Origin of the sequence: Streptomyces sp. CWNU-52B (genome assembly GCF_047444975.1) — a bacterium.
Classification (GTDB): Bacteria; Actinomycetota; Actinomycetes; order Streptomycetales; family Streptomycetaceae; genus Streptomyces.
The window spans coordinates 168,662-282,784 of the sequence record NZ_JBLFJV010000016.1; the positions used below are offsets into that span (position 1 = coordinate 168,662).

Here is a 114,123-nt window from a genome sequence, read left to right on the forward strand (position 1 = left end):
GTCGCCGGAGAGTCCGGTGACGAGCCTGACCCAGTCCAGCACCTGCGGCCTGTCGGTGGTGAACGTGGCCATCAGGGTGCCGTCACCGGTGATCCCGAAGGCCCGCAGGCTGGGAGTGGCGGCGGGGGCGGCGGAGCTGGTGCCGGGCGCGCTCACCGTGAGCGCGGTCGCCGCGGACACGACTGCTGCCGCCGCCGCGATTCTCTTCCTGAATCCTGATCTCAATGTCTTCCTCCCGTTCGAAAGAATTCCGGTTGTCGGTGAGCACAGCGGAACAGGGCGTCGAGGACGCCCGTCGCGCGACGATGAGATGGCCGGCCCGACGCTTCGGGTCTCTTCGTGGGGCGGGTCCGAAGCGGTTTCCGGGAACGAGCGACAGCCTGTCCACTCCAGGAGGGCGGCTGCGCGGTCTCCATTAAGCCGAGAGCGCCGGGGCCCCACAAGCCGATGGAGGCACAAGAAGGCCCGGATCACGGAAGTTTGCGCACGGTGACAAATACGCCGTCGACATGTCCTTCACCGATTCACCCGGAGTGATAGGTCCCCGTCCGGTTTTCGTCTGTCGGAGCCTTCGGCCGGGCTGACATGCTCGCGCCCATGGGGAGCCTCTTCGCCGAGCTGGCCCGGCGGGCGTCGGCCAACGCACGCCGCGAGGTCGAGACATACGTACGGCAGATCCCGGAACTCGGATCGCTGGACGTGAACTCCCGGGCCAGGGCCGAAACGCTGGAGTACGCGGTGTGGTTCAGGCACCGCACCGTCGAACTGGCGCCGGACAACGGCAGGTTGACCGACGACGACCTCGCGTACATCGCCTCCATGGGCGAGGCGCGGGCCGGCGCGGGAATGTCACTGGATTCGCGGCAGCGCGTGCTGCGCGTCCACACCGGGCTCATGCTGCGCGAGATCGACGAGGCGACCGAGGCCCAGCGCGGCGGCGACGTCGAGGAAATCATGCGGATCATGGGCTGGTTCGCCCCCCAGGGCGAGCGCGGCATCGGCGCCTACCGCCAGGGCTTCGTCGCGGCGATGGGCCGCCGTCTCCCGTACGTCGACCAAGTCGGCCTGCTGGCCCGCTCGTTGCTGGCCGAGGACCCGATAGCGGCGGAGCTCGCACCGGTCACGGGCCTGGAACTGGCCGAGTACTACGCGGTGACGGTGGTCCGGGTGCCCGACTGCCCTGCCGGTGACCACGTCCTGGAGAGCGGCATCGAGTCACTGGTGAGGACCCATCAGGTGCCGGTCACCTGGTGGCCGGAGCGCGGTGGCAGGGGCGGTGAGCTGATCGTCCTGGTTCCCGGTGGCGCCGGGGGTGCGGAACCGTCCGCCGTCCCCGATCTCTTGCCCGACCTCACCAGGGCTCTGGGCCGCCTCTGCGCCGTGGGCACCACCGGTGCCGCCGCGCTGTCCGAACTCGCCGGCGCCCTCGACCGGGCCCGGCGGATCGCGGCGGCGGCACCCCTGCGGCGTACCTCCGGACGGCTGCGGCCGCACACCTTGGCGGACGTGTTCGTCGAACTCACCGTCGCGGACGTGCCGTTCGTCGACGACTGGCTCCGGACGGTGGCCCTGTGCCTGGCCCCGGGACCGGATCTGCTCCGTACGCTCGACGCGTACTACCGCCACGACCTGAACCGCGGCTCCACGGCGCTGGCCCTCAACGTCCATCCGCGCACCCTGGACTACCGGCTGCGCCGGGTGCGGGAGCTGGCGGGCATCGACCCGGGTTCCGCACGCGGTGTACGCATCCTCAGCGCGGTCGTCACCCGGAGCCTGTCGGGAGCGTGGCGCTGAGAGACGGGACACGCCGGTCAGCGGGTGACCTCGAAGTCGGCGGCGCGGGGCACGAACACCGTGTCGCCGTCCTTGGCCGTGGCCAGTGCCGAGACCCGCCAGGTGCCCTGCTCCAGCTCGGCGGCCTCCTTCTTCGTGACCCGCAGCGTGTAGGTGCAGCGGGCCGCCTCGTCCGAGGTGCTCCGGCACTCGGCGTCGTCCACGGACCGCAGCTCCTTCTCGGTGGGGTCGAGCTTCGAGCTCGCGGGCCAGGCGACGACCTTGAGTCCCCGGACGCCCGAGTCGTCGCTCACGTCCGCGGTGAAGGTCAGCGAACCCGCGTCCTCACCGGACGGAGCCGCATAACGGGCCGAGGTGTTCTCGACGGTCAGCTCGGCGGGCGTGGAGGCCATGGCGAACCCGCCCGCGGCGACTCCACCGACGACGGCGACACCGATGAGCGACGAGACGACAATGCGCTTGGACATGGGACATCCCCTTGAATTCGACTGGAAAGTGAGTGGCCGGAAAGCGAGTGTGTGGTCGCTTTCTCGATGTGTTCGAAGCTAGGGCCCGGGGCATGGCGCGGTCGTCGAGCTGCCGGATGAGTGCCGTCTTGAACCAGAGGTAGAGAGAGCGAGATCTGCAACCAAGGTAAGAGACGGGAATCCCTCTCCAGCCGGAGTCGGGCCGCTCACCAGCGGACATAGCCTGGATCCGCGATGAGAATCCCCATGAACCGAACCGACGACCGGCTGCTTCCGGTCCTGCTGATCTGTGCCCAGGCCGTGGTCTGGCCCGGCACGGCACTGCTGCGCGGGACCACCCCGGCCGCGTCCGCCCTGCTCGTGGCGGCCCTGGTCGCCGGATCGGTGACGGCCGCGCTCGCGCTGCGCCGTACCCGCCCGGTGGCCGCTCTCGTGCTGGTCGCCGTCGCCTGCGCGCTGGGTGCCGGGCCGCTGCCCACCGGGGCCATGGCGGTACTGGGGACCGCGGGCGTCGGGCTGGCCCTGTTCACCGTGGCGGCCGAACGCGACACCTTCACCGCCGTGCTGTGCACCGTGGCGCTCGCCGCCTGGCAGCTGCTGCAGAGCATCAGCCTGCACGGGCTCAGCGACCGCGACGGACTCGACCTCGTCCTGACCGCCCTGCTGTACGTCGCCACGTGCGGCGCCGGCCGCCTCGTACGGCGGAACCGGCACGCCCGGCGAGCGGCCGAGCAGCGGCTGAAGCGCGCCGAGTCCGAGCGCCACCGGCTGCCCGCGGTCGAACGGCGCCGGATGGAAAGGGAGCTGCACGACGTCAGCGCTCACCATCTGACGGCCGTGGTGGTAACGGCGGGGGCGGCCCTCGGACTGCGTGAGCGCCGGCCCGAACTGGCGCAGGAGGCACTGCGGTTCGCGGCCGACACCGGCCGCGAGGTGACCCGGGCGCTCGGCGCGGTGCGGGCACCGGCGCCCTCGCGCGAGGAGCAGCCGCCGCCGGAGGAACGGCTGCGCAGCCTGGTCGACGGGTTCCGCCACCTCGACCAGCCGGTGGACGCCGAGATCGGCCCCCTGCCGGAGGGGGCGGTCGCGGACGCGGCCTTCGGCATCGTTCGCGAGGCCCTGACCAATGTGGCCCGGCACGCCCCCGGCGCGCGTACGACGGTGCGGTGCCGGTACGGCGACACGCGTACGGACGTCGTGATCACCAGCGCGGCGCCGCCCGCCGGTGCGGCGACGCACGGTGCGGGCCTGGGCGGGGGACGCGGCCAGGGCTTCCTGCGGTCCCGGGCGCGGGAGGCGGGCGGCACCCTGAGCAGTGGTCCGACGGCGGAGGGCTGGGAGGTGCGCGCGGTCCTGCCGGGCCGGACCGCAGGCCCGGCGGATCGGTCCGCTCCACGGAGTTACCGGGTGGCGCAGGTGACGGCCGCCGCCGGGCTCGTCCTGCAACCCCTGCTTCCGATCCTGGTCGTCCGGTCCGAGACCGCGTCGAGCGGGGGCCAGGTGTCCGCGGGCCTGCTCTTCGCGCTGCTGGCCGGGGCCCAGGCGGTCGCGCTGCTGTGGCTGCGCCGGGCGCCCCGCACCGCGCTGGGCGCGCTGCTCGGGCTGGCCCTGCTCTGGCCGGTGGCGATGACCGCGGGGGAGTACACCGGGCCGGTGCTGCTGCCTCCGGCGCTGAGCATGGTGGCGACGGGGGTGGCGTTGGTGGCTGGGCGCACCCGCGCCCCTGAGGGGCGCGTCGTGGCCGGGCTCGCCTGGCCGGTGGTGCCGGCCGTGGTGGTGCATGCCGTTGCCGGTACCGTCGCCGTGCTTGAGCGGGGGACCGGGCAGGCCGGCTGGGTGGTCGGTCTGGGGGTGACCGCCGGGGTCGGGGCGGTGGTCGGTACGGCCCGGTGGGTCGGGGTGCTGCGTGGACGGCGGGCCGAGGACGCCCGGGGCGCGCAGGACGAACGTCTCGCCGCCTGGACCGGAGAGGCCGTCCGGGACGCGTGGGCCGAGCGGCGCAGGATCGCCGCCGGGCTGGAGACCACCGTGCTGGCGCGCACCGCCGACATGGTCACCGAGGCGGAGGCCGGCCGGCTCGACGCGACCGCCGAACGCGCCCGCGAGGCCCTGGCCACCATGCGCGCCCTCCTCGACACGGTCCGGGACGGCGAGAGCGGGACCGGGCCCGAACTGCGCCCGCAGCCCACCCTCCAGGCCCTCGACCTGCTCGCCCACCAGTGCCGGGCCACCGGCCGCGACGTCGAGATCAGGCTCACCGACCGCGTGCCCGAGCGGCTGCCCACCGCGGTGGACCTGGCCGCCTACCACGCCGCCGAGACGGTGCTCGCGGCCGGCGGCGAGGAGCCCGCGCTGCTTGAGCTCGACGCGTCCGACGGTACGTTGACGCTCACGGCCACCGGGGTTCCGCGCGCCGCCCGCCCCGCCGTACGGGAGCTGCTGGCGGCGCGCGCCGCCGTACTCGGCGGCACCCTGGACACCGGCCGGCCGGGCACGGTCGGCCTCCGACTGCCCCTCGCGCCGACGCCGCGGCAGGACGACAAGCACGACAAGACAGACGACAAGACGCACGGCAAGACGGACGACAAGAAGAAGGAGCGGGAGCTATGAGCCTCAAGGTGCTGGTCGTCGACGACCAGGGCATCGTGCGGGCGGGGTTCGCCGCCGTGATCGACGCGGAGGAGGACATGACCGTGGTCGGTGAGGCCGCCGACGGCGCCGCCGCGGTACGTCTCGCCGCGGAACTGGTCCCCGACGTGGTCGTCATGGACGTGCGGATGCCCGTGCTCGACGGCATCGCCGCCACCCGGATCATCACCGGACGCCAGGAGACGGTCCGGGTCCTGGTGCTGACCACCTTCGACCTCGACGCGTACATCTTCGACGCGCTGCGCGCCGGAGCCTCCGGCTTCCTGCTCAAGGACGTGCACGCCGCCGAACTGCTCCAGGGCATCCGGGTGGTCGCCACCGGTGAGAGCGTGCTCGCCCCGTCCGCGACGCGCCGGCTCATCGGCCACTACGCGTCGGGAGCGGGCGCCGGGATGCGGGCCGGGAACGGTCCGAACGAGCTGGACGGCCTGACCGGCAGCCAGCGGAACGTCCTGGCGCTGGTCGCGTCCGGACTCAACAACGCGGAGATCGCCGGCCAGCTCGGCATCACTGTCGGCACCGTCAAGTCCCATGTGAACGCGCTGCTGCGCAAACTCGGCCTGCGCGACCGCGTACAGGCCACGATCCTCGCGTACGACCTCGGCCTCGCCCGGCCGAACCCGCCCGGCACCCCCGTCTCCGACATCAACCTCTGAGGAGCACATCCCATGACCGATACGACCGACATGACCGGCACGACCTCCGACCCCGACCCCGGTTCGGGTTCGGGTTCCGGTTCCAGCAGGTCCTCCCCGCGTCGGCTGGGCCGGCGGCTGGGGCACCTGCTCGGTGACGTCTTCGCCCTCTCCTACCTGGCGGTCTGCGCCGCCCTGCTCGTGTGGGCGATCGTGGTGACCGCCGGTGACAGCTCGGACGAGTCCATGGCGGGCGTGATCCCGGTGTTCGCCACCGCCCCGGCCAGCCTCGTACCGTTCCTGATGCTGCCGGGCGGCGTCGTGCTGTTCGTCGCCTCCGTGGTGTTCGGGGCGCTGCTCAACGCCCTGGTCATCGGCTGGTGCTCGCGCGCGCTGCGCCGCGGCCTCGGGCGGGGCCCGGCGTCCTGAATCTCCCCCGAAGGTCTGCTCGAAGGTCTGGACCGATACCGCTCCGTCCCCCATCATGATGACGCTGTCATGACAACGTCGTCAGTGGTCCCTGCTTCTCAGTTCTCGGGTTGGTGGATGGTGACTGTGCGCGGTTCCTTCGGCAGGGTGACCCTGACGGCCGTACTCCTCCTGGTGCCCCTGGCTCCCGTCCCGGCGGTCGCCGCCTCGGCCCGTGCGCAGGCCACGGCCCAGGTGAGCGACCTCCCGTCGGCGGCCGCCGAGACCGCGGCGGACTGGACGCCGCCGCTGAGCACCCGGGGCCGCTGGATCGTCGACGCGGACGGCGACCGTTTCAAGCTGCGGTCCGGCAACTGGCACGGCGCGAGCGGCACCTGGAACGGCTCCGGCAGTACGGACGACGACGCCAACCACCACGCGGGGGAGAACTCGGGCCGGATACCGCTGGGTCTCGACCGGGCTCCCGTGGCCGAGATCATCGCCGGTTTCCAGGAGATCGGGATCAACAGCATCCGGTTGCCCTTCTCCAACGAGATGGTCCACGACGACCGCCCCGTCACCGACGACGCCGTCGCCGCCAACCCCGCCCTGCGCGGCAGGACCCCGCTCCAGGTGTACGACGCGGTGGTCGGCGAACTCACCGCGGCGGGCCTCGCGGTCATCCTCAACAACCACACCAACACGACCCGTTGGTGCTGCGGGGTCGACGGCAACGAGCGCTGGAACGCGAGCCAGTCAGTCCAGACCTGGGAGGACGACTGGCTCCTGATGGCCCGCCGCTACAAGGACAACAAGCGGGTCGTCGGCGCCGACCTCTACAACGAGGTACGCCGCAACATCTGGGACGACCCCAACTGGGGCCTCGGGGACGACCACGACTGGTTCGCCGCCTCCCAGCGGGTGGGCGACCGCATCCTGACCGAGGCCAACGCCGATCTCCTGATCGTCGTCGAGGGCATCAACTGGACCGGCATCCCCGTCGACGGCTTCGCCCACGGGCGCCCCACCCTGGAGCCCGTACGCAACCTCTCGCACACCCTCGTCGACTCGGGCAAGCTCGTGTACTCCGCCCACTTCTACGACTACACGGGCCCCAACCACAGCGGCGCCACGGGCACGGGCGAGACCACCGACCCCCGCTACCGCGACTTCAGCCCCGCCGAACTGATCGACGTGCTGAACCGCCAGGCCTTCTTCGTCACCGCCGAGCAGGACCAGCACTTCACCGCGCCGGTCTGGATCAGCGAGTTCGGCGTCGGCGGCCGGCAGGAGACGAACGCCAAGGCGCGCGCCTGGTTCGAGAACTTCGTCGACCATCTGATCAGGACCGACGCCGACTTCGCGTACTGGCCGCTCGTCGGCTGGCACGAGAACCGCGGGGGCAACGGCTGGGCCCTGCTGCACTGGGACTCGGCGGGCGGCCGCATGGGTGTGTACGACGGTGACGACTGGCGGGCCGCGGCGTGGTCCCGGCTGGTGGGGGCCGCTGGCCGCACCGGTCATGTCGACCCCGTGACCGAGTGGTCGATGCTCAGCCCCGACCACGGTGACTTCGTCCAGTCCCGGCGGATGCGGGCGCTGCCCGACTGGGACTCCGGGGCGCGCAAGGCGGCCTGCCCCGACGGGGAGCGGCTGCTGGGCCTGAGCCACACGGGCAACCGGGGCCTGTGCTCCGACGCGGTCGCGGGGCCGTTGCGGGACCCGGCCGGCGGGCACGAGGTTGTCAAGGACGAGCGGTACGTGAAGGCGGGCGGCGACTGGGCCTCCGGGTACACCAAACTCCAGTGCCCCGACGGGCGGTTCCTCTCCGGCTACAGCGTCCGGGGCGCCGCGGTCTCGGGTGCCCTGTGCGCGGCGGCCCCGTCCGGCGCGCTCACCGGCACGAGTGGCCGTACGGTCTGGTTCGACCGGGGTGACAACAGGGGTTCGGCGCCCAAGGGCGGCGACTTCGCGAACGGCCACTACAAGGGGCAGTGCGCGGACGACGAGTACGCGGCGGGCATCGCGTACACCGGCCGCATCGGATCGTCCCGCACCCCGGACGCGCTGTACTGCCGAAAACTCACCTGACCCGCCCCCCATCGCGGACGCCCCGCGCAGTCCCCCGCGCCCCTAAAGATTGCGCAGTTCCCCGCGCCCCTAAGGGGGGCGCGGGGAACTGCGCGATCAGCCCCCGCCGGGCCGCACCCGGGGTCAGACCTTGGTGCCCACCCCCACCCCCGCCCCGCTCCCCTTCGCCGCCGCCGCCTCGGCGAGCCGCGCCGACCGCGTCCTCGTCCCGAACGCGGCCAGCGTCACCGCCCCCAGCAGCCACGTACCGGCGATGAAGTAGAAGACGCTCCGGTACCCGTGCCCGGTGTACAGCGCCGCCACGATCAACGGCCCCGCCGCGTTGGACAACCGCCCCAGCCCGTAGGACACACTCGTGCCCAACGACCGGCTCCGCGTGTCGAACAGCTCCGGCGAATACGCGTACGCCAACGCCGTGTACCCACGCTCGAAGAGGTTCACCAGGAAGCCGAACACGATGATGAGCACCGGGTTGAAGGTGAGCCCGTACAGCAGCCCGCACACCGCGATCACCGTACCGAAGGCCACCAGACACCACTTGCGCTCGAACCGGTCGGTGACCAGCGAAGCCAGATAGCAGCCGAGCGGCGCGCCGACCGTCGTCAGCGCCACGTAGAAGACGGACTTCTCGACGCTGAAGCCCTCCTTCGCGAGCAGGGTCGGCGCCCAGCTGGAGTAGCCGAAGAACCCGATGGTCTGCGTCATCCACAGCACGGACAGGAGCAGCGTCGGCAGCAGGTACTTCTTCTGCAGCAGCAGCCGCAGCGGAGCCTTCGCCGACGGCGTCTCGGCGATCGGCGGCGCGGGCTCGGGCAGCGGCCCCTTCTCCGCCGCGACACTCGCCTCGATCTCCGTCAGGATCGCGTCCGCCGCGGCATGCTCCCCGCGGCTCTCCAGCCAGCGCGGCGACTCCTTGAGCCGGCCGGCGAAGAAGACGAGCAGGATGCCCAGCGAGCCCCAGAGGTAGACCAGCCGCCACGACCAGTCGTTGAGCGGGACGACCACACTGGCGATGAGGTTGGTGACGGGCGTGCCGCAGATGCCGATGGCGATGGCGTACGCCTGGTACTTGCCGCGGGTCGCCGACGGGTACATCTCGTTGACGTAGACGACGCCCACGACGGTCATCGCGGACAGACCCGCCGAGGTCAGGACCCGGAACACACCGAGCGAGACCAGGTCCCAGGAGAACACCGCGGCGAACGAGGAGACGCCGAAGAAGAGCGTCGTCCACAGCAGCGCCCGTTTGCGGCCCCACCGGTCGGCTATGGACCCGGCGACGATCGCCCCGATGAACATGCCGACGAACGAGAGCGAGGTGACGTAGGCGACCTGGTCGACCGTCAGGCCCCACAGCTTGATCAGTTTCGGCGCGGTGGTCGCGAAGCTGTTGATGTCCGCGAACTCGAAGAAGTACGCGAAGGCGACGGCGAGCAGGGTGACTTTGTGGAACCGGGAGATCGGCAGCCGGTCCAGCCGGTTCAGCGCGTTGGCTTGTTGTCGTTGTTGCTGCATGGGAGCGGCCCTTGTCGAAGTCGGGGAGAACTGAGGGGAGTTGGGGACGAGACCCGCGGACGTCAGGCGTGTTCCTCGCCCGGCCAGTACAGGCGCATCGGGTTGGCGACCAGGAGCTTGTGCCGCTGCTCGGCGGTGACCGCCACGTGCGGCACGTGGTCGACGAGGAGGCCGTCGTCCGGCATGTGGTCGGTGAGGTTGGGGTGCGGCCAGTCGCTGCCCCACAGCACCCGGTCGGGGAACTCCGCCACGACGCGCCGGCCGAAGGGGACGACGTCGGTGTAGGCGTGCCGTTCGCCGTCCAGCGCGGCGGGCCCCGTCACGGTGAGCCGCTCCGGGCAACTCACCTTCACCCAGACGTCGTTGGCGTCGACGAACCGCAGGAACCGGGAGAACTGCGGCCCGTCCACCGGCTGGGTCACGTCCGGGCGGCCCATGTGGTCCACCACCAGCGGCACGGGCAACGACCCGAAGAACCCCTCCAGTTCGGGCAGGTCGACGCTCTCGAAGTAGAGGACGACGTGCCAGCCCAGCGGGGCGACCTTCTCGGCGATGGTGAGCAGATCGTCCGCGGGCGAGGTGTCGACCAGCCGCCGTACGAAGTTGAAGCGCACCCCGCGCACCCCGGCCGCGTCGAGGGCGAGCAGCTCGCTCTCGCCGATGTCCGGGCGGACGGTCGCGACACCGCGCGCCCGGCCGTCGGCGGCCCGGACGGCGTCGACCATGGCGCTGTTGTCCGCGCCGTGGCAGGTGGCCTGCACGATGACGTTACGGGCGACACCGAGCCGGTCGCGCAGCGCGAACAGGTCCTCCTTGCCGCCGTCGCAGGGCGTGTACTTGCGCTCGGGCGCGAAGGGGAACTCGGCCTGCGGACCGAAGACATGGCAGTGCGTGTCGACGGTCCCCGGCGGCAGCCGGAACTCAGGGCGCGACGGGCCCCGGTACCAGTCGAGCCAGCCGGGGGTCTTGGGGGCGAGGGGAGCCGGGGTCTCCGAGGCGGGGACGGTCACGCGGCTCACCGGCCCTGGCGCTTCAGCAGCGCGTCCAGCCGGGGATACACCGCGCGGGCGTTGTGCTCCTGCACCGCCGCCAGGTCGTCCGGGGAGAGGCCGGCGGCATCGGCGTACCGGCGGGTGTCGTCGAAGTGGTGGCCGGTGCACGGGTCGATGTCACGGACCGCGCCGATCATCTCCGAGGCGAAGAGGATGTTGCGGGCCGGGACGACGTCGTACAGGAGGTCCGAGCCGGGCTGGTGGTACACGCAGGTGTCGAAGTAGACGTTGCCCAGGACGTGTTCCTCCAGCGGAGGCTTGCCGAGCGCCATGGCCAGGCCCCGGAAGCGGCCCCAGTGGTAGGGGACCGCGCCGCCGCCGTGCGGGATGACGAAGCGCAGGGTGGGGAAGTCGGCGAACAGGTCGCCCTGCACCAGCTGCATGAACGCCGTGGTGTCGGCGTTGAGATAGTGCGCGCCGGTGGTGTGGAAGGCCGGGTTGACACTCGTACTGACGTGGATCATCGCCGGGATGTCGTACTCGGCCATCTTCTCGTAGACGGGGTACCAGGAGCGGTCCGTGAGCGGCGGGGACGTCCAGTGGCCGCCGGAGGGGTCGGGGTTCAGATTCACCGCGACGGCGCCGTACTCCTCCACGCAGCGGGTGAGTTCGGGCACGCAGGTGGCCGGGTCGACGCCGGGCGACTGCGGCAGCATCGCGGCGGGCGCGAAGCGCTCCGGGTACAGCCGGGCCACGCGGAAGCAGAGTTCGTTGCAGATCGCGGCCCAGGCGGCGGAGGTGTCGAAGTCCCCGACGTGGTGGGCCATGAACGACGCGCGCGGTGAGAAGACGGTGAGGTCGATGCCGCGCTCGTCCATCAGCCGCAACTGGTTCGGCTCGATGGTCTCGCGCAGCTCGTCGTCGCTGATCCGCAGGTCCGCGCGGACGGGCGCGGCCGGGGCGGCCGGCGCGTCCGGGGAAGGAGCGGCGAGGGAGGCGATCTGCCGGTTGCGCCAGGCCTCCAGGGCGGGTGGGGCGGTCGTGTAGTGACCGTGACAGTCGATGATCATTACGGCGTCCTTCGCAAGCCGAGCTGCTCTGCTGGGTGCCGTGCAGCCTCACCCCGCCCCGCGCCACCGCACGAGAGGACCGAACACAGAACTAACGTCCCCTTAACACTGCGGCGGGTGCGAGGCCGGTGTGGTCTACATTCGCTACGAAGAGTGGCCGACGTGACCCGGTACGGCCGGAGTGGCCGGAGGAGGTGGACAGGGTGCAGGTACTGCTGGCCGAGGACGACGACGGCGTGGCCGCGGCGCTCGTGGAGGCCCTGTACGACCACGGCCACGTCACCCGTCGGGTCCGGTACGGCAGGGACGTACTCACCTACCACCGCAGCTCCGACCTGCTCCTTCTCGACCTGGGCCTGCCCGACACCGACGGTCTGGACGTGCTGCGCGCGCTGCGGGCGGTGAGCGACCTGCCGGTGGTGGTCCTCACCGCGCGCGGCGACGAGCGCTCGGTGGTGCGCGGGCTGCGGCTCGGCGCCGACGACTACCTCGTCAAGCCGGTGCGCCTCGCCGAGCTGCTCGCCCGCATCGACGCCGTCACCCGCCGTAACGCCGCGAGGAGCGCGCCCGCCGCGCCCGCGGTACGCACGGTGCGGGCCGCGGACGTCGAGGTGGAGCTCGACGCGCGCCGGGTCACGGTCGCCGGGGCGGAGGTCGAGCTGACCACCAAGGAGTTCGACATCCTCGCCGTACTGGCCGCCCGCGTGGGTACGGCGGTCAGCCGCGAGCAGCTCCTGGACGAGGTGTGGGGCGACGCCCACCACGCGGTGTCCCGCTCCCTGGACGTCCATCTCACCCAGCTGCGCGCCAAGCTGCGCCGCCCGGACCGACCCGATCTGCTCACCACGATCCGCGGCTTCGGCTACCGCTTCGGAGACCTCCGACGGCCCGAGGCCTGAGCACCAAGCACCAAGAACCAAGAGCTGAAGGAGGGCCGGCGCGTGCGTACCCGGGTCCAGGCCGCCCTCCTGCTCTTCGTGGTGATCGCGGTGGCCGCGTTCGCCGTACCGCTGCTGCTGTTCACCGCCTCCGACCGCACCCAGCAGCTGGTCCTCGCCCGCAACGCCGACCTCGACCGCTTCGCGTCCCTGATGGACCAGGCCGTGGCGACCGGCGACACCTCGGCCGTCGCCGCCGAGGCACGGCGTTACACCCAGCTGTACGGCGAACCGCTCGTCGTCACCGACACCCGGCGCAGGCCCGTCGTCCAGACCGGTGGCATGCGGGCCGTGGACCCCGCCGTCGCCGAACTGCTCGACGCGGCGCTGCGCAACCAGACCGCGCACCCCGCGGGCGCGCTGCGGCCCTGGTCGCGCGGGCACCGGATGTTCGCCGAGCCCGCGGGCACCGGGACCCGGGTGTCCGGCGCCGTCGTGCTGCGGGCCTCGGTGGGCACCGCGGCGGAGGACATCACCTGGCGCTGGGCCGCAGTCCTGGCGGGGGCCGCGCTGGTCGCCGTCGCCGGCACGGTCCTGGCGCGGGCCGCGACGGGGTGGGTGGTCAGTCCGCTGCGCAGGCTGGACCGGGCGGTGGGCCAGCTCGCCGCGGGGCTCCCGCCCGAACAGACCAGGGCCGGGGGCCCGCCCGAACTGCGTCAGCTCGCGATCGGCTTCAACCGGATGGCGCGTACGGTCACGGCGGCCCTGGAGCAGCAGCGCAGGCTGGTCGCCGACACGTCCCACCAGATGCGCAACCCGATGGCGGCGCTCAGGCTCCGCGTCGACGCGCTGCACACCCATCTGCGCCCGTCGGGTGAGCGCACGTACACCGGGGTCACCACCGAGCTGGACCGGCTGGAGAACCTCCTGGACGATCTGCTGGCACTCGCCACGGCGGAACACCGGGCCGGGGAGCTGACGGTGACCGACGGCTCGGGTGTCCACTGCGACGCCGCGACGGTGGCGGCCGACCGGCACCGCCTGTGGGAGCCGGTCGCCCGCCGTGCCGGGGCCCGCCTGAGCTTGCGGTCCGTCCCGCCGCCGGTCCCGGCCGCCTGCACGGAACGCGAGCTCGCCCAGATCACCGACATCCTCCTGGACAACGCCATCAAGTACGCGGGCGAGGGCGCCGGGATCTCCCTGCGCTGCACCACCGAGGGCGGCCTCGCGATCCTCACGGTGACGGACGACGGCCCCGGCCTCGACACCGACGAACTGGCCCTGGCCACCACCAGGTTCTGGCGCTCGGGCCACCGACGCCACCGCGGCACGACGGGTACGGGCCTGGGCCTGGCCATCGCCGAACAACTCCTGGCGGGCCGGTCGGGACACCTGACCCTGGAGGCTGCACACCCGCGGGGCCTGCGGGCGAGGGCGGCGGTGCCACGGGCCGACAGGCCGCGCGCGGACACGGCGCACGGCGCCGGCACCGGTGGTGACGCGCCATGACCCGACCCGGCCCGGTCGGCCGCCGGACCCTCCTGCACGCCGGACTCGGCGCGGCGGCCGTCGCCGTCCTCGGCGGTGCGCTCACGGCCGACGCCTCGCGGCAGCGGCCGGGCCCGAGCGGAGTGCTGCGCATCGCGACGGGTGAGCCGACGGCGTTCTACGAGGCGTTCGGCCGCCTCCTCACCGCCGAACTGGAGGCGGCGTATCCCCGCCTGGACTGCCGCGTCCGCACCACCGCGGGCAGCCTCACCAACATCGAGCTGCTCCGCGACCGCCGCGCGGAACTCGCCCTCGTCCTCACCGACACGGCGCTGGCCGCCCAGGGCACCGACCTCTTCCCGCGACCGGTGCCGCTGCGGGCGATCGGCCGGGTGTACGAGACCTACCTGCAGTTCGTCGTCCGCGCGGACTCGCCCGTACGGGAGGTGTCCGACCTGGCCGGGCACACCGTCTCGCTCGGCGCGACCGGTTCGGGCGCGGCCGTGCTCGGCGAGCGGATCCTGCACGCGGCGGGCCTGACCCCCGGCACCGACGTCCCCGTGGTCCACCTCCCGCTGGCCGACGCGGTCGACGCGATGACGGCGGGCTCGACGGACGCGCTGATCGTCGCGGGCGGCGTACCCCTGCCCGTCCTGTCCGGCCTCGACGAGGGTCCCGGGCTGCGGTTCCTGCCGCTGGCCGGGCTGCTGCCCCGCCTCGGCGGCCGCGACGGGCTGGCGGGCTCCGGCCTGGAGGAGGTGTCCCTGCCGCAGGGGGCGTACCGGTCGGCGGGCGGAGTCGCCACCATCGGGGTGTCCAACCTGCTGGTGTGCCGCCCCGACCTCCCGCACCCGGTCGCCGAGGCGCTGACCCGCCTCCTGGTCCTGCGCGCGACGGCCCTCGTACCGCACAACGCGGTCGGCACCCAGTTCCTCGACGTCGGCAGCCTGATCGGCACGGGCGGCATCGCCCTGCACCCGGGCGCGGCGGAGGCGTACCGCGCCCTGCACGGCTGAGCCCGAGAGCCCGAGAGCCGGAGGGCCCGAGTCCCGGAGCGCCTCGACCTCCCGGTACGGAACGGCCGTCGGGCAAGATGTCCTCATGACAAAACTGTCCGTACGGCCGGTCCGTCGTGGCTCCTCCGGTTCTGGTTCGGTGCTGTCGTTGTGGTCTCAGGACTCCGTGCTGTCGATCGGCTCGGTCGGCTCGGTGCTGTCCGTGGGGTCCGTCGGGTCGGCCCTGTCGGTCGGCTCGATCGGGAGCGCCCTGTCGGTCGGTTCGATCGGCTCCTCCTTGTCGCTGATCTCGACCGGCTCGTGGCTGAGTACGGGATCGCTGTTCTCCGCGCACTCACGCTGGTCGGTGATGTCCTGGCGCTCCTCGCACGGATTCCTGACGGCGGGGGCGGTGGGGGCGGCGGCCGGGGGCGCCTTGCTGCTGGCCGGGATGCTGTACCGGGCCGACGGCCGCCGCGGGAGCGTCGTCGTCAGTCCGTGACCACCTTGTTCTTCGCGAGGCTCTCGGTCCGTGAAGTGAGCGTGTTCTTCAGGGACTTCGCCGTGGTGGACACTCCGGACGCGTCGGCCCCCGCCTGCTTCGCCCGGGTGGTGAGGGAGGCGAGGGTGTCGACGGCGTACCCCGAGGCGTAGAACTCCTGGTACAGCTGCTTGTAGGCCGCGTGGTACGCGTCGTCGAAGGCCGCCGTCTCCAGGAAGCGCTCCTTGAGGAGGTTGCCGCCCATGCCTCCGCCTCCGCCGCCACCAGGGCCGCCGGCCTCTGCCGTGTTCCCGCCCGGCCGGGCGCCTTGCGGTACTCCCGGTGGGGCGCCCTGCTGACCGTCGGCCGGGGCCGCGGGGCCTCCGCCGCCTCCTGCTCTTGCTCCTGCTCCTGCTCCTCCTCCGCCCATGCTCGTGCTGTCGTCGGGGCCGGTGGTCGCGGTGCCGCTGAAGGTCAGGTTGAAGTCCCAGCCGAGGACGGAGAACTTCTTGGTGCCGAGGTCGTACCAGAGCACGTAGTTCTTGCCGGGTCCTGCCATGTCGTCGAAGTTGAGGATCAGGTTCTGCGTCGCCACGTACTCCGAGAAGGAGTCCACGTCGACGTACTGGTCGAGGTTCTCGGCGAAATCCTTGTCCGACGCCTTGTTGACCCACTTCAGGAGCCTCATCACCGGCGAGAGGTCCTGGCTGCCCTTGAGGTTGAGCTGCTTGAAGGACTCCTCGTAGTCGGTGGGGTCGTCCCCCGCGTAGTCGAAGCTGCTGCCCGCCCTGGCCTTGTACGCCACACCCGTGGTGCCGAGTTCCGAGTCGACGTAGTCCTTGCTCGGGTTCTCGACCATGAGCCGGGTCGCGGCCGGACGGTTGTTGACCTCGACCGAGGTGAAGGCGTACTTCTCCGCCGTCTGGCCGGACTTCTTCATCAGGGACAGCGACAGGGCCTCGTTCAGCGGCAGGGCCTCGTCGGTGCCGGGGCGCAGCGAGAGCTCGCGGTGGCCTTCGTAGGCGCGGCCCTCGACGTACTCGTCGATGCTGATGAGCAGGGGCAGTTCCTCGGGCTTGTCGGCGGAGAGGTCGAACTGCGCCATACCGCCCCCGCCGCCACCGCCCTGTTCGCCACCTCTGGGGCCTCCGCCGCGCGGCTGGCCTCCCCTGCCACCACCGCCGCCGCGCAGGCTCATCAGCGTGGAGTTGCCCTTGAGGCGGATACCGACGTCGTTCAGGTACACGCCGTCGACGGTGAGGTCGGCCTTGATGTACTCCTTCTCGCCGTCGTCCTGGAACTTCGACATCATGTCGTCGAAGTCGGTCTGGCTGTACTCGAGTTGGATCGCGTGCGTCCGTGAGTCGTCGAAGAGGTCGACCGCTCCCGTGACGTCCTCCGTGATCTCGTCGCCGTCCGCCGTGGAGGCACTGGTGACGAAGGGAGTGACCCGTACGTCCCCGAAGAAGACCAGCAGAACCGAGAGCCCCGCGGCGAGTACCCCGGCCGGCTTCCAGTGGTGGCGGAGCCGCAACGGGACGCGGTGCACCAGCCGGGTGCGAGGGGCGGTCATCAGAGGTCCGTCTGGTCGTAACCGGTCAGCACGGTGACGCGCTGCCCCATGGCGCGCTCCTGGAGAGCCGCGACCAGTTCACCGGGCTCGTGGCCCTTCTTGATGCGCACCGTGTAGAACACCTCGGTCAGCGTGCCGCCGCGGATCGACTCCGTGCTCACCAGCTCGAACTCGTCGGTGTGGCGCAGCAGGACGTCCTGGACGGCGTGGGTGTGGTCCTCGCCCGCGGGCATCTGGACCTTGACGACCTGGCGCTGGACGTTGAGCGCGAACCAGTTGAACTTGCTCATCGCCAGGATGATCAGGGCGATCACGATGCCGCCGACCGCGGCCAGCGTGTAGAAGCGGGCACCGCACGCCATGCCGACGGCCATGGCCAGGAAGATGAAGCCGACGTCCCGGGTCTCCTTGACCGCGTTGCGGAAGCGGACCACCGACAAGGCGCCGACCAGCGAGAAGGCGCGGGCCAGGTTGGAGCCGACGACCAGCATGATCAGGGCGACGATCATGCCGACGACGACCAGCGTCTGGACGTACGACTGGCTGTACGAGACGTTCTTGTGCGTGGCCCGGTAGACGTAACCGATCATCGTGGAGAGCACGAAGGACAGCGTCATGGCGAGCACGATGTCGGTGACGCTGAACGTACCGCTCAGGTCCTGAAGGTCGAGGTTCACGAGTGGGATGCCTCCGTGGGGCGTTGTGCTGTGGGGGTTGGTGTCGTGCGGTCCGCTGTCGTGGGGGACGCGGGGGCGGGAGCGGGGATCGGCGCGGTGGGGGCGGGCGCCGGTGGGAGGTCTTCCTCCCGTACGTGGAAGACGGACCGGGGCGCGAGCCCGAACGCCTCGACGCTCTGGACGTACTTGGAGACCCGGACGAGGCTCAGGTCGCGCTTGGCCGCGAGGTCGGTGATCCAGTACGGGGTGCGCTCGTTGACCTTGACCTCCATCACCGACATGTGCGGCGGCACGATGAACCGGTTCTCGGCGTCCGGCGTACCGAGGTGGAAGTCCCGGTCGCGGCCGCGGACCCGGCGGTCGAAGGTGATGCGCAGTCCCGTGTCCTGGTCACGGCCGACCAGTGCCTCACGCTGATAGCCGGTGATGGCGGTGGGCTGGAGGTTGAGCCTGACCACCAGCTCCAGCACCTCGTCGACGAAGGCGTTCTCCTTCGCGGAGTGCTCGATCATCTGCCGTCCGTCGCACAGCTTCCGGGCCGTGGCGTAGGGCAGGGTGATGCGGCGCTTCTGGGTGACCCGGTTGACCCGCTGCTTGATCTCCACGCAGACCGCGGAGTCGTCGGTGACGCCGTCGAGGTCTCCGTAGTGGCGGATTCGCAGCTTGCGGCGGAACTTCAGACCCTCGATCTTCTCCCAGTAGAAGCGGAGTTGAGGAGTGTCGTAGTACAGGCTCCACACGCCGTAGCCGCCCACGGGACTGTGCGGGTCGCGGTCCATGCGCTCGGCCAGCTCGTCGCGGATCCGCGCCGCCTGCTCCACCGGCACGAGGTATTTGAGCTCGTACCGGTTGAAGGCGTGCAGTCTGCTGGCCACCCGAAGGGCTTCCTCGTCCGCGACCTGCGGCGACGCCCTTCCGGTGGCCCGTACGGGTGCTTCTTCCCTGTCACCGTTCCCGTTCCCGCTTCCGTTCCCGCTCCGGTCCTCGTCGGGTCTGCCGTCACCTCGGCGACGGCGCTTCAACTGATCGGCGATCAACCTCATCCATGTAAGAAACAAGTAAGAGATGAAAGCCCAATGAGGGATGCCTCTGAACTCCGTTAGTACGGAGGCTGAACTTGAGATGAACGAGAATCTGACGGAGCGGAGCGGAGCGGAGGGGTGGGGAGGGGTGGGGAGCGGAGAGGAGCGGCTCAGGTCGTCAGTGTGGCGTCCGCCAGTGCCGCGAGGTCGGCGGTGTCCTCGGCCGGCGGGGTCCTGACGGTCACTCGCTGATTGACTTCGAGGATGGTGACGGTCAGGTCGAGGGGGTCACCGATGCCGCCGGTCCGTCCGTCATAGCTGTCGCCCCGCATACGGAACCGCTTCGCGCGGCCGTCGCCGTCGATCCACAGGTCCATGGTGAGCGTTTTGTCGAGGCCCAGGGCCACGAACTGGTCGTAGCTCCCGATCCGGCGCTCCCGAGTCGCCTTGTCGGCGGCGACGTCACGGGCGGCGCGACAGCCCTCCCCGATGACCGTTCCTCTGTAATGAGTGGTCCTGGTGCCGTCGACCGTCTCCGTCCCGATCTTCCGTGGCTCCTTGGAGCAGGTCAGGAGCGTGGACTGGACGGCCGGGTTCCCCTCGAACTGGCGGGGGAGCACACCGTAGGAGTTGTTGTCCACGGACAGCTGACCCCATACGGCCGGGGCGGCACTGAACCAGCTCTTGCCGTCCAACTTCCCGGAGACGACCGCGCTGCCGCCGACGTACATCGTGCCGTCGACGAACCGGATCTCCGTCCGACCGCTCCCGGGCCGGTCCGCGGCGGTCATTTCCATGCTCAGGGCCGACGGCGCCGTGCGCATGGAGGCCTCGGCTCTCAACCGGCCCTTCCCCGGTACGGTCCCGGTGATCCGGTAGCTGAGGGACGTGACGCCCGCCGCGTTCTTCGCGGCCTTCGCCACGGCCGCGGCGGGCGTCAGGCTCGCAGGCTCCTCCTTCGCGGAACCGGCGGAGTCACTCCCGGTGTTCTTCCCGCAGGCCAATGCTCCCCCGCTGAGCAGCATCGTGGCGAGCACCGCGCTCGTCACTCCGCGCGGTACGGAGCTGTTCGCCGAAATCCTCATGGTTTCCCCCCACAGGAACCAGCAGATGACTGGATGTCAGGCGGGGAGAGTACCGGTCGCGGTGAGCCGTGGTGGCGGCACGAGGCGAAGGGCCAGATCACCGACCTGGCCCTTCGCCTCGTGCCGCCGTCCGGGACGGAGCGACTCGGTGACGGTGAGGTGACTACCAGCGGGCCGTGGCCTGTGCGGTGACGCGCTGGATGGCCTTCACCGCGAGGTCGGGGCGGTCGACGTAGATGTAGTGGCCGCTTCCGGCGGCGGTGCTGAGGCTGCTGCGGCAGGAGAGCGCGAGCCACTCGTGCTGGCCCTTGCTCCACATCTGCTCCAGGGCGGGCCCGTAGACGGGGACCTCCGCGTACTGCGACTCGTGCTTGATGATCTGCACCGGGATGCGTCCGGCCGAGCGGACCTTCTCGTCGGCGATGATGAACTTCTCCGCGTTCTGGCCCTCGTTGGCGGCGATGGCCCCGTCGCGGATCGCGACCGCGTCGCCGGTGGCAGACTCGGGTATCGCCTTCGAGATACCGGCCGTCAGAGAGGGGATCGTGGCGTCCAGGAGGACCAGGCCCTTGACCTTGTCCAGGTGGTCGGGGGCATAGCGGGCGGCGATCAGGCCGCCCATGGAGTGGCCGGCCAGCACGACCGGGCGGTCACCGGTGATCCGGTCGAGCACGCCCGTCAGGATCCTGGCGCTGTCGTTCATGGTCTGGGTGCCGTTCGGCTGGTCGCTCTCGCCCTCGCCGAGCCGGTCGTACGAGCAGACCCGGGACTTCTTGCTCAAGGTCTTCTGCAGGTCGGCCACCTGGTCCAGGCCGTCGCCCCCGCCGGCCATCAGGACGACGACCGGCTTGCGGGCCGAAGAGTGCCCGGAGCAGGAGACGTTGACCGAGTAGCCGTCGACGCGGATCTTCTTGGTCCCCGAGAACGAGTCGCCGTGACCGTGCCGCGCGGTCGTGGTGGACATCGTTTGTGTCTGCGCCTGTCCCATCACCTGCGTTTCCGCTCGGGCGGTGACCTCCCCGTAGCCGACGAGGCCCGCGCCGGCCACGGCGCAGAACGTGGTGGCCACAGCGGTTGCCTTGAGCGAGCGGTTCATGAGGGCCTCCAAGAAGCCAAGAGGAAGACAAGGATGAGGACGAGGAAGGAAAGAGGAAGAGGTCAACGGAACGAGCAGAGGTGCGGGACACCTTCCGTTCGAGGGACTTTCCTGCGGTTCTTCAAGTCCTCGGCCGGAGTGCGTCGGCGACAAGGAAGACGCTACGGATTCGGCGCCCGGGGATCGTCACCCCGCAGATGTCTTTCGCGCGTAGCTCGCCCGGGGGACAGGGGTGAGCGGAGAGCGGTAGGCGGAGGGCCGTAGGTGGAGAGCGATAGGTGGAGAGCGGTAGGTGGAGGACGGCGACGAAGAAGCCGCCGCCCTCCACGAGGGGGACGTGGAGAGCGACGGCGGACGGGGGACGGGCGTACGACCGCCCGTCATAGATCTGCTCAGAGCACCTTGAGCTGCCTGAGCATGTCGAGGGAGTCGGAGTTGAGCCAGTACTCGGCGAACCTGCCGTCCCGGGCGAAGAGCGTGTCGGTGCCGGTGAAAGTGACCACGGTCCCGGGCTCGGCCTTGGCGCCGGGGAAGCCGCCGCCGTACGTCCCGGTGGCCGACCAGCGTACGGACAGGTAGGCGCCGTCGATCACCGGCGGGACCTCGATGGTGAACTCCAGGTCGGGAAAGACCGAGCGGACCTCGCTGATGAAGGCCGTCAGACCGGCGGCACCCTGGATGGCGCTGCTGTCACCGCCGGCGGCGAGGGCGGTGTGGATGGGGAAGTCGTCCGTGACGAGGCCGGGGACGAGGGAGAGATCCCCGTTCCAGAGCCGGAGCCAGGCGTCGACCATGGTCTTCGGGTCGGCGGTCGTGTCGGTGGTCATGGTGGTTCCTCTCATCAGGGATCGCGATGTCGTTCGTGGCTGGATACGGGTAACGGGTGTGCCGTGTGAGGCGGTTGGTTCAGCAGGCCGCGCGGACCTCGGCGGCGGCCTTGAGGTCCTTCAGCCAGATTTCGAGGCCCGAGCCGAGTGCCTCGGTCGACAGGGCGACGTCGGCCTCGGCCTGGTCGCCGGTCCAGGTCTCCTCGGTGCGGACGAGGACGCCGCCCTTGACCTTGGTGAAGGTCCACACATGGGTGCCCTCGTCGATGTGGATCGCGTCGCTGTCGGCGGGCCCGGTCCAGCGGACGCACTTGTCGCGCTGGATGTCCTGGACGGTGGAGGTGACCTCAAGGGTGGTGGCCGGTGTCGCGGGGGTCGCGGGCACCGGGGTGGTCCACCTGAAGGAGGAATCCGGGCGCAGGGGGCCGTGGTCGAGCCGCTCGCTGGTGAGGACGGCGTCCTGCCATGACGGCCACTGCTCGACGTCCGTCTGGGTCTTGAAGACGGTGCTCAGCGGGGCGTCGATCACGATCTCGGACCGGTAGCGGACGAGGGCGTCGGGGTCCGTCCCGTTGCCGCGGCACTCGACCGCGGCGGTGTGGTGACCGGAAGCGGCCTGTGCGGTCGAGGTGGTGACCGCGAGGAGGCTGCCGGCCGCGGCGAGGGAGAGGGCGAGCGCTGCGACGTGCGTACCGAGACGGGACCGGGTGGCGGACATGGGAGGGGGGTTCCTTCCGTAAGGGACTGCTGTGCAGGGGGAGTTACAGGTTTCGGGGTGGTGCGGTGAAGCGGCCTTACGTTCGTAAGGCTACGACTGTAAGTCTCGTAGGCGCAAGAGGGAACGTCCATAAACTTTCCTACGTAAGGTTACGGACGCATCCTGTGCGGGCCGGGGCAAGTGGAACCACGCGGGCCCCGGGCGGAGTCTGAGTGGTGGAACCGGCGGATCCGGGTCGAGCCGCACGACGTACGGGGGTAGTGGTGAGTCAGGTGATCTACGGCGAACGGTCGCGGAACCCGCTGGCACGGACCGTGCAACTGGCCGAGGACCGACTGCGGGTGGGCTTCAGGACCACCCCCTTGTCCGAGCTGAACCTCGGTGCCATGGCTGACGCGTATCTGCGGGGCTGCTGGCTCGGCGGTGGTGGGGCGGAGCGTCCGCTGCAGCGGCTGGCGGACGGGGCCGGGATCGTGCCGGTGACCCGGGTCACCGGCACCTCGACCCCGGTGCGGGCGCGGCAGGCCGCCGAGTTCGCCCACCGGCTGGGGGAACTCGCGGTCCGGTCGTGCGGCGGACCTGGGCAGGTGGCCGCCCTGTCGGCTCGGGCGCGGGCCGAGGGGGTGCCGCTGTGGATCGCGCGGCGGTTCGCGCCGGGGCCCGCAGGGCAGATCGCGGTCGCCGTGGACCGGCGCCTGGTGCGGGTGGACGTATGGGGTCCGTACGCTCCCGCCGTACGCGTTCGAGCGCCGCACGGCTTCCGGCGCGACGCCCGCGACCCGGCCGGGGAACTGCACCTGACCGTCGGGGACCTGACGGCCGAACTGAGACTCGAGAAGAAGCTGCGCAAGTCCAAGAGCCGCGTGGAGGTACGGATACCGGGGCGGCACTGGGTTCTGCGGCGGGAGAACGCGGAGGCCTCGCGGCTGCTGTGCAACGACCGGGGTGTCGCTCTGCTGTCGCGGCCCCCGCGCGGATCCGCGCGGACGGCGGACGCGCTGCTGCTGCCGCTGTCGCCCGTGCGCTACGAGAACGCCGACCCGCTGGACGCGGTGATGGCGCAGTTCTTCGCCGTCTGTTTCGGGCTCGGGGACACGACGGGCGCGGCGCGGTTCCGTGGGGAGCGCGGGCGCCCTGTGTACGGAGGCGAACCGATCGCCGGAGACGAGACCTGGGACCGCGCCTGGTTCAGCAACCTCGGCCGGGGAAGCGAGGACAACCAGTCCGGCGGCGGGGACGGCTGGGGCGCGGACGGCGGTGACGGCGGCGACAGCGGTGGTGGTGACGGCGGCGGTGACAGTGGCGGTGGCGGTGGTGACGGCGGGGGTGGTGGCGGCGACTGACCGCCGCGCGTACGGCGTCAGCCGCCGCGCGTACGGCGTACGGGGCGCGTGCTCCCGGCGCGGAAGGTGCCTCGGAGCCGCTTCTCGGCTGCCTCGGTCAGTCGGCTGATGCCGTCACGGGCATCTGCGCGCGGAACATCTGCGTGCGGAACATCAGCGTGCGGAACAACGCTTCTTGGGCGTACTCACTGAGGTCGCCGGCCGAGGACGCAGAACTCGTTGCCCTCGGGGTCTGCCATGACGACCCATGACTGGTCGCCCTGGCCGATGTCGACGCGCTGTGCGCCATGGGCCTCCAGGCGGGCCACTTCGGCGTCCTGATCGTCAGGCACGAAGTCGAGATGCAGACGGCTCTTGGTCTTCTTGGCCTCGTCGAGCCGGACGAACTCCAGCCCCGGCAGGCGGTCCGGCTCCGCGCGGATCGCGAACTCCACGTCGGAGTCGTGGACCACGACCCACCCGAGCGCGTCGGCCCACCACTGCCCCAGGGCCCTCGGATCCGCCGCATGAACGATGACGTGCTGCCAGTTCAAGGTCACCGGCCGAGCGTAGGCCTGCCGGGGCTACGGGGACAGGCACTGTCTGAACACATCTCGCCTAAAAAATAAACACAAAGGAAACATGCGACTCGGCCGACACGGGTAGGTTTCGGCGAAATGCTGTCGTGGTGCTCTGTTCACGCTGCGTTCTTTTTTGGTATGGAGCTATCTGCGCCCGTTGCCCCTTTTGTGCTAGCGCCCTGAATCCTTAGAAGGAGCTATCCGTGCTGGACCGCCCGCGCGAAACGCAGCCACGTCGCACGGACGCCGCAGCTCCGGCCCCGCGCCGCCAGAGAAGGCCGCAGCCCCCGCTGGCCTCCTTGCAGGGCACAGCGGGAAACAGAGCCGTTGCCGCAGCGATACAGCGCGCGTCGAGTGGTCCTCGCCCGAGTTCCTCAGGGGGAGACGAGAGGCAGGTGGATTCCTCCGGGACGGACGCCTCGGTGATCGGCAGGGGCCGATCGAATTCCGCCCCGGCCGGCCTGGGCCTGGTTGCGCCACCGCTGCAGCCCTCCCAGGAGGAGCAGGAGGCGGCGGAGCAGCGTCGCCGGGTTGCGTCGGTGTCGGTGGACGCGGCTGCGGCGGGTGGTCGTCGGCCGGGGGTGTTGGCGGAGCGTCGTCGTCAGGTCGGGGCGGTGGCCGCGGGCGCGGCTGCGGAGGGTCGTCGTCGGGAAGAGGCGGCGGAGGCGCGTCGCCGTCGGGAAGAGGCCGAGGCGGCGGAGCAGCGTCGCCGGGTTGCGTCGGTGTCGGCGGATGCGGCTGCGGCGGGTGGTCGTCGGCCGGGGGTGTTGGCGGAGCGTCGTCGTCAGGTCGGGGCGGTGGCCGCGGACGCGGCCACGGAGGGGCGCCGTCGGGAGGTGGCGAGGACGCGTCGTCGGGCGGTGGCGGTGGACGCCGCTGCCGAAGGGCGCCGTCGGGAAGAGGCTGCGGCGGCAGCGCGTCGCCGTCGGGAGGAGACCGAGGCGGCGGCGCGGGAGCAGTCTGAGCGCGAAGCGGCTGCGGCGGCTGCTGCGGTGCGGGAGCCGGAGCAGGAGCAGGAGCAGCCTGAACGCGTGGGGGTTGTGGCTGCGGCGGTGCGGGAACAGCCTGAGCCCGAAGAGGCTGTGGTGGCGGTGCGGGAACAGCCCGAGCGCGACGAGGTTGCGGCGGTGGAGGCGCAGCCCGAGCCTGCGGGGGTTGTGGCTCCTGCGGTGCAGGAACAGGAACAGCCTGAGCGTGAAGAGGTTGTCGCGGCGGTGCAGGAGCAGCCTGAGCGGCAGGAGGCCGCGGCGGCGGAGCGGCGCAGGCGTGAAGCGGCCGAGGCGGAGGAGAGACGCCAGCGGGCAGAAGAGGCCGAGGCGGAGGAGCAGCGTCAGCAGGAAGCAGCAACTGCAGCCGCGGCTGCGGCGCAGACGCAGAGCCAGCCGGCCGAGAAGCAGCGCCGAAGTGCGCTGCGCCGCTTGGCCGGTGCCAGGGCGAAGCTCAAGAAGGTCACCGGGAAGATACGACAGATCCTCGCCACCCCGTCCAAGGCCGACAAGACCAAGAAGGTCCTCGACCAGCCCGACACGGTCGCCAACCGCATCAACGCCCCCACGGAGGGCGGTGTCCGGGTGCAGGCTCAGGCCACGGGGGACACGGGCCAGGTACAGGCCACCGCGATCGTCACCCAGGTCGACACCGGGATCAACGCGGTGACCGATGTCTTGGGAGTGGTCAACGACCTGCGTGCCCTGAAGACCGCGTTCAAGAGCCGCAACGACACCGGGCCGGCGTCCCACAAGCCCAGCAAGGACAGGAAGGGCAAGCCCCTCGGCGTGGCACAGGGCGTCGGCATGGTCGGCGGCGATGCCACCGGCGCGGCCAACGCCGGGATAAGGAATGCCGGTGAACTGGGCGGGATGGCCGCTCTCGGGGAGGCGACCGGCGCCTTCAGCATCTTCTATTCCACGGTGATAGCCGCCCGTGACTCCGCTGTCGTCTGGAAGACCTACAAGAAGAACAGCGAGATCAAGAAAATGGCGCTGGGCGGGGCCGGCGCGACACCGGGCAGCGCGGGTCAACTCCAGGACGTACATGACCAGTTGGGACAGGTTCAGCAGCAGACGGCCAGGGCGGGAGCCGCGCAGGGGCAAGGCGGCGGCGGGGCGGGCATCGCCGCAGAAGCAGGCACGGAAATCGCGGCGGTGGGGGCGAGCGTCCATGACGTCGACCAGCTGCTGCGCGCCGAACTGGCCGAGATAATCCAGTACGCACGGCACAAGCAGCACACCAAGATGGGCAAGCGCATCGCCAGCCTGGGCGGAAACACGGTGCGTACCGCCGGCGGCAGCCTTGCGATCGCCGCCGCTGTCGGGGCGATCAGTGGGCCGGCAGCACCTGCCGTAGCCGGCGTGGCGGCGGCCCTCCTGCTCAGTGGCGCTCTCTACAAGGGAGCCAGGGCGGGCAGCAACCGGTACGTAGCCGCGCGGCACCCCGACCGGTGGGCCAGGCCCACGCCGGCTCAGGTCGAGTCCCGGACGGACAGGCCCGAGACCGCCGCGACCTCGGACTCGGACTCGGACTCAAGCTCAGTCACATCGGTGGCCACGCCCGAACCCGCCGCACGCCGCGACGCGGTGAAGGAGTTCTTCAAGGTGACGAAATCCGTCCAGCAGGGCGAACGTCACTTCATGGCGCAGAAGCTGTACGCGCTCGCGGCCGGAGAGGACGTCTCCGCGAGCAGGAACCCTTCCGTCGCCGTCCGTGCATCGGCATATGAACTGCTCCGGATTCTCAACTGCGGCCCGTCCCATCACAAGCAGTCGCCGGAGGAGTGGGTGGCGTCGCTCAACGACCCCACGCAGCAGAGCGCCTGGGAGAAGGAGATAGCCAACCAGCTCTCCTCGGCGTGAGCCGCACCGGTCGAGGCCGAGAGCTCAGCTCCGGCCCGACGGCTGTGCCGGCATCCGTGCCCGATGCCGGCCCGGTGGCCGCGACCGGTAAATCGTTTCAATTGCGCTTGCCGCTTCTTTTGTCCCATCCGTTGACCTTCCTTCTGGGCGGCACCTAGCCTCCGAGCCACCCGCATGAAACCTTTCATCTGCTGAGGCTGCCCATGTCCGTCCCCTCGTCCAGACCCCTGCCCCGCCGAAGCATCCTGCAGCTCGGGGCCGCCGCGTCCGCCGCCGTCGTGCTCACCGGAACCGCCCCTCGGGCCTCCGCCGCCACGCAGGACGTGGCCGCGCGGAACATGGGCGCGCGCCCCGCACCCACCGGCCTGCTGACCGACCTGCTCCCGCAGGGCCTGGGCACCGGCACCTCCGCCGGGCAGCGCCCCCGGTTCAGCTGGCAGGTCCCCGACTTCGGCCCCGGCACCCGCCAGCACGCCTACCAGGTGGAGGTCGCCACCACCCCGACCGGGTTCAAGGGACGCCGACTGGTGTGGAGCAGCGGCAAGGTGGCCACCGCGGAGTCCACCGCCGTGCCCTACGGCGGTCCCGCGCTGAAACCCCGTACCGCCTACTGGTGGCGGGTCGGCAGCTGGGTGGAGAGGGGCGATCGAGGGGCCGCGCGGTCGTCCTGGTCCGAGCCGGTGCTGATGGCCACCGCCGTGGAGGACGAGTGGCAGGCCGAGCCCATCTGGGCGCCGGCCGGGCCCACCATGACGGACGGCACCTTCGCCACCCGCCTGAAGATCACCGCGGTGGCCGCCGGCCTGTGGTTCCGGGCCACCGACACCGCCGACAACTACATGTGGCAGCTGTCCGCGGGCAGCGCCGCCGCGGTGCTGCGCAAGCACCTGTGCGTGGCCGGCACGTACAGCGTCCTCGGCGAGGTGGCCCTGCCCTTCCCGGTCGCCGTCGACGAGTGGGTGGACCTCTCCGTCACCATGACCGGCTCCACCTTCACCACCCGTGTCAACGGCACCGTCGTCGACACCACCACCCACACCCGCTACACCTCGGGCACCGTCGGCCTGCGCAACGGCCGTACCGAGTCGCAGGTGTACGACAGCGTCAGCTTCACCGCGGCCGACGGCACCGTGCTGCTCCAGGACGACTTCACCTCGGACCAGGGCACGTTCGCCGCGGGCACCGTCGCGAACGGCGTCCTCACCTTCCCCGCCGGCGCCTCCTCGCTCTCCTCCTACGGCGCCGACGACACCTGGGCGCTGCTGCGGCACGAGTACGGCCTGGCGCGGGGCAAGAAGGTCGCCGCCGCCGTGCTGCACGTCGCCGCCACCTCCCCCGGCCCGGCCCGCCAGTACGTGGCCAAGGTGTGGAGCAACGGCAGCCTGGTCGGCTACGCGTCGGTGCGCTCCGGCTCCGGGGTCGCGTACCAGTCCTTCGACATCACCGGCACCCTGCGCGCCGGCCGGGCCAACGCCCTGGCCGCGCTCTGCCACAGCACCTCGCAGCAGAAGTTCCTGGCCCAGCTGGAGATCACCTACACCGACGGCCGCCGGGCCACCATCGGCTCGGGCGGCGACTGGAAGGCGCGCGGCCAGGCCGGGCTGCTCCCGGCCAGGGGCAGCGCGGGCAGCTCCTTCTTCGCCGTACCCCAGGAGTACTGGGATCTGCGCGACGAACCCGTCGGCTGGACCGAACCGGGCTTCGACGACGCCGCCTGGCTCGCGCCCGCCGCCCGCTCCGCCGTCGACGGACTGGTCCCGGCGCTCATCGAGCCCGTACGGCTGCACGACGTCACCCCGGCCTCGGTGACCGAGGTGGCCGACGGCCGCTGGCTGGTGGACCTGGGCCGGGAGATCGTCGGGGGGCTGGCCCTGGAGATCACCGGCAACGCGGGTGACACCGTGGAGGTGCGCCTGGGCGAGGAGTTGAACGCCGACGGCACCGTGAAGTACCAACTGCGGGCCACCAACGTCTACCGCGAGGTGTGGACCCTGCGCGACGGCGCCCAGCGCTTCGAACACTGGGGCTACCGCGGCTTCCGCTGGGCGGAGCTGCGTACCTCCGTCGACCTGTCCCGGGCGACCGGCGCGACCGGCGTGACGGGGGCGACCGGCACGACGGGGGCGACCGGCACGACGGGGGCGACGGGGGCGCCCCGGGCGGTGGTCAAGGGCCGTGCCTGGAAGCTCGACTGGGACGACTCCGACTCCTCCTTCCGCAGCTCGGACCCCGATCTCGACCGGGTCTGGGACCTGTGCCGCTACTCCATCGAGGCCACCCGCGGCGACCTCTACCAGGACACCCCCACCCGCGAACGCGGCCCCTACGAGGGCGACGCGCTGGTCAACCAGCTCTCCGAGTACGGCGTACAGCGGTCGTTCGCGCTCGCCCGGTGGTCCAACGACTACCTGGTCCGCCGGGGCACCTGGCCCACCGAGTACCGGCTGATGTGCGCGATCTCCGCCTGGGAGGACTATCTCGCCACCGGCGACGACCGGCAGCTCGCCAAGGACTACGCCCTGCTCGCCGCCAAGAACCTCACCTCCTACCTGGGTTCCGACGGCCTGGTCCACAAGTCGCCCGGCAGCTCCAGCCAGGACCTCGGAGACCTGGTGGACTGGCCCGCCACGAGCCGTGACGGCTACGTCTTCACCAGCGTCAACACCGTCGTCAACGCCTTCCAGTACGCGGCCTTCGACGCCCTCGCCAAGTGCGCCGCGGCCCTCGGTGAGAAGGCTGAGGAAACGTCCATGCGGGAGCGGGCCGACACCCTCGCCGCCGCGATGCGCGCCACCCTGCTCGACACCTCGGCGGGCCGGTTCCGCGACGGCGCGGGCACCACCCACAGCGCCCAGCACGCCACCGCCTTCCCGGTCGCGCTCGGCGTCGTCGACGCGTCCCCCGGCACCGTGCTCGACAGCGAGGTGCTCGACAGCGAGGTGCTCGACGGCGAGGTGCTGGCCAGGCTGGGAGACACGCTGGCCGCGGGCGGCATGAGGATGAGCGTGTACGGGGCGCAGTTCCTGCTCGACGCGCTGTTCCGGCTCGGCCGCGCGGACGCCGCGCTCGCGCTGCTCACCTCCAGGGACACCAACTCCTGGCTGCACATGATCGACGACCTGAAGGCCACGATCGTCACGGAGGCGTGGGACCCGTCGCTGAAGCCGAACATGACCTTCTCCCACGCCTGGGCCTCCGCCCCCGCGAACGCCGTGGCCCGGCACGTACTGGGCGTCCAGGTCACGGAGGCGGGCGCGGCGGGGTTCCTCGTCCGCCCCAGGACCGGGAAGCTGACCCAGGCCGACGGTACGGTCCCGTCGCTGCGCGGCCCGGTCTCGGTCTCCCTGCGCCGTTCCGAGGGCACGCACTCGCTCAGGGTGACCGTGCCGCCCAACTCCCGGGCGGTGGTGGAGCTGGAGATCGGCGACGCGGACCCGGCGACGTACGGGGTGACCGGGCCGACCACGGCCGGACACGCGCACGCACACGGACATGCACCCGCACACGCCCACGGACGAGGTGTTGAGGTGACGTCGTTCGAGGACCTGACCGGCACGGTGCTCAGGGTCGGCCCGGTCGGCTCGGGCACCACGGTGATCGCGCTGCGCGACTGAGGAGAGGCGGGAGGGGCGGAAGGGGCTCGGGCCGGCAGCGCATCGGGATCAGCGCATCGGGATCAGCGCATCGGGATTCAGCGCACCGGGAAGCCGAACGAGTAACCCTGCTCCTTGAGCTGGGGCAGGATCCGGCGCAGGGCATCGACGGTCTCGGCGCGGTCGCCGCCCGCGTCGTGGAAGAGGACCGTCGGCCCGTTGGGCAGCTCCCGCTCGACGGTGGCGACGATGGCGTCCGCGCCCGGGTGCTCGAAGTCCTTGGTGTCGACGTTCCAGCCAAGGGGCCGCATTCCGCGGGAGGCGGCGAGCGTACGGCTGTACGGGGTGAAGGCCCCGCCGGGCGCCCGGTAGTACATCGGGCGTACGCCCCCGGACGCCTTGGTGATCATGCGTTCGGCGTCCAGGATCTGCTGCGACTGGTAGGCCTCGGACTTCTTGTCCATGGTGGTGTCGTGGGACACCGAGTGGTCGCACAGCCGATGTCCGGCCGCGACCACCTTCTTCACGAGGTCCGGGTGCGCCTGCGCCTGCGTCCCGGTCATGCAGAACGTGGCCTTCACCCCGTTCTCCCGCAGCACGTCCAGCACTTGGGTGGTCCACACGGGGTCGGGGCCGTCGTCGATGGTGATGTTGACGCCGCGCGCGCCCTTGTCCGAGGCGTGCACGATGGTCGCCGCGACCGGTTTGACGGCATCCGACGTGCCCGGCTTGACCGCCGCGGACGCGTTCGAGGAGGAGCCGGCCTGCGCGGACCACGTCGAGGCACCCGCGGCGAGCAGCGCCACCCCGAGCGCCGTGCCGAACACCTTGCCGTACCAGCCACGCCCGACACTGTGCCGTGCCATGTCCGCCCCACTTCCACGCTGTTGCTCGCCGAGTCGCTCGCCGATCCCTTGGCCACGTCGGCCAACTGGTTGGACGAGGAAAGGTGGCCCGCGGATGCCTCCGTTACCGATCAAGGACAATCCCGGTGTGGTTCGCGGACAACCGGGCGGGCAGGCGGGCGGAACCCGGCCGCTCGACCTGGTGGTGAGCGGCTGCCAGGGGTGCTTCGGGGGTTCGCGGTCCCGCGGCGCTGTGGTGGTCATGGGCGGGTTCGCGCGAAGTTGGGTGAAAGAGATCACCATGAAGTACGGGCTGGGTACACTCCGTGACCTGGCAGAGCGGTCGGCTGTGAGGTCAGGGACGCGGGACACGGGACGCGCGACGAGGGGTGACGCGGTGCTGGGGGTGGGGCTGTGCCGGTGACACCGGAGGCCGGGGACCGGATCGCCGACCGCTATCTCCTGCGGGAGCCCATCGGCAGAGGCGGGATGGGCGTCGTCTGGCTGGCCTGGGACGAGCGGCTGGAACGGCGGGTCGCGGTCAAGTGCGCGCGCCTGGACGACGATCGGGCCGCGCGACGGCTCATGGGCGAGGCGCGCAACGCCGGCCGGCTGCACCACCCGAACATCGTGGGTGTCTTCGACTTCGTCGACGAGGGTGCGACCTGCTGGATCATCATGGAGTACGTCCCCTCGCGCAGCCTCGCGCAGATGGTGACCGAGGGCGGCCTGCTCACGCCCGAGGCGGCCGGGTCGATCGGCTGCCAGATCGCGGCCGCGCTGGCGAAGTCCCACCACGAGGGCGTGGTGCACGGCGATGTGACGCCGGAGAACATCCTGGTGACCGGCGAAGGCATCGCGAGACTGACCGACTTCGGGATCTCACGGGCCCTGTGGAACGACGTCACCCACAGCACGACGGGCGGTGTGCGCGGCAAACCCCGCTATCTGGCCCCGGAGGTCGCCAAGGGGCAGCCCGCGGGGGAGAAGTCCGACGTGTTCTCGCTGGGCGCCTCCCTGTTCGCGGCGGTCGAGGGCCGGTCGCCGTACGGGGAGGCCGACCACCTCATGGCGTATCTGGCCCGAGCCGTCGAGGGACACATCGAGCCGATGCACCGGGCCGGCCCCCTGGACGGGCCGCTCGCCGCCCTGCTGGAGGTGGAGCCGGGAAGCAGGCCCGACGCCGCCAGGGCGCGGAAGCTGCTGACGCGCGCGACGCCCCCGCCCCCGCACGTACAGGAGCAGTTGCACGACGGCCGTACGCGGGACCTGGAGTCCCGCACCCTCCGGCTGCCCCGACTCCTGCGCCGCGCGGGCGACTTCACGCCGTTCATGCTCCAGCCGCCACAGCCCGTACGCCGTCGGCGTCGCCGCTCTCTGCCGATCGCGGCGGTGGCGCTGGCCGCGACGGGCGCGGTCACGGCCGGGCTCGTCCTCTTCGGACCCTGGGCCTCGAAGGACGAGGACGGACAGGGCGGCCGTACGGGCGGGACCGGCGGTGCGGCCGCGAAACCGTCGGCCACCGCGCGGGCGGGCGCCATCGGCGACGAGCGTACGGCGGACCCCTGCGGGCTGATCCGCGCGGCCGTGCTGAGCCGCTTCGGCGGTACGGCACTGGATCCCGCCTACGGGGAGGTCGACCGGTGCGACGTCCTGGTGCGCAACGGCAGCGGTGACGACATCGCGGACGTCGAGGTCAACCTCGACTCGGACCGGGACGACTTCGACGAGGTCCGGTCCACCCGCCTGGTCGGCGGCACCCTCACGGTCGTGACGCTCGCACGCGACGGGGAAGCCTGCGACCGGGCCGTCCTGACGGCCGACGGCAAGCAGATCCGCGTCATCGGGAAGCAACTGGCCAAGACGGCGCCTGACCCGTGCCGACTGGCCGACGCGGCCACCGACCACGTGGTCGGCGTGCTGGCCGAGGCCCCGGTGCCCAGACGTTCGCTGTCGCCGCCGAAGAACTCCCTGGTCGGGCTGGACACCTGCACGCTGTTCGACGCCTCCGACCTCGAACGGCTGCCCGGCGTCCAGGTGGACAACCAGGACCGCGGCTTCGGTTCCTGGGACTGCGACTGGTCGAGCGACGACGGCGACCGCGCGGTGGAGATCCAGATCAGCCGGGACAACTCCCTGGACGCCGACGACGGAACACCGGTGGACGTCGCCGGCCGGAAGAGCTACTTCGTCGCGGACGAGGCCGAGGACGACAGCTGCACCGTACGGACTCCGCACCGCACCTACACGAACGCGGCGGGCGACCGCACCACGGAACTCTTCCAGCTGACGGTGTACGCCCCACAGCCCACCGGGCGACTGTGCGACACGGCCACGGCTCTCGCAGCCACGGCGGTACGGAACATCGCGAAGCGCCTGCCGCGGCCGTGAGCCGACGGCCCGACTCCGGCGCGCGCGAAACTTTTTGGAATCCGGCGATCCGAGGATGTCGAGAACGCACCTCCGGCTCCGTCCCTGGAACATCGACAGCACGGGAAAGCATCAGGAAGAAGGAGAAGCCAGCATGGCGATTCAGCGGATGGACAACGTCGGCATCGTCGTCGAGGACCTGGACGCCGCCGTCGCGTTCTTCGTGGAACTCGGTATGGAACTGGAGGGCAGGGCGGAGGTCAAGGGCCTCTTCGCCGACCAGTGCACCGGACTCGAAGGCACCCACTGCGACATCGCGATGGTCCGGACCCCGGACGGCCACAGCCGCCTGGAGCTGGCGCGGTACCGCAACCCCGTGGCGACCGCCCCCGAGCCGCGCGACCGCCCGCACAACATCCTCGGCACGCACCGCGTCATGTTCGCCGTCGACGACATCGAGGACACCGTCGCCCGCCTACGCCCGCACGGCGCCGAACTCGTGGGCGAGATCGCCAGGTTCGAGGACAGCAACCTGCTCTGCTACCTCCGCGGCCCGGAGGGCATCATCGTCGGCCTGGCCGAACAACTGCGCTGAGAAGCAGGCACCGGACCTACTACGCGCCGGTGCGCGCCAGTGTCTCCAGCGGGCCGATCAGGATTTCGGAGAAGGCGAGTTCGGCGGCTCCGATGAGTATCGCGTCGTCGCCCAGTTCGCCCACGCGCAGGCGCAGGTTCTCGCGGGAGGCCGTGAGGGCGATGCGGTTGATGCGGCTGCGGATCTGGGCGGCCGAGCCGAGGTACACCTCGCGGAGCGTCCCGCCGAAGACGACCGTGCGCGGGTTGAGCACATTGACGAGGTTGGCGACGCCGACGCCGAGCCAGTCGCCGACGTCGTGCAGGGCGGCGCGGGCGGCGCTGTCGCCCCGGTCGGCCGCTTCGACGACGGCGCGTACGGCCTCCCGGCCGGTGGCCGACGGGTCGCGCCGCGCGGCCTCCAGCAGGGCACGCTCCCCCGCCTCCGCTTCGAGGCAGCCGCGCGCCCCGCAGCCGCAGGGCCTGCCGTTCCGCGGGTTGACGACCATGTGCCCGATCTCGGCGCCGTACCCGAGGTCCCCGTGCAGCAGTTGGCCACCGGTGACGACTCCGCCGCCGATGCCGATGTCGCCGTGCAGGTACACGAGGTCCTGGCAGCCGGTCCCGGCGCCGCGCAGGTGCTCCGCGAGCGCACCGAGACTGGCCTCGTTGCCCACCGAGACGGGCAGGCCCAGGCCCAGCCGGCGCATGAGGTCCTCGCCGAACTCCTCGTCCTGCCAGCCGAGATAGGGCGCGGCGCGGACGAGGCCGTCGGACCGGCGCACCATGCCGCGGACGGCGGCGGCCACACCGACGCAGGAGGTGCCGCGCCGCGCCGTGCCCACCATCTCCAGCGCGGCCCCGGCGAGGACCTCGGCCATCTTGCCGGCGTCGCGACGGCCGGGCGGCACGGAGATCTCCCTGCGGTCGAGGAAGACCCCGCCCAGGCCGATGCGGGCGGCGGCCAGCCGGTCCACACCCACGTCGAAGGCGAGGACGTACACACGGTCGGACTCGGGCCGTACGACCAGGGACGGCCGGCCGGCCCTGCCGGTCTCCGGGGGCAGTTCCTCACGGACCAGACCGGCCGAGCCCAGCTCGCTCACCAGCCCCAGGATGGTGCTGCGGTTGAGTCCCATCCGCTCGGCGAGGACGGCCCGCGACATGGATCCGCCGATGTGTACGTGCCGGAGCAGGGTGCCGAGGTTGTGCCGGCGAATCTCCTCCTGAGAGGGACCGGCTTTCATGCAACCCCAGACGTCATCGGTGTACGGCCCGGCGACGGGACAGCGCGTCCACGCCTGCGGCCACCAGCAGAACCGAACCCGTGACAGCGTACTTGACCCCTGAGCTGTACCCCATCAGACCCATGCCGTTCTGGATGACCGCGACCACCATGCCGCCGAGCACGGCGTCGACGACCCTGCCCCGCCCGCCGAACAGGCTCGTCCCGCCGATCACGGCGGCGCCGACCGCCAGGAGCAGCACGTTGCTGCCGCCGGTGTTGGGGTCGACCGAGTTGCCCCGGGACGCGGCGATGATGCCGCCGACCGCGGCCAGCGAGGAGCAGATGACGAACGCGGAGATCCGGATCGCCGCCACGTTGATGCCGGCCCGGCGGGCCGCCTCGGGGTTGCCGCCCACCGCGTAGATGTGCAGGCCGAACGAGGTGCGCTGGAGCAGGAACGTACCGGCGACGAGCAGGACCGCGATCACCGGCACCACGATCGGCACGCCCTTGAGCGAGTCGACGACGATGTTGCGGCTGCGCTGCTGGTTGAGCAGGTGGACGGCGATCGCACCGAGCACCGCCAGACCGCCGATCCTGACCGCGAGCAGGGCGAGCGGAGCGGGGGCCAGCCCGCGCCGGCGGCGGTTCCGGATCTGCCGGAACTGGATCGCCGCGTACGCCCCGACGCTGACGGCGAGCAGTACCCAGCCCAGCGCCGGGGAGAGGTTGTTGTTCGCGACGGCCAGGATCGTCTCGTCCCGGATCGAGATGTTGGTGCCCTCCTTCAGCAGCATCAGCACGACGCCCTGGAACCCCAGGAAGGCGGCCAGCGTGACCACGAACGAGGGGATGCCGACCTTCGCCACCAGCAGGCCGAGCACCAGCCCGATGACCGTGCCGGTGAGGATCGCCGCGCCGGCCGCGCCGTACCAGGGCCATCCGTGGTCGGTGAGCAGGATGGCGAGGACGGCGGCGCAGACCCCGCTGGCGTACCCCGCGGACAGGTCGATCTCGCCGAGGAGGAGGACGAAGACCAGCCCCATGGCGATGGCGATGCTGCCCGCGCCCTGGGTCAGCAGGTTGGCGAAGTTCAGCTCGGACAGGAAGACCGGGCGCAGCGCGGCGAAGAACACGCACAGGACGATCAGACCGAGTACGGCGGGCAGGGCGCCCAACTCGCCGCCCCGTACCCGGTCGACGTAGTTCCGGGCGATCGAGCGCAGACTCGCGGCGCCGGCCGCGCCGTCCTTCTTCGGTGTACCGGGACCGCGCGGCAGTTCCGGCGTCTCGGGGGCGACTGCGGCGGTCATGCGGTGACTCCGTTGCTCTGGGCGAGGCCGAGGTCCCCGCTGCGGCCCGAGGTGATGAGTTCGACGACCTGGGAGTAGGTCACGTCCGACGTGCTGACCTGGGCGGCCATCCGGCCCAGGTAGAGGGCGGCGATCCGGTCGGACACCGCGAAGACGTCGTTCATGTTGTGCGAGATCAGGACCACGGCGAGGCCGTTGTCGGCCAGCCGCCTGACCAGTTCGAGGACGTGTGCCGTCTGGGCGACGCCGAGCGCGGCGGTCGGCTCGTCCAGGACGACGACCTTGCTGTTCCACAGCACGGCCTTGGCGATGGCTACGGTCTGCCGCTGGCCGCCGGAGAGACTGGAGACCTGTTGGCGGATGGACGTGACGGTGCGGACCGACAGCCCTTCGAGGGTCCGGGCGGCCAGCTCCTCCATCGTCGCGTTGTCCAGGACGAGCCCCCGCCGCCTCTCGCGGCCGAGGAACATGTTCTGCACGATGTCGAGGTTGTCGCAGAGCGCCAGGTCCTGGTACACGATCTCGACGCCCAGGGCCGCCGCCTCACGCGGGCTGTGCACCTGGACCTCCTCACCTTCGAACCAGTACTCGCCGCCGTCGATCGGGTGGATCCCGCCGATGCACTTGACCAGGGTGGACTTGCCCGCGCCGTTGTCCCCGACGAGGGCGGTCACCTCGCCCGGCCGGACGTCGAAGGACACGTCGTGCAGCACCTGTACGGCGCCGAAGCTCTTGTCGATCCCGCGCAGTCGAAGGATCGGGGTCACTGTCATGGAAGGCCGCTCCTTGGGGTCGTATGGCCGTGAGATCGCGGGTCCGGGGGTCCGGGGGCCAGGGATCCGCGGGCCCGGGGATCCGGGGGCGCGGGTCCCGGGAGGTGGGAGGTGGGAGGTGGGGCCCCGGGACCCGCGGCCGACCGGAGGGGCGGGGCTACTTGATGCCGGCCTCGGCACACAGGGCGGCGTACTTGCCTGTGCACAGCTCTTTCACGGTGACGAAGCCGTCGTCCACGACGTCCTTGACGTTGTCCTTGTAGATGGCCACCGGCGTCTCCAGCACGGACGGCACCTTGCGCTTGCCCTCGGGGTCCACGACGGTCGCGTTCGTCTCGCCCTTCTCGCCCTTGGCGAGGGAGACGGCGAGCTCGGCCGTGGCGTCGGCCTCCTTCTTGACGGCCTTGTACACGGTCATGCACTGGTCGCCGGCGAGGATGTTCTGCAGGCCCTGCGCGGTGGCGTCCTGGCCGGTGACCGGGACCTCGCCGTTGCGGTTCTGCTTGCGCAGGACGGCGATGGCCGCGTTGCCGAGACCGTCGTTGGCGGCGAGTACGCCGCCGATCTTGGGCTCGCTGGTGAGCATCTGCTCGAAGATGGTGCCGGCCTGGGCGTTGTCCCAGTCGGGGACGGACTGGTCGGGGCCCTTCACGTAGTCGCCCGACTTGTACTTCGGGTCGAGGACGCCGTTGTAGCCGTCGGCGAAGAGCGTGGCGTTGTTGTCCGTCGGGGATCCGTTGAGGGTGGCGATGATGGGCTTCTTGGCCTTCATGTCCGTCAGGCACTTACTGAGGCCCTCGCCCTGCAGCTTGCCGACGGCGGTGTTGTCGAAGCTCACGTAGTACTGGGCGGAGCCGCCGAGGGTGAGCCGGTCGTAGTCGATCGTGGCGACGCCCTGCCCCTTGGCCTTGTCCAGAACCGCCTTGCCCGTGCCGCTGTCCAGGTTCACGATCACCAGGACGTTCACACCGCTGGTGATCATCTGGTCCGCGATGGTCTGGAACTCCTGCTTGTCGCCCTGCGCGTTCTGGATGTCGAACTCGACACCCGCCGCCTTGAACGCCTCGGAGAGGTACTTGCGGTCCGCGGTCTCCCAGCGGGCCGAGGACTTGCTGTCCGGGAGGATCACACCGATCTTCGGCTTGGCGTCGGATCCGGAGCCGGAGCCACTGTCGTCCGACGAGGAGTCGCCGCAGGCGGTGAGCGAGCTGGCCAGTGCCACCGCGGCGGTGATGAGGAGGAGTCCCTTGCGCATGGGCAGGGTCCTTTCTGGTGTTACGGCCGGACGACCAGACGTACGAGGGCGCTGCGAAGGAGCCCGAGAGGCGCGCTCTCGGGGGGAATTGCCGGGTGTCGGGTGATCCGCCGGGCTGAATGTTGTGAGCGGGAACTTATAGCGCTCCGGATCTCGTGCACAGAGTGCGGGAGGCGCTATTTGTCATCCGCCATAACAATTAGGCGACGCTGGCCGCGACGCGGCGACCTTGCTGCTTCTTGCGCCGCCTCATGGGTGTCGGGGGGGCAGGGGGAAGAGGGAAGCGGGCAGCGGGCAGCGGGAAGTCGCGCAGGGTGCTGAGGCGGGAGGCGGGAGGCGGGAGGCGGGAGGCAGGAGGCAGGAGGCGGGAGGCCGGGGGCCGGGGGCAGGCACTCCCTGCCCCTGTCCCCTGTCCCTGCCCACCGCCCCCTGGCCACTGGCCACTTGGCCCCACTCGGTTCGGCGGCCTGATCATCAGCCTCGACGGCACGGCTGGGAGCCGGGCCGCCGCCGAACACATCGAACAGCCCCTCGCCACCGCACTCCGCGACCGGTGCCGCCTACGACGGCGCCCGCAACGCGTCGACCGGTTCCATCCGAGCCGCGCGCAGGGACGGATAGAGGCCGGCCAGCAGGCCCACGAGGGCCCCGGCGAGCGGGGCGCCCAGGGCGAGGCGGAGGTCGAGGACCGGCGTCCACTGTTTGACCGCGGCGACGCTCACCACGACCGCGATGCCCAGGGCCGCACCGATGATGCCGCCGAGCAGACCGATGGTCGTCGACTCCAGCAGGAACTGCTGGGCCACCTGACGGCGGGAGGCGCCCAGGGCACGGCGCAGGCCGATCTCACCGACCCGTTCCATCACCGTCACCAGGGTCACGTTGGCGATGCCGATCGCGCCCACGACCAGCGAGACCAGGCCGAGGACGAGGAAGAGACCGTTGACATCGCTCTGGACGCCGTCACGGGCCTTCGACAGGTCGGGCGGAGCCACGACGGTGAGCGCGTCCTCGTGACCGGGCGCCAGCGCGATCGGGGCCTGGCGGGCCACCTGCCTGGCCGCGCCGAGCGCGGTGTTGACCAGGACCCGGCTGACCTTGCGCAGACCGACCCGGTCCGCGGCCGTGGTGGGCGGCAGCAGCACAGCGGCGGACAGCTGCTGCTCGCGCTCGATACCGCCGAGGATGCCGACGACGGTGTACGACTGGCCCTGGAAGAAGACCGCCGGGGAGTCCTCCACCCGCCGGATGCCGAGCAGCTCCGCGGCCTGGTCACCGAGCACCGCCACCTGGTCGTGCCGGGCGATGTTGCCGGCGTCGTAGAACCGCCCCGCGGTCATGGCACCGCGTACGGCGGCCGGCAGATCGGCCGAGGCGGCGACCACGGCCAGCGTCTGGGCGGAGGTGTCGCCGGGCGCGAGCACGTCGTTGGACCGCACCTGGACGCTGTTGGCAGTGGGGGACTCCCCGACGGCGGCGACCGAGTCCACCCCGGCCAGCCGCCGTACCGCGTCGGTCCCCGACCACTCCACCAGCGGCCCGGTGTCCTCCGCGCCGGGCGCCAGGGCCGGGACCTTCACGGTCACCGAGGTCGCGGTGAGCGCGTCGAACCGGCCGACGATCTGGTTGCCCGCGGTGGACGCCACCCCGATGGTGATGACGAGCGTGGTGATGCCGAGCACCGTGCCGAGCGTGGTCAGCGCGGACCGCACCGGGCGGGCCAGCACGCCCGCGAGTGCTTCCGTCCACAGATCCCGGGGATCCATCCAGGGGCGTTCGACACGGGGCGCGGTGGCCGTCGCCGCGCGTCTCAACCGGTCTCCAGGCTTCAACCGGTTTCCAGGCTTCAACCGGTCTCCGGGCTTCATCTGGTCTCCGGACTTCATCCGGTCTCCAGGGTGAGGCGGCCGTCGGTGATGCGGACCCGCCGGCCCGCCCGGCGGCTGACCGCCTCGTCGTGGGTGATCAGCACCAGCGTCATGCCCTGGGCACACAGATCGTCGAAGAGTTCCAGTACGGAGAGAGTGTTCTCGCTGTCCAGGTTGCCGGTCGGCTCGTCGCACAGCAGCAGAGCGGGATCGCTGAGCAACGCCCGCGCGATGGCGGCGCGCTGGCGCTCGCCGCCGGACAGCCGGTCGGGCCTGAAGCCCGACCGGTGTCCGAGTCCGACCCGCTCCAGTGCCTCCCGGGCCCGGCCGAGGCGGCTGCCGCGCCCCAGTCCGGGGCGCGGTCTGCGGTAGGTCTCGGCAAGCATGACGTTCTCGTCCACGGTCCGGTACGGGAGGAGGTGGAAGGCCTGGAACACGAAACCGATCCGGCTGCCGCGCAGCGCGGTGCGCTCGCGGTCGCCGAGCCCGGTGGTCTCCACTCCGTCCAGCCGGTACGAGCCCGACGTGGGCCGGTCCAGCAGTCCGAGGGTGTTGAGCAGCGTGGACTTGCCTGAGCCGGACGGTCCGACGATGGAGAGGTGCTCCCCTCGTCGTACCGTCAGGCTCACCGCGCGCAGGGCGTGCACCGGCGGCTCGGAGTCGAAGGTCCGCTGTACGTCGGTGAGTTCGATGACGGCGTCGGGGTCGCCGCCTTCGGTGCACAGGGTGACGGGGGCGGCAGCGGCGGATCCGGGGATCACTCGCCCACCACCACTCGGTCGCCCCGCTTCAACTTGCCGCCGTCCGGCTCGACCTCGACCTCGACGACGCCTGCCGCGGAGAGCCCGACGGTGACGTGGACGTCGCTCACGCCGCCGGCGCGCTGGACTTGCACTCGGGCCTGCCCGTCGGACGCGGTGTGGACCGCGGCCAGCGGCACGGTCAGCACCTTGCCGTCCGAGGCGCCGATCTCGATGGTCACCTTCACCGACGCCTGGGCCTCACCGGCCAGCGGGCCGGGTTCGGGGATGGAGATCCGCATCTGGACCGGGGCCGAGGTGTCCGCACCGGCCGCGGCACCGGAGGTATCGGTGGCCGCGGTGTCGCCCGTGCCGGTGCCGGTGCCGGTGTCTGTGCTGGTGCCCGTGCCTGTGCCGGTGCCTTCCGAGGTCTCGCCCTCGGATCCCTCGGCCCCCTCGCCGCCTCCCGACGTCGTCGGAGGTACGGCATCGGCGCCGATCGCGTCCACCGTGCCCGCGACCTTCTTGCCGTCGTTCGTGGTCAGTTCGGCGGCCATGCCCTTCCTCAGCAGCCGGGCGTCGGTGCCGGGGACGACCGCCTGCACCGTCAGCCCGGAGCTGGTCACGGTGCCGATCTGGCCTGAGGCGGCGTCCCCCGCCTTGACGGACACCTTGTCCAGCCGTACGGGCAGCTCCGGGAAGAAGACGACCTCGCCGGCCGGGACCTTCGTTCCGTAGGAGGCCTGGAAGGTGCTGAGGGCGGCGTTCGCCATGTCCAGCGACTTCTGCGCGGACTCGCGCTGCAGCCTGCGTACCTCCTTGTCGGTACTGGACTCGGACTCCCCGCCGGCCGTGGCCGAGCTGTTCTGCGTTCCGGTCTCAGTGCCTTCCTCGGTGCCTTCCTCAGTGCTCTCCTCAGCGCCCTCCTCAGTGTCGGTGTCGCCGTTCACGGTGAGGCGCGCCTGCTGCGCGGAGGACACCGACTGCTGCAACTCGCCCAGCTGCTGCTGTTCGTCCGGGCTCGGCTGCTGCGCCTGGTGCCCCTTGCTCCGGTACCAGTCGGTCACCGCCGCCGCGGTGCCCTGGCCGAAGGTGCCGCTGACCGCCCCGGGATCGAAGCCGAGCCGCCGCAGCGCCTTCTGGAGCTGCTTCACGTCGTCGCCGGTGGCACCGGGACCCAGCGGGCGGTACATCGGCACGGGTCCGGTCAGCGCGAACACCGGGCGGCCGTTGACCGTCATCAGCACGTCGCCTTCCTTCACCTTCGTACCGGCGACCGGTGGCTTGGTGGCCCGCTGCTCGGCACCCTCGCCGACCGCGGCCGCGGCCGTCCCGGTACCCACGGAACCGGCCAGCGAGAGCGGCCGCGGCGAGGCGAACTCGACGGAACCCGTCGACACCACGGTCGCGGTGAGGGCCTGCCGCCGCACCTCCACGGTCACCGGGCCGGCCTTCGGCGCCTGGTGCGCGGCGGCCGCGTCGGCCGGGGAGCGCACCTGTGTACCGGCGAACCAGCCGCCGGCGCCGACCAGGAACACCGCGCCGACCAGGGCGCCCAGCTGTCTGCGGTTCGAGAGAGGGTTCACTGGCCGGCTCCCCAGTACGGGTGGGCCTTCTCCTTCGGGAAGTACGCGGCCCGGAACTTCCTGCCGCACTCCAGGTCCTTCAGGGAGACGTCGATGTCCTTGGTGAGCAGCGGCAGCGCCTCCTCCTTGGTCAGGTCGCTGTGGCGCTCCGGCAACTGGTCGGCGAGGTCGAGCCGCACCATGTCCTTCATGCCGGTCGGCTGAGTGGTGCTGACCGGGATGCCCTGCGCCTTCAGGCAGGACGCGAACTCCTGGGCGAGCGCGATCAGTTGGGCGTCACCGTTGAGCGCGAGCCCGTTCGTACGGTTCTCCTCGGTCCTGGCGTTCTGCGCCTTCTTCTCGGCAGCGGCGCTGAGCGGAGGTCCGTACGCCTTGGTGTGTCCCACCAGATAGCATCCGCCGTCCTTCTCCTCCGCCTTGGTCTTGGCCGGCGGGCCGTTCAGCGCGGCCTCGTAGGCCGTCAACTGGGCGGGGGTCATGCCCTTCTGGTCGTCGTCGGGAGGAGTGACGACCTTGCCTCCCACCTTCCCTCCAGCGTTGCTGCCGGGGGCGTTGGCGTCGTCGGGGTAGACGGCGGCAGCGTAGGTGCCGAACCCGTACTTCTGCCGCGCCTTCTTCGCCGCCGCGTAGTCCTCCCCGTCCCAGTTGTCGGCCGAGCGGTCGGCCGTGGCCGACCCGACGTGCGGTGTGTAGGCGAAGCCCTGCTTCTTCATGCAGGCCGCGATCCCGTTCTCCATGATGTAGAGCTTCTTGGTCTCGGCGTCCGCGCCTTCCGGGACGTTGAGCTGCGTGGCTCCGTCGACCGTCTTCGTGCTGCTGCCCGCCGCGGAGGCGGAGCCGCCGTCGTCGGCGCTGGAACCGCTGGAACCGCCGCAGGCGGCCAGGGCCGGGAGCATGCTTACCGCCAGTGCTGCGATGAGCGAGTTACGCAAAGTAAATTTTGGCATGCCCATGCCACCTCTCTGTTCAGGTTGTGTCATTGGTCGTCAGTGGTCAGTGGTCAGTGGTCAGTGGTCAGTGGTGAGTCGTGAGTCGTGAGTCGTGAGTGGTCAGTCGCAGTTGTCAGCGTCAGCGTCAGGGGCAGGGTCAGCGTCAGGGCCAGTGGTCAGTCGCTGTCGGCCGGTGCCGTTCGGCGGCCCGGCTCAGGGGCTCAGCCGCCGGTCTCCTTCACCGCGTCGAAGAGCCGTGGGTCCGTGGCCAGCACGTACAGCTCATAAGGATCCGGAACCGAGCCGTCCTCGCTGTCACCCTTCTCGCCTTCGCTCTTCGCGCCTTCACCGGCCTCGGCCTTGCTCAAGATCACCTGCACCGTCCACCCGCCCGCGGTCACGAACGCCACGCCCCGCGCATACGAATCGTCCCCGGCCGACCTGGGCGCGGGCAGCGCCCGCTCCGGCACGAAGTACTCCAGCAGGCGGTCTCCCCGCTTCGTCTCGACGACGCCGCACTTGGTCAGCTCACCGCCCCAGGGGGTCGTGAGCACCCGCCCGCCACCTCCCCGGCACGCCAGGTCCTTCGACGGGTGCGGAGACAGACCGGCGGTGGTCCGCGCGACCGACACGTACAGGTCGCTCACGCCGCCGGCGGAGTCGAGCAGATGGAAGTACCGCTGCGACCCGTCGACCCCGTCAGACCCGTCAGCTCCGTCAGCCCTGTCGGACTTCGACGACGCCTGGACCGTGCCGAGGCGCGCCGGAACGACCGAGCGCAACAGCGCCAGCGACGGATACCAGACCGTCCGCTCCGCGGCCGGCAGGGAGCGCCCCTGCGACGGCGACGGCGCGAGCAGTGTCACCCCGCCGAACGCCACGGCCGCCGCCGTCGCCACGGCGCCGAGCGCCGTACCGATCCGGCGCCGACGGCGGATCCGCCTGCCCCGCGTGACCGCGCCCGGCACCAGATCCGGCATCGGCGGCTCCGCACCCGCCTGCAACCCGCCCAGGGCTTCGACCAGGGCGAGCTCGTGCTCGCCACCGGCCCCGCCCCCGCCCACGCCTCCAGCCATACCGCTCACCACTCCGCCGTCAGATAGCCGGTTTCCGATTCCCTGCTCGTGCCGCTCCCGGACGGCGCCGCGAGCGCCGTGTCCCCCAGAACGCGGCGCAGCGTCGCAAGCCCCCGGGAGGTCTGGCTCTTCACCGTGCCGACGCTGCAGCCCAGCGCCGCCGCGGTCGCCTCCACGCTCTGGTCCTCCCAGAACCGCAGGACCAGCACCGCACGGCTGCGCGCCGGCACCTTGCGCAAGGCGTCCAGCAGCGTCACCCGCAGCGCCGGGTCCGTCGCCGGGGCGACGGTGTCGAAGTCGTACGCGCCCGGCCGCTCCCACCAGCGCCGCCGCCGGGTCTCGTCCACGAAGGTCCGAAACAGCACCTTGCGGGCGTACGCGTCCGGAGCCTCATGCCTGCGTACCCGGCGCCACACCGAGTACAACTTGGCCAGCGCCGTCTGCGTGAGGTCCTCGGCCAAGTGCCAGTCGCCGCACAGCAGATACGCCGTACGGCGCAGCTGGGCCTGGCGGCTGCGGGCGAACTCGTCGAAACCGAGGCCGTCCTCGACGCCCCCGGCACCGTCACGGACGCCCGTCCCGCCGGGCAGCCGGCTCACAGACCGCCTCCGCCCGGGACCGCGACGGCACACGGTGAGAAGTGCTTCATGCGTACTGAACGGACGAGGTCGCCCGGGAGGTTGTCACCGATCCGAAAATACTTCCGGAACCTTTGAGCAGCCCGCACAGAGGTGATCAGCTGACCACCGTTCCTTCCCGGGCATCGTCTGGGTTGTCCGGCTGCTAGCGTCCGGCACCATGTGGGTTCAGGAGATGGTGAACGGTCGGCCGGCTTGGCGGCACACCCCTTCCGGAGTGGTCTTCCGGGTTGTTCCCGGTGGGACGTTCCGGATGGGCTTGTCCGATGCGGAACTGGACGCCGTTCGCGCCATCGAGCGGGCGGACGACGCCGATGAAGATCTCGAAGGGTTCTTCGCCGGTGCGCACCTGGCCCGCCCGGTGCGAGAAGTACGAGTAGAGCCGTTCCTGCTCGCCCGGCATCCGCTCACAGTGGCGCAAGTACGGCACTGGTTGCCCGAGTACGAGGACAGCTTCGCCGAATCGGCATCGAGCACGGCCCGGTTCGAGGACGACTTGGACGACCTGCTCGGAGCGTTGCCGTTCCGGCTGCCCAGCGAGGCGGAGTGGGAGTATGCGGCCCGGGCCGGCACGACCACTCTGACCTTCAGGGGGGATGGGAGACCGGACGAGGACCAGGTGCTGGACGACTTCGCCGACGAGGAGCGCACTGCCGCGGCTGAGAACGCCTTCGGACTGACGGCGATGGGGTCGGCGAACGAGATCTGCGCCGACGTGTGGATCCCGCATTTCACGGACGCGCCGATGGACGCACGCCCTCGCGCGGGAGACGGACCGCGGGTGGTACGTGGAGGGGCCGGCGACCTCTACCCGTGGCAGGGTTGCGACGAGTGGCTGTTGTTGCTCTCCGCCATTCGCGGTGAGGCAGAGGATTTCACCGCAGTCCGGCCGGTCATGGGTGGGGTGATGTCGGCAGAGGGCCTTGAACCTGAGGGTTGGACACCGGAGAGACCTGGATCTTGATGGTCCAGGAGAACGGAGTCCCTGCGCGCTCCCGCACTGCCTTGCGCAACCGCGGAACCGCGTCAACCGCAGCCCCGTGAGCGTGGCCCCCCACACCTATTCAGCACTCATCACTCCAGCCATACCGAGGAGATGCCCAGTTCGCAGCCTTGTGCAACACCCTTCAGGGCCTCGCACTGCTCTGGTCGCGGTCCGCGGGCGGTGGCGTACTTCCCTGGCGATCCACAGAGGTTCCAGAGCCAAGCGGAGAGGAGGCGAGGAGGCGAGGCGGCAGACTCAGCCGAAGAGGGGCTCGCCATCATGGGCGCTGAAGCGCACGAACTCGGGAGTTCCGTCGAACGCGCGGCTGAAGAGCTCGGCGAATTCGGCGAATTCCGGTGATGCCAGGTGGGTCTGCAGGGCTTCCTCGGACGCCCACTCCTCCATCAGAACCAAGACGGTCGGATCCGCGACATCTTGAGAGAACTGGTATCGGTTGCAGCCTGGCTCGGCCCGACTTGACTTGCTTATCAGCGCTGCGGCCGTCAGAACCGCATCGAGCATGTCGGCCTGAACGCGCGCCATGCCGTGGATCACGATGGTCATGGATCTCCTCCAGGCGGTGATGACGCCCACTTGACTGCAGCGTCGAGACCATTCAATCGCTGAATGATGCCATCCTGAAAGTATCACTCGAGCCAGATATGATGCAACGCATGAATGATTCTGCTGCTGGCCGTTCTTCGCGGTCGCCTGCAGCCGACGGCGAGCCGGACAGTCGAGCCTTCGCCGCAGGCGTCGCAAGTCGCCCGTCCCTGCTGCTCGCTCGCATCGGCACCGCTCTCGAAGCCGCTGGTGACGACTGGCTGGCGCCCAGCGGGCTCAACGGCCGCGATTACGCGGTACTCGCCATCCTCACCACCGATGCGCCCGGCACCCAGCAAGAACTCGCTCGCCTGTTGGGGAAAGCACCCGGCATCGCAGTCATCGCCGTCGACCGCCTCCAGGAAGCCGGCCTGGTGGAACGACGCCGCGATCCGGCGGACCGCCGCCGCAGCCGGGTCGTCGTCACACCCGCCGGACGTAAAGCACTGCGCAAGGCGGACCTCCTGGCGGACGACGGCCTGTCCCAACTGCTCCCCGGCCTGACCGTTCAGGAGCGCGACGTGCTCTACGGTCTGCTCAGTCGCGGCGCCTCGCACCCGACCGAGGAGCCTTCGGACGGATGACTGCGCCGTTGCGGCGGCCGGGGAATTCCGAGCTTCGCTTCGAGGTGCACAATCCGGGGGTCCCGGCGGACGTGTGCATGCGGTGGTCGGGAGCCGATGACGCGCATGGGCGTGGGTTGTTCCTGGTCGGCTCCGTCGCCGACTCGTGGGGCTGCGGGCCCAGTCGTTTCGGCGGGACCGTGGTGTCTGCCGTCGTGGACGGCGCCGGCGCCGCCTCACCTGCCCCGGTCGGTGACACGGGGCCGACGTGGTCCGCCGCGAGACGGACTCCGGAACCGCCGGGTGATCGTCGTCATCGCGGACCCGTCCGGTCTCCTGGTGATGTCACCGTTCCTGTTGGCCGAACTCGATCACGTGGTCACGCGCGAGTTGGGGCGCGCGGCGGCTGTCAGCGTGATTGATGGCCTGTGGCGGTGGATGAGCCGGGGTCGGATCGTCGTGGCCGAGGCCGCGCGGGACCACTTGGGCGTCGTGCAGTCCGTTCGGGTCCGCTGCGGTGCGTTCGACCTGGGCCTCGCTGACGCGGTGAGCGTGGCGCTTGCCGCCGACTGCGACACCGACGCGATTCTCACCCTCTCGACCGGCTGGACTTCCGGGCCGTACGGCCGGTGGGCCGTCTCAAGGTGTCCGGGTACTGCCCGACGCCCCCCGCTCTGACGGCGAGATTCGGCCGTGGCCGAGGGGTGGGCGTGCGGTGCCTGCGAGGGTGGTAAATGAACAAGCCCCAGGCTGCCGGCCTGGGGCTTCGATGTGGAGCGGGTGACGAGAATCGAACTCGCACTCTCAGCTTGGGAAGCTGATGTTCTACCACTAAACTACACCCGCGTACGCGCCGGATACGTGTTCGTTCTGCTCTTCGTGCCGGTGCTGGAAACGCGGATTCACCATACCTCATGCCAGGCCCCCGGTGCTGAAGCCGTGGGGCCCGGGGGCGTTTCGGGGGGTGGGGCGGGGCTGCGAGGCGCGGGAGTTGGGGCGTACGGTGGAGGGGCTGGCGAGGGGTCGGGTGGGAACGGAGTGCCGCCTGTATGGTCGCCCCTTTCGTCCCGTAATGTGACTTCCTCGTCAGTCAGACGCGGCTCTTGGGGAAGGGACTCTGAGGACTTGATGGAACGCAACACCGTCGTCCGTTGTGCCGAGGGGCACGTGTTCAGCACCGCATCGCTTCCGATGCAGCAGGCCGATCGACTCGGCCCCGGCCGGTTGATCCGCTGCCCTCGTTGTGCCCGGCTCCGTAACGTCGTGCCGGTGGAGTTCGAGAATCGCTGACCGTCACTCGCACGGTGCCGGTCAGTACGCGGCAGCTGGTGCGCGGCAGGGTGAACCGTAGGCAGTCGGGCCCGTCACGATCTCCGGATTGTGGTGGGCCCGTGGGCTCTGCGTATCCTCGGGACGTGCTTCTCTCTGACAAGGACATCCGGGCCGAGATCGACGCCGGGCGTGTACGGATCGATCCCTACGACGAATCCATGGTGCAGCCCTCGAGCGTCGATGTGCGGCTCGACCGCTACTTCCGGGTGTTCGAGAACCACCGTTACCCGCATATCGACCCGTCCGTCGAGCAGGCGGACCTGACGCGGCTCGTCGAGCCCGACGGTGACGAGCCGTTCATCCTGCACCCGGGGGAGTTCGTCCTCGCCAGTACGTACGAGGTCATCTCGTTGCCCGACGACCTCGCCTCGCGGCTTGAGGGCAAGAGCTCGCTCGGGCGGCTCGGGCTCGTCACGCACTCCACCGCCGGGTTCATCGACCCCGGGTTCTCCGGGCACGTGACCCTTGAGCTGTCCAACCTCGCCACTCTCCCCATCAAGCTCTGGCCGGGGATGAAGATCGGGCAGCTGTGCATGTTCCAGCTCAGCTCGTCGGCCGAGTTCCCGTACGGCAGCGACCGGTACGGGTCCCGTTATCAGGGGCAGCGCGGGCCGACCGCCTCGCGGTCGTTCCTCAACTTCCACCGGACCCAGGTGTGAGCGGGGGCGGCGGGAGCGTGAGTGACGGACGCGAGAATCTCAGCTACGAGCGCTTCGGCACCGCCGTTCGTGAGCTCGCCCAGGTCATCGCCGACGACGGGTACGAGCCCGATGTCGTGCTCAGCATCGCCCGCGGGGGTGTCTTCGTGGCCGGCGGGCTCGCCTACGCCCTCGACTGCAAGAACATCCACCTCGTGAACGTCGAGTTCTACACGGGTGTCGGCACCACGCTCGACATGCCGGTCATGCTGGCGCCCGTCCCCAACGCCATCGACTTCTCCGACAAGAAGGTGCTGATCACGGACGACGTGGCCGACACCGGCAAGACGCTGAAGCTCGTGCACGACTTCTGCGTCGACGCCGTCGCCGAGGTCCGGTCCGCCGTCATCTACGAGAAGTCGCAGTCCCTGGTGAAGTGCGAGTACGTGTGGAAGCGCACCCCCGACTCGGTCTGGATCAACTTCCCGTGGAGCGTCGAGCCGCCCATCGTCAGGAAGCACACCACCGTTCTGGATGCCTGAACGCGTTGGCCCGGTGCCGCGATGACGGCTTCGTGGGCTCCGTGGGCCTCATGGGTCTTGTGGGTCTCGCTGGCGTCCGGCCGTCGGTAGGCTGACGAGCCGTGCCGGAGACTCGCCGCGCCGGCTCATCGCCGCCGCCCCCGCCGTCGTGGTCCTCGTCGGCATCGGCATCGGTGCCGTGGGCCACCACTCCCAGCGGTGGAGGCTGGATACCGCACGGGTACCACCTCGACGCGCACTCCCACACCCAGGGGCAGTTGGTGTACGCGGCCGCCGGCGCCCTGGCCACCACGACCGACCGCGGGACCTGGGTCGCCCCGGCCCACCGCGTGACGTGGACGCCGCCCGGCTTCGCCCACTCCCATCGTTTCTACGGCAGGACCGACGCCCGGCTCGTCGCCGTCCCGGTCGGTCTGTGCGACGCGCTCGTGGCGCATCCCAGTGTGTTCGCGGTGAGCCCTCTTCTGCGTGAGGCGCTCCTGGCGCTGACCGAGCGGCGGGAACGCCGTCCCGGTGCGCGCGAGCGGCTGCTCGCCGTGGTGGTCGACGAGCTTGCCGAGACCCCCGAGCAGTCCCTGCACCTGCCCGAACCACGCGACGACCGGCTGCGCGCCGTCACCGACCTCCTCCAGGCCGATCCTGGCCTGACCGCGACCCTGGCCGAGCTGGGGCGGGCCGCGGGGGCGAGCGAGCGGACCCTGAGCCGGCTCTTCCAGACCGAACTCGGGATGAGCTTCCACCGCTGGCGCACCACCCTGCGTATCCATCACGCCCTCGCCCACCTCACCAACGGCCTGTCCGTCACCGACACCGCGATGGAGTGCGGGTGGTCCAACCCCTCCAGCTTCATCGAGGCGTTCACCGAGGTCGTCGGGCAGACCCCCGGCCGCTACCAGGCCGATCTGCGCAGGGACGCCGTCACATAGACGGTGGCGGGTTTTCCGTATCTGGTGTCCGTTCGCCGGTTGGCGGCGAGCTCTGCCCGGTCCACAGTGGTGAAAGCGAGCAAAAACGCTTTCACGTATTCACGTAGAGGGTCTGAGGGGCTGAGGGTCTGATGGATATGGTCGAGGGAAATGAAAATACCTCCGTGGTCATCGTGGGGGCCGGAGTCGCCGGCGTCACACTCGGGAATTTCCTGCTGCGCAGCGGGGTGGATTGCGTCATTCTGGAAAAGCACAGCCGTGCGTACGTCGAGCAGCGGCAGCGGGCCGGGACGATCGACAGTCGCGGGGTGCGTATGTTCCGCGACTGGGGACTCGGGGAGGTGGTGAAGGACGAATCCTCGCCCGAGCTCTCGGGCGGTATCTGGATCGACGAAATCATGTACCCGATGGATTTCGACGAGGACGAGGACGGCGGGAACGAGGAGGGTGACGACAGTGTCTTCTGTCCTCAGCAGGTTCTCGTGCGGAACCTCACGGACGTCTTCCTCCGCGACGGCGGAGACCTCCGGTTCGAGGCCGCCGACGTGTCCCTGGAGGGCATCGAGGGCGTCGAGGGCGTCGCGGGCACCGACGGTGTCCCTGGCCCTGGCCCTGGCCCTGGCGGTGGTGGGGGCGGTGAGCGACCCCTCGTGCGCTATCGGGCCGCCGACGGCTCCATGAAGGCCGTCAGCTGCGACTTCGTCGCCGGCTGCGACGGCCACCACGGTGTCAGCAGGGCGTCCGTCCCCGCCGGCGTCCTCACCCGGTACGCCCATGAGTACGGGTATTCCTGGCTCAGCGTCCTGGCCGAGGTGCCGGCGGACACCTCAGGCATGGCGATCCATGCGCGCGGCCTCGCCGGGATGATTCCCCGCGGTGCGGACGCCAGCCGTCTCTACCTCCAGTGTTCGGTCGACGACACCCCGGAACAATGGCCGGACGAGCGGGTCTGGAGCGAAATGGCGGCCCGGTTCGGAAATTCCGTGCCCGTCGGCCGGATCCTCGACAAGCGGATCGTTCCGCTGCGGTGCGTGGTGTACAGCCCGATGAGTTACGGCAGGCTGTTCCTCCTCGGGGACGCGGCGCACATCGTTCCCCCGATGAGCGCGAAGGGAATTCATCTCGCCCTCTATGACACCGAGGTGTTCGCCCGTGCCGTCGTCCAGCAGCTCCAGAAAGGCGATGCGAGCCTGCTGGAGAGCTATTCGGACACCTGCCTGGGCCACATTTGGAATTACCAGGCATTCGCTGTGTGGATCACCGATCTCATGCACAACGCGGGCGACGCCTCCTACGAGGGGGAGTTCCGCAAGCAGATCGCCCGAGCGGAGTTGCAGCGCCAGTTCAGCTCTCCCGCGGCGAACCGCCTCTTCAGCGAACTCAGCGCCGGGGTGCTCTAGCCGACGCCTCCGACGCCTCCGACGCCGCTCGGCGTTGACATTGTTCGTAGTACCAACCAACATGGTTGTTGTTGGGAATGCGAACTACATCAGCCCGGAGGTCGCCATGCATGCCGCCGTCATCACCGCCCACGACGCCCCGCCCGTCTATCGCGACTACGCCGACCCGGCCGAAGCGACCGAAGGCAGTGAAGGCAGTGAAGGGGGTGAAGGGAGCGAGGGTGCGATGGTCGTGGACGTCCTCGCGGCCGGGCTGCACCACCTGACCCGGTCCAAGGCGCGCGGTTCGCACTACAGCGGCGCCGGTGCGTTCCCGCTGGTGCCGGGTGTCGACGGCGTCGTGCGGGACGCGTCGGGGAAGCTTCGCTACGTGGTGCTGGACGATGCCCGACTCGGTACGTTCGCCGAGCGCACCGTCATCGATCCGCGGCGCAGTGTGGTCCTGCCGGACGGTGTCGACCCGGTCGAGATCGCCGCCGCGATGAACCCGGCGATGTCGTCCTGGGTCGCGCTGCGCCGCCGTATCGACTTCGAGGAGGGGCAGCGCGTCCTCGTCCTCGGTGCCACCGGCAGTGCCGGCGGGATGGCGATCCAGATCGCCAAGCGGTTCGGCGCCTCGCAGGTGATCGCCGCCGGGCGCGACACCACCCGCCTCAAGGCGCTGACCGCACTCGGCGCGGACGAGGTGATCACCTTCGACCAGGTGGCCCGCGCCGCCGATGTCGACGTCGTCATCGACTACGTCTGGGGCGAACCCGCCGCCCAGGCCATGATCCCGCTGCTCACCGCCCGTGCCGAGCGCGGTGCTCCGTTGACCTGGATCCAGATCGGGGCGATGGCGGGCCCGCTCGCGCCGATCCCGTCCGTCGCGCTTCGGTCGTCCCGGCTGCGGATCGTCGGCAGTGGCATCGGCTCGGTCCCGGCCCGTGACTTCATCGCGGAGCTGCCGGAGCTGGCCGCCGCGATTCGGGACGGCGCCGTCGACGTACGGGCCCGCGCCGTGCCGCTCGCCCGGATCGCGGAAGAGTGGACGCCCGGGACGGCGGACGCACGTGACGCACGTGACGCCCGTGTCGTCTTCGTGCCCTGAGTCGGCGGTGATGCCTGTGACGACCCCTGTGACGACGCCGGTGGCAACGCTGCGACCGTGCCATGTTGTTGGGAACACTAACCATGTCAATTACTGTGACGGCATGGCTGAAGGCATGACTCCCGAAGGTTCCGAGGACGCCCTCGTGGACGGTCTCGTCCGCAGTTCCTTCCAGGTGATGGGCGTACTCACCCGCATCGGCGCGGAGAACGACCTGTCCCTCACCCAGCTGCGCGTGCTCGGCATCCTGCGGGACCGCCGGCCCCGTATGACCGAGCTCGCCGCCTTCCTCGGTCTGGACAAGTCGACGATGTCCGGCCTGATCGACCGCGCCGAGCGCCGCGGCCTGCTGGCCCGGGGGAAGAACCCCCGGGACCGCAGGGGCGTCGACGTGTTCCTCACGCCGGCCGGCCTCGAACTCACCCAGCGGCTGTACGAAGAGGTCCGCCGCACCCTGGCACCGGCCACCGGGCGCCTGGAACCGGGGCAGCGCGAGCAGCTCGTCCAGCTGCTCGAACCCGTACTGAGTCCGCCTCTGCCGACGACTCAGCGCGGCGCCGCCCCGGCCTGAGCGCCGGTCTGAGCTCCGGCCTGAGCGCCGGTCAGTACGGGCGGTCGCCGGCTATCGCGACGCGCTCCGCCACGCGACGGTGCGAGCCGTAGTCGTTCACCGCGTAGTGCTGCGTGGCGCGGTTGTCCCAGAAGGCGACGTCCCCCGGCTGCCAGCGGAAGCGCACCTGGTACTCCGGTACGTGCGCCTGCTGGACGAGGTGGCGCAGGAGCTGGTCGCTCTCCTCTCGCGGCAGGCCCGTGATGCGGGTGGTGAAGGAGGTGTTGACGAACAGCAGCGGGCGGCCCGTCTCCGGGTGCGTACGTACGACCGGGTGTTCCACGGGCGGGAAGGCCTCCTGGTGCGGGGCGAGCCGCTCGGGGCCGTAGAAGCGTGCGAAGCCGGGGATGAAGTCGTGTACGGCGGTGGCGCCTTCGATGCGGTCCTTCACCTCCTGCGAGAGGTTGTCGTACGCGACGGCCATGTCCGCCCACATGGTGTCTCCGCCGAACGGCGGGACCTCGCGCAGCTGGAGCACGGCGCCGAGCGCGGGCCGTTCGCGGAAGGTGACGTCCGCGTGCCACACGTTCTCGAAGGTCGGTGTGGTGCCGACGCTCTTGTCGAAGCGTACGACGTCGGCGCTGGAGCCGCGGGCGAGCAGCGGGTTGGTCTCCAACTCGCCCCAGTTGCGGGCGAATCCGCTCTGCTGGTCGGACGTGAGGTGCTGGGCTCGGAAGAAGAGCACCTTCCACTCCAGCAGCGCCCGGTTGAGCTCCTCGCGCAGGGCGGGGGTGAGCGGGCGCGAGAGGTCGACCCCGCTGATCTCCGCCCCGATCGTGGCTCCCTGCGGCGCGAGTTCGAAGAGGTCGTAGGGGCGGTCCTGCCATCCCGCGGGCACCCGCCGCAGTTCACGTACGCCCTCGTAGATCCCGCCTTCCGGCACGCGCGCCTCGCGCAGCCGCGTCGGCGCGTCGGTGTGCGGGGCGGTGTGTGGAGCCGTGCGGGGGGTGGTGTGCGGGGCGGCCTGGGGGACGGTCACCGTCATGGTTCCTCCTCGTTCGCGGGGCCTGCTGGGCAGTGGCCGGACAGTCGGCCGGACAGTCGGATGGCGGTCGGAAACAGGCACGAGCCGTGTGTTTCTGGGCGCCGCGAACGCATGAGTCCGGTGAGTTTGGTGAGAAGGAAGGGAGATGACCGGTGCGACGGGGCCTCGGAATGTCAGGGCCTCGGAATAGCGGGACCTCGGGACCTCAGGACCTCGGGACTGTGGCGCGGCGAGCGTCAAGCTCGGCGGGTGGTCGCTATCGCCCGGAGCGTTCGCACCCGAACCGATTCGGGACGCAACAGTGCCCCGTCATCGTGTCGCACCAGTACCCGGTCATGGTGTTGATTGTGGGAGGCGGCCTCTGCCCTGTCAATGTGCCCCTGGTGAGCGCCGCGGTGAGGGAGGGGGCAGGCCCAAGTCCAGGTCCAGTGGCTGACCGACGCGCGGTCCAGTCGCCTTCGGTTACTTCTGCTCCACGTGCTTCTGCTTCACGTCGGTGCAGTGGACGTCCTTCGCGGGCAGGCGGCCGGTCGTCAGGAAGGTGACGGTGGCCTTGTCGGCGCAGGCCGAGCCCTCGTTGTAGACGTAGTGTCCGCCGTTGTCGACGCCGACGAAGGCGGAGCGGTCGCCGAGGGCCCGGTGCAGTCCGACGCCGCTCTCCCAGGGAGTGGCGTTGTCACGGCGGTTCTGCAGGATCAGGGTGTTGCGCGAGCCCTTGTCGGTCACGGTGACGTTCGGCTCCGCCGGCTTCTCCCAGAAGGCGCACGGCCAGATGTCGGCCGGCATCCCCGCGGTGAGCGGCCAGGCCTTCCGGTGGGCGGTGGTGCGGGCCGCGTACCCGTCGGCGTCGTCGGGCCACTCGGCGTCGCCGCAGGTGAGAGCCAGGAACATGGTGACCTGGTTGTCCGCGGGGACGCCCGGCGTGGTCGGGGTGTCGGCGAACACCTGCTTGAGCACCGCCTTGTCGGCGTCCGTGACGCTGCCGTCGGCCAGGTCGGCTGCCGCCTTCCAGAACTGGGTGAGCGGCGCCAGGGTGCTGTTGTGCAGCAGCATGCTGTACGTGAGGTTCCGCAGCAGCGCCCCGTCGACCGAGACCGGGGTGCCGGGGACCGGGGCGGGCTCGCGGTCGAGCCGGTCGGCCAGGTCGAGGTAGGTGTCCGTCACCTCCTCGACGTCGTCGCCGAGCCCGAGGGCGCTGTCCTGCGCAGCGGCGACACGGGCCGCGTCGGGGAACCGGTCGGCCATCCCCTTGCCCCAGGTGTCGGCGACCTCGTCGGCCCATACCTTGTCGGGGTTGACGTTGCCCTCCAGGACCATGCGGTCGGTGTGCTTCTCGAACAGGGTCCGGTAGACCGCGCCGAGATAGGTGCCGTAGGACTGGCCCCAGTAGGAGATCTTCTTCTCGCCGAGCGCCTGGCGGACGCGGTCCATGTCGCGGGCGGTGTTCGCCGTGGTGAAGTACCGGAGGTTCCGGCCCACCGTGTCGGCGCACTTCTTCGCGTCGGCCTCGGCGAGGGCCACGTTCTCGGTGATCGAGCCGTCCGCGGCGGGGTACGGGAAGAGCGAGGCCACGGAGGGGTCTTCGAGTCCGCAGCTCTGCGGGGTGCTGCGCTCGACACCGCGTGGGTCGAAGCCGATCAGGTCGTAGCTGTCCCGTACGGACTTCGGCAGGGTCTTCGCCATCGCCGAGGGCATCTCGATGCCGCCCAGGGCCGGGCCGCCGGGGTTCAGCAGCAGGACGCCGCGCCGTTTCCCGGGCTTGGCGGTGGCCAGCCGGGAGATCGCCACGTCGATCGTCGTGCCGCCCGGCTTCTGGTAGTTCAGCGGGACCTTGAGCGTGGCGCAGGTCAGGCCGGCGTCGCGCCGCGTTCCCTCGGCCGGCTCGGGGCACTTGCCCCAGGTGACCGGGGTGTGCGTCGCGGTCTTGTCGGCTGTCTTGGCGGTCGTCTTGGTGGTCGCCTCGGCGGGTGGTTGGTCGGCCGCCTCCGAGGAACAGGCGGCCAACCCGCTTCCCGCCAGTGTCGTGACCATCAGGGCCACGGCGAGTCGACGGCCGCGACGACCCTGGGGACCGTCATGGCCGTGACGACTTTGACGACCGTTGGGAAGTCCGAACCCTCGGGACTCCTGGAGCCCTCTGAACGCCTGGAGCCCTCGGGACTCCTGGAACTCTCGGATGCCGCGCGTCTTCTTGTCCATGATGTTGTCCTCCGGTGCTGCCGCTTTGACAGTCAGGAGTCAACCGGGGACACCAGGGCACTCACGTCCCCGCAGGGTGGACAGTCGGGCTAGCTCTCCTGGGGGACACCTTGGGGGACAAGCGCCGACCGTTCCACCGGGATCCACAGCTCCGCGTCCGCGTGCGCGGCGTCCGGGGAGAGGCGGGTACGGAGGATCTCGGGGCCCGGCCTGCTCCGGTACGGGTTGGACGGGAACCACTGGGTGAAGACGTCCCGCCACATGTGCTGGAGCGCCAGGGGGAACGGGCCGGAGCTCTCGAAGACGGCCCAGGTCCCCGCCGGTACGGTCAGCGCGTCCAGGTCCTCCGGCGGCGCGGCCCCGGTCACCACGCCGTGGTAGTAGTCGAGTTCGGTGCCCTCCGCCCGGCTCGGGTCGAGGTTGTCGCTCACCCCGACGATCCCCGCGGGCTCCTGGTCGGACAGCTCGCCGACGCGGCGCAGGGTCTCCTGGTCGATGCCGCGGATGAACCGCGCGATCTCCGGGTTCATCCCCTCATGGACGAGCGGGACCCGGACCTTCCTGCCGACCACGTGGAACTGGTCCCTCTCCACGATCCGGTATCGCATGCTGCTGCTCCCTTCGACGACGAGACGGAAGGACAACCGGGGCTGTGAGCTGAGCGTGGCGCCGGTCCGCCGGGCCTCGCCCGGACCCACGCCGTGCAGGGCGCGGAACGCCCGCGCGAACGCCTCGCCGGAGCCGTAGCCGTAGCGCACGGCGATCTCCAGCAGCGTCCGCTCCTTGCCGAGGACCTCGGCGCCCGCGACGGTGAGGCGTCTGCGCCGGATGTACTCGGACAGCGGGAGCCCCGCCAGCGCGGAGAACATCCGGCGGAAGTGGTACTCCGACGTCACCGCGATCCGCGCCAGCTCGGTCACCTCGATCCGCTGGTCGAGCCGCGACTCGATGTGCTCCAGGGCCTCGTTCAGTCGCTCCAGCAACTCGGTCTCCTTCGTTTGCGTCCTCCACGTTAGGAAGGTCGTACCTTGCCGGACCCGACATTCCGTGCCCGATGCGGTCGGGTGCCCGGACGAGTACCGGCCCGGACAATCCGAACTCGTAAAGAAACGCTTGCGTTTCGCTCCGGGGCTCCGTAGCGTGGGTGTACGAAACCGTTTCGTATCGATGGGAGCCTGGATCGTGTTCGTGTTCAGCACGGCCGTCACGGTCGGCACGGCCGGTACGGTGCGAGTCCCGCGATGACGGATTTCCCGGCCTCCCTCGCTTCTCCGTTCCTCGCTTCTCCGTTCCTCGACTCCCCGTTCCTCGCCTCCCCGGTACTGCTGGCCGTCGCCCTCTCCCTGGTCTCCGCGGTCTGTTACGCCACGGCCGCCGTGGTCCAGGAGCGGACCGCCGCGGACACCGCGAGCCTGCGCTCCACGCTCACCCGTGGTTCCTGGTGGGGGTCCGTCGTGCTCAACGGCGGCGGCGCGCTGCTGCACGTGGTGGCTCTGCGGTACGGGCCGCTGACCCTCGTGCAGCCGCTCGGCGCGCTGAGTCTCGTGGTGGCGGTGCCCCTGGGCTCGCTGGTCACCCGCCGCCGGACCTCGGGCACCCAGTGGCGCGGGACGGCGTTCACCCTCGTCGGGCTGACCGCGCTGCTGGCCGCCACCGCGTCGGGCGGCGCGCCTGTCCACAGCCTGGGGACCGGCGAGGTGCTCCTCGTCGCGCTCGCCGCCGCCACCGTCGTCCTGGCGCTCGTGCGCTTCGCCTCGGGCGGGCGCACCGCCACCCCGGGCGGCGGCCTCGCCTTCGCGGCGGCCTCGGGCCTGGCCTCCGGGGTCGGTTCCACCCTGGCGCAGAAGCTCGCCGTGGGGCCGTCGGCGAGCTGGAGCGTGGCGGTGGTGGCGGTCCTGACCGTGGGTTTCGCCGCGGCCGGGGTGCTGCTCGCGCAGAAGGCGTACCGCAGCGGCCTCGGCGGGCCGCTCGCCCTGCTCACCCTGGTCAACCCGGTCGCCGCGTCCGCGATCGGCGTCACGCTGCTCGGGGAGGGCGTCCAGTACGGCGGGGCCGGTACGGTCCTGGCCCTCGCCGGGGCCGCGGCGTCCGTACGTGGCGTGATCCTGCTCAGCCGGCCCCGGGAGACCGAGGTCGGCGTCGAGCGGCCGGGCGCGGCCCACGTCACCAGAAGTCTCACCCGCATCAGCAATCTCACCGGCATGAGCCGGGCCCTCTGAAACGGAGACCACCAGATGACCACGACCATGACCCTGACCGCCACCACTCCTCAGATCCCCGTACGGGCGGCCGTGCGCGCGGCCGGACTGGTGGACGTACCCGCGGTGGTACGCCTGATCACCCAGCCCCAGTACCAGGCCCAGCACCAGGCCCAGTCCGAGTCCCAGCACCAGGCCATGGACTGGGAGGAGGCCCAGCGCGCCATGCGGCTGCTGCTGGCCCACCACGCCCTGGAGAAGGGCCAGGTGTGGGTGGCCGAGCGGGAGGACGACGGCACGCTGCTGGCGGCCGCCGTCTGGCTGCCGCCCGGAACCGGGGCCGACCCTCCCGGCCCGCACCTCAAGAGCCTGCTCGCCCGTGAACTCGGCACCTGCCCGCCCGAGTCCCCGGTCCTGTCGGCGATGCTGACGGCGGCCGGTCCCGACCAGCCGTACTGGACGCTGGTCGCCGTCTGCGCACCGGACGACACGGAGGCCTGGGACCGTACGGTGGTCGCGGATCTGCTGGCTCCGGGGCTGCGCGCGGTCGACGACCGGGCCGCCGCCGCCGTCGCGATCACGCTGTCCGCCCGGCACGGGGACCAGTTGCGGCCGCTCGGGTTCCGCGGGCCGCGCGAGGTGGGTGTCGCGCCCGGCGCGAGCGTGTGGATGACGACCCGCCGCGCCCCGGCCCGGCGTGCCGCGACCCGGGCGGCTACGCGGGCGGCGACCCGGGCCGCCGTGGGGCGGCGGGCGGTCGCCGACGCGGCGTCCGGTGAGCGGGTCGTGGTCCGCTGACAGCCGGCGGTTGACGGCGGGGTGTACGACGGATCCCGGTGGCCCGCCCCTCGGGGCGGACCACCGGGATCCTTTGCGTCCGGGCCCGGGTCGTCGGGGACCTAGAACGTGCCCAGCTTGATGATCGACAGCAGTGCGGCCAGCTGGATCGCCGACGCGCCCAGGGCCTTGGGCCACGGCAGGTCGTGCGACTTGCCGACCATCAGCGTGAACAGCCCGCCGGCCACCACCCAGGTCACCCAGCCGAGGATCTGCACGAACGGCGCGTCGCCGCCCGCGAACATCGCGACGACCAGGCGGGGCGCGTCCGTGAGCGACATGATCAGCATGGAGAGGCCGACCGTGGGCTGCCAGGCACCGTCGCCGCCGAGCTGACGGGCGAGGGTGTGGGTGACGACACCCAGGATGAACGCGCTGAGCACGATCGCGATGGCCGTCGTCAGGACGATGGGCACCGCGTTGGACAGCGTGGCGTTGATGGCGTCCTCACGGGCGCCGTCGAAGCCGAAGACGGCCAGCAGGCCGTAGAGGAACGTCACGATGAGGGCCGGGCCCCACATCGTGTAGTCGCGCATCTGCAGGAAGGTCTGGTTCGGGCGCATGATGACGCCGCTCAGCAGTTCCTTCCAGCGCAGCCGCGGGCCCACCGGGGGCGCGGGAGCCTGGCCCGCACGGTAGGTGTCGCCGTGGGTGTACGGGTCCTCACCGATGGAGAACGCCGTCGTGTGCCCCGGCTGGTTGGCCGCGTACGGGTCCGGGGCCTGGGGGTGGTGACCGTGGTCGCCGAAATACTCCGGCTCACCGTGTCCGCCCGCCTGGGGCCACTGCTGCGGGCCGTTGCCGCCGCTGCCGTACTGGGGCTGTTGAGGGTGGGCCCCGGGCGCGGGGGGATAGCCGTACGACGGGCCGCCCGGAGGGGCCTGCTGTCCGTACGGCTGCTGCCGCTGTTGTTGCGGAGGCGCCTGCTGCGTGCGGTTGTCCCGGCCGCGTCCGATCCTGAATCCAGCCACGAATCGAACGTACCTGGTCCCGCTGAGTCACGTGCCGGGCCAGGGGCATCGGGCGGTCCTTTGCGGCCGACCTGTGACATCCCCTAGGGGCTGCCTGGGGGTCTGCCCTGCGTTGTGGCAGCGGCTGCTCGGGGTTCTGCCGTAGGGGGGCGGAGGCTCACCCGGCCGCCGGTCAACTGGGCCCCGGCTGCGTGTCGTACTCGGCGACCAGGACCTCGTCCTCGCGGACGGCGAGGTCGCCGAGTTCGACACGCGGTTTCCGCGCCGGTTCGGCAGTGCCGACGGCCGTGCGGTGGAACAGCCGGAAGCAGGGCGAAGGAAAGACCTGCCGGTAATTCCTCGGTGTCCCCGGCCCGCAGACGGATCAGGGGCTCAGCCGTTCGGGTCGAGGGGGACGTCCGACGGTTTGGCCGCGGCGAGTTTGCTCGCGTAGGAGGCGTCCCGGAGATCCAGTTGCGCGTGGCCGAAGTCGGCGTTCATCAACTTGTCGCGCAATTCCGTGCTGGGGAATCCGTTCCAGTCGACGAGCGGTGGATGGAACCAGGCCCCCGAGGCGTTCTCGACCGGTTCGTCGGAGCCGTTGCCCAGCCGCAGTGCGTGGGTCGACGCACCGTCCTGGTGATAGACGACTTTCGGGTGGGTCCCTTCGAAGGAGACCTGGTCGCGAGGGGTCGTGTGGTACGAGCCGTGCGCGGTGACCGACACGTATTCCACCTGGTTCGTGCTCTGGTTGATCCAGGTGATGACGTGTTCCCAGTCGTGGTTGTGCCCCGCGCCCGTGATCGCACTGCCTCCGGAGGAGGGCACATCCTTCTCGAAGTACGTGCCGTACGTGACGGCGCACCATCCGTTGTTGCAGGTGGAACGGGCGTACAGCTGGGACCGCTTGAGGCCGTCCGGCTCCCTGCAGCCCCCGGTCGCGCCGCCCACGAAATTCAGACCGGGGTTGATCACACCGAGCTGTGTGATGGCCGCGGCCGGGTAGCAGCTGTCCTGGTCGAAATCGTAGGCGGGGGAGAACGAGCTCTCGACCCCGCCGGCGTTCTGGGGCAGCCCCTGTTTGAAGAGGTCGCGGATCGGGCCCGTGGGATCCTCTCCCGCGCGATTCTCGACGCCCGCTTTCCCCTGGTGGACCGTGGACCGTGAAGGAGAGGGTTCGTCGTTGCCGGCTCCGGAAGAACTGCCGCCGCCCGTACAGGCGGCGAGGGCGAGGACGGGGCTCAACGCCGCTAAGGCGAGAAGCCGTGGAAAGCGTCGTGGGTGCACGGAATGCTCCTGAGTTCTCTTTCTTTCCGGCCCGCCGTTTGCGGGCCGCCAGGCATTACACGGTGCGAGAGCCCGATGCGGGTCACCGCCGTGCCCGGCCCGTCCGAGGTACCTTCGCCCGATGAACCTTCTGCTGACGGCCAACGGCCTGCGCAACGAGACGCTGCGGGACGCGCTGCGGGACATGCTGGGAAAGCCGTTCGGATCGGCGAACGTCGTGTTCGTCCCCACGGCGTCGGTCGCCGAGCCCGGGGACCACGGGTGGCTGGTCGAGGACCTGAACCTGCTGCGCGGCCTCGGCTGGCGGGAGTTCGACATCCTCGAACTGAACGGCCTGCCGCGGCAGTTGGTGCTCGACCGGCTGCTCCACGCCGACGTCGTCTACGTCGAGGGCGGCAGCCACTACCACCTCGCGCGCAGCATCACGGGCAACGGCCTGGCCGACGGCTTCCTGGAGGCGCTGGAGAGCCGGGTCTACGTGGGGGTCAGCGCCGGGTCGATGATCTTCAGCCGCAATCTCACGGCGCACTCCGCCGACGTCATCGGGGACGCCCCGGACCTCCATGTGCTCGGCGCGACCACCGTGGAGCCGCCGTTCGGCCTCTTCGACTGGTACCTCAAGCCCCACCTGTACTCGGCGAACTTCCCCGAGCGGGACGACGCCTGGGCCGACCGCATCGTCGCGCGGGCAGACTTCCCGCTCTACTTCATCGACGACGAGACGGCCGTGCGCGTCAGGGACGGCAAGGTGGACGTCGTCACCGAGGGCCGGTGGCGGTTCCATCCGTGACCCGACCGGGGAACCGGCTTCCCACCCGGCCGGGTCAGGCCGTGAGAGGTGGTGCGGGGGAAGCGGCCGGACCGTGCTCCTCCCGCACCGCGGGTCTGCTCCAGCGGCGGGCGACGGCGGCGCACACCATCAGCTGAAGCGTGTGATAGAGCATCAGCGGGAGTACGGCAAGACCGACGTCCGAGCCGGCGAACAGCACGGTGGCGATGGGCAGTCCACTGGCCAGGCTCTTGGTCGAACCGCAGAACACGACGGTCACCCGGTCCTCGTAAGGCACGCCCAGTCGCGAGGCCGTCCAGGTGATCAAGGTCAGCACGAGGGCCAGGAGCAGAGCGCACAGCACCAGGAGCCCGCCGAGGCGTACCGGGGAGAGCCGTCCCCAGATACCGGCCGTGACCCCCTGGCTGAACGCGGAGTAGACCACCAGCAGGATCGACCCGCGGTCGCACACCATGGTGATCCGGCGGTGCCGGCCGATCCGGTCCGCGATCCAGGGCCGCAGCGCCTGACCGAGCCCGAAGGGGACGAGCAGCAGCACCACGACGCTCAGCGCCTGGTCCGCCGAGAACCGTACGCCGCCGCCCAGTTCGCCCCGCAGCAGGACCGCGGCGAGCAGCGGAGTCAGGAACACACCGAGCATGCTGGAGAAGGACGAGGAACAGATCGCGGCCGCCACGTTGCCCCGGGCCAGCGAGGTGAAGGCGACGGCCGACTGGACGGTGGACGGGAGAACGCACAGGAAGAGCAGGCCGGTGGCGAGTTCGGCGCCGAGCACGGCTGACGGCAGAGCGGTGAACGCCAGTCCGAGGGCGGGGAAGACCACGAACGTGACGCAGAGGATGGGCAGGTGCAGCCGCCAGTGCCGCAGCCCGGAGAAGGCGGCCTGCGGGGACAGCCGCGCGCCGTAGACGAAGAACAGCAGTCCGATCGCGACCGTGGTGGTCGCCCCGACGACGTCCGCCGACCCGCCCTCGGCGGGCAGCACCGCCGCGAGGCCGATGGTGGCGAGCAGCGCCAGGACGTACCAGTCGACACGGCTCGACAGCGTGCGGTTCGACAGCGTGCGGCGCGGAAGCCGGAGTCGAGGTCTCAGGGGCATGGCGGGCGCTCTTCCTGTGGGGTGGGCGAGCCCGACGGCGCACACGTGCCCGCTTCCCGCGGCGCGGCAGGTGCGGCGGGTGCGGCGGATGCGGGCTTTCGGTCGGCGTCGCCCTCGGGGTCGTCGCCCCCGGTCGCCGCGGACCGCTCGTCCTCCGGCTCACCGCCGCGTTCCACCGGGGCGGCCTGCACGTGTCCGCTCGAACTGCCCGTCAGGTGCTGCTCGATGGCGCCGCCGCCTCCGTCGTGGTCGCTGCCCGCTGTGCCCTTGCTCAGGGGCGCGAGGACGTTGAGCGTTCTGTCGATCTCCAGCCAGGAGTCGGCGTTGGAGTTGTCGATCGTCACCAACGAGGGGCCGTGTGTCGTCTCCATGCCTCCGTCGGGCGCGTCGGCCCGCGCGGCTCCCTCCGCGAACTGCGCCGCGCACAGCACCCCGACGGCGACCGCCAAGGTGGCCCGTGCCGTGGGGACGGTGAATCCCATCATGCTTTTCCCGCTCCTACGTGACGTGGTCTGCCCAGGGCCCTGGGCCCGGTCCGCCGGGACACCCGCGAGGACCCGCGAGTGTCCCGGCTCTCGTCCGACTCACCCGGACTCACCCGGACTGACAAGGACTCATACGGCGACGGGCTGCGCCTCGACCGCGTGGTGCCGGCTGATGTTCCGCTCCAGCAGTTCGGTGGAGGCCCGGACACCCACCGAGCCGGTGGTGAACTCCGGAAGCCGTCCGTCGGCCTGCTTCAGCTCGCTGAGCGCGGTGTCGATGGCGGTGTGCGCGGCGAACAGGCAGGGCGTGCTGTAGATGGCCACCTGGCATTCCAGATCGGTCAGTTCGGAGAGCGAGAGCCTCGGCGACTTGCCTCCCGCGATCTGGTTGAAGAGCAGCGGCTTGTCGTTGATGACCTTCCGGATCCGGCGGATCCACTCGATGTCCCGTACCCCGTCGACCAGTACGACGTCCGCGTCGGTCTCCGCGAGGGCCTGGGCACGGCGCATGATGTCGTGGTCCTCCGTGGCGTCGGTGCGGGCCACGACGACGAGGTCCTCCCGGCTCTCCAGGACGAGGTTCAGCTTCTCCAGGTACTCCTCCAGCGGCAGCACCGTCTTGCCGTCCGCGTGCCCGCACCGCCGTGGACGCTTCTGGTCCTCCAGGATGACGCCGGACGCGCCGATCCGCTCCAGGCGCTGCACCACGTGGCACGCCACCTCCGGGTCCACGTAACCGTCGTCGATGTCGACCAGCAGGTGGTGGGCCGGGAAGGCCAGCCGGAGCCGTTCGACGAACGCGACCATGTCCGGCCACGCGATGAACCCGATGTCCGGCAGGCCGTAGTGGGACGCGGCGAAGCCGAACCCGGACACGAAGAATCCGTCGTAGTGCCGGGCGGCGACCGACGCCGAATACATGTCGTAGATACCGACGAGCGGAGTCGTTCCGGGCGTCTGGATCTGCTCGCGCAGCGTGCTTCCGTAAGACATGTCTCTCCTTGTGTGTTGCTGTGAACAGGCCGCTGACGGGGCGGGTTCGTACACAGCGCGGCGTCAGAGCTGACGGGCGCCTGCACTCGGGTCGAGGAAGGGAGCGGGCCGGGGGTGCACGAAGTGCACGAACTCTTTGCGGACCTGCGCATAGATATACTGACATTGCCAGCTATTTACCTAGAGACACGCGGGCCTTTACCTCAAGCCGCGGAAGACTTCCCACCATGGGGTGCCGCCGGTACGGACGGCGACGAAAGAGGCGCGCCAACCTCTTGTCGCCGCAGGCCGGTTGGGGCGCGTGCTACCTCGGGCGGGCCCGTTCGGTGCCGAGTTCGCACCAGACGTACTTGCCCGCCGTGCGGTCGACCTGGAACCAGCCCCAGTCGTCCGCGTAGGCGTGCACGATGCGCAGGCCCCGGCCCGACTCGTCGTCCTGCGGCTCGGTGACGACGGGCGGGGTCGGGTCCGTGTCCCAGGCACCGAGCCGCAGGGTGCGCCCCGACTGTCTGATCTTGAGAGCGGCGGGGCCGTCGGTGTGCCGGATGGCGTTCCCGATCAACTCGGAGACGAGTAGCTCCGCTGGTTCGACGAGGGTGGGGAGGTGGTGGCCGGTGAGGATGTCGCGGAGGGTCCGGCGGCAGATGCCTGTGGCGCGGGGGTCGTGGGGGATGTAGAAGGTGTACTCCCAGGACATACGGGTCTCCCGGTATGAGGTGGTGGGGGAGCGGTGCTCTTTCGCCGCCGCCACGGCAGGGCGGCGCCGCGCACTTCCACTCCGTAGAGTGTTCGTCGTGTCACAGACGGTAGAGGTAAAGGTTTCCCTCGGTCAACTCCGGCTGGAATACTGGCCCTCAACTCCCGGGAGAGAAGGGGCGTATGGCTTCGAGGGATGTCATCACCGCGCGTCAGGAACGGCTCGGCGCTGAGCTGCGCAAACTCAGGGAGAAGGCAGGGCTGACGCTCAGGGGCGCGGCGCAGGCGCTGGGTGTCCGGGAGAGCAGGCTGTCCAGCACGGAGGCCGGCCGGGTCGGGGTGAGCGCGGAGCGCCTGCGGCACTGGGCGGGTGAGTACGCCTGTGACGACGCGGCCCTTGTCGACGCGCTGGTGGCCATGGCCGCCGAACGGGGTCGCGGCTGGTGGGAGGAGTACCGAGGACTGCTGCCGCCCAGCTTCCTCGCCCTGGCCGAGCTGGAGCACCACGCCACGTACTTGCGGTCGTTCGAGAACCTGCACATCCCCGGGTTGCTGCAGACCGAGGAACACGTGCGGGCGACGTACGCTGCCGCGGCTTCGACGCGCGGCGAAGAGCAGATCGAGGCACGCGTCGCGTTCCGCCTGCGGCGCCAGGCGGTGCTCGAAGAGGCCGACTACGGGGTGGTGATCCACGAAGCGGCCCTACGTGTCAGGATCGCCGATCGCAAGGTGGCCCAACGGCAGTTGGCTCACATCCTGGAGCGGTCCGAGCGCCCTCGGATCACTGTGCGCGTCGTGCCGTTCGACGTGGACGGTTTCACGCACATCGGTAGCTCCATGCTGCTGGCGGGTGGACCCGTACCTCAGTTGGACACGGTCATGGTGGACTCTGTGCATGCCGGGACGTTCCTGGACGCGGAGGCGCAACTGCGCCTGTACCGCCGGGTGATCCGCTCGGTGGAAAGCGCAGCGTTGGGACTCGTGCAGTCGAGAGACTTCATCCACCGACTCGCGCAGCACGTCTGAGAGGACTCACGATGACAACCGTCGGCCTGTGGCAGAAATCCTCCTTCTCCGGACCCGAGGACGCCCCTAACTGTGTTGAGGTGGCTACTGGTTCGCGCACCCTTCTGCTCCGCGAGAGCGACGACCCCGACCACGTCATAGCCGCCGGCGGCACCGCGCTCGCCGCTCTCATACGGCACCTTCGCCGGTAGGCAGGGCCCCCTCCAGCTCGCTCGCCACGGCCAGTGTGTCCGACAGGCGCGCGCGGTCCTCGGTGCTCAAGGGGACCGCCCCCGCCTCCGTCAGGAGTGTGCGGGCCCGGACCGGGTCCGTCAGGCGCAGGGCCAGTTCCGCTCGGTAGACCAGGGTCTCGACCAGCTCGGCCGGGTGGGCCGCGCCCCGCTCCCGGGTGAGTGTCGCGTCGAGGATGCGGGCCGCCTGCCCGCTGTCGCCCTTCGCGTCCCCGAGGACCACGGCGTTCGCCAGGGCCCTGGCGAGCCTGCCCCCCGCCGGGAGCGGCTCCTCCGGGGACTCGGCTGCCGCGAAGAAGCGGATCCAGTTGCCGCCCGGGTCGATCACGCTGAACCCCGCCCGCGTGCCGGTGTTCTTGCGGCGCCGCGGGCTCGTCACGCGGGGGATGCCGGACATGGGCACCTTGCCGTACGCCGCGCGCAGGCCCTCGGCGAAGGATCGGTGCAGGGCCCCGGTGTCGGCGACGTACACCAGGCACGAGCCGTAGGAGTGCTCCGGTTCGAAGCCCTCGATCCCGGCGAAGTGCAGCTGGAGGTCCTCGCGCTGGACGCAGACGTACGGGTTCGGGCGCGTCTGCCGGTAGGTCGTCGTGAACCCCAGCGCGCCGTAGAACCCGGTGATCTCGTCGATGGACCGGCAGGGCAGCAGGGGAATCGTCAACTCGTTCGCCATACGGCTTCCTTGAGGTGGAGGTAGAAGCAGAGGAGTGGAGTAGTAAAACTTGATTACCTTGCCAGGGTAGCCGGTCGGTGAAACGCGGTGAGCCCGGTACCGGTGGCCCCAACCACCGGTACCGGGCTCACCGCCCGCGCGGACCCTCAGTCCGCGAAGTTCGCGCCGAGGACCGGCGTGCCCGTGCCCGGGATGCCGACCGTCGACGTGTAGATGCCCGCGGACGAGGTCAGCGTGCCGCTCGGGTTGGAACGCAGGGCGTAGACCGCGCCGTTGCCGGCGTTCTCGCCCAGGGCGCCGATGATCACGTCGCCCCGGCCGTCGCCGTCCAGGTCGTCGATGTGCACGTCGGAGCCGAAGACGTCGTTCGCCTCGTTGGAGTTCGGCACGCCCGCGGTGTTCTGGTCGAGGAACTTCGCGCCCGCGCCCGTGATGCCGGAGCCGTCCGCCGCGCCGTACAGGACGGTCGCCGAACCCGCGTCCGCGACCCCGGCGAGGTCCTCACCGGGCGTGCCGACGACCAGGTCGAGGTTGCCGTCGCCGTCGACGTCGCCGAGGTCGAGCTCGGAGCCGAAGCCGTCGCCCGACTCGCCGCCGCCGGGGACACCCGAGGTGTCCTGGTCGATGGTCTGCACGTCGCCGTAGGCCGGTCCGGAGGCGGTGCCGTGGCCGATCAGCGCGGCGCCGCCCAGCTGGGCGCCGTCGATGCCGTCGTCCCAGGAGAGGCCGAAGACGATGTCGTCGTAGCCGTCGCTGTCCGTGTCGCCGACGTCCGTGATGAAGCCGGCGGGCAGCTTCTGGTAGCTGGCCGACTTCACACCGCTCGCCGAGCCCGGGTACCAGAAGTTGGCGTTGTAGCCGTCCACGGTGTCGAGCTCGTAGCCGTTGACGATCAGGTCCTCGACGCCGTCGCCGTTGGCGTCTCCGGACTGGAGGAACCGGATGCCCCAGCCGTCACCGCTCTGCACGGCCGCGGAGACGGTGTAGCTGCCGCCGGTCGCCCCGGCGCGGGTGAACCCGCCACGGGTGACGTCGACGGTCGCTGCGGTGTACGTGCCGAGCGCCAGGTCGTCCTTCCCGTCGCCGTTGAAGTCGGCGGCCTCCAGGACGCTGCCGAACCAGTCGTGCTTGGTGGGGCGGGGGTCCGCGACCGTCGTGCCGCCCTTGAGGCCCGCGGCGGAGCCCCACAGGATCGCGACGGTGCCGCCGTCGACGTCGCTGCCGACGTCCTCGCCCTGGGCGCCGACCGCCACGTCGTCGTAGCCGTCGCCGTCGAAGTCGCCGTACGCCGTGTCGGTGCCGAAGTAGTCGTCCTTCTCGGCCGTGCCGGGGACACCCGCGGTGTTCTGGGTGATGGTGGCGTGCGCGCCACCGCCGTACAGGATCGTGAGCGCTCCGGCGGCGGCCTTGCCGTCCACGTACGCGCCGGTGGCGGAGACGGCGACGTCGGCGAGCCCGTCGCCGTTGAAGTCGGCGTCCTCGTCGGACACCGCCGCGGCGGCCGAGCCGACGGTCTTCGCGGCGGTGGTCGCGGCGCTCGCCGTGACGGCCGAGAAGGTGAGGAGCCCACCCGTCAGCGCGGCAGCGGTCGCCGTCGCGAGGGTGACTCGCAGGTGCTTGTGCATGCGGGATTCTCCTGCGGCATGCGGGGGCGCGTGTGGGCGCCCGCAGTCAATGGGGTGCGCGCCATCCGTGTTCACCCGGAGTACTCCTGGGATTCACGGACGGTTGGCGATCAGAAGACCCGCGAGGAGTGGTGAGGGTTGTATGTGCGTTCGAAGTTTTTTCTGCGACTTCCGTCAGCCCTCAGCGCCCAGGAACTCCGAGGTGGAGAAGGTGAGTCCGGGCTTCCGTGCGATCAGGCCCTTCTTCATGCCCGGGTACACGGCGACCGTGTCCTTGGTGTCCCCCTGGTAGGTGCGCACCACCAGGTCCGCGCGGCCGTCGCCGTCGAAGTCGGCCACCTTCAGCACCCGGGTGGTCCCCGCGGCCGGGGGCTGCACGGTCACCATGCCGGTCGCGGAGAGTCCGCCGGAGCGGCCCTCGATGATCCTCAGCTGCGAACCGCTGGAGACCAGTTCGCTCACCCCGTCGCCGTCGAAGTCCCCGGAGTCCAGGACCGTACCGGCGACGGCGAGTTCACCGCGTACGGTGCCCGGCACGTCGTACCGCAGGGCGGTGCCGCGCAGCGTGCCGATCGCCGCGTCGAGCCCTTTGCCCTTGCCGAACCGCCCGAAGGTGACGTCGACCCCCTTCGGGAGGGCGATCCCGGCGCCGGTCGGGCCCGCCGGGCCGCCCAGGACGAGCGAGGAGGCCGAGGTGCCGGAACCCTCGGCGGCGCGTACGAGCAGGTCGTCGTAGCCGTCCGCGTCGACGTCCACGGCGGGGCCGGTCGGGACGTTCCCCGGTGAGGCGAGCGGGGCGCCGGCCGCCTTCGGGGCCCCCTTGCGCGTGAAAGGCCCGCGCAGATAGCTGAGGCGCCCGTCGGAGGCGTGCACGACGAGATCGGCGGCCTTGTCGCCGTTGAAGTCGCCGCACACCGGCTGGTCGGGCCAGTCGTTGCCGAAACGTGCCTGCGCGGGGATCGCCAGCTTCACGGCCTTGCCGGACAGGCCCCGGGGCGAACCGAAGAGGATCTGCAGCGGCACCGGCGGCCGGCCCTGTCCGTCGTACGGCGGATCGGTCGAGACGACGAGGTCGGTGAAGCCGTCCTTGTCCAGGTCGCAGGCCGCCTCGGCGTCGAAGACCGCGGGCAACTGCCCCTCGGTGGCGGCGGCGTGCCGCGCGGGGCCGATCAACTGCCGGGCGGCGGGCGTGAGTCCCTGCCCGGACCCGTACACGACGCCGATGCCCGCGTCGTCGCCGTGCGTGTCCCGCTTCACGAGGTCGTCGAGCACGAGGTCGCGGTGCCCGTCGCCGTTGAAGTCGACGTCGACCTTGCTGCCCTTGCCGAGCGGCACGGGCACCCGCGCCGGGGCCTTGGCGACCGTGACGGGCTCGCGGCCGGCCGAGTCGGCGTGGTCCCCGCCGCCCGGCCCGCCGCACCCGGTGAGCAGCAGGGCGCCGCTCACCACGGCACCCGCCACACGTATTCCGCTCTTCCCCATGGCCACGTCAACCCCGACCGCATCGCGAGACAACAACTCGCACATGATGCGACGGAGAGAGGTCATAAGTCATCAGGGACGAGCGTCTTCAGTGCGGCACCGGTAGGGACGCAAGGGTACGAAGCGCCCTTACCGGCACCGTCGGGTCCGTCACGTGTTGCTGCTGTTCGAGCGGCCGAAGAACTCGATCTCCGCGATGGACGTCTGCTTCTTGGAGTCCGCGGCGTAGGCCGAGTCCAGGATGAACCGCACCGTGGAGACCTCCCCCACCCGGAACTTGCGGCGCTGGCCGCCCGCGATCCGGTCGAGGTTGATGATCTTGGTGCTCTTCTTTCCGTCCGCGGTGGTGATCTGCACCTCGATGCGGTGCGGGAGGGCCGACTCCTGGAGGTGCTCCTGCTTGGCCGAGACTCCCGCGGTGATGACCACGTCCAGCAGCCGGGTCGGATTGGCGAAGCTGGCCTCGATCCACTCGCCCTTGCCGGACTGCGAGACTCCGGGACCCCACCAGGTGTTGCTGAGGCCGTCGAAGGCGAGCTTCGCGCTGTGCCCGGGGTACGAGCGGGACGCCTTCATGGTGTCCGGGCCGACCGGGGCGCGCTTGGCGAAGTGGTCGCGGGTCGCGTCGACCCCGTCGCCGATGTTGGTGATGAGGGCGACGAGCAGGCCCAGTACGACGGCGCCCACGACCCAGTTCATGACGCGTCCGAAGCCGCGACGCAGTCGGGGGCGGTCGCCCGCCCAGGGGGTCTCCCGGTTGCGCCAGTTGAGCAGTCGGCGCCACCAGGACTGCCGGACCGGCGCGTACGCGCCGTCGCCGGACATCGGCATGGCGCAGCGGTTGCAGAAGTGCCGGTCGGGGCGGTTGGGGGTGGCGCACCAGGGGCACGGCGGGCCGTTCTCCGGGCCCGTCTCGGGGCCGGGGGCGCGTACCTGGGGGCGGTTGGCGACCGGCACGCCCGGCAGCACGGGGGCGACGGCGGGGGTGACCGGAGCCCGCGGTTCGGGGTCGCTCACCGGGATGAGGAGGGACCTGGCCCGGTCGCCCGCGGGGTCGGAGCCGGGAACGGAGCCGGGAACGGAAGGGGAACCGGCGGCGGGACCCGAGCCGGAGGGGTGCGGGACTCCGTATCCCTGGGCCACCCTGGGCTCGGTGTCGGAGCCGTCCGCGTAGGCGCCGGGCGCTGTTCCCGGGGCCGCCGCGGAGGCGCTCGCGGCGGCTGCCGCCGTGTTCCACAGTCCGGGCGGGGTCGTGTCCGAGTCGGGCGCGGCGGGTTCGGCCGGCCGGGACAGGTGCACACCGGCGCCCGCGGGCGAGGGTGCGCCCTGCTGGGGAACGGCCACGGTCTCCTGGTGCCCGGTTCCGGAACCCTGCGCGGAACCGGAAGGGGAACCGGAGGGGTGTCCGACGGCAGGTGAGGCCGTCGTGGCGGGCGGGGTCTGGGCCGAGCCCGCGCCGGGCACGTTCAACGAGTCCCACCGCGCGTCCTCGGCGGAGCCGCGGTCGGCCGTGGCGTTGCGCGCCGACGCGGAGGCGCCCGCTGACCGGTCCGAGTCTCCGGCCCAGCCGAGAACCGCCCCGCAGGAGTCGCAGAAGGGCTGCCCCGGCTGCGCGCGCGTGCCGCACTCGGCACAGCTCGTCGGGCTCGGTGTGCTCGACGCGCTCGGTGCGCTCGGCGCGCTCGGCGCGCTGGGGGTGCTCGGCGCACTCGGTGTGCTCGGTGCGCTCTTCGCCGGCTCCTGGCTTCCGACCCAGCTGAGAATCGCCCCGCAGGAGTCGCAGAAGGGCTTGCCCGGCTCCGGGACGGCACCGCACTCGGCACAGGTCTGTGCCGGCTCCCGTCCCGGGCCGGGGGTCTGGCTGGTCATCTCTCGGGAGTCCTTTCGGCCGCGGTCACCTTGACCGTGTACGGCATGTGGGCGGGTCGGGCGGCCGCCACGAGGCTGTCGAGGCGGTGTTCGTCCGCGGAGGTCGGGTCCGGCAGCCGCAGCGTGACGTGCAGGCTCGGGCGCTGGTCGCCGGGGACCGGTCCGAGGGGCCGGGCGCTCCAGGAGGCCCCGCCGCTCTCGGTGATCTCCGGGGCCACGCCGAACACCAGGCGCACCGCTTCGGACAGGCCGCGGCTGGTGCCCCGTACCCGGTGCAGGAAGGAGGCGGCGGCGACGGCGGCGCGCAGCCGGTCCTCCGGCTCGCTGCCGTCGGTCTCGGCGCCGACCCAGCCGGCCAGCCACTGGGTGAAGTCCACCGGTGCCAGGGCCGGAGTGAAGTAGGAATCCAGATTGTCGAGGACGGCCAGGATCGGCGCGAGCACGTCGTCGAGCCCGCCGACGAACCGCTGGGCCAGGTCGTCGTCGGCGAACACCGCGGGCAGCGTCTCACCGATGGGCGCGGAGGACCCCAGCCCGTCGATGGAGCCCCTCATGAGCGCCTCCCGGAAGGTGTCCGACGGCGCCTCGTGCTCGTACCCGTACCCGTACCTGCATCTGTAGCTGTCCGGTGGGTCACGTGCGGTCTCCGATCACGCGCACCCGGTGGTCGAAGGAGAAGACCAGGGACGGCGGGTCGAGGTCGATGCGGTCGGTCGCCTCGCCCCGCTTGCCGGACAGCGGGTCGGCCGGGTGGAGCTGGACCTCGTCGACCAGTTCCACACCGGGGACGCGCTGGAGCACGGCGAAGATCTCACCGGACTGCACGGGCCGGCCGAAGGGCCAGCCCCGGCCGTCGGCGCCGCCGGTCAGCGGGTCGAGGTGGCGGTAGAGGGCGTCGTGCGCCTGGCGGCGTACCCGGTCCGTGTCGGTGCCGCGGAAGGCGTGCACCGTGGCGACGACCGTGACGCCCTGGTAGAAGGGCGGGCCCACCGCCAGCCGGGTGCCGATCAGACGCCGCTGGTCGAGGTAGCGGGTGATGCGCTTGAGGAGCGCGTCACCGGGGACCAGCTGCTCGAAACGCAGCCGGCCACCGGGGTCGGCCACCGCCTGGGGCACGACCAGGACCCGTACCGCGTAGGCCCCGTACTCGCCCTCGTCGCCCTCCAGACAGGTGATGCGGGCCGTGTCGGGCGCGGCGCGGCGGGCGAGCTCCTCGTAGTCGCGCAGGGTCACCGCACGCTCCTGGGCGCGCAGGGTGATGGGCGCCCGGGTCTTCGCCTCGTCCACGGTCTCGCCGTCGACCCCGCCGCGTGCCGCCTCCCGGTTGACGACCTCGGAGACGTACGGGACGGACGTGCGCAGCACCTGGACGGCGCCGCGCGCCACGTTCCCGGACCGGCCGCCGCCGGTGCGGTAGCGCAGGGCACGGATGACGGAGCCCTTGGGGGCCACCGCCCCGTACTGGCGCAGGGTGCCGTCGGACTCCCGTACCGCGGGGCCGAAGGCGATGTCACCGGTGGCGGCGTCCAGGGTGATGTGCCGGTCGTGCGGGGTGGACGCGGCGAACGAGGAGACGACCTCCCAGTCGGTCCAGCCCTCGTGCTCGGCGGTCTGCAGCAGCACCGGAGGGGTGTCGCCCACCACGGGGGCGTTGGCCAGCCGCAGCCGCTGTCCGGGCAGGCCGCTGGACTCGCCGAGCGCCTCGTCGTTCACGGTCTCGGCGTGCACGGTCGAGGTGGTGCCGCCGAGCGTGAACGCCTCCACGGAGCGGACGGTCGGCGACGTCGTGTAGAAGGGCTGGTCGGCCAGCGCCTCGGTGACCCGGCAGCGCAGCCAGCCGGCCTCCTGCCCGCCGGTGCGGGTCAGGGTGTGCGTGCCGGGGACGTGCAGGACTACCTCGCCCGGCCGGTTCAGACCACCGGTGCCGTCCCGGTCGACCTCGCAGGCGGTCCAGCCGTCCTCGGTCCACGCCTCCCAGACCAGCGGGGGCTGGCGCGGGTCCACGCCGACACCGTCGACCCGGCTGTCCAGCTCCATCGCGACCGCGCAGTGCGGCACCGCGGCGCTCAGACCGATGAGCATGCAGTCCCCGGGGCGCGGGGACTCGCTGAAGCACATCAGGTCCTTGCCCTCGGCGAGGTCGGCGGTCCTGTCGGTGACGGGCTCACCGTCGCGCTGGACCACGAGGTAGCGCAACTCGCAGGGCACGATGGTCAGTTCGTCCTCGGTCGCGAAGACCGCCGCCTCCTCGCTCTCGGTGCGCGTGGTGGCGACCTCGGTGCCCACCGGCAGCACCACGGGCTCGTCCTGCGGCGCGGACAGCCAGAACGTGACATCCGTACGGGCCGCGGACGGCGGGAAGAGGGTGATGCCCACCAGGTCGAGGAAGGCCAGGTGGTTCTTCTCCGGCACCCGGTTGAGGCGGTAGACGATCTGGTCGGCCATGTGGGCGACCGTTTCCACGAGGGTGACGCCGGGGTCGGAGACGTTGTGGTCGGTCCACTCCGGGGCGCGCTGCTGGATGTAGCGCTTGGCGTCGTCGACGAACTGCTGGAAACGGCGGTCGTCGAGGTTCGGGGAGGGCAGGGCCATCAGTGGTCGCTTTCAGGGGAGTTGCCCGCACCGGGGAGGTCGGGTTCCTCGTGGGAGGGGATGACGTAGAACGGGAAGACGAGGCTGCGGGGGTTGTTGGTGCCGCGGACCGAGTAGCGGACGTCGATGAAGAGCACGCCCTGTTCGGTGTCGCTGCCCGCGGTCACCTCGACGTCGGTCACCTCGATGCGCGGCTCCCAGCGGTCGAGGCTGGTGTACACCTCGTGCTGGATACGGCCGGCGGTGGCCTCGTTGACCGGGGCGAACACCAGGTCGTGGATGGCGCAGCCGAACTCGGGGCGCATCGGCCGCTCGCCCGGCGCGGTGGCCAGGACGAGGCGGATGGCCTCCTCGACCTCCTGCTCACCGCTGACCATGGCGATGCCTCCGGTGGGCCCGATGCGCAGCGGGAACGCCCAGCCGGTTCCGACGAACTGCTCGGCCATCAGGGAGCCACCCGTCCTCTCGTCGTCGTCACGGTCCTGCGCTTCGTGGTGCTGCGCTTCGTTGTCCTGCTGCTCAGGTCACTGCGGTTCACTGCGCTGCGGTTCACGGCACTGCTTCTCTCGGCCGTCACGGGATCGGGTACAGCTTCTTGTTGACCGTCACGAGGCCCATGATGTCGACGTTGACGGCCCGGATGCCCACCTGTCCCACGGAGTTGATCTGCGTGGTGCCGGCCGCGGTGATCGTCGCGGCACCGGCCGCCTTGAGACTGAGGGCACCCACCGCGTCCACGGCCACGGCGCCGCCGAGGGACTTGAGGCTGACCATCCCGCGGCCCTGGATGTTGACCAGCCCGCCGCTCTTGATGCTGATGCTGCGCCGGGCGCTGAGCGTGAGATCCGTACCGGCCTCCACGGACACCGAGGTACCGCCCTTGATGCTGACGGCGCCCTTGCTGTCCACGGTGATCTCGGTCTTGGTGCGGTCGAGGTTGATGGTCAGCCGGTCGTTGCCGGTGGCCAGCCGGACACCCTGCTTGCGCAGGCCGGTCTGCTGGCTGAGCAGGTCCATCCGGTTGCCCTCACGGTCGGACACCGTGTGCCGGATCGCCTTCTTCTTGACCGGGTCGTGCAGCCACACGTCCTTGACGTTGGTCGGCTTGTCCACGCCGTTGTAGAGACCGCCGATGACGAACGGGTGGTCGAGCGCGCCCCGGTCGAAGGCGACCAGCACCTCGTCCCCGACGTCCATCGGGAAGATCCCGCCGCCCGCCTTGCCGCCCATCTGCACGGTCCGCGTCCAGTCGCTGACGTACGCGTCGTCCAGCCACGGGAACTGCAGCTTCACCCGGCCCTGCTTGAGCGGGTCCTGTACGTCGGTGACGAGCGCGTTGGCCACACTCGGCAGCCGGGACCCGGCGCCCGCGCCCCCGCCGCCGCCCGACGTCAGGCCGAACAGGGAGCGCCACTGCCGGCCGCTGACGGTCACCCAGGTCTCGTAGTGACTGCCCGCGCCGAACGTGTGCCGTACGGAGGTGACCGTGTACTTGCCCTCGAAGGGGACGCCCACGTCGGTGAGCGCGATGGCCACCCCGGGGCGCAGCACGGGATTGCCGCGCACCGTCACCTCCAGCTCGGCGAACGAGGAGGTGATGTCGTCCGCGAGGGAGGAGGCGCCGAACTTGGCCTCGGGCCGGCGGTCGTACGGGATGTCGGTCTCGACCAGCTTGGCGGCCTTGAAGGCGTTGGCCGCCTTCTGCGGGGTGCTCCCGATGCTGATACCGGGGTAGGCGCCGGCCTTCTTGAGCTCGACGATCTTCTTCTTGGCCGTGATGTCCCAGCCGCGCGCCTCGACCTTGTCGACCTGGTCGGCGGCGGTGACGGCGGCCCGGCAGCGCAGGACGTCGACCCGGCCCCGCAGGATGCGGGGGTTCGACTCGCCGGGGGCGGACACCGGGGGTGCCTTGGACGCGGGGTCCGGTTCGACGAACTGGAACTTCCCCTTCGCGTCCAGGGACATCACCATCTCGTTCTCGTCCGCGAGCCGCGCCAGGAAGTCCCAGTCCGTCACGTTCGACTGGCTGATGAACTCGTAGACGGTCTTCGTGCTCTGGATCGTCCCGATCGCGATGCCGTTCATCGAGGCCAGCTTGCGGGCGATGTCGGAGGCGGTCTGGTTGCGGTACGCGGCCACCCTGCGCACCCGCATCAGCCGGTGGCCCGGGTCGTACCCGCGGATGACGGTGAACGTACCGGTGCCGTCGTAGTCGGTCTCCATGCCGGTGACCTCACCGGTGAGCAGCGGGTCCGTCGCGCCCTTGCCGTTGGCGATGGGCGCGAGGACCACCTTGGAGCCGAACCTGACGTTCAGCTTCTCCAGCAGGTCCCGGCCGGGGTCGCGGAAGGTGAGCCGGAACTCGGCGGGCACTCCGGCCCCGAGGTCGACCCAGCCGCCGACGAGCCGGTTGATGTACTTGGACGGGATCTCTTTGCTGTCGAGGCGGACATCGAAAATGCTGGAGAAGGACGGCTTCGCCATCAGAAACGCACCTCCGAGGGCGCCGGAAGGACGAGTTCGACACCGGTGGGCAGGCGCGAGGGGTCGTCGATCCCGTTGGTCTCGGCGATCGCGCGCCAGGCGGACGCGTTGCCGTACTCGTGCCAGGCCAGCGACTGCAAGGAGTCACCCGCGACGACCCGGTGCACCCGCTGCGCGGTGAGCGCGCCCGAGGTCGGGTTCTGGCCCAGGGTCTTGTTGGGGATCTCGTGCAGCGACACCTGGCAGGTGGCCCGGATCGGCACACCGGTCGTACCGAACAGCGAGTAGGTGACGCTGACGGAACTCACGTACGCGGTGAAGCGCGCCGTCGAGAACGAGCCCCACTGGAGCACCACCCAGGGCGGTGAGGGCTGGTCCGCGTCGACGCTCTTGGCCGTCACCCTGCAGCAGTCGAGCAGGGCTTCCGCGTTCTTCAGGACCGCGTTGCTGCTCGGCTTGGTGGACGAGTCGAGGAAGATCTCGACGGTCATCTCGGCGGGCTCGGGCCCCATGAACTCGGGGACCGTGCCGTCGCGCACGGCGACGGCCGGCGTGTGCTTCCACTGGGCCCGCCGGCTCATCTGCACCTGGGACGGGTTGAAGTCGCATTTGAAGGTCTTGATCAGACCGCCCGGGTTGGTGCTCTCGCCGACGGGCGGCTCGTGGATGGCGATCGAGGCGCGCACGAGGCTCTTGCCCGCGCCGCCCTTGCTTCCCTTGGCCATTGGTGTTCCGCCCCTCAGTCCGTGAAGCCGTGGTGAGTGATCTCCAGGACCTCGGTGGCCACGTTCGGGTTGGCCGGGTCCAGGGAAGGGCCCTGCCAGCTCACCGGCAGGACGTCGATGAGCCCCCAGTGCGCCACTTCCGAGCCGTCCGCGCGCAGCGCGGCGATCTGCGCGGTCGGGCGCTTGATGCCGGTGGCCACGGAGGAGATCCAGGCCGCGACCTTGCTGGTGTCGGGGGTCAGCGGCCGGGTCAGCCGGATGTTGGAGAAGGTGACACGCGACGGAAGCTGCCAGACGAACCCGTTGTTGCCGCCCTCCTGGCGTTGCTCGATCTCCACCGCCGACGAGAGTCCCTCGCACCCGTTGAAGTAACCGAGGCTCTCGCCGTCGATGGTCAGGGTGAAGAAGATGGTGGAGCCCGGGTCGAGATCGCGGGACATCGGGGGCGGCCTTTCTGCGAACGTCGGTGGTGCGGGGGGGCGAACGGGGGCCTACGGGTCAGCGACGCGGGTCGCGGAGTTTGCCGATCCGCTCACGGTCGAGCCGCAGCTCGGTACGGACCAGACGGGTGATCCGGCCGATCAGTCTGTGCGTCAGTTCGTCCAGCTGGAAGTCGGTCAGGGAGCGGGGGTCGAGCTGGCCCTCGGCGACGGCGGAGTACTCGGGAAGGTCTTCGCTCTCGCTGTAGGAGGGCGGCGGGCCCTTGTCGGAGCCCGACCCGGACGAGCCGGCCGAAGCGTGTGACGTGCTGTGGGCCGAGACGGTGGAGACCGCCGTGGTGGTCTTGGCGGGCGACGGCAGGATCCCCTCGAACGCCCGCTGCACGGAGACGGGGACGGGGGTGGGCGCCGGCGCGGCAGGCGTGACGAAGCTGGCGAGAGCGGTGTTGCCCGGCGAGGGGCTTGCCGCGCTGCTCCTCGCACTGCCCGACGGCTTGGCCGTCCTGGGCGCGGCGACGGCCTGCCGCTGCACGACTGCCGGTCCCGGGTACGCGCTCGGCTGCGACAGGGGCTGCGGAGGCCGGCTCGGGGCCGTCCTGGCGGCGCCGGTCGGCGGAGCGGCGGCGGAACCGGCCGCGGCGGCGGCCTGAGCCACCGCGAGGAGCGGCACGGCGCGGCCGGCCGGTGCGTGGGGCGCGACCGCCCGCTGCACGGCCGGTGCCGCACCGGGTGATCCCGGGCGGCTGTTCCGGGCCGCGACCGTGGGCGCGGGGCGGCGCAGCGGGACGGCCGCCGTGGGTGCCGGGCGCCGGCCGGCGGGGGGTGCCGCGGGCGTCAGGAGCGGGGCGAGGGCGCGAGCGGGGGTCAGGCCCCGCATCGGAGCGACGGCGGTCGGCGCGGAGGTGCTGATGTCCGAGCGCTGCACTGTCGGCGCGGGTCCTGACACGGGCATGGGTCCGGCTGATCCGAGTGCGGGTGTGGGCGCGGGTGCGGGCTGCGACCCGGGTGCCGATACGGGGGTTGCCGTGGACGTGCGCCGGCCGGCGGGGGCAGCGGCGGTGGGTGTCACCGCGGGCGGGTTCGCCGTGGCGCGTTGTACGGCGAGGGCGTTGGTGGCCGGGGCCTTGAGGGGCACGGCCGCCGGAAGGCGGCGGGAGCGGGGCGCCGACGCTGACGCCGACGTGGAGGTCGGTGCCGGTGCCGGTGCCGATGTCGGCACCGGTCCTGGTGTCGTTGTCGGTGTCGCTGTCGTGGTGCCGGGGACACGGGCCACCGGTGCGGAGGTACCGCCCGGTGCCGTGCCCTGGCCCGCTGATGCCGCGTGCTGGACGGAAAGCGGTCCGGCCGGGCCCTGACTAGCGGTGGAGGTGGGCCCGGAGAGCGGCCGGGTGCCGGTGGGCGGGGCGGAGAGAGGCGCGCCGAGCAGAGGCCGCTGCCGCGGTGCGGAGGAGGTGGCGCGCTGGACCGGGGGCGCGGACGGCGTGGTCGCGGCGTGGGGTCCGTTCGCGGCGGCCGAGGGCGCGGACGTGGTCGCCGCCGAGGCCGGGGCGGGGTCGCTCGAAGCCGGGGCCTGGCCGATCGGCGGAGTCGAAGGGACCGCGGACGGCGGGGTGGCCGGGGTGACGGGGAGCGGGGCCGGGGTCGGAGCCGGCGGGTTCGAGTGGGCGGGCGTCGAGCCGATGGGGGCGGACGGGTTCCCCACGGTCGGCGCGCCGAGGCCCACACGCCTCGCCCCACCGGACGCGCTCCGCTGCACCGGGTACGTACCCGAGGCGGGAGCGGGAGCGGGGGAGGGAGCGGAGGCGGCGGGGGAGGACGGGGCCGCCCGATGGCCGGGCCCGGTCGCCGCGCCGGACGAACCGGTCGCCGGTGTCGTACGGCTGCCGGGTCCGGCGGTCGCCCGCTGGACGACGGCTGCCGTGTCGGCGGACGGCGAGGCCTGACCCTGACGTGCGGGGCCCGCCGGTGGGGCACTGGGGCCGGTGGTACTCGGACCGGCCGCGGGGGCGCCGCCGCTCTGACCGCTCGCCGGGCGGACCGGGCCGGGGGCGGGGCTGCTGGAACCGGTCGAACCGGTCGAACCGGCCCTCGCGCGCTGGACGTTCACGGGTGCCCCGGCGGCGGGAGCCGCCGCGCTGCCGGAACCGGAAGAAGTGGCACCGGAAGAGGCGGAACCGGAACTGGCGGAGGACCGCTGGACGCTCGTCGGCGCGCTGCCCGATCCCGACCCGGACGCCGTGCTGCCCTGCGGGCCGGCCGTCGCCCTGCCGGGACTGCCCACGGCCGGAGCCGGAGACGGGGTCGAAGACGAGGTCGGTGTTCCGGTGGACGCCGCCGGTGGCGTGCTGCTGGTACCGGCCGCCGCCCGCTGGACGTTGACCGGTGAGGTGCTGGGGGCGGTACCGGAAGTGGCCGCCGGCTTCTGGGCCCGGACCGGCGCGCTGCCGGTGCCGGGCGCCGCCGGGGCAGGACCTGTGGTCGTCCCCGGGCGTGCGGGGGCCGCGCCACGAGCGTCGGCCGTCGGGGCGGGCCCGGTCGTCGACCGCTGGACGGCGGGAGCCGGGCCGGTGGAACCGGTGGACCGAGCGGCGGCAGGACCGGCAGGCGTACCGCCGGGAGGAGTTGCCGCACTCGCCGGACCGGTGGCACCGCTCGCGGCCGAAGCCGAAGCCGAAGCCGAAGCCGAAGCCGAAGAAGGAGCAGGCGAAGAAGGAGACGGCGAAGTCGTGCGTGTGGCAGGCGAGGTGGGTGCCGCAGGCGTGGCAGGTGCGGGCGGCGTGGCCGCCCGGCTGCCTGAACCGGCCTGTGCCCGCTGCACGTTGGCCGCCGCCGCCCCGCCGGAACGGGACGCCGTGCTGCCGGGACCGGCCCCCGTACCGCCGGCCCCGGCAGCGCGGCCGCTGGAGCCGGTCGCTGCACCGCCACCGGACGCCGCCCTGACGGGCCCCGTCGAAGCCTGGCCGCTGGAGCCGCTGGAGCTTCTGGAGTTGCCGGAGTCGGCCCGGACCGGGCCGGCCGCCGGGGCGCGCTGGACGTCGACCGCCGGGCCCGCGGTGGGCGCGGTCGCCCCCGGGCCGGCGCTGCCCGACGCCACAGGACCCGACGCCGCAGGAGCCGGCGCCGGGGTGTCCGACGCGGTCGGGCCCGACGACGCGGGCCCCGCCGATGCGGGGCCCTGCGCGGTCGGGCTCGACGAGCCGGTGGTGGCCTGAGCTGTTCGTCGGGCCACCGGCAGAACCCGCTGCGTCACAGCGGGCGTGGCGGGCGCCCTGGTCAGCGGGCTCTGCCGATGGGGTCGGGGAGGTGCGGCGGTCACTCGGGGGCCCGTCGGACGGGACGCCGTGACCGAGTGGGCCGCACGCTGTACCGGTACCGGTGAGGCGTCGCCGCGCACCGGCGCCTGTGCGGCCTCCGTGGTGTCGGCGGTCGCCACCGGCAGGCTGCGCGAGGGCGCTTCGAGTCCGGGGACGGGTACGGCCGACGTGGTGAGCGCGTTCCTGATCAGGCCGCCCGGCGCCCCGTCGAGGACCGCGTGGGACAAGGTCCCGGTGAAGGAGGGGTTCTGCCAGGTGCTCAGCCGCCCGCCGAACCCGGAGTCCGCGACACCGGGCCGGCCCACGGCGGACCGCTGGATCGACGGCAGCCCGGCCCAGCCGACCACCGGGGCCGGCCCGGCACCGGCGGCCGCACCCGTGACAGCGGCACCCGGGCTCGTACTCGTATGCCCGGAGTCGCTCGTACGCGCTCCCGTACTCGCTCCGGTGGGAGCGGAACCGCCGTTCCCGGCAGCCGGGTTCGCCTCGGAGGCCGGGGTGACCCCCGGCCCGGGACGTGCGGCGGACGCCGCCGCACCGCCCCTCAGTCGGTCGAAGAACCCCACCCGATCAGCCCTCCGCCTCGCCCCGGGTGACCAGGGACGCGATCTGTTCCGTGTAGCGGCGGCGATCCTGGTGTTCGAGATCCAGGATCGTCTCCAGGCTCCAGTGGAAGTGGTAGGCGACGTACGCGATCTCCTCGTGCAGCCGGTCGGTCGCGTACGTCACGATTCCCCCAGGCGGCTCCCGCCGAGTTCGACCTCGAAGGGCTCCGAGCAGTGGGGGCACTCCACAGCGGCGCGGGTGTGGCCCTCGGCGTTGACCTGCCGGTAGAAATCCTGCAGGAACGCGAGGTCGGAGGCGAACATGTTCTCCACCACCCCGTCGTGCACCATAGCGACCGTGCCGAGCCGGGTGATGACCCGGCCCAGCAGAACCACCGACAGATAGGCGGGGTTCTCCTGGACACGGACGTCCCGCAACGGGATCAACTCGTCCCGCGCGGTGGCGAGACGCATCACGCCGTCCCGGTGCACCGTCCCCGAATCGTCGACGTAGCCGCGCGGAAGCTCGAACGGGAACTCCGTCCGCAACGGCTGCGCCACCGGCGCGGGCGCCGGAGCCGGGGCGGCGGCGGGCGCCGGAGCAGCAGTGTGCTCCGCCGCCGCCACCGGTCCCGGCTCCGGCGCCTCCACGGCCGGGCCCAAGCCCGCCCTGGCAGTGGTACGGCGCATTACTCGATGACCAGTTCTTCGAAGACGATGGTGACGGTCTCGGTCAGCGCGGCGGCCTCGCCGGCCTTCAGCGAACTGGAGTCGATCTTGCTGCACCAGGCGTTGCGCATGTTGTAACGCTTCACCGGGTTGTTCTGGTAATCCATCATGATGATGGAGGCGTTCTTGCGCGCCGTGCTCATCTGGCCGGAGATCGAGTCGTTGATCCACGTCGTGAACGCCGGAGACTGGGTCATACCGCGCACCACGGTGCACTGCCCGTCCTTCTGCACGCCGGGCATGAGGCTGACCTCGGGCCTGCCCTGCGCCGAGTTCGACAGGTGCTTGATGACGTCCTGTTCGATGCTGAGGCCGTTGACCTCGGCGAGGTACTCGACCATCACGCCGTCGATCTGGAGACCGAAATTATGTGAAGTGAGGGCGTCACCCGGGCTGAGACTCATCTGTTCTCTGTCCTTCTGAGGGTTCTTGTCGGTGAGGTACGAGGAGGAGGCGGGGTGCGCGTGCCCGGAGGCACGCGCACCCGGGAGCTAGTCAGGAGTAGGCGGTGCCTACTCCTCCAGCTCGCCGCTGCCGCTGGAGAACTGCGCCAGCCTGAAGATCACGAACTCGGCGGGCTTGACGGGAGCGATACCGATCTCGCAGATCACCCGTCCGAGGTCGACCGACTCCGGGGTGTTGGTCTCCTCGTCGCACTTGACGTAGAACGCCTCTTCCGGCCGCTGGCCGAAGAGGGCGCCGCTGCGCCACTCGTTGACGAGGAACGCCGAGACGTTGCGCCGGATCCGGGCCCACAGGTTGTGGTCGTTCGGCTCGAACACCACCCACTGCGTACCGAGGAGGATCGACTCCTCCAGGTAGTTGAAGTACCGGCGCACGTTCAGGTAGCGCCAGGCCGGGTCGGAGGACATGGTGCGGGCGCCCCAGACGCGGATGCCGCGGCCCGGGAAGGCGCGGATGCAGTTGACGCCGATGGGGTTGAGCAGGTCCTGCTCACCGCGGGTGATCTGGAGCTCCAGGTCCACCGCGCCGCGGACGACCTCGTTGGCGGGCGCCTTGTGCACACCGCGCTCGAAGTCGTTGCGGGCCCAGATACCGGCGACGTGGCCGCTGGGCGGGGTCAGGCGGGACTGGCCCGACGCCGGGTCGAAGACCTTGACCCAGGGGTAGTACAGGGCCGCGTACTTGGAGTCGTAACCCGCGGTCTCCTGACGCCAGACACGGATCTCACGGGCGTTCAGGCTGGGCGGCGGGTCGATGACGGCGACGCGGTCGCCCATCAGCTCGCAGTGCGAGATGAGACCGAGCTGGACGGCCTTCACGGCCTCCAGGTCGATCGCACCGCGCTGGTAGGCGGCCATCAGGTCGGGGACGGCGACCATGGAGATCTCGTCCACGGCCTCCAGGCCACCGAAGCCGGTGCGCTCGGCGGAGTCGCCGAGGTACTGGGCCGGGCCGGGGTGGGAGTCGTCCGCGCCGGCCGGCACGACGGTGCCGGAGGCCGGAGCGCCCGCGAGGGCCACGGTCTGGTTCTCGGGGCGGGCCAGCTGCGCGCTGGGGGCCGCCTCCGTCACGGTGATGAGCTTGGAGCGCTCCTTCACCTGCGTGACGACGTAGTTGCGGCCGCCCTTCTTGGCGGTCACGTCGAAGGACTCGACCGGCTTCTCGCCGTCCTTGACGATCAGCTTGAAGCGCTCGGCGGGGCCCTCGCCGTCGGCGTCCGCGACCTCGACGGTGAGCGAACCGCCGCCGTTGGCCGTGACGTTGAAGGTGCCGAGCTGCTTCGGCTCACCGGCGGTGAGCGCGGCCTGGCCCGCGGAGCCGGAGACGGCGGCCGGAGAGGCGCCGTTCTCCTGCACGCCCGCGGCCACGCCGCCGACACGCACGACGTACGCCGCGCTGCCGCCGTTGTTGAAGAACCCGTACACGGAGTGTGCGAGGTAGTAACCGTCGGTGAAGGCTCCGAAGGCCGCGACGTACTGCGACCAGTTGGTCACCAGGGTCGGCTCATTGAGCGGACCGGTCGGGGCGAGCCCGACGAAGGCCGCCACTGACGTGCCCACTCCCTCGATGGGACGCGAGCCGCTGGCCACCTCCTCGACGTATACGCCGGGTGACAGGTAGGACGGCATGCTCTGCTCTCCTCGGGGTACGAGACAGGTCTTCTCTGACTCTCACGCCTGTGGCATGCCGGTTGAAACGTCCTGAGGTACCTGATCGGGGGCAGCGATGTTGCCCCGCGGGGCAACCGCTTCCATGTAGCGTCCATGCAGATGGCGACGGACCGTCACACGGTGCTACACAGCGGTCTCGTCCTCCGCGCGCTGCACGGCTCCGCCGGCCGCCTGGCCGCCGTCCGGAGCCGAGGGTGCGGCGACGGGCGCCGGGGCGGACATCACCCGGGCCGCGTTGGCCTCGGCCTCGCGCTCGAACTTGTCGCTCGGGTCGCTGACCTTGACGCCGTTCCCGTTGTCCGTGCCCGCCACCGGGCCGCTCCGCTGCTGGATCACATGGGTCAGCTCGTGCGCCAGGGTGAGCGGGTCCTTGCCCTGGGGGCCGAGGACGACATGGTTGCCCGAGGTGAAGGCGCGCGCTCCGACCTCCGCCGTGGACTGGCGTGCCGCGCTGTCGTCGTGCAGGCGCACATCGCTGAAGTTGGCGTTCAGCCGGGCTTCCATGTCGCGCTGCACGGGAGCGTCGAGGGGCTTTCCGGGGGTCGCGAGGACCTTGTGGACGCTGGAGTCCTTGGGCGACGGCGCCGCTCCGTGGCCGCACATCGGGTTGTGCTCGTGCTGCTCCGGCGGCGCCATCCGCCGTGCCACGGCGGCGTTCCCCGCGGACCGCTGGAGTTCCAGAACCGCCTCGGGGGTCAGGGCGGCGGGGGACCGGCCCGCGCCGAGCGCCCGGCCCGCTCCCGTACCGCGGAGGGGGGCGGGCTTCTTGACGCGTGCGGCGTCCTGCTTGCCGGCGGTGGACGGTTGTTGCTGCGAACGCATGCGAAACCCCAGAGCGGCGTGGTGGGTGTAAATCCCACATCTAGCGCACCCGGTCACGGTCCGGTAGGTCCGTCGGGGCAGACCTGAGGGCAGACCCGGGGCCTGCTGCGGCCGCGCGGCGCCCGGCCGCCGTCGGCCGGAACCGCGTGAGCGTCCTCAGGTGCAGCCGATGGCCTCTTCAGGCAGTGGCTCCCTGCCCAGGAGCCGCCTCTTGAAACGTCAACTCGCGTTGTACCGTCGCTTCGTGAGCCTCTGGACTTCCCTGGAACCCGCCTCCGCGACTGTGGACCCGGGTGGCAGTACGACGGTGCGGCTGCGGCTGCGCAACACCGGTGACGTGGTGGACGAGTACCACTTCGAGGCCGTGGGGGACCTGGCTCCCTGGACCAGGGTGGAGCCGCAGTCGCTGCGCCTGTTTCCGGGTACGACGGGTTCGGTGGACCTGACGTTCTCCCCGCCGCGCACTCCGGACGCGACCGCGGGTCCCAATCCGTACGCGGTCCGCATCACGCCGGTCGAGCACCCGGAGGCGGTGACCGTCCCGGAGGGGAACCTGACGATCACTCCGTTCACGGAGGTGCGGGCCGAGTTGGTGCCGCCGACGGTCAAGGGCCGGTTCCGCGGACGTCCGAAGCTCGCCGTCGACAACCTGGGCAACACGAAGCTGACGGCCTCGGTGAGCGGCAGCGACAACGGCGACCAATTGTCGTACGAGATCCATCCGAGCAGTGTGCAGATCGAGCCGGGCCGTGCGGCGTTCGTGAAGACGACGCTGAAGCCGCGGCAGATCATCTGGTTCGGCTCGAAGGAGCAGCGGCCCTACACCCTGGCCGTGCAGCGCTCCGGTGTCACACCGCTGGACGTCGAAGGCATGTACGTCCAGCGGGGGTTCCTGCCGCGCTGGCTCGCCACCTTCCTCGGCATCTTCCTGGCCCTCGCGGTCACCTTCGTGATGCTGTGGATCGCGTACAAGCCGCAGGTGCGCAGCGCCGCCACGGAGAAGCTGGACGAGGCCGGCATCAGCACGCTGGCCCCCTCTCCCTCCCCTACCGTCGAAGCACCCAAGGCCCCCTCAGCCGAACCGGAGCCGGAGCCCTCCCCGTCCTCCGCGGGCGACTCGGGCGGAGGCGGAGGCGCCCCGGCCCCGAAGCCGACGAAGACGAAGGCGCCCGGTGTGGTGCCCGCCTCCGACATCCTCCTGTGGAACACCACGACCAAGAAGTGCGCGGACATCCCGGGCACCGACAAGGGCGAGGTGAACGGCGTGGTGCAGCAGGACCAGTGCAACGAGAGCACCGACGACAACCAGATCTGGAACCTGGAGCAGCGCTACCCGAAGCTCGGCCCCGGCGGCTCCGTCCTCTTCCAGATCCGCAACGTCAAGGACCAGCTGTGCATGGACCTGCCGGGCAGGGGCGCCCAACCCGTCAGGACGCCGATCAACGAGGCCGACTGCACCGGCACCACCGAGGACAACCAGCTGTGGTGGGTCGACAAGCAGGAGAGCGGCGACTACTGGATCCGCAACTACGCCAGCAACAACAAGTGCCTGGACGTCTCGGGCTACAGCACCGGCGTCAACAACACGAAACTGACGCTCTTCGACTGCTCGAACACCGATGACCAGGAGTGGCAGATCCGTCACCCCTCGGACGACTGAGACCGGGGCACCCCTCGCGGCCTCTTCGGGCACGCAACGTGCCCCGTGGCTTCCTGACTTGGTATCAGGGTTACGTTTAACTTCCGGAGTGAGCCTATGGACTTCCCTCGAGCCCGCCTCCGCGACTGTGGACCCGGGTGGCAGTACTACGGTGCGGCTGCGTCTTCGCAACACCGGTGATGTGGTCGACGAGTACCGCTTCGAGGCGGTGGGATCCCTCGCGCCGTGGACCGTGGTGGAGCCGCAGCTGCTGCGGTTGTATCCGGGTACGACGGGTTCGGTGGACCTGACGTTCTCCCCGCCGCGCACTCCGGACGCGACCGCCGGTCCGAACCCGTACGCGGTGCGCGTCACGCCCACGGAGCACCCGGAGGCGGTGACCGTTCCGGAGGGGAACCTGACGATCACTCCGTTCACGGAGGTGCGGGCGGAGTTGGTGCCGCCGACCGTGAAGGGCCGGTTCCGCGGGCGTCCGAAGCTGGCCGTGGACAACGTGGGCAACACGAAGCTGACGGCTTCGGTGAGCGGCAGTGACAACGGCGATCAGCTGTCGTACGAGATCCATCCGAGCAGTGTGCAGATCGAGCCGGGCCGTGCGGCGTTCGTGAAGACGACGCTGAAGCCGCGGCAGATCATCTGGTTCGGCTCGAAGGAGCAGCGGCCCTACACCCTGGCCGTGCAGCGCTCCGGTGTGAAGCCGTTCGACGTCGAAGGCATGTACGTGCAGCGGGGGTTCCTGCCGCGCTGGCTGGCGACCTTCCTCGGTATCTTCATGGCGCTCGCGGTCACCTTCGTGATGCTGTGGATCGCGTACAAGCCGCAGGTGCGCAGCGCCGCCACGGAGAAGCTGGACGAGGCCGGCATCAGCACGCTGGCCCCCTCCGCCTCCCCGAGCGTCGAGGCCCCGAAGGCGCCCTCCGAGAAGGCCGCGCCGCCCTCGGCCGAGACGCAGACGCAGAAGGCGCCCGACGACGGGGCGGGCGGCGGTGGTGGCGGCTCCGAGGAGGAGTCCAAGCCCGCGGAGAAGACCGCGGCCACCGCCGTCCAGAAGCTCGCCGTGGAGGACCCGGACGGGCGGCACATCTGCTACCGGGCCTTCGTGTCGGGCAAGGGCTGGACGGACGCGGTGTGCGACGGCGAGATGGCCGGCACGGTGGGCCAGGAGATACCGCTCAAGGCCGTCAACGTCGCGGTGTCCGGGGTCAAGGGCACGGGCAGTGACGCCTTCGTCCACTTCCCGGACTCGACCAACGGGCAGGGCCACTACATCGATCCGTGGACGTTCGCGCCCGACGGCGTCGACAACTACTTCGGCGGGACCAAGAAGGACGCGCCCAACCTGCTGGGCTTCACCCTCAACGTCGACAACGGAGAGGGCGCCGTCTGCGCGACGCCCCACGTGCGCAACGCCGGCTGGCTGGACATGACCTGCGACAAGTCCGGCGAGGGGCTGGGCTACACCTTCACGGGGACCGTCAACAACGACTCCTGGCTCGAAGCGATCAAGCTCAGGGTGTGACCTGACGGTCGGTCCCACCGCAGCCGCCGGTCCCGCGCCCATGGTGCGCGGGGCCGGCGGTTCTTGTGTGCGGCACCGGACCGGTCGCCGACCGCGGGTGCGGTGCGGCCGGGCGCGCGGTTCGCCGCGTCACGGGGTGGGCGCCGCGGTGGCCTTCTTCTTCTCGGCCAGGTGGTCCTGGGGGTCCTGGAGGTTCGAGGCGTTCGCCGGGTCCTTCAGCATGCGGCGGACCGCCGGCGCGGGCATCCGGATCACCACAGGACGGGGCACCGTGAACTCCCGTACGGCCACGGACCGCCGGCCGCCGGGACCCCGGTCGGTGACCCGCGCCACCACGCGCACGTCCAGGGTGAACTGCACGAGCACGGACTCCAGCTTCGGTTTGTGCAGCGGCATCGAGCCGGCCGCGTTCGCCGCCGTGTCGGCCGCGGTCCCGGTGCCGTCCGCGTGGCCGAGGAACTGGTTCATCCGGAACTCGGTGGCGTTGAGCACGCCCGCGCCGCCGATCCCGCGCGCCGTCCTGCTGTGCTCGGCCGACTGCTGGCTGTCCACGCCGGTCGGGCGGGGCGCGTCCAGACCGCTCTGCGCCACCGTCTCGAAGGTCATCTTGTCGCCGACCCCGAGCACGCGGCCGTCGCGCAGCCGTGCGTGCAGCGAGGCGTGCAGATCCTGGCCCCTGAGGCCGCTCGCGTGCACGGGCGGCAGGTCCGCTCCGGAGGTGGTCAGCAGGGGCAGCGCCGAGGTGAGCCACTCCGTGGACACGGCCTCCCGCTGGATGTGGGCCGGGGCCTCGCCCTTCGTGCGGTACCGCTTGCTGCCGTTCGCCTCCTTCACGGTGTCGTCGATCAACTGCCGTATGGCCGGCGCCCCTTTGAAGCCGTTGACCTGGGCCTCCATCGGCAGGGTCGCCCCGCCGGCGTGCCAGGTGCCCATCCGGTCGGCGCGGGCGTCCTCCCGGCCGGGTGGGGCCGCTCGCCGTTCCGGCTGTTCCCGCGGCACCGGTCGCACCTGGGCGAGGGCCTTCAGGTCGTGCTGCAGGATGCGATGGGTGAGCTGCCGGCCGCCGAGCTTCGCCAGCCCCACCCGGTCGCCGGACGCGTACAGTTCGAGCCACGCCGTGATCGGTACGTTCATCCGCACCGAGCGCGCCGAGGCCTCGGCGACGGTCTTGACGCCGAGCTGGGCACGGCCGGCGGAGGCCGTCTTCTTCGCGTCGCTGTGACCGAGTCCGAGTCCCGCCGCGCCGCCCACGTTCTTCAGCTGGCCGCCGCCGCTGTCCGGCTTTCCGGCCCCCGCGAACACGGCCTCGACCCCGCGCGCGTCGCTCGTCTCCCGGCTGCCCGCCCGCTGGGCCGCGGCCGAGGTGATGTACTCCATGTCGCCGCTGCCGTCCGACACCGTCTCGGCGTAGGTGCCCGGTCCGTCGGGGGTGACCTTGAACACCGCCCAGTACGGCTTCCTGCGCCCGTCGAAGAGCTCGACGGTGACACCGCCGTCCATCGCCCCGGACAGCAGCCCGGCGGCCCCGTCCCGGTCGAGGACCCGCAGCAGCCGCTGCACGTTGTCGTTGCGGTCCTTGAGCTGCTGCCTGGGCAGGAGGTTCTCCGCCAGGGACTTGTGCCCGCGGCGGAGGTCCCCGCGGAGCTGGTCGAGGAGGGGGACGAAGTCGGGCAGGTCCTCGATCGCGCCGAAGCCGAGCGGCAGGCCCGTGGCCAGCTGGGGCTGCCCGGCCGGAGCACCGGTCCCCCGCTCGCTCTGCCCACCCTGCCCGCTCTTTCCGCCCTGCTTGTCCTGACTGCCCTGCTTGCCCTGACCGTCCCTGCCGTGCTTGTTGCCCGCGCGCTCGGCGGCCGTCTTGCTGCTCTCTGCCCTGCTGCTCTCTGCCTTGCTGCCCGCCACCTTGGCGGGCTGCTCGGCGGTCTCCGGCCCGGCGCCCGGCACGCGCAGCCGCGACGCCTTCAACTGGGCCGCCGTGAGCCACACGGCCGCCGCCGCGGGCACCGTCCGCTCGGACTTCGCCACGTACGGGCCACCGCCGGTGACCCCGACCTCGGCGACCATACGGACCACCAGGTCGCAGTGGACCAGGTACAGGGGCTGTTCGCGCGAGGTGTGGGAGTTGCGCTCGATCGAACCGGACAGCGTCGACGCCGTGCTGGAGCCCTTGCTCAGCGTGCGGCCGCCCGAGACACCCTCGCCGACCCGCCAGTCGGCGCCGTTCTGCATGCCCACGGCGCCGACCTGAGCCGACGTGGTCGTCGTCTCGGACTCCTGCCCGGTGGCCTGGTGGCCGCCCAGCGCGAAGGTCTCCGTACCGGGGCCCTTCGCCTGGTGCACGACCTTCGGGTTGGCCAGCGCCAACCGGGTGCCGACCGCGCCGTTCAGCCCGGCCGTGCGGCGCGCGTACCGCAGGTTCTTCACCACCCAGCCGGAGGACACCGCCTGCCGCAGCGCGGCCGTGACGGCCTGCGGGCTGAACCGCTCCTCGATCGCGAGGCGCGGCGCGAGTCCCTCGGCGGCCAGCGCCTTGTCCTCGCGCAGCGTCTTGTTGCGCGCGGCGGCACCGGCCAGCAGCTCGAAGGCGAGGTCCCGGATCGGCTGCCCGTCGCCGAGGGTCTCCACCAGCGTCCAGTCCCGTACCCGCCGTGCGGCCATCGCGTGGGGCTCCAGGCCGGCGAGGTCGCCGATGCCCTCGGCGGCGAAGGTCCGCTGCGGGGGCGCGTGCCGGCCGGTGCGGGCCGCGGTGGAGTTGTCCAGCCGCTGCTTCTGGTCGGCGTCCATGGTGAACGCGGTCGGCGTGAGCAGGCGTACGTCCTGGTCCTCCACGTCCACCGTGCCGATGTGCCTGGCCTCGGGCACGTCCCGGCCCGGGGCGCCGGGTGTCAGGGTGCGCATGGCCTTGCGCTCGCGCGAGGTCATGGTGACGTCCACCGCGAGGTGCAGCGATCCGTCGAACGCGGCGGCGTCGGTGGAGCCGTTGGTCAGGACGTCCGAGCGGGTCGTGGCACCGCCCTGGCCGCGCCGCCCGCCGGTCCTGGTCCGGTCGGCCCGCGCCGAGGCGTTCAGCGCCGACGGGACGATCCGGAACTGCCCGAGGACCATGCCGCCCACCGACCGTGAACTGGAGCGCCCGCTCTGGACGTTGCTGGTGACGCCGGAGTGGCTGCGGACGAGCCAGTCCTTGATGTCGCCGGAGTAGGCGGTGTCGCCGAGGCTGCCGGTGACCTTGATCTGCACGTCGTGCGCGTGCATCCGGGACTTGCGCCGCATCCGTACGCGGATGCCGCTGGACAGCAACTGGTCCTTGTTGACGCTCAGGTTGGTGTCCGACAGGACGGTGAGCAGCTCGCGGTAGTTGCGCCGCTGCGCCTCGGCCTCCTCGGGGCTCGTCCTCCCGGGCTCCGGGTCGCTGCCGAAGGCGGGCAGATAGCCGGCCAGTTGGGGATCGGTGGCGAACAGGCGCTGGATGCCGGTGAGCATCGGCCCGGTGTCCAGCCGGCTGATCGTGACGCTCGACCCCATGGCACCGAAGGGCAGCCGACGTTCGACGTCCGGGGCGTCCTCGGGCGAGACGTCCGAGGCCCGCTCCTTGCCTTTGCCCTTGCCCTTGGCCTTGTCGTCGTCCTTGGCGGGGTCCGCGTCCTTGGCCGGGTCCGCCTTCGGCTTCCTGACCATCTCGTCCGCGGTGACGCCCTCGGGCAGCGGCAGACCGAGTTCCCGTGCCTCGTCGGCCCGCAGGCTCAGCCACACGTTCATCGAGTGGGTCGCCGTTCGGTTGCCCATCCGTGCCTTCATCGCGGGGGAGAGCGGGCCGGTTCCCTCGACGGTGAGGACCACCGTGCCGTGGTAGAGCACCTTGTCGCCGCGGACCTCGGCACCCTGACGGCTGGACACCGTCTGCTCGGACACGCTGAACCGCGCTTTCTTGAGCCCGAAGGTCGGCATGACCGTGGCACGCACCGCGGCGGCGTTCGCCAGGACACCCAGACCGATGGCCGGCCCCGCGCCGGCCGTACCGCCGCTGCCCTTGCCCGCGGTGTCCGTCACCGAGTGCTGGGCCTGCTGATGCGTCCGCAGCTGGGTCTTGCCGGTCTGCCACGCGGGCGCCATCGAGGCGATCGCGGCCCGCATCCGGTACGTGCCCACCGCGCTGCCGTCCTTGGCGGTGAGGTCCTCGCCGACGACCCCCTGGCCCAGCAGCCGGGGCATGTCGTCCAGCACGGTGCTGGTGGAGGTGGCGTCGTACAGCCGGGCACGGCCCGGGGCGCCGGGTGAGGTCAGTGAGGGGTGCAGCACCGAACGGACCTTGTCGAACAGGCCGTTGCCGCCCTCGTGCGGAGCCGCGGTGTCGGTGACCGCGACCGGGGCCAGGCTGCCGGCCCGCGCCACACCCTTCGCGGTGCGCGGGGCCAGTGGCGCGGGCCGGGGCGTCGTCCCGCCGGAGGCGGGGACCAGGTGCTCGGTCGGCACGCGCATGGTGAGCGTGCCCGAACCGCTGAACGACCGCTCCTCGGCGACGTCCTGCTTCCGGATCCGTACGCCGTAGCGGACCTGCCGGAGCAGTTCCACCGAGCCCTTGTCGCTGCGCAGGACGCGTGGTTCGGCCACGCTCTTCTGGGCGCGGGACTCGCGCGCGGACTGGAACGGCTGGGCGTTCACCATGAGCGCGCCGCCGAGCCAGACGCCGGGCACCACCGGAGCGAGGCCGAACGCCGTGACGCCGGCGCCGCGGCCGGCGGAGTCGCCCTCGGTGTGGCTCACCGTGGCCGACGTGTTGTGCTGGACGTCCACCTTGGTGGCCGCGCCCTCGGCCTCCCGCTCCACGGCGGCCAGCGCCGCGGCCTTCTCGCCCCGGCGCGCCGTCCTGGCGCGTTCCTTGAGCGCGGCCGCGGGAAGGAAGGTCTCGGGCCGGTCGATGGAGGCGGGGGAGACGGTGACGGTGACGTCGTACCAGTCCTTGCCGTTCACGCCCGCCACGGAGAAGGCGCGGCCCTGTCCGTAGAAGGTCTCCGGGCGGCCGGCCAGTTCCTCCTTGATCTCGGCGACCGTCCCGCCGGAGTGCCCGATGGTGGTGACCAGCGCGGTGCCCACGATCTCGTGGCCGGTCAGGTGCCGGGCGGTGGAGAGCCCCGGGGCGGTCATGTCCCGCAGGTACGGCGGCAGGCTCAGCGGCTCCGGTTCGGGCGGGCTCACCTCGCCCTCCGTGAGGGTGGGCAGCACGGGTGGGAGCGGGGCGCGGGCGGTGCGGGTCCCGGCCGTGCGCGGGCCGCTGTCGCGCAGCGCCCTGGACGTCGCCGCGTTGCCCGCGCTCTGCTGCATCGCGAGCATCGAGCGCGCCGACGGGCCGGATAAGGGGGCCGGCGCGACCGGGTCGCGTGGCGCCTGTTGCGGGGCCTTGCCCTTGCCCCTGTCCTTGCTCCCGCCCTCGGCGGTCGCGTCGTTCGTCGCCTGCCGCTGCTCGTGCACCGTGAGCCGTCCCCACCACGGGGCAACCCCGCACGTCTGTCCCCATCGGATCCGAACGGATCCCAAGGGGTCCGTGGGTCCGTCCGTGAGGCAACGAAACCACTGTGCGGGGTGGAAATGGGCAGGTCGCGAGGGGTGTCAGCTGATCGAGGCCCGCCGCTCAGCAGGGGGCCGACCGCAGTTCATCCTGACGTCATACGGGCCCTGGAACGGCTACCAGTTGCCCTCTCCGGGGACCAGGCGGCCCGCCTTGCGGTACTCGCGCTCGGCGCCCTCGCGCAGGTCCCGGGTCGTGACCGAGGCGCCCCGCCCGACGGCGGCGTAGGCGGCGGTGACGACCGCGCTGCGGATCGAGCCGCCCGCCAGTTCGAAGTCCCGCGCGACGGCCGCCGGGTCGATGTCGTCCGTGCACGGCACCGCCGAGAGGCTGTGCCGCCACAGGGCCAGGCGCTGCTCGGCGTCGGGGAACGGGAAGTCGATCACCAGGTCCAGCCGCCGGGTGAACGCCTCGTCGATGTTGGCGCGCAGGTTGGTGGTGAGCAGCGCGATGCCGTCGAAGGACTCCAGCCGCTGGAGCAGGTAGGCGCTCTCCATGTTGGCGTGCTTGTCGTGGGAGTCCTTGACCTCGGAGCGCTTGCCGAAGACCGCGTCCGCCTCGTCGAAGAGCAGCACCGCGTCGGTGCGGTCGGCCTCGGTGAAGATCCGCTCCAGGTTCTTCTCGGTCTCGCCCACGTACTTGTCGACGATCGAGGAGAGCTGGACCACATACAGATCCAGGCCGAGTTCGGCGGCGACGACCTCGGCGGACAGGGTCTTGCCGGTGCCGGAGTCGCCCGCGAAGAGACCGAGGACGCCGTGTCCCCTGCCGCCTCCGGCGCTGAGCCGCCAGTCGCCGAGCACCTGGTCGCGGTGGCGGGCGCGCAGGGCCAGTTCGTGCAACTGCACCAGGGGCTTGTCGGGCAGGACGAGGTCCTCCCAGCCCACGTCGGGCCGGATCCTGCGGGCATGCCGCTCAAGTCCCGAGGCGGACTGCTGCCGTGCGGCGAGCCGCAGATGGGCGGCGGTCACCGGGGTGCCGTCGAAGGCCGCGAGGTCCTGGGCGGCGCCCGCGGCGCGCAGGATGCGGTCGCCGCCGAGCCGGTAGGGGGCGACCGTGGCCGCGAGGTCGAAGTCGGGCTCGTGGCGCAGGGCGGCGGCCCAGACGTCCACCGCGCCGGCCCGCTGCCGGGGCGCGTCCAGGACCAGCGGGTCGCTCTCGCACCACTGCGGGTCGTACGGGCGCGGCCCGGAGAGCAGCACCGGCAGCCCGGTGTCCGCCAGTGCCCGCACCAGCGCGGCGGGCTGCTCCGGCAGGGTGGACACGACGATCGCGGCGCCCCGCAGCCGGGCCTCGCGCAACAGCTCGGGTACGCGGTCCTCGGGGCCCGTGTAGTGCAGGGCCTCGAACCCGGCGGCCCACAGGGCGGCGGCGGCACCGGCGAGCCCGTCGCCCTCGCGGTGCTCGCGCAGATAGACGGTGAGGGGCTCGGTGCTCAGCCGGGCGGCCAGCTTGTCGGTGAACCCGTTGTCGTGCGACGACGGGGCCCCCGTGAGCCGGTGCACATGGCCGGCGAGAGCGGGGTCCAGGGTGCTGTCGCCGAGCAGATGGGCGATGAGCCGGTCGGGTACGCGCAACGACCGGCTGAGGAAGGGGCGTTCGGGGTCCTCGACGACCAGCAGACCGAGCGCGGTCAGCGGCGCCGAGGAGTGGAACCTGGCCCGCGCCGCGGCGAAGTGCACGGGCAGTGCGCACAGGTCGAGGGCGAGCCCCGTGGTGGCCCGGCGCCTGCTGACGTCGTCGTTGAGGTACCCGTACAGCGGCTCGAAGGTGCGGTCCAGGTCGGGCGCGAGGGCGATGAGCAGGATGTGGATGTCCAGCTCGGTGAGCCCCAGGCGCGCCGCGAGCAGCTCAAGGCGGTCGGGGTGGGCGGCCTGCGCACCCTCGTCCCCTGTGCCGTGCTCGTCCTCCGGTCCCGTTGGCCCTTCCGGTCCGTCGTCCTCGAACGCGGAGGTGTGGAACACCTGCACGGGTGCCAGCAGATGCCGTACGGCGTCGTCGGAGAGGTACAGCCCGCGCAGCGGATCGTCCGCCGTGGGGTCGTCCGCGCCGCGGTCCTCGACCAGCTCGGCGACCCGGCCGCGCAGCCGGGCAAGACGGAGGAGGAGCGCGTCGGACGTGGATCCGGACGAGTGGGGGGTGTGCGTGGTCACTTCTGCCGTTCTCCGGTGCTGTTCCGCTCTCCGGCGAGCGGTGAGGTCTTCAGATGGCGCGGCAGGTGCCCCCGCTCCTCAGATCCTCCCACCGTGCTGTCGATGCTGTGTACGTGGATCGCGGCTTCCTTGACCGGCGGGCCGGCGTCGTACTCGGGGAAGGCCGGGAACGGCGCGGTGACGACGAGGTCCAGGGACGGCTTCAGCTCGCCGCCCATCGCGGACCAGATCTCGGCGAGGGACCGCGACTCCGTGTGCAGCCCGGCCACCGTGAGCGGGATGGACAGGCCCAGCGCGCCGAGCGCGGGCGGCAGATCGCGGGCCGGCATCAGTTCGTGGGGCAGCAGGGTCGCCAACGCGGCGGACAGCAGCCGGTGTTCGTCCTGGGGCTGCTTGGTCCAGGCGGTGACCAGGTACGACAGCCGGAACCAGCGGGGCGGCTGGCGGCGGCGCACGACGATGTCGCGGTCGTCGCGGACCGAGACATGGCCGCGCTGACGCCGGGAGACGTCCTCACGGATGTCGTACAAGTAGGTGTTGATGGTCGGCGCGTTGCGCCGTGCCGCCCAGTCGCGGGTCGGGGCCTCGAAGGAGATGTCGATGCCGGAACCGGCCAGCGCCCCGCCCCCGAGCAGCCGCTTGAGGACCTCGTCCACTTCGTGGATCACCGTCGTGCTCCTGCCGTGCCTTGCCGTGCCCTGTCGTGCCGTACCGCCGCCGGATGCCGGCGCGACTGCCCCGTGCCGACCTCGGGGCCGCTCTCGTGAGAGAAACCGCTGTCGTAACCGATCGTCCCTCTGAAGCCCCCGTCTCCGCAGGCACCCCGGGGACGGCAGGCGGGCAGACCATGCTGCCCCGGAGTCCGCCCATGATTGCCCGTTCGATCAGATGTAACCTTCACGGAGGGCATGTGCCACGGCGTGCGCCCGGTTGCGCAGATGCAGTCGGGTGGTGAGTCCATGCATCACATTCTTGACGGTGCGTTCGGAGTAGGACAGCTTGCTGGCGATCTCACCGGTGTCGAGTCCCTCGGCGACGAGCCGCAGCACATCCACCTCACGCGGCGCGAGCCCCGACGAGGGGGCACCGGGGTTGCTGCTCGCCGTCCTGTGCAGCGAACCCACCTGGCTGATCAGCCGGCCGAGCAGATCGGCGGGCAGGTCGCCGTCACCGCGGGAGGCCGCGATGACGGCCTGCACCAGCCGGTGCGCGGTGGCCTCGTGGCGCCACACGATGGCGCCGACCCCGCACTCGATGACATCGAGGAGTTCGGTCTCGCGGATCATGCTCACCACGAGTACGGCACGGGCGCCCTCGCTGCGCACCAGTCTGCGCAGCCGGGAGAGCGCGGTCTCGTCCAGCGTCTCGCTGATCAGCAGCGCGACGGTGTCGGGACCGGTCTCGGTCTCCTCGCGGAGGTCGATCACCGGGTGCTGTCTCAGCTGGCTGAGCGCTCCCTCCTTGGTGATCGGATCCGAGGCGTGTACCGCCACCGGTATGCGGGACTCGGGCTCTGCCGTGCCCGGAGTCGCGGTACCAAACGAGCTGCGCAACGGACTCCCCTATGTTCACGAGCCCGTCACCTCTGTGGCGTCCGTGACAGGCGTGCAGTCATCACACTTCTGTTGTCCATACGTCCGGCGCAATCGTGGAGCACCACGAGACACACCACGAGATCGGGGTCCGCGACTGGTTGACACCAGTGGGTCATGTCAGGCAACGGAAGCCACCTGTTCCACCGTCACACACAGTGGGCCGCTCCACGGCGGCGAGGGAGGCAGGGATGGACACCCCACTGCTTGAGCGCCGGGAGGCGCTGGAGCTGGTAGCCGCCGAGGCCGAGCGCGCCCGCGCCGGGACCGGCCGGCTCGTCCTGCTGCGGGGCGCCACCGGCACGGGCCGCACCGCGCTCCTCGAAGCCGTCGCCGAGCAGGCGGACGCGGCCGGGATGCGGGTGCTGCGGGCCCGCTGCTCACCCGACGACACCGCGCTTCCCTTCGCCGCCGTGAGCCAACTGCTCGGTCCCGCGGCGGAGTTCGCCGAGACCCGGGAGATGGTGCCGGACGAGCACGCCCGGGGCGCCTGGCTGTGGCGGCTGCTGCGTTCGCTCACGGACGGGCCGCCGCTCCTGGTCACCGTGGACGACGTCCACCTCGCGGACGACTTCTCGCGGCGCTGGTTCGTGGACGCCGCGCGACGGGTGGACCGATTAGCTGTACTGCTGGTGGTGACCGAGCGCAGTCAGTACGACATCGACGCCCCGTCGGCCGGTCTCGCCCACACGCTCTCACCCGCCCTCGTCCGCACCCTCACCCTCGCTCCGCTGGGCGCACGGTCCACGGCGGAACTGGTCCGTTCGGACTTCGGCACGGTCGCGGACACCTGGGTGGAGGACTGCGTACGGGCGAGCGCGGGCAGCCCGCTGCTGCTGCGTGCCCTCCTCGACGACCTGCGGGGGACCCGGCCGGCCACGGTGCCGAAGGTGTGCGCCGCCCTGTATCCGGGGGCGTACCAGGCCGCGGTGTCGTGGTGGCTGGACAGCGCGGGGCCCGCGACGGCGGAGGTGGCGCGGGCGCTGGCCGCGCTGGACGACGACTGGGCCGAGCGGTCCCGGCCGTCGTCCGACCCGCCGGACGACGAGGCCGGCGCACCGTCCGGGAACCCGGCGGACGGCGCCGGGTCCCGGCCGGACCAGCGGGAGGCCACCGGACCGGGGACCGGCCGAGGCCGCCCCGGCGATGAGAGCTGCCCGGAGGAGGGCCGGACCGGGGAGGGCCGGACAGGGGCGGCCCCGGCCGGCCTCGCCTCCGGCGGCCCGGAGGAGACCACCGGAGCCCTGCCGCACCCGGCGGCGGCCCCGCTCTTCGGCGACGGCCCGTCCGGGCGGGGCGCCCCGCCTCCCGGGGAGGACCCGGCCGCGCGGGACGCCGCGGTCCTCGACGAGTTCGCCGACGCCGATCCGGCGCGGGTGGCGGGGTGGCTCACCGCCATGGCGCAGCTGGGACTGCTGCGGCCCGACGCCGACGGGCGGCCCCGCTATGCCCATCCCCTGCTGCGGGACGCGGTGTTGAGCGGCTGGCCGGTCACCCGGCGCAGGGCCGCCCACCGGACGGCCGCAGCGGTGATGCTGCGCCGCGGCGAGCGCGCCGAGGTCGTGGCCGGACAACTGCTGCGGGCCGACACGGTCGGTGTCGCGTGGGCCACCGGTGTCCTGCTGGACGCCGCCACCGTCGCCGTGCACGACGGCCGCACCGCCGACGCCCTGCCCTATCTGCGCCGCGCCCTGGACGAGCCGCTGCCGGACGGCCACCGACAGCGGCTCCTCACCGAGCTGGGCTCTCTCGAGTACACGACCGTGCGTTCCTCGGCCGGCATACCGCGCCTCGCCGAGGCGGTCCGGCTGCCGGGCCTGCCGCAGGACCGGGTGCGCGCGGCGGTCGCCCTGGGCACCGCCCTGGCCGGCCGGGGCGAGGCCCGCGCCGCCGTCGACGTACTGCGCTCGCTCGACCCCCAGCTGACGGCCCACCCCGAGCTGGCCCGCACGGTGCGCACCGCCTCGGCGCTGCTCTCCGACCACGACCAGGAGATCCGGCAGGAGACCTACCACTGGCTGCACGAGACCGCCGACCGCGCACCGGCCCTGGTCGGCACCGCGGGCCAGGTACTGCTCGTACGGTACGAGGCGACCGCGGGCCTGCTCTCGGCGAAGGCCGCCATGGAGCGCGTACGGGCCCTCCTCGCGGAGCCCGCCGACCCGCTCGCGGAGCCGTTCCTGCTGGGCACGGCCGCCGCCGTCGCGCAGTGGGCCGACGAACTCGACGAGGCGGAGCGGCTCGTGGAGCGCGGTCTCGCCCGGCAGCGTCCGTCGCTGCTGCACCCGATGCACCGGGCCCTGCTGAACGTACGCGCCGACATCGACGCGGCCCGCGGCGACTACGCGCGGCTGCTCGCCGGGCCCGAGGCCCGCAGGCCGGCCGGTACCCGCCCCGGTCCCGTCAACGGCCAGGCCCACGCGCTGCTCGCGCTGGTGGAGACCGGCCGGCTGGTGGAGGCGGGCCGGCTCGCGGGCGGCTTCGACCTGCGGGACGCCCCGAACTCCTGGGAGCTGAACCGGTTCCTGTACGCGCGAGGTGTGCTGCGGTTCGCCACCGGGGACCCGGCGGGCGCGCTCGACGACTTCCTCGAATGCGGACACCGGCAGGCGGCCCGCGAGGTGGTGAGCCCGGTCGTCACGCCCTGGCGGACGGCCGCGGCACAGTGCCGGCTGGCGCTCGGCCGGCCCCGGGAGGCGCTGGAACTCGCCGAGGAGGAACTGCGGCTGGCCGAGGTGTGGAACACCCCGCGCCTGGTGGGCCGTGCGCTGCGGGTGCTGGGCATGGCGACCGGCGGGCGGCGCGGTCTGGAACTCGCGGCGCGGGCCGTGCGCGTACTGCGGACCGCCGCCGTCGAGCCGGAGCTGATACCCGCGCTGATCGCGCAGGGCCGTCAGCTCACCGCCGCGGGGGAGCGGTCCCACGCCCGCGACAGCCTGCGGGAGGCGGCCGAACGCGCCGAACGGCTGGGCGCCGTACGGCTGCGGGCCACCGCGCAGGAGGCCCTGCGCGAGGGCGGCGCCCGCCGCACCACGACGGCGCTGACCGGCTCGGGCGCGCTCACCGGCAGCGAGCGCCGGATAGCCGAACTGGCCGCGGACGGCCGGACGAACACGGAGATCGCGGACCTGCTGCACCTGGCGCGCCGCACCGTGGAGACCCATCTGACCAGCACCTACCGGAAGTTGGGCATCCGCCGCCGGGGTGAACTGACGGCCGCGCTCGGCGCGGCGGGGGAGAGCGAGCAGGCGGGCTGAGGAGCGGCCCCGCCCGTTGCCCATGTCCGGTCCAACGCTTGCCCATGGCTCGCTTTTATCGCTTTGCGGGCGCACGCCCCGCCGCCCACACTGATCCGGTGCTGACCCGACGTGAGACCCCCGCCGACGTGGCCGCCGCGCGCGCCGTGATCGCTGCCGCCTTCGCCGAACCGGGCACCCCGGACCCGGTGGAGGCCACCCTGCTCGACGCGCTGCGGACCTGCGACGGCTGGCTGCCCCCGCTGTCGTACGTGGCGGTCGACGAGAAGGAGGAGGTCGTCGGGCACGTCGTCTGTACGCGCGGACACGTCGACGGCGTCCCGGCCCTCGGGCTCGGCCCGATCGGTGTGCGCCCCGACACCCAGCGGCACGGCGCCGGCCTCGCCCTGATGCACGCGGTGCTCGGCGCGGCCGACGCCCTCGGCGAACCGCTCGTCGCCCTGCTGGGCAGCCCCGCCTACTACGGCCGCTACGGCTTCCGGCCCGGCACCGAGCTGGGCATTTTGCCGCCCGACCCGTCCTGGGGCGAGTACTTCCAGGTCCGCACCCTGACGGCGTACGAGCCGACGCTGCGCGGCACGTTCAGGTACGCGAAGCCGTTCGACGACGTCTGACGGGACGCGAACGGCCCCCACCGTTGGGCGGGGGCCGTTCGCGTGCACAGGACCAAGACCTACGGGCCTACGGACCTACGCGCCTGCGGGTCTACTTGACGGGTTCGGGCTGGGGCTCGTTCTCCGTCTCGGCCGTGCCCGCCGGAGGCTCGTCCGCCGGGGTCCGTACGGAGTCGAGCAGCAGCTGGGCCACGTCGACGACCTGGATGGACTCCTTGGCCTTGCCGTCGTTCTTCTTGCCGTTGACCGAGTCGGTCAGCATGACGAGGCAGAACGGGCAGGCGGTGGAGACGATGTCCGGGTCGAGGCTGAGCGCCTCGTCGACGCGCTCGTTGTTGATGCGCTTGCCGATCCGCTCCTCCATCCACATGCGCGCGCCACCCGCGCCGCAGCAGAAGCCGCGCTCCTTGTGGCGGTGCATCTCCTGCTGACGCAGGCCGGGGACGGCGGACATGATCTCGCGCGGCGGCGTGTAGATCTTGTTGTGCCGGCCCAGATAGCAGGGGTCGTGGTAGGTGATGAGGCCCTCGACCGGGGTCACCGGGATCAGCTTGCCCTCGTCGATGAGGTGCTGGAGCAGCTGGGTGTGGTGGATGACCTCGTAGTCGCCGCCGAGCTGCGGGTACTCGTTGCCGAGGGTGTTCAGGCAGTGCGGGCAGGTGGCGACGATCTTCTTCGCGGACTTGGGCTTCTTCGACTCCGCGGTGACCTTGCCGTCGTCGTCCATGTCCTCGCCGAAGGCGGCGTTGAGGGACATGACGTTCTCCATGCCGAGTTCCTGGAACAGGGGCTCGTTGCCCAGGCGGCGGGCGGAGTCACCGGTGCACTTCTCGTCGCCGCCCATGATGGCGAACTTCACGCCCGCCATGTGCAGCAGCTCGGCGAAGGCCTTGGTGGTCTTCTTGGCCCGGTCCTCCAGGGCGCCGGCGCAGCCGACCCAGTACAGGTACTCGACCTCGGAGAGGTCCTCGATGTCCCGGCCGACGACCGGGATCTCGAAGTCGACCTCCTTGGTCCACTCCAGGCGCTGCTTCTTGGCGAGCCCCCAGGGGTTGCCCTTCTTCTCCAGGTTCTTGAGCATCGTGCCGGCCTCGGAGGGGAAGGCGCTCTCGATCATGACCTGGTAGCGGCGCATGTCGACGATGTGGTCGACGTGCTCGATGTCGACGGGGCACTGCTCGACGCAGGCGCCGCAGCTGGTGCAGGACCACAGGACGTCGGGGTCGATGACCCCGTTCTCCTCGAGGGTCCCGATGAGCGGCCGCTCGGCCTCCGCCAGCGCGGCGGCGGGCACGTCCTTCAGCTGCTCGGCGGTCGCCTTCTCGTTCCCCTCCATGTCCTTGCCGCCACCGGCGAGGAGGTAGGGGGCCTTGGCGTGCGCGTGGTCGCGCAGCGACATGATCAGCAGCTTCGGGGAGAGCGGCTTGCCGGTGTTCCAGGCGGGGCACTGGGACTGGCAGCGGCCGCACTCGGTGCAGGTGGAGAAGTCGAGCAGGCCCTTCCAGGAGAACTGCTCGACCTGGCTGACACCGAAGACGTCGTCGTCACCGGGATCGGTGAAGTCGATCGGCTTCCCGCCGGAGGCCATGGGCAGCAGCGCGCCCAGCGCGGTGCCTCCCTCGGCGTTCCGCTTGAACCAGATGTTCGGGAAGGCGAGGAAGCGGTGCCAGGCGACACCCATGTTGGTGTTGAGCGAGACGACGATCATCCATACGAAGGACGTGCCGATCTTGATCGTCGCGACGAGGTAGACCAGGTTCTGGAGCGTGCTCAGGCCGAGGCCCTTGAAGGCCAGGACCAGCGGGTACGAGGCGAAGTACCCGGCCTCGTAACCCTCGACGTGGTGGATCGCGCCCTCCAGGCCGCGCAGCACGTAGATGGCGAGGCCGATGGTGAGGATGACGTACTCGACGAAGTACGCCTGGCCGGCCTTGGAGCCGGCGAAGCGGGACTTGCGGCCCGCCCGGGAGGGCAGGCTCAGCAGCCGGATGGCCATGAGCACGGCGATGCCGAGGACCGTCATCACACCGATGAACTCGATGTAGAGCTCGAACGGCAGGAACTCACCGATGTAGGGGAGCACCCAGTCGGCCTGGAAGAGCTGGCCGAAGGCCTGGACGAGGGTGGGCGGCAGCGTCAGGAATCCGACGGCCACGAACCAGTGGGCGAATCCGACGATGCCCCACCGGTTCATCCGGGTGTGCCCGAGGAACTCCTTCACCAGCGTGACGCTGCGCTGGTAGGGGTTGTCGGTGCGGGTACCGGCGGGGACCGGCTGGCCGAGCTTGAAGTACCGGACGAACTGGCCGATGGCGCGTGCGAGCAGGGCTACGCCGACCACGGTCAGGACCAGCGACACGATGATCGCGGCGAGTTGCATTACGGGGCTCCTCGGGCCTGCGAGGTTTCATTACTGAGCAGTAGCTTACGCAGTCCTTCGACACTACCCATTCCTGTGTCCGCACTGTAGTCAGAGGCGCGGTGATCTGTGTCGCTGAGGCATACCTGTGCAGGTCGGCTCCGCCGGTTCCGCAGGGGGTGCGCCCCGGCGGGGGCACACCGCGCAGTTCCCCGCACCCCTGGGAGCCAGGGCTGTGCCCCCGCCTGTCTGTCGGGTGCGGCGCGGCGGGGGCTTGTCGCGCAGTTCCCCGCGCCCCTAAAAGCGGGGGCTGCGGCCCGGCCTGTCTGTCGGGTGCGGCGCGGTGGGGGCTTGTCGCGCCGTTCCTCGCGCCCCTGAAAGGCGGGGCTTGCCCTGAAGGGGCGCGGGGAACTGCGCGCTCATCCCCTACGCGCTCGCACGTGACGACGGCGGGGTGTCGGGTCTTTGGGGGCGCGGGGAACGGCGCGCTCGGCCCCCGCGTGCTCGCGCGTGGCGACGGCGGGGTGTTGGGTCTTTGGGGGCGCGGGGAACGGCGCGCTCGGCCCCCGCCGGCCCGCGCGTGGCGACGGCGGGGTGTCGGGTTTTTGGGGGCGCGGGGAACTGCGCGCTCAGCCCCCGCGTGCTCGCGCGTGGCGACGGCGGGGTGTTGGGTCTTTGGGGGCGCGGGGAACGGCGCGCTCGGCCCCCGCCGGCCCGCGCGTGGCGATGGCGGGGTGTCGGGTTTTTGGGGGCGCGGGGAACGGCGCGGCGAGCCCCCGCCGGGGCGCGGTCGGGTGGGGGGACCGCAGGTCACAGGCCAAAGTGCGCGTAAGTAAGAGATAAGAGTTGAGCCCCCACGACTCACCTCTGTTGACCCAGCGGTCAGCGTCATGCACACTTGAGTCTGTTCCACTCAAGTCATTGCTGGAGGAATTGAAATGGCACGTGCGGTCGGCATCGACCTGGGCACGACTAACTCCGTCGTCAGCGTTCTGGAGGGCGGTGAGCCCACCGTCATCACCAACGCCGAGGGCGCCAGGACCACGCCGTCCGTCGTCGCCTTCGCCAAGAACGGCGAGGTGCTCGTCGGCGAGGTCGCCAAGCGCCAGGCGGTCACGAACGTGGACCGGACCATCAGGTCCGTGAAGCGTCACATGGGCACGGACTGGAAGATCGAGCTCGACGGCAAGCACTTCAACCCGCAGCAGATGAGCGCCTTCATCCTGCAGAAGCTGAAGCGCGACGCCGAGGCGTACCTGGGCGAGAAGGTGGCCGACGCGGTCATCACCGTCCCGGCGTACTTCAACGACTCCGAGCGCCAGGCGACGAAGGAGGCCGGCGAGATCGCCGGCCTGAACGTCCTGCGCATCGTGAACGAGCCGACGGCCGCCGCCCTGGCCTACGGCCTCGACAAGGACGACCAGACCATCCTCGTCTTCGACCTCGGCGGCGGCACGTTCGACGTGTCCCTCCTGGAGATCGGCGACGGAGTCGTCGAGGTGAAGGCCACCAACGGCGACAACCACCTCGGTGGTGACGACTGGGACCAGCGGGTCATGGACTACCTGGTCAAGCAGTTCTCCGCCGGCCACGGCGTGGACCTGGGCAAGGACAAGATGGCCCTCCAGCGCCTCCGCGAGGCCGCCGAGAAGGCCAAGATCGAGCTCTCCAGCTCCACCGAGACGTCGATCAACCTGCCCTACATCACCGCGTCCGCCGAAGGCCCGCTGCACCTGGACGAGAAGCTCACCCGCGCCCAGTTCCAGCAGCTCACGGCCGACCTCCTGGAGCGCTGCAAGACGCCGTTCCACAACGTCATCAAGGACGCCGGCATCCAGCTGAGCGAGATCGACCACGTCGTTCTCGTCGGCGGCTCCACCCGTATGCCCGCCGTGGCCGAGCTCGTCAAGGAGCTCACCGGCGGCCAGGACGCCAACAAGGGCGTCAACCCGGACGAGGTCGTCGCCATCGGTGCCGCCCTGCAGGCCGGTGTCCTCAAGGGTGAGGTCAAGGACGTCCTGCTCCTCGACGTGACCCCGCTGTCCCTCGGCATCGAGACCAAGGGAGGGATCATGACCAAGCTCATCGAGCGCAACACCACGATCCCGACCAAGCGGTCCGAGATCTTCACGACGGCCGAGGACAACCAGCCGTCGGTACAGATCCAGGTGTACCAGGGCGAGCGTGAGATCGCGGCGTACAACAAGAAGCTCGGGATGTTCGAGCTCACCGGTCTGCCGCCCGCCCCGCGTGGCGTCCCGCAGATCGAGGTCGCCTTCGACATCGACGCCAACGGCATCATGCACGTGACCGCGAAGGACCTCGGCACGGGCAAGGAGCAGAAGATGACCGTCACCGGCGGCTCCTCGCTGCCGAAGGACGAGGTCGACCGCATGCGCCAGGAGGCCGAGCAGTACGCGGACGAGGACCACCGCCGCCGCGAGGCCGCCGAAGCCCGCAACCAGGGCGAGCAGCTCGTCTACCAGACGGAGAAGTTCCTCAAGGACAACGAGGAGAAGGTCCCCGGCGACGTCAAGACCGAGGTCGAGACGAGCGTCGAGGAGCTGAAGGCCGCGCTCAAGGGCGAGGACACCGCGGAGATCCGTACGGCCACCGAGAAGGTCGCCGCCGTCTCCCAGAAGCTGGGCCAGGCGATGTACGCCGACGCCCAGGCCTCCCAGGGTGCCCCGGACGCCGACGCCCCGGGTGCCGGCGCGGGCCCCGACGCCAAGGCCGCCGACGACGATGTGGTCGACGCCGAGATCGTCGACGAGGACCGTGACCGCAAGGACGGTGCCGCGTGACGGAGGAGACCCCGGGCTTCGACGAGCAGCCCGACGTCCCCTCCGGCGCCACCCCTGAAGACGCCGAGCCGCAGGCTGCCCCCTCCTCCGCGGAGGACGGGGCGGCCTCGGCCGGGGACACGGCAGCAGCTCAGTCAGCAGCCCAGATCACAGGCCTGACGGCCCAGCTGGACCAGGTCCGCACGGCGCTCAACGAACGCACGGCGGACGTCCAGCGGATCCAGGCCGAGTACCAGAACTACCGCCGCCGCGTCGAGCGCGACCGGATCGCGGTCAAGGAGATCGCCATCGCGAACCTCCTGACCGAGCTCCTGCCCGTGCTCGACGACATCGGCCGCGCCCGGGAACACGAGGAGCTGGTCGGCGGTTTCAAGTCGGTGGCCGAGTCCTTGGAGACCGTCGCGGCGAAGATGGGCCTGCAGCAGTTCGGCAAGGAGGGCGAGCCCTTCGATCCGATGATCCACGAGGCCCTGATGCACTCGTACGCGCCGGACGTCACGGAGACGACCTGCGTGGCGATTCTTCAGCCGGGGTATCGCTTCGGCGAGCGCACCATCCGCCCCGCGCGGGTGGCGGTCGCCGAACCGCAGCCGGGCGCTCAGGCGGTCAAGGCCGACGAGGCGGACACGGCGGCGAACGGGGCGGCCGACGACAAGGAGAGCGGTGGCCCGGACGAGGGCTGACGTGGCACAGGGCGTACGCGCGCCCCGAAGCACCAGCACAGCCGAGCGCGTACGTGAGAGTGACGTACGGAAGGAGGGGCGTCGAGGATGAGCACCAAGGACTTCATCGAGAAGGACTACTACAAGGTCCTCGGCGTCCCCAAGGACGCCACCGAGGCAGAGATCAAGAAGGCGTACCGGAAGCTCGCCCGCGAGTTCCACCCGGACGCCAACAAGGGGAACTCGCGCGCCGAGGAGCGCTTCAAGGAGATCTCCGAGGCGAACGACATCCTCGGTGACCCCAAGAAGCGCCGGGAGTACGACGAGGCCCGCGCCCTCTTCGGCAACGGCGGCTACCGGCCGGGCGGCCCCGGTGGTTCGGGCGGCAACTTCAACTTCGACCTGGGGGACCTCTTCGGAGGCGGCGCCCAGGGCGGAGCGGGTGGCCCCGGATCCGGCGGGGCCGGTGGGGCCGGCGGCTTCGGCGGCGGTATCGGTGACGTCTTCGGAGGTCTCTTCAACCGCGGCGGCGCGGGCCCCGGCACCCGGACGCAGCCGCGCCGAGGGCAGGACATCGACACCGAGGTCACGCTCAGTTTCACGGAGGCGGTGGACGGCGCGACCGTTCCGCTCCGGATGACCTCGCAGTCCCCCTGCAAGGCCTGTTCGGGCACCGGCGACAAGAACGGCACACCGCGGGTGTGCCCGACCTGCGTCGGGACCGGCCAGGTGGCGCGCGGTTCGGGCGGCGGTTTCTCGCTGACCGACCCGTGCCCCGACTGCAAGGGCCGCGGCCTGATCGCGGAGCACGCGTGCGCGGTCTGCAAGGGCTCGGGGCGCGCCAAGTCGTCCCGGACCATGCAGGTCCGTATCCCCGCGGGGGTGTCGGACAGCCAGCGCATCCGGCTGCGCGGCAAGGGAGCGCCGGGCGAACGGGGCGGTCCTGCGGGCGACCTGTACGTCACCGTGCATGTGGACTCGCACCCGGTGTTCGGCCGCAAGGGCGACAACCTCACCGTCACCGTGCCCGTCACCTTCGTGGAGGCGGCGCTCGGCGGCGAGGTCCGCGTGCCCACGCTCGGCGGCCCTCCGGTCACCCTGAAACTGCCACCGGGCACGCCCAACGGCCGTACGATGCGCGCCCGTGGCAAGGGCGCGGTCCGCAAGGACGGCAGCCGCGGGGATCTGCTCGTCACCGTCGAGGTGAGTGTCCCCGGGGACGTGACGGGGAAGGCTCGTGACGCGCTGGAGGCGTATCGCGAGGCGACCGCGGAGGAGGATCCGCGGGCTGAGCTGTTCGAGGCAGCGAAGGGAGCATGAGGACACCATGGACGCACCCGGACGCCGTCGGCAGAACTCATTCACCGGCAGGGCCTATGAGCTGACGGAAGAAACACCGGTGTACGTCATCTCGGTGGCCGCCCAGCTCTCGGGCCTGCACCCGCAGACGCTGCGTCAGTACGACCGCCTCGGCCTGGTCTCCCCGGACCGCACGGCCGGGCGCGGTCGGCGTTACTCGGCCCGCGACATCGAACTGCTGCGCACCGTGCAGCAGTTGTCGCAGGACGAGGGCATCAACCTCGCCGGCATCAAGCGCATCATCGAGCTGGAGAACCAGGTCGCCGCACTCCAGTCCCGGGTCGCGGAACTGCAGTCGGCCCTGGAGGGCGCGGCGGCGACCATGCAGCAGCGCGAGGCGGCGGTCCACGCCTCGTACCGCCGCGACCTGGTCCCGTACCAGGAGGTCCAGCAGACGAGCGCGCTGGTGGTGTGGCGCCCGAAGCCGAAGCGCCCGCCGACGGACTGAAGCACCGTCTGAACACCATCTGAAGGGGCCCGGAGGTTCATCTGAACCTCCGGGCCCCTTCGCGTGCTCGCGTCATCCGTCGCATCACCACGCAGCATCATCCGTCGCATGAATTTCACCTCCCCCTGTAAGAACTGGGCCGTCACGCGCATTGCTTGGTGACAGAGCCGATGTGAGCCGATGTGAGGGGACGGCGCATGACACATGCCCAACACTTCCGGGACGTCTACGAGGAGTGCTATCCGCGTGTTCTCGCCTACGCGACGAGCCTGGTGGGTCGGCAGGTGGGGGAGGACATCACCAGCGAGACGTTCACGGTGGCCTGGCGGCGGGTGCGGGACATCTCGGAGCCCGCGCTGCCGTGGCTCCTGGGAATCGCCCGCAACCTGGTGCGCGAGCTGCGTCGCCGGGACAGCCGCCAGTACGCCCTCGCCGCCGCGGAGGCGCAGCGTGTCAGCAGGGGTGCCCGGAGCGACGCCGCCGACCTCGCGGCGGACGTGACCGACCGGGAGGCCGCGCTCCAGGCCCTGGCCAGCCTGTCCGAGGCCGACCGGGAGCTCCTGACGCTCATCGCCTGGCACGGGCTGAGCACCAAGCAGGCCGCGAAGGTCCTGGGCTGCACCACCGCGACGCTGACCGTCCGGCTGCACCGGGCCCGCCGCCGTCTGGAGAAGGCCCTGGAGTCCCCGTACCCGGCGGACACGGCACAGACAGACACGGCACAGGCACCCACGGCACGGATACCGGGGGCGGACTCCGCGCCACTCGTCCGGACCGCGCGCCGCACCGACCGCAAAGGAGCACTCACATGAAGAACACCCTCGAACGGTCCGGGCGGCCCGACGTCATGAAGCTGCTGGCCGACGCCCGGCCCGACGCACTCGACCCGGCCGGGCTGGCGGACTCCCCGCGGCAGCGCGAGGACCTGGCCCGCATCATGGCCGGCCGGACGGACCGTCAGGCGACCCGCTCCCGGACGCCGGGGCGGCTCCGGATCGGGATCCGGCCGCTGGGGACCGCGGTGGCTCTCGCGGCGGTCGCGGCGTCCGCGGTGGTCGTCAGCACGCTCGACGAGGATCCCCTGGGGGTGCGCCCGGGGGCGGCTCCGCAGCCCTCCTCGTCCTCCTCCTCCGCCGCCGGCGAGAAGGGTGAGGTGCGCGTGGACGGCCGCCTCCAACTGCTCAGCGTGGCGAAGAAGGCGGAGACGCCGGCCACCGAGGGAACGTACTGGCAGACCACCACGCGGTCCCAGGACGTGAACATCGTCGGGGCGAAGGACCAGCTCTTCGCCGTGCGCACCACGTCGACCGAGGAGTGGTCGGTGGGCGTGCGCCCCGGAACCCGGAGCCTGATGGTGACCGGTCTGGACGACTCGACCGCTCCCCGCACCGACGCGGACAAGGCGCGCTGGCGGGCCGCGGGCTCACCCGGGACGGTGCAGTCCGAGGTTCCCGGGAACCCTGGAGGCGGCACGCTCGCGTACACGATGGGAAGCGGCCGGCCGAGCGTCATCCGGACGGACGCGGGCGACAAGATCTACGCCGTCGGACCGCGCAACGTCACCTACCAGGACCTGCGTGAACTGCCCTCCGACAGCGGGGAACTGCGCCGGGAGCTGGAGAAGCTGTACGCGCAGGACAGCGGTGCCGACGCCGGTGCGGGCCGCACGGCGTACGTGCTGCGGCAGGCGGCCGGCCTCGTCACGATGCCGGTGGAGCCCGCCGTCCGGGCGGCCGCGTACCGGGTGATGGCGGAGCTGCCCGGCGTCCGGGGGCTGGGGCGTGTCACCGATCCGCTGGGGCGCGAGGGCGTCGGCTTCACCTTCCCCGGAACGGCGTCGACTCCGTTGGGCGGCGTGCAGCAGCGGCTGGTGGTGGACCCGTCCACCGGCGAGCTGCTCTGCGAGCAGCTCGTACTGACCGAGCCGTCGGCCAGGGCCGAGGAGGCGGGCCTCGACGCGGGCACGACGGTGAACTACACGGCGACGACGCGGATGGCCTGGGGCGAGAAGCAGATCACGGTGCCGGAGAACGCCCGGAGCGACATCCGCTGAAGGACGGTTCCTGAGGGACGGTCCTGGCGGAGGTGGGGGCGAGGGCGGAGGTGGGGGTGGAGTCCTGCGGGCCCTGAGGGGCGGCCGGACTCCACCCTTACTTCCACCCATGGGTCCAGGCGTGAGAGGCCCCGCGACAGCACGCTTGAGGGCATGACATTCACCGACTGGATCACCG

Annotated in this window: 96 protein-coding genes, 1 tRNA gene and 2 pseudogenes (2 of these 99 only partly in view); 43 read left to right on the forward strand and 56 right to left on the reverse strand. The window is 71.3% G+C overall.

Annotation, left to right across the window (positions count from 1 at the left end; genetic code table 11):
* Positions 1-180: the 5' end (the start) of a DUF4394 domain-containing protein gene (locus tag ACLVWQ_RS16890; protein ID WP_414109566.1), read on the reverse strand. 651 nt of this gene lie to the left of the window's left edge; the window shows 180 of its 831 coding nt (coding positions 1-180); it begins with the start codon at positions 178-180; its stop codon lies off the left edge, out of view.
* Positions 181-597: 417 nt separating this feature from the next.
* Between ACLVWQ_RS16890 and ACLVWQ_RS16895 the strand changes: the two genes are divergently transcribed.
* Positions 598-1,794, forward strand: a complete 1,197-nt coding sequence (locus ACLVWQ_RS16895; protein WP_414109568.1) for a PucR family transcriptional regulator — start codon at positions 598-600, stop codon at positions 1,792-1,794.
* A gap of 17 nt (positions 1,795-1,811) precedes the next feature.
* On the opposite strand, the gene ACLVWQ_RS16900 is transcribed toward ACLVWQ_RS16895, so the two are convergent.
* Positions 1,812-2,261 carry a DUF5707 domain-containing protein gene (locus tag ACLVWQ_RS16900; RefSeq protein WP_414109570.1) on the reverse strand — a complete coding sequence of 150 codons (450 nt, stop codon included), beginning with the start codon at positions 2,259-2,261 and terminating at the stop codon, positions 1,812-1,814.
* Between the two features lie 246 nt (positions 2,262-2,507).
* On the opposite strand from ACLVWQ_RS16900, the gene ACLVWQ_RS16905 reads away from it, so the two are divergent.
* From ACLVWQ_RS16905 to ACLVWQ_RS16920, 4 genes are all read left to right on the forward strand, one after another.
* A complete protein-coding gene (locus ACLVWQ_RS16905; protein WP_414109572.1) occupies positions 2,508-4,871 on the forward strand; it encodes a histidine kinase in 2,364 nt (787 codons plus the stop codon).
* Positions 4,868-5,566, forward strand: a complete 699-nt coding sequence (locus ACLVWQ_RS16910; protein WP_414109573.1) for a response regulator — start codon at positions 4,868-4,870, stop codon at positions 5,564-5,566. The genes ACLVWQ_RS16905 and ACLVWQ_RS16910 overlap by 4 nt, the downstream gene beginning before the upstream one ends.
* A gap of 12 nt (positions 5,567-5,578) precedes the next feature.
* A complete protein-coding gene (locus ACLVWQ_RS16915; protein ID WP_414109574.1) occupies positions 5,579-5,974 on the forward strand; it encodes an SCO4225 family membrane protein in 396 nt (131 codons plus the stop codon).
* Between the two features lie 117 nt (positions 5,975-6,091).
* Positions 6,092-8,044 (forward strand): glycoside hydrolase family 5 protein, encoded by a 1,953-nt coding sequence (locus ACLVWQ_RS16920; RefSeq protein ID WP_414109576.1) that lies wholly within the window; start codon positions 6,092-6,094, stop codon positions 8,042-8,044.
* 123 nt (positions 8,045-8,167) lie between these two features.
* Here ACLVWQ_RS16920 and ACLVWQ_RS16925 read toward each other — a convergent pair whose 3' ends face one another.
* The 3 genes from ACLVWQ_RS16925 to ACLVWQ_RS16935 form a co-directional block, all read right to left on the reverse strand.
* Positions 8,168-9,559 carry an MFS transporter gene (locus ACLVWQ_RS16925; RefSeq protein ID WP_414109577.1) on the reverse strand — a complete coding sequence of 464 codons (1,392 nt, stop codon included), beginning with the start codon at positions 9,557-9,559 and terminating at the stop codon, positions 8,168-8,170.
* Between the two features lie 62 nt (positions 9,560-9,621).
* Positions 9,622-10,569 (reverse strand): amidohydrolase family protein, encoded by a 948-nt coding sequence (locus ACLVWQ_RS16930; protein WP_414109578.1) that lies wholly within the window; start codon positions 10,567-10,569, stop codon positions 9,622-9,624.
* A gap of 5 nt (positions 10,570-10,574) precedes the next feature.
* Positions 10,575-11,621: an amidohydrolase family protein gene (locus ACLVWQ_RS16935; protein ID WP_414109580.1), complete on the reverse strand. Its 1,047-nt coding sequence runs from the start codon at positions 11,619-11,621 to the stop codon at positions 10,575-10,577.
* Between the two features lie 203 nt (positions 11,622-11,824).
* On the opposite strand from ACLVWQ_RS16935, the gene ACLVWQ_RS16940 reads away from it, so the two are divergent.
* The 4 genes from ACLVWQ_RS16940 (at position 11,825) to ACLVWQ_RS16955 (ending at position 15,484) form a co-directional block, all read left to right on the forward strand.
* Entirely contained in the window at positions 11,825-12,520 is a 696-nt protein-coding gene (locus tag ACLVWQ_RS16940) for a response regulator transcription factor (RefSeq protein ID WP_414109582.1), read from the forward strand.
* A 42-nt stretch (positions 12,521-12,562) separates the two neighbouring features.
* Positions 12,563-14,008 (forward strand): sensor histidine kinase, encoded by a 1,446-nt coding sequence (locus ACLVWQ_RS16945; RefSeq protein WP_414109584.1) that lies wholly within the window; start codon positions 12,563-12,565, stop codon positions 14,006-14,008.
* Positions 14,005-15,003 (forward strand): TAXI family TRAP transporter solute-binding subunit, encoded by a 999-nt coding sequence (locus ACLVWQ_RS16950; RefSeq protein WP_414109585.1) that lies wholly within the window; start codon positions 14,005-14,007, stop codon positions 15,001-15,003. The genes ACLVWQ_RS16945 and ACLVWQ_RS16950 overlap by 4 nt, the downstream gene beginning before the upstream one ends.
* A gap of 85 nt (positions 15,004-15,088) precedes the next feature.
* A complete protein-coding gene (locus ACLVWQ_RS16955) occupies positions 15,089-15,484 on the forward strand; it encodes a hypothetical protein (protein WP_414109587.1) in 396 nt (131 codons plus the stop codon).
* Here the strand turns inward: ACLVWQ_RS16955 and ACLVWQ_RS16960 are convergent.
* From ACLVWQ_RS16960 to ACLVWQ_RS16990, 7 genes are all read right to left on the reverse strand, one after another.
* Positions 15,474-17,036 (reverse strand): CotH kinase family protein, encoded by a 1,563-nt coding sequence (locus ACLVWQ_RS16960; protein WP_414109588.1) that lies wholly within the window; start codon positions 17,034-17,036, stop codon positions 15,474-15,476. The two genes, ACLVWQ_RS16955 and ACLVWQ_RS16960, sit on opposite strands and share 11 nt — an antisense overlap.
* The gene (locus ACLVWQ_RS16965; protein ID WP_414109589.1) at positions 17,036-17,713 is read right to left on the reverse strand and encodes a DUF4956 domain-containing protein; all 678 of its coding nucleotides are present in this window, start codon (positions 17,711-17,713) and stop codon (positions 17,036-17,038) included. The genes ACLVWQ_RS16960 and ACLVWQ_RS16965 overlap by 1 nt, the downstream gene beginning before the upstream one ends.
* Positions 17,710-18,588: a polyphosphate polymerase domain-containing protein gene (locus tag ACLVWQ_RS16970; RefSeq protein WP_414109590.1), complete on the reverse strand. Its 879-nt coding sequence runs from the start codon at positions 18,586-18,588 to the stop codon at positions 17,710-17,712. The genes ACLVWQ_RS16965 and ACLVWQ_RS16970 overlap by 4 nt, the downstream gene beginning before the upstream one ends.
* A gap of 317 nt (positions 18,589-18,905) precedes the next feature.
* Positions 18,906-19,820 (reverse strand): hypothetical protein, encoded by a 915-nt coding sequence (locus tag ACLVWQ_RS16975; RefSeq protein ID WP_414109591.1) that lies wholly within the window; start codon positions 19,818-19,820, stop codon positions 18,906-18,908.
* 163 nt (positions 19,821-19,983) lie between these two features.
* Positions 19,984-20,916, reverse strand: coding sequence for an alpha/beta fold hydrolase (locus ACLVWQ_RS16980; protein ID WP_414109592.1), 933 nt, complete (start codon positions 20,914-20,916; stop codon positions 19,984-19,986).
* A gap of 392 nt (positions 20,917-21,308) precedes the next feature.
* Positions 21,309-21,743: an ester cyclase gene (locus ACLVWQ_RS16985; RefSeq protein WP_414109593.1), complete on the reverse strand. Its 435-nt coding sequence runs from the start codon at positions 21,741-21,743 to the stop codon at positions 21,309-21,311.
* A gap of 79 nt (positions 21,744-21,822) precedes the next feature.
* The gene (locus ACLVWQ_RS16990) at positions 21,823-22,461 is read right to left on the reverse strand and encodes an SRPBCC family protein (RefSeq protein WP_414109594.1); all 639 of its coding nucleotides are present in this window, start codon (positions 22,459-22,461) and stop codon (positions 21,823-21,825) included.
* Positions 22,462-22,724: 263 nt separating this feature from the next.
* Here ACLVWQ_RS16990 and ACLVWQ_RS16995 point away from each other — a divergent pair, with 263 nt between their 5' ends.
* Positions 22,725-23,804, forward strand: coding sequence for a hypothetical protein (locus ACLVWQ_RS16995; protein ID WP_414109595.1), 1,080 nt, complete (start codon positions 22,725-22,727; stop codon positions 23,802-23,804).
* 185 nt (positions 23,805-23,989) lie between these two features.
* Here ACLVWQ_RS16995 and ACLVWQ_RS17000 read toward each other — a convergent pair whose 3' ends face one another.
* Positions 23,990-24,343, reverse strand: a complete 354-nt coding sequence (locus ACLVWQ_RS17000) for a VOC family protein (protein ID WP_414109597.1) — start codon at positions 24,341-24,343, stop codon at positions 23,990-23,992.
* Positions 24,344-24,759: 416 nt separating this feature from the next.
* On the opposite strand from ACLVWQ_RS17000, the gene ACLVWQ_RS17005 reads away from it, so the two are divergent.
* Together ACLVWQ_RS17005 and ACLVWQ_RS17010 are read left to right on the forward strand one after the other, a co-directional pair.
* A complete protein-coding gene (locus ACLVWQ_RS17005; RefSeq protein WP_414109598.1) occupies positions 24,760-27,216 on the forward strand; it encodes a hypothetical protein in 2,457 nt (818 codons plus the stop codon).
* A 203-nt stretch (positions 27,217-27,419) separates the two neighbouring features.
* Complete coding sequence (locus ACLVWQ_RS17010; protein WP_414109599.1) at positions 27,420-30,830, forward strand: family 78 glycoside hydrolase catalytic domain; 3,411 nt, start codon at positions 27,420-27,422, stop codon at positions 30,828-30,830.
* A 77-nt stretch (positions 30,831-30,907) separates the two neighbouring features.
* On the opposite strand, the gene ACLVWQ_RS17015 is transcribed toward ACLVWQ_RS17010, so the two are convergent.
* The gene (locus ACLVWQ_RS17015; protein ID WP_414109600.1) at positions 30,908-31,675 is read right to left on the reverse strand and encodes a polysaccharide deacetylase family protein; all 768 of its coding nucleotides are present in this window, start codon (positions 31,673-31,675) and stop codon (positions 30,908-30,910) included.
* Positions 31,676-32,068: 393 nt separating this feature from the next.
* Between ACLVWQ_RS17015 and ACLVWQ_RS17020 the strand changes: the two genes are divergently transcribed.
* A complete protein-coding gene (locus ACLVWQ_RS17020) occupies positions 32,069-34,045 on the forward strand; it encodes a serine/threonine-protein kinase (protein WP_414109601.1) in 1,977 nt (658 codons plus the stop codon).
* Positions 34,046-34,178: 133 nt separating this feature from the next.
* On the forward strand, positions 34,179-34,619 hold the full coding sequence (locus ACLVWQ_RS17025; RefSeq protein ID WP_414109602.1) for a VOC family protein: 441 nt from the start codon (positions 34,179-34,181) through the stop codon (positions 34,617-34,619).
* Positions 34,620-34,638: 19 nt separating this feature from the next.
* Here the strand turns inward: ACLVWQ_RS17025 and ACLVWQ_RS17030 are convergent, their stop codons facing one another.
* From ACLVWQ_RS17030 to ACLVWQ_RS17075, 10 genes are all read right to left on the reverse strand, one after another.
* Complete coding sequence (locus ACLVWQ_RS17030) at positions 34,639-35,844, reverse strand: ROK family protein (protein ID WP_414109603.1); 1,206 nt, start codon at positions 35,842-35,844, stop codon at positions 34,639-34,641.
* Positions 35,845-35,857: 13 nt separating this feature from the next.
* Positions 35,858-37,138, reverse strand: coding sequence for a sugar ABC transporter permease (locus tag ACLVWQ_RS17035; RefSeq protein WP_414109604.1), 1,281 nt, complete (start codon positions 37,136-37,138; stop codon positions 35,858-35,860).
* A complete protein-coding gene (locus ACLVWQ_RS17040; RefSeq protein ID WP_414109606.1) occupies positions 37,135-37,911 on the reverse strand; it encodes an ATP-binding cassette domain-containing protein in 777 nt (258 codons plus the stop codon). The genes ACLVWQ_RS17035 and ACLVWQ_RS17040 overlap by 4 nt, the downstream gene beginning before the upstream one ends.
* Positions 37,912-38,068: 157 nt before the next feature.
* Complete coding sequence (locus ACLVWQ_RS17045; RefSeq protein WP_414109608.1) at positions 38,069-39,166, reverse strand: sugar ABC transporter substrate-binding protein; 1,098 nt, start codon at positions 39,164-39,166, stop codon at positions 38,069-38,071.
* Between the two features lie 560 nt (positions 39,167-39,726).
* Complete coding sequence (locus ACLVWQ_RS17050; RefSeq protein ID WP_414109609.1) at positions 39,727-40,932, reverse strand: ABC transporter permease; 1,206 nt, start codon at positions 40,930-40,932, stop codon at positions 39,727-39,729.
* A gap of 116 nt (positions 40,933-41,048) precedes the next feature.
* Positions 41,049-41,795, reverse strand: a complete 747-nt coding sequence (locus tag ACLVWQ_RS17055) for an ABC transporter ATP-binding protein (RefSeq protein WP_414109611.1) — start codon at positions 41,793-41,795, stop codon at positions 41,049-41,051.
* Entirely contained in the window at positions 41,792-43,360 is a 1,569-nt protein-coding gene (locus ACLVWQ_RS17060; RefSeq protein WP_414109613.1) for a peptidoglycan-binding protein, read from the reverse strand. The genes ACLVWQ_RS17055 and ACLVWQ_RS17060 overlap by 4 nt, the downstream gene beginning before the upstream one ends.
* On the reverse strand, positions 43,357-44,256 hold the full coding sequence (locus tag ACLVWQ_RS17065; protein ID WP_414109614.1) for a hypothetical protein: 900 nt from the start codon (positions 44,254-44,256) through the stop codon (positions 43,357-43,359). Before ACLVWQ_RS17065 ends, ACLVWQ_RS17060 begins: the two co-directional genes overlap by 4 nt.
* 254 nt (positions 44,257-44,510) lie before the next feature.
* Positions 44,511-45,365 (reverse strand): hypothetical protein, encoded by an 855-nt coding sequence (locus ACLVWQ_RS17070; protein ID WP_414109615.1) that lies wholly within the window; start codon positions 45,363-45,365, stop codon positions 44,511-44,513.
* A gap of 5 nt (positions 45,366-45,370) precedes the next feature.
* Positions 45,371-45,955: a SigE family RNA polymerase sigma factor gene (locus ACLVWQ_RS17075; protein ID WP_414109697.1), complete on the reverse strand. Its 585-nt coding sequence runs from the start codon at positions 45,953-45,955 to the stop codon at positions 45,371-45,373.
* 208 nt (positions 45,956-46,163) lie between these two features.
* On the opposite strand from ACLVWQ_RS17075, the gene ACLVWQ_RS17080 reads away from it, so the two are divergent.
* A complete protein-coding gene (locus tag ACLVWQ_RS17080) occupies positions 46,164-46,967 on the forward strand; it encodes a formylglycine-generating enzyme family protein (RefSeq protein WP_414109616.1) in 804 nt (267 codons plus the stop codon).
* A gap of 276 nt (positions 46,968-47,243) precedes the next feature.
* Here ACLVWQ_RS17080 and ACLVWQ_RS17085 read toward each other — a convergent pair whose 3' ends face one another.
* Positions 47,244-47,552, reverse strand: a complete 309-nt coding sequence (locus tag ACLVWQ_RS17085) for a putative quinol monooxygenase (protein ID WP_414109617.1) — start codon at positions 47,550-47,552, stop codon at positions 47,244-47,246.
* A gap of 98 nt (positions 47,553-47,650) precedes the next feature.
* On the opposite strand from ACLVWQ_RS17085, the gene ACLVWQ_RS17090 reads away from it, so the two are divergent.
* The 3 genes and pseudogenes from ACLVWQ_RS17090 to ACLVWQ_RS17100 all read left to right on the forward strand — a co-directional run.
* The gene (locus ACLVWQ_RS17090; protein WP_414109618.1) at positions 47,651-48,175 is read left to right on the forward strand and encodes a MarR family winged helix-turn-helix transcriptional regulator; all 525 of its coding nucleotides are present in this window, start codon (positions 47,651-47,653) and stop codon (positions 48,173-48,175) included.
* 14 nt (positions 48,176-48,189) lie between these two features.
* Positions 48,190-48,387 (forward strand): annotated as a pseudogene (locus tag ACLVWQ_RS17095) (ATP-binding protein); the annotation flags it as partial.
* A gap of 109 nt (positions 48,388-48,496) precedes the next feature.
* Positions 48,497-48,818: pseudogene (locus tag ACLVWQ_RS17100) on the forward strand (VapC toxin family PIN domain ribonuclease); the annotation flags it as partial.
* A 108-nt stretch (positions 48,819-48,926) separates the two neighbouring features.
* Here the strand turns inward: ACLVWQ_RS17100 and ACLVWQ_RS17105 are convergent.
* Positions 48,927-49,000 (reverse strand) — tRNA-Gly (locus ACLVWQ_RS17105).
* Between the two features lie 569 nt (positions 49,001-49,569).
* Between ACLVWQ_RS17105 and dcd the strand changes: the two genes are divergently transcribed.
* The 6 genes from dcd to ACLVWQ_RS17135 all read left to right on the forward strand — a co-directional run bounded on the left by dcd (position 49,570) and on the right by ACLVWQ_RS17135 (position 54,653).
* Positions 49,570-50,145, forward strand: coding sequence for a dCTP deaminase (dcd, locus tag ACLVWQ_RS17110; protein ID WP_414109619.1), 576 nt, complete (start codon positions 49,570-49,572; stop codon positions 50,143-50,145).
* A gap of 17 nt (positions 50,146-50,162) precedes the next feature.
* Entirely contained in the window at positions 50,163-50,666 is a 504-nt protein-coding gene (locus ACLVWQ_RS17115; protein ID WP_414109620.1) for a phosphoribosyltransferase, read from the forward strand.
* A gap of 209 nt (positions 50,667-50,875) precedes the next feature.
* On the forward strand, positions 50,876-51,592 hold the full coding sequence (locus tag ACLVWQ_RS17120) for a helix-turn-helix domain-containing protein (protein ID WP_414109698.1): 717 nt from the start codon (positions 50,876-50,878) through the stop codon (positions 51,590-51,592).
* Between the two features lie 137 nt (positions 51,593-51,729).
* The gene (locus ACLVWQ_RS17125; protein WP_414109699.1) at positions 51,730-52,992 is read left to right on the forward strand and encodes an FAD-dependent monooxygenase; all 1,263 of its coding nucleotides are present in this window, start codon (positions 51,730-51,732) and stop codon (positions 52,990-52,992) included.
* Positions 52,993-53,098: 106 nt separating this feature from the next.
* Complete coding sequence (locus ACLVWQ_RS17130) at positions 53,099-54,082, forward strand: quinone oxidoreductase family protein (protein ID WP_414109621.1); 984 nt, start codon at positions 53,099-53,101, stop codon at positions 54,080-54,082.
* Positions 54,083-54,185: 103 nt separating this feature from the next.
* Positions 54,186-54,653 (forward strand): MarR family winged helix-turn-helix transcriptional regulator, encoded by a 468-nt coding sequence (locus tag ACLVWQ_RS17135; RefSeq protein WP_414109623.1) that lies wholly within the window; start codon positions 54,186-54,188, stop codon positions 54,651-54,653.
* Between the two features lie 31 nt (positions 54,654-54,684).
* Here the strand turns inward: ACLVWQ_RS17135 and ACLVWQ_RS17140 are convergent, their stop codons facing one another.
* The 3 genes from ACLVWQ_RS17140 to ACLVWQ_RS17150 all read right to left on the reverse strand — a co-directional run bounded on the left by ACLVWQ_RS17140 (position 54,685) and on the right by ACLVWQ_RS17150 (position 58,859).
* Positions 54,685-55,677, reverse strand: coding sequence for a TauD/TfdA dioxygenase family protein (locus ACLVWQ_RS17140; protein ID WP_414109624.1), 993 nt, complete (start codon positions 55,675-55,677; stop codon positions 54,685-54,687).
* Between the two features lie 462 nt (positions 55,678-56,139).
* The gene (locus ACLVWQ_RS17145; RefSeq protein ID WP_414109625.1) at positions 56,140-57,876 is read right to left on the reverse strand and encodes an alpha/beta hydrolase; all 1,737 of its coding nucleotides are present in this window, start codon (positions 57,874-57,876) and stop codon (positions 56,140-56,142) included.
* A gap of 89 nt (positions 57,877-57,965) precedes the next feature.
* Entirely contained in the window at positions 57,966-58,859 is an 894-nt protein-coding gene (locus ACLVWQ_RS17150; protein WP_414109626.1) for an AraC family transcriptional regulator, read from the reverse strand.
* 258 nt (positions 58,860-59,117) lie between these two features.
* On the opposite strand from ACLVWQ_RS17150, the gene ACLVWQ_RS17155 reads away from it, so the two are divergent.
* Both ACLVWQ_RS17155 and ACLVWQ_RS17160 read left to right on the forward strand, forming a co-directional pair.
* Positions 59,118-60,095, forward strand: coding sequence for a hypothetical protein (locus ACLVWQ_RS17155; protein ID WP_414109627.1), 978 nt, complete (start codon positions 59,118-59,120; stop codon positions 60,093-60,095).
* Between the two features lie 15 nt (positions 60,096-60,110).
* Positions 60,111-60,872, forward strand: coding sequence for a hypothetical protein (locus tag ACLVWQ_RS17160; protein ID WP_414109628.1), 762 nt, complete (start codon positions 60,111-60,113; stop codon positions 60,870-60,872).
* 101 nt (positions 60,873-60,973) lie between these two features.
* Here ACLVWQ_RS17160 and ACLVWQ_RS17165 read toward each other — a convergent pair whose 3' ends face one another.
* Positions 60,974-61,882: a YIP1 family protein gene (locus ACLVWQ_RS17165; RefSeq protein ID WP_414109629.1), complete on the reverse strand. Its 909-nt coding sequence runs from the start codon at positions 61,880-61,882 to the stop codon at positions 60,974-60,976.
* Between the two features lie 372 nt (positions 61,883-62,254).
* A complete protein-coding gene (locus ACLVWQ_RS17170; protein WP_414109631.1) occupies positions 62,255-63,106 on the reverse strand; it encodes an NPP1 family protein in 852 nt (283 codons plus the stop codon).
* A gap of 163 nt (positions 63,107-63,269) precedes the next feature.
* On the opposite strand from ACLVWQ_RS17170, the gene ACLVWQ_RS17175 reads away from it, so the two are divergent.
* On the forward strand, positions 63,270-63,938 hold the full coding sequence (locus ACLVWQ_RS17175) for a Type 1 glutamine amidotransferase-like domain-containing protein (protein WP_414109632.1): 669 nt from the start codon (positions 63,270-63,272) through the stop codon (positions 63,936-63,938).
* 34 nt (positions 63,939-63,972) lie between these two features.
* Here ACLVWQ_RS17175 and ACLVWQ_RS17180 read toward each other — a convergent pair whose 3' ends face one another.
* The 4 genes from ACLVWQ_RS17180 to ACLVWQ_RS17195 form a co-directional block, all read right to left on the reverse strand.
* Positions 63,973-65,037 (reverse strand): bile acid:sodium symporter family protein, encoded by a 1,065-nt coding sequence (locus tag ACLVWQ_RS17180; protein ID WP_414109634.1) that lies wholly within the window; start codon positions 65,035-65,037, stop codon positions 63,973-63,975.
* The gene (locus ACLVWQ_RS17185; protein ID WP_414109635.1) at positions 65,028-65,522 is read right to left on the reverse strand and encodes a hypothetical protein; all 495 of its coding nucleotides are present in this window, start codon (positions 65,520-65,522) and stop codon (positions 65,028-65,030) included. Before ACLVWQ_RS17185 ends, ACLVWQ_RS17180 begins: the two co-directional genes overlap by 10 nt.
* 129 nt (positions 65,523-65,651) lie before the next feature.
* Positions 65,652-66,515: an isocitrate lyase/PEP mutase family protein gene (locus tag ACLVWQ_RS17190; protein ID WP_414109636.1), complete on the reverse strand. Its 864-nt coding sequence runs from the start codon at positions 66,513-66,515 to the stop codon at positions 65,652-65,654.
* Between the two features lie 304 nt (positions 66,516-66,819).
* A complete protein-coding gene (locus ACLVWQ_RS17195; RefSeq protein ID WP_414109637.1) occupies positions 66,820-67,212 on the reverse strand; it encodes an ATP-binding protein in 393 nt (130 codons plus the stop codon).
* 182 nt (positions 67,213-67,394) lie between these two features.
* Between ACLVWQ_RS17195 and ACLVWQ_RS17200 the strand changes: the two genes are divergently transcribed.
* The gene (locus tag ACLVWQ_RS17200) at positions 67,395-68,237 is read left to right on the forward strand and encodes a helix-turn-helix domain-containing protein (RefSeq protein ID WP_414109639.1); all 843 of its coding nucleotides are present in this window, start codon (positions 67,395-67,397) and stop codon (positions 68,235-68,237) included.
* Between the two features lie 11 nt (positions 68,238-68,248).
* Entirely contained in the window at positions 68,249-68,428 is a 180-nt protein-coding gene (locus ACLVWQ_RS17205; protein ID WP_414109640.1) for a DUF397 domain-containing protein, read from the forward strand.
* On the opposite strand, the gene ACLVWQ_RS17210 is transcribed toward ACLVWQ_RS17205, so the two are convergent.
* The 4 genes from ACLVWQ_RS17210 to ACLVWQ_RS17225 all read right to left on the reverse strand — a co-directional run bounded on the left by ACLVWQ_RS17210 (position 68,406) and on the right by ACLVWQ_RS17225 (position 73,591).
* Positions 68,406-69,140 carry a bleomycin resistance protein gene (locus tag ACLVWQ_RS17210; protein WP_414109641.1) on the reverse strand — a complete coding sequence of 245 codons (735 nt, stop codon included), beginning with the start codon at positions 69,138-69,140 and terminating at the stop codon, positions 68,406-68,408. The genes ACLVWQ_RS17205 and ACLVWQ_RS17210 overlap by 23 nt on opposite strands.
* Before the next feature lie 146 nt (positions 69,141-69,286).
* Complete coding sequence (locus tag ACLVWQ_RS17215) at positions 69,287-70,765, reverse strand: FG-GAP repeat domain-containing protein (protein ID WP_414109642.1); 1,479 nt, start codon at positions 70,763-70,765, stop codon at positions 69,287-69,289.
* 174 nt (positions 70,766-70,939) lie between these two features.
* Positions 70,940-72,247, reverse strand: coding sequence for an FG-GAP repeat domain-containing protein (locus ACLVWQ_RS17220; RefSeq protein WP_414109644.1), 1,308 nt, complete (start codon positions 72,245-72,247; stop codon positions 70,940-70,942).
* Between the two features lie 150 nt (positions 72,248-72,397).
* A complete protein-coding gene (locus tag ACLVWQ_RS17225; RefSeq protein WP_414109645.1) occupies positions 72,398-73,591 on the reverse strand; it encodes an NADase-type glycan-binding domain-containing protein in 1,194 nt (397 codons plus the stop codon).
* Between the two features lie 82 nt (positions 73,592-73,673).
* On the opposite strand from ACLVWQ_RS17225, the gene ACLVWQ_RS17230 reads away from it, so the two are divergent.
* Positions 73,674-74,150 carry a hypothetical protein gene (locus tag ACLVWQ_RS17230; protein WP_414109646.1) on the forward strand — a complete coding sequence of 159 codons (477 nt, stop codon included), beginning with the start codon at positions 73,674-73,676 and terminating at the stop codon, positions 74,148-74,150.
* On the opposite strand, the gene ACLVWQ_RS17235 is transcribed toward ACLVWQ_RS17230, so the two are convergent.
* The 7 genes from ACLVWQ_RS17235 to ACLVWQ_RS17265 form a co-directional block, all read right to left on the reverse strand.
* A complete protein-coding gene (locus ACLVWQ_RS17235; protein WP_414109648.1) occupies positions 74,113-74,670 on the reverse strand; it encodes a phage tail protein in 558 nt (185 codons plus the stop codon). The genes ACLVWQ_RS17230 and ACLVWQ_RS17235 overlap by 38 nt on opposite strands.
* 79 nt (positions 74,671-74,749) lie before the next feature.
* Positions 74,750-76,708 (reverse strand): putative baseplate assembly protein, encoded by a 1,959-nt coding sequence (locus tag ACLVWQ_RS17240; RefSeq protein WP_414109649.1) that lies wholly within the window; start codon positions 76,706-76,708, stop codon positions 74,750-74,752.
* On the reverse strand, positions 76,708-77,154 hold the full coding sequence (locus ACLVWQ_RS17245) for a GPW/gp25 family protein (RefSeq protein ID WP_414109651.1): 447 nt from the start codon (positions 77,152-77,154) through the stop codon (positions 76,708-76,710). Before ACLVWQ_RS17245 ends, ACLVWQ_RS17240 begins: the two co-directional genes overlap by 1 nt.
* Before the next feature lie 127 nt (positions 77,155-77,281).
* Positions 77,282-79,192 carry a VgrG-related protein gene (locus ACLVWQ_RS17250; protein ID WP_414109652.1) on the reverse strand — a complete coding sequence of 637 codons (1,911 nt, stop codon included), beginning with the start codon at positions 79,190-79,192 and terminating at the stop codon, positions 77,282-77,284.
* Complete coding sequence (locus ACLVWQ_RS17255; protein WP_414109653.1) at positions 79,192-79,917, reverse strand: peptidase M23; 726 nt, start codon at positions 79,915-79,917, stop codon at positions 79,192-79,194. The genes ACLVWQ_RS17250 and ACLVWQ_RS17255 overlap by 1 nt, the downstream gene beginning before the upstream one ends.
* 14 nt (positions 79,918-79,931) lie before the next feature.
* A complete protein-coding gene (locus ACLVWQ_RS17260; protein WP_414109655.1) occupies positions 79,932-80,357 on the reverse strand; it encodes a phage tail protein in 426 nt (141 codons plus the stop codon).
* A 58-nt stretch (positions 80,358-80,415) separates the two neighbouring features.
* Positions 80,416-81,282, reverse strand: a complete 867-nt coding sequence (locus ACLVWQ_RS17265; RefSeq protein WP_414109656.1) for a hypothetical protein — start codon at positions 81,280-81,282, stop codon at positions 80,416-80,418.
* A gap of 526 nt (positions 81,283-81,808) precedes the next feature.
* Here ACLVWQ_RS17265 and ACLVWQ_RS17270 point away from each other — a divergent pair.
* Entirely contained in the window at positions 81,809-82,300 is a 492-nt protein-coding gene (locus ACLVWQ_RS17270) for a hypothetical protein (RefSeq protein WP_414109657.1), read from the forward strand.
* Positions 82,301-82,510: 210 nt separating this feature from the next.
* The gene (locus tag ACLVWQ_RS17275; protein WP_414109658.1) at positions 82,511-83,569 is read left to right on the forward strand and encodes a hypothetical protein; all 1,059 of its coding nucleotides are present in this window, start codon (positions 82,511-82,513) and stop codon (positions 83,567-83,569) included.
* Positions 83,570-84,241: 672 nt separating this feature from the next.
* Here the strand turns inward: ACLVWQ_RS17275 and ACLVWQ_RS17280 are convergent.
* The 5 genes from ACLVWQ_RS17280 to ACLVWQ_RS17300 form a co-directional block, all read right to left on the reverse strand.
* Positions 84,242-84,400 carry a DUF6760 family protein gene (locus ACLVWQ_RS17280; protein ID WP_414109659.1) on the reverse strand — a complete coding sequence of 53 codons (159 nt, stop codon included), beginning with the start codon at positions 84,398-84,400 and terminating at the stop codon, positions 84,242-84,244.
* Positions 84,397-84,906 (reverse strand): hypothetical protein, encoded by a 510-nt coding sequence (locus ACLVWQ_RS17285; protein WP_414109660.1) that lies wholly within the window; start codon positions 84,904-84,906, stop codon positions 84,397-84,399. The genes ACLVWQ_RS17280 and ACLVWQ_RS17285 overlap by 4 nt, the downstream gene beginning before the upstream one ends.
* Positions 84,906-85,349: a phage tail protein gene (locus tag ACLVWQ_RS17290; RefSeq protein ID WP_362776222.1), complete on the reverse strand. Its 444-nt coding sequence runs from the start codon at positions 85,347-85,349 to the stop codon at positions 84,906-84,908. Before ACLVWQ_RS17290 ends, ACLVWQ_RS17285 begins: the two co-directional genes overlap by 1 nt.
* A gap of 108 nt (positions 85,350-85,457) precedes the next feature.
* The gene (locus ACLVWQ_RS17295; protein WP_414109661.1) at positions 85,458-87,038 is read right to left on the reverse strand and encodes a phage tail sheath subtilisin-like domain-containing protein; all 1,581 of its coding nucleotides are present in this window, start codon (positions 87,036-87,038) and stop codon (positions 85,458-85,460) included.
* A gap of 165 nt (positions 87,039-87,203) precedes the next feature.
* Complete coding sequence (locus ACLVWQ_RS17300; protein ID WP_414109662.1) at positions 87,204-87,902, reverse strand: DUF4157 domain-containing protein; 699 nt, start codon at positions 87,900-87,902, stop codon at positions 87,204-87,206.
* Positions 87,903-88,146: 244 nt separating this feature from the next.
* Between ACLVWQ_RS17300 and ACLVWQ_RS17305 the strand changes: the two genes are divergently transcribed.
* Positions 88,147-89,562 carry an RICIN domain-containing protein gene (locus ACLVWQ_RS17305; protein ID WP_414109663.1) on the forward strand — a complete coding sequence of 472 codons (1,416 nt, stop codon included), beginning with the start codon at positions 88,147-88,149 and terminating at the stop codon, positions 89,560-89,562.
* A gap of 88 nt (positions 89,563-89,650) precedes the next feature.
* Positions 89,651-91,081, forward strand: a complete 1,431-nt coding sequence (locus ACLVWQ_RS17310; protein ID WP_414109664.1) for a hydrolase — start codon at positions 89,651-89,653, stop codon at positions 91,079-91,081.
* A 129-nt stretch (positions 91,082-91,210) separates the two neighbouring features.
* Here ACLVWQ_RS17310 and ACLVWQ_RS17315 read toward each other — a convergent pair whose 3' ends face one another.
* From ACLVWQ_RS17315 to ACLVWQ_RS17330, 4 genes are all read right to left on the reverse strand, one after another.
* Positions 91,211-96,547 carry a hypothetical protein gene (locus ACLVWQ_RS17315; protein ID WP_414109665.1) on the reverse strand — a complete coding sequence of 1,779 codons (5,337 nt, stop codon included), beginning with the start codon at positions 96,545-96,547 and terminating at the stop codon, positions 91,211-91,213.
* A 213-nt stretch (positions 96,548-96,760) separates the two neighbouring features.
* Positions 96,761-98,797, reverse strand: coding sequence for an ATP-binding protein (locus ACLVWQ_RS17320; protein WP_414109666.1), 2,037 nt, complete (start codon positions 98,795-98,797; stop codon positions 96,761-96,763).
* Positions 98,794-99,465 carry a DUF4255 domain-containing protein gene (locus tag ACLVWQ_RS17325; protein WP_414109667.1) on the reverse strand — a complete coding sequence of 224 codons (672 nt, stop codon included), beginning with the start codon at positions 99,463-99,465 and terminating at the stop codon, positions 98,794-98,796. Before ACLVWQ_RS17325 ends, ACLVWQ_RS17320 begins: the two co-directional genes overlap by 4 nt.
* A 216-nt stretch (positions 99,466-99,681) precedes the next feature.
* Positions 99,682-100,350, reverse strand: a complete 669-nt coding sequence (locus ACLVWQ_RS17330; RefSeq protein ID WP_414109668.1) for a helix-turn-helix transcriptional regulator — start codon at positions 100,348-100,350, stop codon at positions 99,682-99,684.
* Positions 100,351-100,580: 230 nt separating this feature from the next.
* Between ACLVWQ_RS17330 and ACLVWQ_RS17335 the strand changes: the two genes are divergently transcribed.
* Together ACLVWQ_RS17335 and ACLVWQ_RS17340 are read left to right on the forward strand one after the other, a co-directional pair.
* Positions 100,581-103,646 carry an AAA family ATPase gene (locus ACLVWQ_RS17335; RefSeq protein ID WP_414109670.1) on the forward strand — a complete coding sequence of 1,022 codons (3,066 nt, stop codon included), beginning with the start codon at positions 100,581-100,583 and terminating at the stop codon, positions 103,644-103,646.
* A 98-nt stretch (positions 103,647-103,744) separates the two neighbouring features.
* Positions 103,745-104,260, forward strand: coding sequence for a GNAT family N-acetyltransferase (locus ACLVWQ_RS17340; RefSeq protein ID WP_414109671.1), 516 nt, complete (start codon positions 103,745-103,747; stop codon positions 104,258-104,260).
* Positions 104,261-104,351: 91 nt separating this feature from the next.
* Here the strand turns inward: ACLVWQ_RS17340 and ACLVWQ_RS17345 are convergent, their stop codons facing one another.
* Positions 104,352-106,640 carry a (Fe-S)-binding protein gene (locus ACLVWQ_RS17345; RefSeq protein ID WP_414109672.1) on the reverse strand — a complete coding sequence of 763 codons (2,289 nt, stop codon included), beginning with the start codon at positions 106,638-106,640 and terminating at the stop codon, positions 104,352-104,354.
* Positions 106,641-107,557: 917 nt separating this feature from the next.
* Here ACLVWQ_RS17345 and dnaK point away from each other — a divergent pair.
* The 7 genes from dnaK to ACLVWQ_RS17380 all read left to right on the forward strand — a co-directional run.
* Complete coding sequence (gene dnaK / locus ACLVWQ_RS17350) at positions 107,558-109,423, forward strand: molecular chaperone DnaK (RefSeq protein WP_414109673.1); 1,866 nt, start codon at positions 107,558-107,560, stop codon at positions 109,421-109,423.
* Positions 109,420-110,106, forward strand: a complete 687-nt coding sequence (grpE, locus tag ACLVWQ_RS17355) for a nucleotide exchange factor GrpE (RefSeq protein ID WP_414109674.1) — start codon at positions 109,420-109,422, stop codon at positions 110,104-110,106. Before dnaK ends, grpE begins: the two co-directional genes overlap by 4 nt.
* 87 nt (positions 110,107-110,193) lie before the next feature.
* Positions 110,194-111,405 (forward strand): molecular chaperone DnaJ, encoded by a 1,212-nt coding sequence (gene dnaJ, locus ACLVWQ_RS17360; RefSeq protein ID WP_414109675.1) that lies wholly within the window; start codon positions 110,194-110,196, stop codon positions 111,403-111,405.
* A gap of 7 nt (positions 111,406-111,412) precedes the next feature.
* Positions 111,413-111,892 (forward strand): heat shock protein transcriptional repressor HspR, encoded by a 480-nt coding sequence (locus ACLVWQ_RS17365; protein ID WP_414109676.1) that lies wholly within the window; start codon positions 111,413-111,415, stop codon positions 111,890-111,892.
* 197 nt (positions 111,893-112,089) lie between these two features.
* Positions 112,090-112,704, forward strand: a complete 615-nt coding sequence (locus ACLVWQ_RS17370) for an RNA polymerase sigma factor (RefSeq protein WP_414109678.1) — start codon at positions 112,090-112,092, stop codon at positions 112,702-112,704.
* Entirely contained in the window at positions 112,701-113,945 is a 1,245-nt protein-coding gene (locus ACLVWQ_RS17375) for a CU044_5270 family protein (protein ID WP_414109679.1), read from the forward strand. The genes ACLVWQ_RS17370 and ACLVWQ_RS17375 overlap by 4 nt, the downstream gene beginning before the upstream one ends.
* A gap of 153 nt (positions 113,946-114,098) precedes the next feature.
* Positions 114,099-114,123, forward strand: the start of a protein-coding gene (locus tag ACLVWQ_RS17380; protein ID WP_414109680.1) for a hypothetical protein. 521 nt of this gene lie beyond the right edge of the window; only the first 25 of its 546 coding nucleotides appear in the window; the start codon lies at positions 114,099-114,101; its stop codon lies beyond the right edge, outside the window.

What these genes read in the sequence shown, in the direction of transcription:
- ACLVWQ_RS16895 (WP_414109568.1), top strand. Translation starts at nt 598, where the DNA reads ATGGGGAGCCTCTTCGCCGAGCTGGCCCGGCGGGCGTCGGCCAACGCA.
- ACLVWQ_RS16900 (WP_414109570.1), bottom strand. Translation starts at nt 2,261, where the DNA reads ATGTCCAAGCGCATTGTCGTCTCGTCGCTCATCGGTGTCGCCGTCGTC.
- ACLVWQ_RS16905 (WP_414109572.1), top strand. Translation starts at nt 2,508, where the DNA reads ATGAACCGAACCGACGACCGGCTGCTTCCGGTCCTGCTGATCTGTGCC.
- ACLVWQ_RS16910 (WP_414109573.1), top strand. Translation starts at nt 4,868, where the DNA reads ATGAGCCTCAAGGTGCTGGTCGTCGACGACCAGGGCATCGTGCGGGCG.
- ACLVWQ_RS16915 (WP_414109574.1), top strand. Translation starts at nt 5,579, where the DNA reads ATGACCGATACGACCGACATGACCGGCACGACCTCCGACCCCGACCCC.
- ACLVWQ_RS16920 (WP_414109576.1), top strand. Translation starts at nt 6,092, where the DNA reads ATGGTGACTGTGCGCGGTTCCTTCGGCAGGGTGACCCTGACGGCCGTA.
- ACLVWQ_RS16925 (WP_414109577.1), bottom strand. Translation starts at nt 9,559, where the DNA reads ATGCAGCAACAACGACAACAAGCCAACGCGCTGAACCGGCTGGACCGG.
- ACLVWQ_RS16935 (WP_414109580.1), bottom strand. Translation starts at nt 11,621, where the DNA reads ATGATCATCGACTGTCACGGTCACTACACGACCGCCCCACCCGCCCTG.
- ACLVWQ_RS16950 (WP_414109585.1), top strand. Translation starts at nt 14,005, where the DNA reads ATGACCCGACCCGGCCCGGTCGGCCGCCGGACCCTCCTGCACGCCGGA.
- ACLVWQ_RS16955 (WP_414109587.1), top strand. Translation starts at nt 15,089, where the DNA reads ATGACAAAACTGTCCGTACGGCCGGTCCGTCGTGGCTCCTCCGGTTCT.
- ACLVWQ_RS16960 (WP_414109588.1), bottom strand. Translation starts at nt 17,036, where the DNA reads ATGACCGCCCCTCGCACCCGGCTGGTGCACCGCGTCCCGTTGCGGCTC.
- ACLVWQ_RS16975 (WP_414109591.1), bottom strand. Translation starts at nt 19,820, where the DNA reads ATGAGGATTTCGGCGAACAGCTCCGTACCGCGCGGAGTGACGAGCGCG.
- ACLVWQ_RS16980 (WP_414109592.1), bottom strand. Translation starts at nt 20,916, where the DNA reads ATGAACCGCTCGCTCAAGGCAACCGCTGTGGCCACCACGTTCTGCGCC.
- ACLVWQ_RS16985 (WP_414109593.1), bottom strand. Translation starts at nt 21,743, where the DNA reads ATGACCACCGACACGACCGCCGACCCGAAGACCATGGTCGACGCCTGG.
- ACLVWQ_RS16990 (WP_414109594.1), bottom strand. Translation starts at nt 22,461, where the DNA reads ATGTCCGCCACCCGGTCCCGTCTCGGTACGCACGTCGCAGCGCTCGCC.
- ACLVWQ_RS17010 (WP_414109599.1), top strand. Translation starts at nt 27,420, where the DNA reads ATGTCCGTCCCCTCGTCCAGACCCCTGCCCCGCCGAAGCATCCTGCAG.
- ACLVWQ_RS17015 (WP_414109600.1), bottom strand. Translation starts at nt 31,675, where the DNA reads ATGGCACGGCACAGTGTCGGGCGTGGCTGGTACGGCAAGGTGTTCGGC.
- ACLVWQ_RS17025 (WP_414109602.1), top strand. Translation starts at nt 34,179, where the DNA reads ATGGCGATTCAGCGGATGGACAACGTCGGCATCGTCGTCGAGGACCTG.
- ACLVWQ_RS17030 (WP_414109603.1), bottom strand. Translation starts at nt 35,844, where the DNA reads ATGAAAGCCGGTCCCTCTCAGGAGGAGATTCGCCGGCACAACCTCGGC.
- ACLVWQ_RS17035 (WP_414109604.1), bottom strand. Translation starts at nt 37,138, where the DNA reads ATGACCGCCGCAGTCGCCCCCGAGACGCCGGAACTGCCGCGCGGTCCC.
- ACLVWQ_RS17040 (WP_414109606.1), bottom strand. Translation starts at nt 37,911, where the DNA reads ATGACAGTGACCCCGATCCTTCGACTGCGCGGGATCGACAAGAGCTTC.
- ACLVWQ_RS17045 (WP_414109608.1), bottom strand. Translation starts at nt 39,166, where the DNA reads ATGCGCAAGGGACTCCTCCTCATCACCGCCGCGGTGGCACTGGCCAGC.
- ACLVWQ_RS17050 (WP_414109609.1), bottom strand. Translation starts at nt 40,932, where the DNA reads ATGGATCCCCGGGATCTGTGGACGGAAGCACTCGCGGGCGTGCTGGCC.
- ACLVWQ_RS17065 (WP_414109614.1), bottom strand. Translation starts at nt 44,256, where the DNA reads ATGCTCCCGGCCCTGGCCGCCTGCGGCGGTTCCAGCGGTTCCAGCGCC.
- ACLVWQ_RS17070 (WP_414109615.1), bottom strand. Translation starts at nt 45,365, where the DNA reads ATGGCTGGAGGCGTGGGCGGGGGCGGGGCCGGTGGCGAGCACGAGCTC.
- ACLVWQ_RS17080 (WP_414109616.1), top strand. Translation starts at nt 46,164, where the DNA reads ATGTGGGTTCAGGAGATGGTGAACGGTCGGCCGGCTTGGCGGCACACC.
- ACLVWQ_RS17085 (WP_414109617.1), bottom strand. Translation starts at nt 47,552, where the DNA reads ATGACCATCGTGATCCACGGCATGGCGCGCGTTCAGGCCGACATGCTC.
- ACLVWQ_RS17090 (WP_414109618.1), top strand. Translation starts at nt 47,651, where the DNA reads ATGATGCAACGCATGAATGATTCTGCTGCTGGCCGTTCTTCGCGGTCG.
- ACLVWQ_RS17125 (WP_414109699.1), top strand. Translation starts at nt 51,730, where the DNA reads ATGGTCGAGGGAAATGAAAATACCTCCGTGGTCATCGTGGGGGCCGGA.
- ACLVWQ_RS17130 (WP_414109621.1), top strand. Translation starts at nt 53,099, where the DNA reads ATGCATGCCGCCGTCATCACCGCCCACGACGCCCCGCCCGTCTATCGC.
- ACLVWQ_RS17135 (WP_414109623.1), top strand. Translation starts at nt 54,186, where the DNA reads ATGGCTGAAGGCATGACTCCCGAAGGTTCCGAGGACGCCCTCGTGGAC.
- ACLVWQ_RS17140 (WP_414109624.1), bottom strand. Translation starts at nt 55,677, where the DNA reads ATGACGGTGACCGTCCCCCAGGCCGCCCCGCACACCACCCCCCGCACG.
- ACLVWQ_RS17145 (WP_414109625.1), bottom strand. Translation starts at nt 57,876, where the DNA reads ATGGACAAGAAGACGCGCGGCATCCGAGAGTTCCAGGAGTCCCGAGGG.
- ACLVWQ_RS17155 (WP_414109627.1), top strand. Translation starts at nt 59,118, where the DNA reads ATGACGGATTTCCCGGCCTCCCTCGCTTCTCCGTTCCTCGCTTCTCCG.
- ACLVWQ_RS17160 (WP_414109628.1), top strand. Translation starts at nt 60,111, where the DNA reads ATGACCACGACCATGACCCTGACCGCCACCACTCCTCAGATCCCCGTA.
- ACLVWQ_RS17175 (WP_414109632.1), top strand. Translation starts at nt 63,270, where the DNA reads ATGAACCTTCTGCTGACGGCCAACGGCCTGCGCAACGAGACGCTGCGG.
- ACLVWQ_RS17180 (WP_414109634.1), bottom strand. Translation starts at nt 65,037, where the DNA reads ATGCCCCTGAGACCTCGACTCCGGCTTCCGCGCCGCACGCTGTCGAAC.
- ACLVWQ_RS17185 (WP_414109635.1), bottom strand. Translation starts at nt 65,522, where the DNA reads ATGATGGGATTCACCGTCCCCACGGCACGGGCCACCTTGGCGGTCGCC.
- ACLVWQ_RS17190 (WP_414109636.1), bottom strand. Translation starts at nt 66,515, where the DNA reads ATGTCTTACGGAAGCACGCTGCGCGAGCAGATCCAGACGCCCGGAACG.
- ACLVWQ_RS17195 (WP_414109637.1), bottom strand. Translation starts at nt 67,212, where the DNA reads ATGTCCTGGGAGTACACCTTCTACATCCCCCACGACCCCCGCGCCACA.
- ACLVWQ_RS17200 (WP_414109639.1), top strand. Translation starts at nt 67,395, where the DNA reads ATGGCTTCGAGGGATGTCATCACCGCGCGTCAGGAACGGCTCGGCGCT.
- ACLVWQ_RS17205 (WP_414109640.1), top strand. Translation starts at nt 68,249, where the DNA reads ATGACAACCGTCGGCCTGTGGCAGAAATCCTCCTTCTCCGGACCCGAG.
- ACLVWQ_RS17210 (WP_414109641.1), bottom strand. Translation starts at nt 69,140, where the DNA reads ATGGCGAACGAGTTGACGATTCCCCTGCTGCCCTGCCGGTCCATCGAC.
- ACLVWQ_RS17215 (WP_414109642.1), bottom strand. Translation starts at nt 70,765, where the DNA reads ATGCACAAGCACCTGCGAGTCACCCTCGCGACGGCGACCGCTGCCGCG.
- ACLVWQ_RS17220 (WP_414109644.1), bottom strand. Translation starts at nt 72,247, where the DNA reads ATGGGGAAGAGCGGAATACGTGTGGCGGGTGCCGTGGTGAGCGGCGCC.
- ACLVWQ_RS17235 (WP_414109648.1), bottom strand. Translation starts at nt 74,670, where the DNA reads ATGAGGGGCTCCATCGACGGGCTGGGGTCCTCCGCGCCCATCGGTGAG.
- ACLVWQ_RS17240 (WP_414109649.1), bottom strand. Translation starts at nt 76,708, where the DNA reads ATGGCCCTGCCCTCCCCGAACCTCGACGACCGCCGTTTCCAGCAGTTC.
- ACLVWQ_RS17245 (WP_414109651.1), bottom strand. Translation starts at nt 77,154, where the DNA reads ATGGCCGAGCAGTTCGTCGGAACCGGCTGGGCGTTCCCGCTGCGCATC.
- ACLVWQ_RS17250 (WP_414109652.1), bottom strand. Translation starts at nt 79,192, where the DNA reads ATGGCGAAGCCGTCCTTCTCCAGCATTTTCGATGTCCGCCTCGACAGC.
- ACLVWQ_RS17255 (WP_414109653.1), bottom strand. Translation starts at nt 79,917, where the DNA reads ATGGCCAAGGGAAGCAAGGGCGGCGCGGGCAAGAGCCTCGTGCGCGCC.
- ACLVWQ_RS17260 (WP_414109655.1), bottom strand. Translation starts at nt 80,357, where the DNA reads ATGTCCCGCGATCTCGACCCGGGCTCCACCATCTTCTTCACCCTGACC.
- ACLVWQ_RS17285 (WP_414109660.1), bottom strand. Translation starts at nt 84,906, where the DNA reads ATGCGCCGTACCACTGCCAGGGCGGGCTTGGGCCCGGCCGTGGAGGCG.
- ACLVWQ_RS17290 (WP_362776222.1), bottom strand. Translation starts at nt 85,349, where the DNA reads ATGAGTCTCAGCCCGGGTGACGCCCTCACTTCACATAATTTCGGTCTC.
- ACLVWQ_RS17295 (WP_414109661.1), bottom strand. Translation starts at nt 87,038, where the DNA reads ATGCCGTCCTACCTGTCACCCGGCGTATACGTCGAGGAGGTGGCCAGC.
- ACLVWQ_RS17300 (WP_414109662.1), bottom strand. Translation starts at nt 87,902, where the DNA reads ATGCGTTCGCAGCAACAACCGTCCACCGCCGGCAAGCAGGACGCCGCA.
- ACLVWQ_RS17335 (WP_414109670.1), top strand. Translation starts at nt 100,581, where the DNA reads ATGGACACCCCACTGCTTGAGCGCCGGGAGGCGCTGGAGCTGGTAGCC.
- ACLVWQ_RS17345 (WP_414109672.1), bottom strand. Translation starts at nt 106,640, where the DNA reads ATGCAACTCGCCGCGATCATCGTGTCGCTGGTCCTGACCGTGGTCGGC.
- dnaK (WP_414109673.1), top strand. Translation starts at nt 107,558, where the DNA reads ATGGCACGTGCGGTCGGCATCGACCTGGGCACGACTAACTCCGTCGTC.
- dnaJ (WP_414109675.1), top strand. Translation starts at nt 110,194, where the DNA reads ATGAGCACCAAGGACTTCATCGAGAAGGACTACTACAAGGTCCTCGGC.
- ACLVWQ_RS17365 (WP_414109676.1), top strand. Translation starts at nt 111,413, where the DNA reads ATGGACGCACCCGGACGCCGTCGGCAGAACTCATTCACCGGCAGGGCC.
- ACLVWQ_RS17370 (WP_414109678.1), top strand. Translation starts at nt 112,090, where the DNA reads ATGACACATGCCCAACACTTCCGGGACGTCTACGAGGAGTGCTATCCG.
- ACLVWQ_RS17375 (WP_414109679.1), top strand. Translation starts at nt 112,701, where the DNA reads ATGAAGAACACCCTCGAACGGTCCGGGCGGCCCGACGTCATGAAGCTG.